This window comes from Gilliamella sp. ESL0232 (genome assembly GCF_013346885.1).
Lineage (GTDB): Bacteria > Pseudomonadota > Gammaproteobacteria > Enterobacterales > Orbaceae > Gilliamella > Gilliamella bombi.
Genome location: NZ_JAAEDW010000006.1, coordinates 1 through 115,343, shown reverse-complemented (window position 1 = coordinate 115,343; position 115,343 = coordinate 1). Strand labels below are relative to the sequence as shown.

Annotated in this window: 115 protein-coding genes, 5 tRNA genes, 1 rRNA gene and 1 pseudogene (1 of these 122 running past the window's edge); 48 read left to right on the top strand and 74 right to left on the bottom strand. The window is 34.3% G+C overall.

The window, feature by feature from the left end:
- The 5 genes from GYW75_RS07850 to orn all read right to left on the bottom strand — a co-directional run.
- Positions 1-276, bottom strand: the start of a protein-coding gene (locus GYW75_RS07850; protein WP_174798946.1) for a cation:dicarboxylate symporter family transporter. The gene continues 1,146 nt to the left of window position 1, outside the view; 276 of the gene's 1,422 nt are visible here — the first part of the coding sequence; its start codon is at positions 274-276; its stop codon lies beyond the left edge, outside the window.
- A 75-nt stretch (positions 277-351) separates the two neighbouring features.
- On the bottom strand, positions 352-1,683 hold the full coding sequence (locus tag GYW75_RS07845; protein ID WP_174798945.1) for a CoA-disulfide reductase: 1,332 nt from the start codon (positions 1,681-1,683) through the stop codon (positions 352-354).
- A 200-nt stretch (positions 1,684-1,883) separates the two neighbouring features.
- Entirely contained in the window at positions 1,884-2,870 is a 987-nt protein-coding gene (gene hemH, locus GYW75_RS07840; protein ID WP_174798944.1) for a ferrochelatase, read from the bottom strand.
- 9 nt (positions 2,871-2,879) lie between these two features.
- Complete coding sequence (gene waaA, locus GYW75_RS07835; protein ID WP_174798943.1) at positions 2,880-4,151, bottom strand: lipid IV(A) 3-deoxy-D-manno-octulosonic acid transferase; 1,272 nt, start codon at positions 4,149-4,151, stop codon at positions 2,880-2,882.
- A 5-nt stretch (positions 4,152-4,156) separates the two neighbouring features.
- A complete protein-coding gene (gene orn / locus GYW75_RS07830; protein WP_174798942.1) occupies positions 4,157-4,723 on the bottom strand; it encodes an oligoribonuclease in 567 nt (188 codons plus the stop codon).
- Between the two features lie 79 nt (positions 4,724-4,802).
- Here orn and rsgA point away from each other — a divergent pair, with 79 nt between their 5' ends.
- Positions 4,803-5,831, top strand: a complete 1,029-nt coding sequence (gene rsgA / locus GYW75_RS07825) for a small ribosomal subunit biogenesis GTPase RsgA (protein ID WP_174798941.1) — start codon at positions 4,803-4,805, stop codon at positions 5,829-5,831.
- 141 nt (positions 5,832-5,972) lie between these two features.
- On the opposite strand, the gene GYW75_RS07820 is transcribed toward rsgA, so the two are convergent.
- Together GYW75_RS07820 and dauA are read right to left on the bottom strand one after the other, a co-directional pair.
- A complete protein-coding gene (locus tag GYW75_RS07820; RefSeq protein ID WP_065560853.1) occupies positions 5,973-6,515 on the bottom strand; it encodes an HdeD family acid-resistance protein in 543 nt (180 codons plus the stop codon).
- Positions 6,516-6,710: 195 nt separating this feature from the next.
- Entirely contained in the window at positions 6,711-8,384 is a 1,674-nt protein-coding gene (gene dauA / locus GYW75_RS07815; protein WP_065606159.1) for a C4-dicarboxylic acid transporter DauA, read from the bottom strand.
- Positions 8,385-8,587: 203 nt separating this feature from the next.
- Between dauA and GYW75_RS07810 the strand changes: the two genes are divergently transcribed.
- Positions 8,588-9,175 (top strand): NADAR family protein, encoded by a 588-nt coding sequence (locus GYW75_RS07810; protein WP_065608945.1) that lies wholly within the window; start codon positions 8,588-8,590, stop codon positions 9,173-9,175.
- Between the two features lie 236 nt (positions 9,176-9,411).
- Here the strand turns inward: GYW75_RS07810 and GYW75_RS07805 are convergent, their stop codons facing one another.
- The 8 genes from GYW75_RS07805 to fdnG all read right to left on the bottom strand — a co-directional run bounded on the left by GYW75_RS07805 (position 9,412) and on the right by fdnG (position 19,382).
- Positions 9,412-10,206 (bottom strand): ABC transporter ATP-binding protein, encoded by a 795-nt coding sequence (locus GYW75_RS07805; RefSeq protein WP_174798940.1) that lies wholly within the window; start codon positions 10,204-10,206, stop codon positions 9,412-9,414.
- Positions 10,207-10,208: 2 nt separating this feature from the next.
- A complete protein-coding gene (locus GYW75_RS07800; protein WP_065560857.1) occupies positions 10,209-11,153 on the bottom strand; it encodes an ABC transporter permease in 945 nt (314 codons plus the stop codon).
- Positions 11,154-11,214: 61 nt separating this feature from the next.
- Positions 11,215-12,192 carry an ABC transporter substrate-binding protein gene (locus GYW75_RS07795; RefSeq protein ID WP_174798939.1) on the bottom strand — a complete coding sequence of 326 codons (978 nt, stop codon included), beginning with the start codon at positions 12,190-12,192 and terminating at the stop codon, positions 11,215-11,217.
- A gap of 258 nt (positions 12,193-12,450) precedes the next feature.
- Positions 12,451-13,410, bottom strand: coding sequence for an ABC transporter substrate-binding protein (locus GYW75_RS07790; protein ID WP_174798938.1), 960 nt, complete (start codon positions 13,408-13,410; stop codon positions 12,451-12,453).
- Positions 13,411-13,610: 200 nt separating this feature from the next.
- Positions 13,611-14,519 carry a formate dehydrogenase accessory protein FdhE gene (fdhE, locus tag GYW75_RS07785; RefSeq protein WP_174798937.1) on the bottom strand — a complete coding sequence of 303 codons (909 nt, stop codon included), beginning with the start codon at positions 14,517-14,519 and terminating at the stop codon, positions 13,611-13,613.
- A 118-nt stretch (positions 14,520-14,637) separates the two neighbouring features.
- A complete protein-coding gene (locus tag GYW75_RS07780) occupies positions 14,638-15,330 on the bottom strand; it encodes a formate dehydrogenase subunit gamma (protein WP_065590251.1) in 693 nt (230 codons plus the stop codon).
- Entirely contained in the window at positions 15,323-16,297 is a 975-nt protein-coding gene (gene fdxH / locus GYW75_RS07775; RefSeq protein ID WP_065590252.1) for a formate dehydrogenase subunit beta, read from the bottom strand. The genes GYW75_RS07780 and fdxH overlap by 8 nt, the downstream gene beginning before the upstream one ends.
- A 16-nt stretch (positions 16,298-16,313) precedes the next feature.
- Positions 16,314-19,382, bottom strand: a complete 3,069-nt coding sequence (fdnG, locus tag GYW75_RS07770) for a formate dehydrogenase-N subunit alpha (protein ID WP_174798936.1) — start codon at positions 19,380-19,382, stop codon at positions 16,314-16,316.
- A 547-nt stretch (positions 19,383-19,929) separates the two neighbouring features.
- Here fdnG and GYW75_RS07765 point away from each other — a divergent pair.
- Both GYW75_RS07765 and ubiA read left to right on the top strand, forming a co-directional pair.
- Complete coding sequence (locus GYW75_RS07765; RefSeq protein ID WP_174798935.1) at positions 19,930-20,487, top strand: TorD/DmsD family molecular chaperone; 558 nt, start codon at positions 19,930-19,932, stop codon at positions 20,485-20,487.
- A 148-nt stretch (positions 20,488-20,635) separates the two neighbouring features.
- A complete protein-coding gene (ubiA, locus tag GYW75_RS07760; RefSeq protein WP_085164970.1) occupies positions 20,636-21,463 on the top strand; it encodes a 4-hydroxybenzoate octaprenyltransferase in 828 nt (275 codons plus the stop codon).
- Positions 21,464-21,637: 174 nt separating this feature from the next.
- On the opposite strand, the gene rpoH is transcribed toward ubiA, so the two are convergent.
- The 4 genes and pseudogenes from rpoH to ftsY form a co-directional block, all read right to left on the bottom strand.
- Complete coding sequence (rpoH, locus tag GYW75_RS07755; protein WP_065590254.1) at positions 21,638-22,498, bottom strand: RNA polymerase sigma factor RpoH; 861 nt, start codon at positions 22,496-22,498, stop codon at positions 21,638-21,640.
- Between the two features lie 195 nt (positions 22,499-22,693).
- Positions 22,694-23,662 (bottom strand): permease-like cell division protein FtsX, encoded by a 969-nt coding sequence (ftsX, locus tag GYW75_RS07750; protein WP_065590255.1) that lies wholly within the window; start codon positions 23,660-23,662, stop codon positions 22,694-22,696.
- A complete protein-coding gene (gene ftsE / locus GYW75_RS07745; RefSeq protein WP_034911799.1) occupies positions 23,662-24,321 on the bottom strand; it encodes a cell division ATP-binding protein FtsE in 660 nt (219 codons plus the stop codon). The genes ftsX and ftsE overlap by 1 nt, the downstream gene beginning before the upstream one ends.
- Positions 24,322-24,329: 8 nt before the next feature.
- Positions 24,330-25,253: pseudogene (gene ftsY / locus GYW75_RS07740) on the bottom strand (signal recognition particle-docking protein FtsY); the annotation flags it as partial.
- 587 nt (positions 25,254-25,840) lie between these two features.
- Between ftsY and GYW75_RS07735 the strand changes: the two are divergent.
- Positions 25,841-27,022 carry an efflux RND transporter periplasmic adaptor subunit gene (locus GYW75_RS07735; protein WP_174798995.1) on the top strand — a complete coding sequence of 394 codons (1,182 nt, stop codon included), beginning with the start codon at positions 25,841-25,843 and terminating at the stop codon, positions 27,020-27,022.
- Positions 26,994-28,991: a MacB family efflux pump subunit gene (locus GYW75_RS07730; protein ID WP_238786437.1), complete on the top strand. Its 1,998-nt coding sequence runs from the start codon at positions 26,994-26,996 to the stop codon at positions 28,989-28,991. The genes GYW75_RS07735 and GYW75_RS07730 overlap by 29 nt, the downstream gene beginning before the upstream one ends.
- A 103-nt stretch (positions 28,992-29,094) precedes the next feature.
- Here GYW75_RS07730 and GYW75_RS07725 read toward each other — a convergent pair whose 3' ends face one another.
- Positions 29,095-29,808: a DsbA family protein gene (locus GYW75_RS07725; RefSeq protein WP_174798934.1), complete on the bottom strand. Its 714-nt coding sequence runs from the start codon at positions 29,806-29,808 to the stop codon at positions 29,095-29,097.
- 14 nt (positions 29,809-29,822) lie between these two features.
- Positions 29,823-30,092 carry a YihD family protein gene (locus GYW75_RS07720; protein ID WP_034911797.1) on the bottom strand — a complete coding sequence of 90 codons (270 nt, stop codon included), beginning with the start codon at positions 30,090-30,092 and terminating at the stop codon, positions 29,823-29,825.
- Positions 30,093-30,236: 144 nt separating this feature from the next.
- Here GYW75_RS07720 and mobA point away from each other — a divergent pair, with 144 nt between their 5' ends.
- Positions 30,237-30,824 (top strand): molybdenum cofactor guanylyltransferase MobA, encoded by a 588-nt coding sequence (gene mobA / locus GYW75_RS07715; protein WP_174798933.1) that lies wholly within the window; start codon positions 30,237-30,239, stop codon positions 30,822-30,824.
- A gap of 545 nt (positions 30,825-31,369) precedes the next feature.
- On the opposite strand, the gene GYW75_RS07710 is transcribed toward mobA, so the two are convergent.
- Positions 31,370-32,797, bottom strand: a complete 1,428-nt coding sequence (locus GYW75_RS07710; protein ID WP_174798932.1) for a hypothetical protein — start codon at positions 32,795-32,797, stop codon at positions 31,370-31,372.
- Between the two features lie 753 nt (positions 32,798-33,550).
- On the opposite strand from GYW75_RS07710, the gene mobB reads away from it, so the two are divergent.
- Both mobB and mtgA read left to right on the top strand, forming a co-directional pair.
- A complete protein-coding gene (gene mobB / locus GYW75_RS07705; RefSeq protein WP_174798931.1) occupies positions 33,551-34,045 on the top strand; it encodes a molybdopterin-guanine dinucleotide biosynthesis protein B in 495 nt (164 codons plus the stop codon).
- A gap of 50 nt (positions 34,046-34,095) precedes the next feature.
- The gene (gene mtgA / locus GYW75_RS07700) at positions 34,096-34,791 is read left to right on the top strand and encodes a monofunctional biosynthetic peptidoglycan transglycosylase (RefSeq protein WP_065589894.1); all 696 of its coding nucleotides are present in this window, start codon (positions 34,096-34,098) and stop codon (positions 34,789-34,791) included.
- Between the two features lie 9 nt (positions 34,792-34,800).
- On the opposite strand, the gene cobB is transcribed toward mtgA, so the two are convergent.
- Positions 34,801-35,484 (bottom strand): Sir2 family NAD+-dependent deacetylase, encoded by a 684-nt coding sequence (gene cobB, locus GYW75_RS07695; protein WP_174798930.1) that lies wholly within the window; start codon positions 35,482-35,484, stop codon positions 34,801-34,803.
- Between the two features lie 531 nt (positions 35,485-36,015).
- Here cobB and murJ point away from each other — a divergent pair.
- Both murJ and ppnN read left to right on the top strand, forming a co-directional pair.
- A complete protein-coding gene (gene murJ, locus GYW75_RS07690; RefSeq protein ID WP_174798929.1) occupies positions 36,016-37,554 on the top strand; it encodes a murein biosynthesis integral membrane protein MurJ in 1,539 nt (512 codons plus the stop codon).
- A gap of 309 nt (positions 37,555-37,863) precedes the next feature.
- Positions 37,864-39,240: a nucleotide 5'-monophosphate nucleosidase PpnN gene (gene ppnN / locus GYW75_RS07685; protein WP_034913512.1), complete on the top strand. Its 1,377-nt coding sequence runs from the start codon at positions 37,864-37,866 to the stop codon at positions 39,238-39,240.
- A gap of 100 nt (positions 39,241-39,340) precedes the next feature.
- Here ppnN and radA read toward each other — a convergent pair whose 3' ends face one another.
- From radA to GYW75_RS07665, 4 genes are all read right to left on the bottom strand, one after another.
- Positions 39,341-40,720, bottom strand: a complete 1,380-nt coding sequence (gene radA, locus GYW75_RS07680) for a DNA repair protein RadA (RefSeq protein ID WP_065560869.1) — start codon at positions 40,718-40,720, stop codon at positions 39,341-39,343.
- 9 nt (positions 40,721-40,729) lie between these two features.
- Positions 40,730-41,704, bottom strand: coding sequence for a phosphoserine phosphatase (gene serB, locus GYW75_RS07675; RefSeq protein ID WP_065560868.1), 975 nt, complete (start codon positions 41,702-41,704; stop codon positions 40,730-40,732).
- 146 nt (positions 41,705-41,850) lie between these two features.
- Positions 41,851-43,140 carry a 16S rRNA (cytosine(967)-C(5))-methyltransferase RsmB gene (rsmB, locus tag GYW75_RS07670; protein WP_174798928.1) on the bottom strand — a complete coding sequence of 430 codons (1,290 nt, stop codon included), beginning with the start codon at positions 43,138-43,140 and terminating at the stop codon, positions 41,851-41,853.
- 37 nt (positions 43,141-43,177) lie between these two features.
- Positions 43,178-44,521, bottom strand: coding sequence for a Na+/H+ antiporter family protein (locus GYW75_RS07665; protein ID WP_174798927.1), 1,344 nt, complete (start codon positions 44,519-44,521; stop codon positions 43,178-43,180).
- 185 nt (positions 44,522-44,706) lie between these two features.
- Between GYW75_RS07665 and GYW75_RS07660 the strand changes: the two genes are divergently transcribed.
- From GYW75_RS07660 to GYW75_RS07555, 22 genes are all read left to right on the top strand, one after another.
- A complete protein-coding gene (locus GYW75_RS07660) occupies positions 44,707-45,579 on the top strand; it encodes a shikimate dehydrogenase (RefSeq protein ID WP_174798926.1) in 873 nt (290 codons plus the stop codon).
- Between the two features lie 117 nt (positions 45,580-45,696).
- Positions 45,697-46,461, top strand: a complete 765-nt coding sequence (gene aroD / locus GYW75_RS07655; protein WP_085164990.1) for a type I 3-dehydroquinate dehydratase — start codon at positions 45,697-45,699, stop codon at positions 46,459-46,461.
- Positions 46,462-46,803: 342 nt separating this feature from the next.
- Positions 46,804-49,218: a glycerol-3-phosphate 1-O-acyltransferase PlsB gene (gene plsB / locus GYW75_RS07650; protein WP_174798925.1), complete on the top strand. Its 2,415-nt coding sequence runs from the start codon at positions 46,804-46,806 to the stop codon at positions 49,216-49,218.
- Between the two features lie 96 nt (positions 49,219-49,314).
- Positions 49,315-49,839 carry an SMI1/KNR4 family protein gene (locus tag GYW75_RS07645; RefSeq protein ID WP_174798924.1) on the top strand — a complete coding sequence of 175 codons (525 nt, stop codon included), beginning with the start codon at positions 49,315-49,317 and terminating at the stop codon, positions 49,837-49,839.
- A gap of 89 nt (positions 49,840-49,928) precedes the next feature.
- On the top strand, positions 49,929-50,447 hold the full coding sequence (locus GYW75_RS07640) for a CPCC family cysteine-rich protein (RefSeq protein ID WP_174798923.1): 519 nt from the start codon (positions 49,929-49,931) through the stop codon (positions 50,445-50,447).
- A gap of 177 nt (positions 50,448-50,624) precedes the next feature.
- Positions 50,625-50,933, top strand: a complete 309-nt coding sequence (locus tag GYW75_RS07635) for a hypothetical protein (protein WP_194240446.1) — start codon at positions 50,625-50,627, stop codon at positions 50,931-50,933.
- 68 nt (positions 50,934-51,001) lie between these two features.
- Positions 51,002-51,451 (top strand): hypothetical protein, encoded by a 450-nt coding sequence (locus GYW75_RS07630; RefSeq protein ID WP_085164995.1) that lies wholly within the window; start codon positions 51,002-51,004, stop codon positions 51,449-51,451.
- A gap of 78 nt (positions 51,452-51,529) precedes the next feature.
- Positions 51,530-51,835: a hypothetical protein gene (locus tag GYW75_RS07625; protein WP_174798922.1), complete on the top strand. Its 306-nt coding sequence runs from the start codon at positions 51,530-51,532 to the stop codon at positions 51,833-51,835.
- Between the two features lie 211 nt (positions 51,836-52,046).
- Positions 52,047-52,430, top strand: coding sequence for a hypothetical protein (locus GYW75_RS07620; protein ID WP_174798921.1), 384 nt, complete (start codon positions 52,047-52,049; stop codon positions 52,428-52,430).
- Between the two features lie 16 nt (positions 52,431-52,446).
- Positions 52,447-52,932 (top strand): hypothetical protein, encoded by a 486-nt coding sequence (locus GYW75_RS07615; protein WP_085165001.1) that lies wholly within the window; start codon positions 52,447-52,449, stop codon positions 52,930-52,932.
- A 172-nt stretch (positions 52,933-53,104) separates the two neighbouring features.
- Positions 53,105-53,434 carry a hypothetical protein gene (locus GYW75_RS07610; protein ID WP_085165003.1) on the top strand — a complete coding sequence of 110 codons (330 nt, stop codon included), beginning with the start codon at positions 53,105-53,107 and terminating at the stop codon, positions 53,432-53,434.
- A 33-nt stretch (positions 53,435-53,467) separates the two neighbouring features.
- Positions 53,468-53,746, top strand: a complete 279-nt coding sequence (locus GYW75_RS07605) for a hypothetical protein (protein ID WP_065575069.1) — start codon at positions 53,468-53,470, stop codon at positions 53,744-53,746.
- A gap of 102 nt (positions 53,747-53,848) precedes the next feature.
- Positions 53,849-54,181, top strand: coding sequence for a DUF7716 domain-containing protein (locus GYW75_RS07600; protein ID WP_296300422.1), 333 nt, complete (start codon positions 53,849-53,851; stop codon positions 54,179-54,181).
- A gap of 19 nt (positions 54,182-54,200) precedes the next feature.
- Positions 54,201-54,560, top strand: coding sequence for a hypothetical protein (locus tag GYW75_RS07595; RefSeq protein ID WP_238786436.1), 360 nt, complete (start codon positions 54,201-54,203; stop codon positions 54,558-54,560).
- A 41-nt stretch (positions 54,561-54,601) separates the two neighbouring features.
- Entirely contained in the window at positions 54,602-54,871 is a 270-nt protein-coding gene (locus tag GYW75_RS07590; protein ID WP_085165008.1) for a DUF7710 domain-containing protein, read from the top strand.
- 97 nt (positions 54,872-54,968) lie between these two features.
- Positions 54,969-56,096: a hypothetical protein gene (locus GYW75_RS07585; RefSeq protein ID WP_174798919.1), complete on the top strand. Its 1,128-nt coding sequence runs from the start codon at positions 54,969-54,971 to the stop codon at positions 56,094-56,096.
- Positions 56,097-56,198: 102 nt separating this feature from the next.
- Positions 56,199-56,498, top strand: a complete 300-nt coding sequence (locus GYW75_RS07580) for a hypothetical protein (protein WP_065575016.1) — start codon at positions 56,199-56,201, stop codon at positions 56,496-56,498.
- 86 nt (positions 56,499-56,584) lie between these two features.
- Complete coding sequence (locus GYW75_RS07575; RefSeq protein ID WP_034913579.1) at positions 56,585-56,905, top strand: hypothetical protein; 321 nt, start codon at positions 56,585-56,587, stop codon at positions 56,903-56,905.
- A gap of 3 nt (positions 56,906-56,908) precedes the next feature.
- The gene (locus GYW75_RS07570; RefSeq protein WP_065589876.1) at positions 56,909-57,457 is read left to right on the top strand and encodes a hypothetical protein; all 549 of its coding nucleotides are present in this window, start codon (positions 56,909-56,911) and stop codon (positions 57,455-57,457) included.
- Positions 57,458-58,123: 666 nt separating this feature from the next.
- Positions 58,124-58,447 (top strand): hypothetical protein, encoded by a 324-nt coding sequence (locus GYW75_RS07565; protein WP_143421966.1) that lies wholly within the window; start codon positions 58,124-58,126, stop codon positions 58,445-58,447.
- 52 nt (positions 58,448-58,499) lie between these two features.
- Entirely contained in the window at positions 58,500-58,793 is a 294-nt protein-coding gene (locus tag GYW75_RS07560; protein ID WP_065589874.1) for a hypothetical protein, read from the top strand.
- Positions 58,794-58,812: 19 nt separating this feature from the next.
- Positions 58,813-59,364, top strand: a complete 552-nt coding sequence (locus GYW75_RS07555) for a hypothetical protein (protein WP_065589873.1) — start codon at positions 58,813-58,815, stop codon at positions 59,362-59,364.
- 286 nt (positions 59,365-59,650) lie between these two features.
- Here GYW75_RS07555 and GYW75_RS07550 read toward each other — a convergent pair.
- Positions 59,651-59,727: transfer RNA gene (locus GYW75_RS07550), tRNA-Pro, on the bottom strand.
- Between the two features lie 72 nt (positions 59,728-59,799).
- Positions 59,800-60,936: a tRNA guanosine(34) transglycosylase Tgt gene (tgt, locus tag GYW75_RS07545; protein WP_065589872.1), complete on the bottom strand. Its 1,137-nt coding sequence runs from the start codon at positions 60,934-60,936 to the stop codon at positions 59,800-59,802.
- 137 nt (positions 60,937-61,073) lie between these two features.
- Between tgt and GYW75_RS07540 the strand changes: the two genes are divergently transcribed.
- Positions 61,074-61,748, top strand: coding sequence for a M48 family metalloprotease (locus tag GYW75_RS07540; RefSeq protein WP_174798918.1), 675 nt, complete (start codon positions 61,074-61,076; stop codon positions 61,746-61,748).
- A gap of 78 nt (positions 61,749-61,826) precedes the next feature.
- On the opposite strand, the gene queA is transcribed toward GYW75_RS07540, so the two are convergent.
- Positions 61,827-62,867, bottom strand: coding sequence for a tRNA preQ1(34) S-adenosylmethionine ribosyltransferase-isomerase QueA (gene queA / locus GYW75_RS07535; protein ID WP_174798917.1), 1,041 nt, complete (start codon positions 62,865-62,867; stop codon positions 61,827-61,829).
- A gap of 152 nt (positions 62,868-63,019) precedes the next feature.
- On the opposite strand from queA, the gene loiP reads away from it, so the two are divergent.
- Positions 63,020-63,778, top strand: a complete 759-nt coding sequence (loiP, locus tag GYW75_RS07530; protein ID WP_174798916.1) for a metalloprotease LoiP — start codon at positions 63,020-63,022, stop codon at positions 63,776-63,778.
- 80 nt (positions 63,779-63,858) lie between these two features.
- Here loiP and GYW75_RS07525 read toward each other — a convergent pair whose 3' ends face one another.
- From GYW75_RS07525 to rpsU, 14 genes are all read right to left on the bottom strand, one after another.
- Positions 63,859-64,311 carry a hypothetical protein gene (locus tag GYW75_RS07525; protein WP_174798915.1) on the bottom strand — a complete coding sequence of 151 codons (453 nt, stop codon included), beginning with the start codon at positions 64,309-64,311 and terminating at the stop codon, positions 63,859-63,861.
- A 61-nt stretch (positions 64,312-64,372) separates the two neighbouring features.
- A complete protein-coding gene (gene ribD, locus GYW75_RS07520; RefSeq protein WP_174798914.1) occupies positions 64,373-65,503 on the bottom strand; it encodes a bifunctional diaminohydroxyphosphoribosylaminopyrimidine deaminase/5-amino-6-(5-phosphoribosylamino)uracil reductase RibD in 1,131 nt (376 codons plus the stop codon).
- 8 nt (positions 65,504-65,511) lie between these two features.
- Positions 65,512-65,964 (bottom strand): transcriptional regulator NrdR, encoded by a 453-nt coding sequence (gene nrdR / locus GYW75_RS07515; RefSeq protein ID WP_065560389.1) that lies wholly within the window; start codon positions 65,962-65,964, stop codon positions 65,512-65,514.
- 221 nt (positions 65,965-66,185) lie between these two features.
- On the bottom strand, positions 66,186-67,472 hold the full coding sequence (gene thrC, locus GYW75_RS07510) for a threonine synthase (RefSeq protein WP_174798913.1): 1,287 nt from the start codon (positions 67,470-67,472) through the stop codon (positions 66,186-66,188).
- A gap of 110 nt (positions 67,473-67,582) precedes the next feature.
- Positions 67,583-68,521, bottom strand: coding sequence for a homoserine kinase (gene thrB / locus GYW75_RS07505; RefSeq protein WP_065589866.1), 939 nt, complete (start codon positions 68,519-68,521; stop codon positions 67,583-67,585).
- Positions 68,522-70,978: a bifunctional aspartate kinase/homoserine dehydrogenase I gene (gene thrA / locus GYW75_RS07500; protein ID WP_174798912.1), complete on the bottom strand. Its 2,457-nt coding sequence runs from the start codon at positions 70,976-70,978 to the stop codon at positions 68,522-68,524.
- Positions 70,979-71,317: 339 nt separating this feature from the next.
- On the bottom strand, positions 71,318-71,647 hold the full coding sequence (locus GYW75_RS07495; protein WP_034914101.1) for a hypothetical protein: 330 nt from the start codon (positions 71,645-71,647) through the stop codon (positions 71,318-71,320).
- Between the two features lie 139 nt (positions 71,648-71,786).
- Positions 71,787-72,542 carry an SDR family NAD(P)-dependent oxidoreductase gene (locus GYW75_RS07490; RefSeq protein WP_174798911.1) on the bottom strand — a complete coding sequence of 252 codons (756 nt, stop codon included), beginning with the start codon at positions 72,540-72,542 and terminating at the stop codon, positions 71,787-71,789.
- Positions 72,543-72,722: 180 nt separating this feature from the next.
- Entirely contained in the window at positions 72,723-73,175 is a 453-nt protein-coding gene (gene uspA, locus GYW75_RS07485; RefSeq protein ID WP_065589863.1) for a universal stress protein UspA, read from the bottom strand.
- Positions 73,176-73,240: 65 nt separating this feature from the next.
- The gene (pitA, locus tag GYW75_RS07480) at positions 73,241-74,755 is read right to left on the bottom strand and encodes an inorganic phosphate transporter PitA (RefSeq protein ID WP_065589862.1); all 1,515 of its coding nucleotides are present in this window, start codon (positions 74,753-74,755) and stop codon (positions 73,241-73,243) included.
- A 70-nt stretch (positions 74,756-74,825) separates the two neighbouring features.
- Positions 74,826-75,797, bottom strand: coding sequence for a bile acid:sodium symporter family protein (locus GYW75_RS07475; protein ID WP_034914119.1), 972 nt, complete (start codon positions 75,795-75,797; stop codon positions 74,826-74,828).
- A gap of 73 nt (positions 75,798-75,870) precedes the next feature.
- Entirely contained in the window at positions 75,871-77,712 is a 1,842-nt protein-coding gene (gene rpoD / locus GYW75_RS07470) for an RNA polymerase sigma factor RpoD (protein ID WP_238786435.1), read from the bottom strand.
- Positions 77,713-77,792: 80 nt separating this feature from the next.
- Positions 77,793-79,574, bottom strand: coding sequence for a DNA primase (dnaG, locus tag GYW75_RS07465; protein ID WP_174798910.1), 1,782 nt, complete (start codon positions 79,572-79,574; stop codon positions 77,793-77,795).
- A 143-nt stretch (positions 79,575-79,717) separates the two neighbouring features.
- Entirely contained in the window at positions 79,718-79,933 is a 216-nt protein-coding gene (gene rpsU, locus GYW75_RS07460; RefSeq protein WP_034882800.1) for a 30S ribosomal protein S21, read from the bottom strand.
- 185 nt (positions 79,934-80,118) lie between these two features.
- On the opposite strand from rpsU, the gene hemB reads away from it, so the two are divergent.
- From hemB to GYW75_RS07445, 3 genes are all read left to right on the top strand, one after another.
- Complete coding sequence (gene hemB, locus GYW75_RS07455; protein ID WP_085163724.1) at positions 80,119-81,132, top strand: porphobilinogen synthase; 1,014 nt, start codon at positions 80,119-80,121, stop codon at positions 81,130-81,132.
- Between the two features lie 284 nt (positions 81,133-81,416).
- Positions 81,417-82,187 carry an IS1 family transposase gene (locus tag GYW75_RS07450; RefSeq protein WP_174798909.1) on the top strand — a complete coding sequence of 257 codons (771 nt, stop codon included), beginning with the start codon at positions 81,417-81,419 and terminating at the stop codon, positions 82,185-82,187.
- Positions 82,188-82,215: 28 nt separating this feature from the next.
- Positions 82,216-83,025: a hypothetical protein gene (locus tag GYW75_RS07445; protein WP_174798908.1), complete on the top strand. Its 810-nt coding sequence runs from the start codon at positions 82,216-82,218 to the stop codon at positions 83,023-83,025.
- Here GYW75_RS07445 and nudC read toward each other — a convergent pair.
- The 6 genes from nudC to epmB form a co-directional block, all read right to left on the bottom strand.
- Positions 83,022-83,825 carry an NAD(+) diphosphatase gene (nudC, locus tag GYW75_RS07440; protein WP_174798907.1) on the bottom strand — a complete coding sequence of 268 codons (804 nt, stop codon included), beginning with the start codon at positions 83,823-83,825 and terminating at the stop codon, positions 83,022-83,024. The genes GYW75_RS07445 and nudC overlap by 4 nt on opposite strands.
- A gap of 58 nt (positions 83,826-83,883) precedes the next feature.
- Positions 83,884-85,506, bottom strand: a complete 1,623-nt coding sequence (gene yidC / locus GYW75_RS07435) for a membrane protein insertase YidC (protein WP_085163727.1) — start codon at positions 85,504-85,506, stop codon at positions 83,884-83,886.
- Positions 85,506-85,748, bottom strand: a complete 243-nt coding sequence (gene yidD / locus GYW75_RS07430) for a membrane protein insertion efficiency factor YidD (RefSeq protein WP_034914994.1) — start codon at positions 85,746-85,748, stop codon at positions 85,506-85,508. The genes yidC and yidD overlap by 1 nt, the downstream gene beginning before the upstream one ends.
- A 47-nt stretch (positions 85,749-85,795) precedes the next feature.
- Positions 85,796-86,152: a ribonuclease P protein component gene (rnpA, locus tag GYW75_RS07425; RefSeq protein WP_080702383.1), complete on the bottom strand. Its 357-nt coding sequence runs from the start codon at positions 86,150-86,152 to the stop codon at positions 85,796-85,798.
- 11 nt (positions 86,153-86,163) lie between these two features.
- The gene (gene rpmH / locus GYW75_RS07420) at positions 86,164-86,304 is read right to left on the bottom strand and encodes a 50S ribosomal protein L34 (RefSeq protein ID WP_025314679.1); all 141 of its coding nucleotides are present in this window, start codon (positions 86,302-86,304) and stop codon (positions 86,164-86,166) included.
- Between the two features lie 211 nt (positions 86,305-86,515).
- The gene (epmB, locus tag GYW75_RS07415) at positions 86,516-87,544 is read right to left on the bottom strand and encodes an EF-P beta-lysylation protein EpmB (protein WP_174798906.1); all 1,029 of its coding nucleotides are present in this window, start codon (positions 87,542-87,544) and stop codon (positions 86,516-86,518) included.
- 33 nt (positions 87,545-87,577) lie between these two features.
- Here epmB and efp point away from each other — a divergent pair, with 33 nt between their 5' ends.
- On the top strand, positions 87,578-88,144 hold the full coding sequence (gene efp / locus GYW75_RS07410; RefSeq protein ID WP_034914965.1) for an elongation factor P: 567 nt from the start codon (positions 87,578-87,580) through the stop codon (positions 88,142-88,144).
- 246 nt (positions 88,145-88,390) lie between these two features.
- On the top strand, positions 88,391-88,951 hold the full coding sequence (locus GYW75_RS07405; protein WP_065589853.1) for a hypothetical protein: 561 nt from the start codon (positions 88,391-88,393) through the stop codon (positions 88,949-88,951).
- Positions 88,952-89,068: 117 nt separating this feature from the next.
- Here the strand turns inward: GYW75_RS07405 and GYW75_RS07400 are convergent, their stop codons facing one another.
- The 4 genes from GYW75_RS07400 to GYW75_RS07385 form a co-directional block, all read right to left on the bottom strand.
- Positions 89,069-89,596, bottom strand: a complete 528-nt coding sequence (locus tag GYW75_RS07400) for an STY0301 family protein (protein ID WP_174798905.1) — start codon at positions 89,594-89,596, stop codon at positions 89,069-89,071.
- A 160-nt stretch (positions 89,597-89,756) separates the two neighbouring features.
- Complete coding sequence (locus GYW75_RS07395; protein WP_034914955.1) at positions 89,757-90,245, bottom strand: STY0301 family protein; 489 nt, start codon at positions 90,243-90,245, stop codon at positions 89,757-89,759.
- 430 nt (positions 90,246-90,675) lie between these two features.
- Positions 90,676-91,413 (bottom strand): carbonic anhydrase, encoded by a 738-nt coding sequence (locus GYW75_RS07390; protein ID WP_034914950.1) that lies wholly within the window; start codon positions 91,411-91,413, stop codon positions 90,676-90,678.
- 392 nt (positions 91,414-91,805) lie between these two features.
- Entirely contained in the window at positions 91,806-92,807 is a 1,002-nt protein-coding gene (locus tag GYW75_RS07385; RefSeq protein WP_238786434.1) for a hypothetical protein, read from the bottom strand.
- A 646-nt stretch (positions 92,808-93,453) separates the two neighbouring features.
- Here GYW75_RS07385 and GYW75_RS07380 point away from each other — a divergent pair.
- The gene (locus GYW75_RS07380; RefSeq protein ID WP_174798903.1) at positions 93,454-94,002 is read left to right on the top strand and encodes a hypothetical protein; all 549 of its coding nucleotides are present in this window, start codon (positions 93,454-93,456) and stop codon (positions 94,000-94,002) included.
- 112 nt (positions 94,003-94,114) lie between these two features.
- Here the strand turns inward: GYW75_RS07380 and GYW75_RS07375 are convergent, their stop codons facing one another.
- The 3 genes from GYW75_RS07375 to mazG all read right to left on the bottom strand — a co-directional run bounded on the left by GYW75_RS07375 (position 94,115) and on the right by mazG (position 96,140).
- Positions 94,115-94,807: a glutathione S-transferase family protein gene (locus tag GYW75_RS07375; RefSeq protein WP_034913610.1), complete on the bottom strand. Its 693-nt coding sequence runs from the start codon at positions 94,805-94,807 to the stop codon at positions 94,115-94,117.
- A 96-nt stretch (positions 94,808-94,903) separates the two neighbouring features.
- Complete coding sequence (locus GYW75_RS07370) at positions 94,904-95,344, bottom strand: hypothetical protein (protein WP_034913613.1); 441 nt, start codon at positions 95,342-95,344, stop codon at positions 94,904-94,906.
- On the bottom strand, positions 95,337-96,140 hold the full coding sequence (mazG, locus tag GYW75_RS07365) for a nucleoside triphosphate pyrophosphohydrolase (RefSeq protein ID WP_202983947.1): 804 nt from the start codon (positions 96,138-96,140) through the stop codon (positions 95,337-95,339). Before mazG ends, GYW75_RS07370 begins: the two co-directional genes overlap by 8 nt.
- Before the next feature lie 226 nt (positions 96,141-96,366).
- Here mazG and GYW75_RS07360 point away from each other — a divergent pair, with 226 nt between their 5' ends.
- Together GYW75_RS07360 and GYW75_RS07355 are read left to right on the top strand one after the other, a co-directional pair.
- The gene (locus GYW75_RS07360; RefSeq protein ID WP_174798901.1) at positions 96,367-98,370 is read left to right on the top strand and encodes an OPT family oligopeptide transporter; all 2,004 of its coding nucleotides are present in this window, start codon (positions 96,367-96,369) and stop codon (positions 98,368-98,370) included.
- Between the two features lie 146 nt (positions 98,371-98,516).
- On the top strand, positions 98,517-100,439 hold the full coding sequence (locus tag GYW75_RS07355) for an ABC transporter ATP-binding protein (RefSeq protein ID WP_174798900.1): 1,923 nt from the start codon (positions 98,517-98,519) through the stop codon (positions 100,437-100,439).
- Between the two features lie 67 nt (positions 100,440-100,506).
- Here the strand turns inward: GYW75_RS07355 and GYW75_RS07350 are convergent, their stop codons facing one another.
- A complete protein-coding gene (locus GYW75_RS07350) occupies positions 100,507-101,079 on the bottom strand; it encodes a TetR/AcrR family transcriptional regulator (protein WP_174798899.1) in 573 nt (190 codons plus the stop codon).
- A 180-nt stretch (positions 101,080-101,259) separates the two neighbouring features.
- Here GYW75_RS07350 and GYW75_RS07345 point away from each other — a divergent pair, with 180 nt between their 5' ends.
- Positions 101,260-101,811, top strand: a complete 552-nt coding sequence (locus tag GYW75_RS07345) for an HPP family protein (protein ID WP_174798898.1) — start codon at positions 101,260-101,262, stop codon at positions 101,809-101,811.
- Between the two features lie 212 nt (positions 101,812-102,023).
- On the opposite strand, the gene nusG is transcribed toward GYW75_RS07345, so the two are convergent.
- The 9 genes from nusG to tcdA form a co-directional block, all read right to left on the bottom strand.
- Positions 102,024-102,569: a transcription termination/antitermination protein NusG gene (gene nusG, locus GYW75_RS07340; protein WP_034913625.1), complete on the bottom strand. Its 546-nt coding sequence runs from the start codon at positions 102,567-102,569 to the stop codon at positions 102,024-102,026.
- 1 nt (position 102,570) lies between these two features.
- Positions 102,571-102,972, bottom strand: a complete 402-nt coding sequence (gene secE, locus GYW75_RS07335) for a preprotein translocase subunit SecE (RefSeq protein WP_034913628.1) — start codon at positions 102,970-102,972, stop codon at positions 102,571-102,573.
- 134 nt (positions 102,973-103,106) lie between these two features.
- A complete protein-coding gene (gene tuf, locus GYW75_RS07330; protein WP_065639651.1) occupies positions 103,107-104,291 on the bottom strand; it encodes an elongation factor Tu in 1,185 nt (394 codons plus the stop codon).
- Positions 104,292-104,474: 183 nt separating this feature from the next.
- A tRNA-Thr gene (locus GYW75_RS07325) sits at positions 104,475-104,550 on the bottom strand.
- 3 nt (positions 104,551-104,553) lie between these two features.
- Positions 104,554-104,628, bottom strand: a tRNA-Gly gene (locus GYW75_RS07320).
- 55 nt (positions 104,629-104,683) lie between these two features.
- A tRNA-Tyr gene (locus tag GYW75_RS07315) sits at positions 104,684-104,768 on the bottom strand.
- Between the two features lie 33 nt (positions 104,769-104,801).
- Positions 104,802-104,877: transfer RNA gene (locus GYW75_RS07310), tRNA-Thr, on the bottom strand.
- Between the two features lie 164 nt (positions 104,878-105,041).
- On the bottom strand, positions 105,042-107,723 hold the full coding sequence (adhE, locus tag GYW75_RS07305) for a bifunctional acetaldehyde-CoA/alcohol dehydrogenase (RefSeq protein ID WP_174798897.1): 2,682 nt from the start codon (positions 107,721-107,723) through the stop codon (positions 105,042-105,044).
- A 288-nt stretch (positions 107,724-108,011) separates the two neighbouring features.
- On the bottom strand, positions 108,012-108,806 hold the full coding sequence (gene tcdA / locus GYW75_RS07300; RefSeq protein ID WP_085165909.1) for a tRNA cyclic N6-threonylcarbamoyladenosine(37) synthase TcdA: 795 nt from the start codon (positions 108,804-108,806) through the stop codon (positions 108,012-108,014).
- Positions 108,807-109,323: 517 nt separating this feature from the next.
- Between tcdA and GYW75_RS07295 the strand changes: the two genes are divergently transcribed.
- On the top strand, positions 109,324-109,539 hold the full coding sequence (locus GYW75_RS07295; protein WP_065590507.1) for a DUF4177 domain-containing protein: 216 nt from the start codon (positions 109,324-109,326) through the stop codon (positions 109,537-109,539).
- A 220-nt stretch (positions 109,540-109,759) separates the two neighbouring features.
- Here GYW75_RS07295 and GYW75_RS07290 read toward each other — a convergent pair whose 3' ends face one another.
- Genes GYW75_RS07290 through GYW75_RS07270 form a run of 5 tightly spaced genes read right to left on the bottom strand, consistent with a single transcriptional unit; the run spans position 109,760 to position 111,646 of the window.
- On the bottom strand, positions 109,760-110,143 hold the full coding sequence (locus GYW75_RS07290; protein ID WP_034913644.1) for a DMT family transporter: 384 nt from the start codon (positions 110,141-110,143) through the stop codon (positions 109,760-109,762).
- Complete coding sequence (locus tag GYW75_RS12560; protein WP_034913647.1) at positions 110,143-110,499, bottom strand: EamA family transporter; 357 nt, start codon at positions 110,497-110,499, stop codon at positions 110,143-110,145. The genes GYW75_RS07290 and GYW75_RS12560 overlap by 1 nt, the downstream gene beginning before the upstream one ends.
- Entirely contained in the window at positions 110,487-110,921 is a 435-nt protein-coding gene (gene zur / locus GYW75_RS07280; RefSeq protein WP_051634260.1) for a zinc uptake transcriptional repressor Zur, read from the bottom strand. Before zur ends, GYW75_RS12560 begins: the two co-directional genes overlap by 13 nt.
- 16 nt (positions 110,922-110,937) lie before the next feature.
- Positions 110,938-111,216 (bottom strand): RnfH family protein, encoded by a 279-nt coding sequence (locus tag GYW75_RS07275; protein ID WP_065590505.1) that lies wholly within the window; start codon positions 111,214-111,216, stop codon positions 110,938-110,940.
- A gap of 1 nt (position 111,217) precedes the next feature.
- Positions 111,218-111,646, bottom strand: coding sequence for a type II toxin-antitoxin system RatA family toxin (locus tag GYW75_RS07270; RefSeq protein ID WP_065590511.1), 429 nt, complete (start codon positions 111,644-111,646; stop codon positions 111,218-111,220).
- A 66-nt stretch (positions 111,647-111,712) separates the two neighbouring features.
- Here GYW75_RS07270 and smpB point away from each other — a divergent pair, with 66 nt between their 5' ends.
- The gene (gene smpB / locus GYW75_RS07265; protein WP_065590504.1) at positions 111,713-112,195 is read left to right on the top strand and encodes an SsrA-binding protein SmpB; all 483 of its coding nucleotides are present in this window, start codon (positions 111,713-111,715) and stop codon (positions 112,193-112,195) included.
- Between the two features lie 113 nt (positions 112,196-112,308).
- On the opposite strand, the gene lolA is transcribed toward smpB, so the two are convergent.
- Entirely contained in the window at positions 112,309-112,902 is a 594-nt protein-coding gene (gene lolA, locus GYW75_RS07260) for an outer membrane lipoprotein chaperone LolA (RefSeq protein ID WP_065560472.1), read from the bottom strand.
- A 178-nt stretch (positions 112,903-113,080) separates the two neighbouring features.
- Here lolA and GYW75_RS07255 point away from each other — a divergent pair, with 178 nt between their 5' ends.
- Entirely contained in the window at positions 113,081-114,418 is a 1,338-nt protein-coding gene (locus GYW75_RS07255; protein ID WP_174798896.1) for a replication-associated recombination protein A, read from the top strand.
- 432 nt (positions 114,419-114,850) lie between these two features.
- The gene (locus GYW75_RS07250; RefSeq protein ID WP_174798895.1) at positions 114,851-115,144 is read left to right on the top strand and encodes a hypothetical protein; all 294 of its coding nucleotides are present in this window, start codon (positions 114,851-114,853) and stop codon (positions 115,142-115,144) included.
- 118 nt (positions 115,145-115,262) lie between these two features.
- On the opposite strand, the gene rrf is transcribed toward GYW75_RS07250, so the two are convergent.
- Positions 115,263-115,343: ribosomal RNA gene (gene rrf / locus GYW75_RS12770) — 5S ribosomal RNA — on the bottom strand; the annotation flags it as partial.

Here is a 115,343-nt window from a genome sequence, read left to right as displayed (position 1 = left end):
TGCTCGACCAAATAGTCCATACCAAGTTGCGGTTTCTTGCATCCAGATTGTTGATGTGTCTGGAAATCCTGCTACAGCTTGAATACTTAAACCAAGCACGGCACCAAGTATTAACCCAACTAACATACGTATTGAAAAATTAACCTTTTGCTTTTGTAATGGCCTCATTACTGCAAAAAAACAGATGAGCAGTAACCCAATACCAATTAATGTCTGGTAATGAGTAATAGATAAGAACTTTTCAAAAAAGACTCCTTGAAAAATGGCATCTGGCATATTTAATCCTCACCCTTTAATAATAAATTTAATTATCTAGTAAAATATTTATTGATAGGTTTATTAATATCTATCTTATTTTGCAATTGAGCCTGCAATATTTAAAATATCCCACGGTCTGGAAAATGGCGGTGCATAAAGAAAATCCATCATGGCTAATTCATCAATTTTCAAATTCGTCCATATTGCGGTTGCAAGAGTGTTGACCCTTAATGCCGCACCTTGCCCTCCAGCTATTTGACCACCTAAAATCACTCGAGTGTCGGCATGATAGATAAGTTTTGCTGTTACACTTGTTTGACCAGCAACATAGTTGCTGTGATTTTTATCTTTAACTATGACAGTTTTATAAGGAATTCCAGATTTTTGGGCTTCGCTTTCAGTTAAACCTGTTCGTCCTGCTTCAATATCAAAGACTTTTAAGGCTGAGGTGCCAATAGTGCCAGGATATTCACAATTTCCGCCACCTAAATTTTCGCCTACAATTTTGCCTAGTTTGTTCGCCCCTGTAGCAAGTGGAATATATACCATTGAATGACTAACTCTATGGTGAAGGGCAACACAATCTCCAGCAGCATAAATATCTGCCATATTAGTTTGTCCAAAGCTGTTGGTGATTATGGCACCATTTGCAAGTGTCTTAATACCAAGGTTTTTATAGATATCATTGTTTGGCTTAACACCAGTTGCAATAATAACAACATCGGCTGGATATCGTGATTTATCAGTAATTACATGTGTGACGTTGTGCGATCCTTCAAAGCCAAGTACTCGCTCTTGCAAATGTAGATCACAATGTTGTTTAATATTTTCTTCAATTAGTTCAGTGATTTGCCTATCAAATGCATCGATAAGAATTCTGTCATCCAATTGAATCAATTTGACGTTTTTTTGTAAAGCAACAAGCGATTCAGCTATTTCAAGCCCAATATATCCAGCACCTATAACAATCAAATTTTTGATATTTGAGTTGGATAATGTCTGTTTGATAGCTAACCCGTCATGCAGGTTGCGTAATGTGAAGATATTTTTTAGTTGGCTATTTTCAAAAGGGGGAATGATGGGACTTGCACCAACTGCAAGTAGTAACTTGTCATAGCTATCATCAAAGCAATTGCCAGTATTGAGATCTTTAACAGTTAATTTTTTTTGATTAGTATCAATAGCAATGACTTCATGTAAAGTTTTTATTTCAATATCATCTTTTTGAAATTGCTCAGGCGTTCGGGATATCATTTCGTTGGCGTCAGTAAAGTGGTTACCAATAAAATAAGGTAAACCGCAAGCACCAAACGAAACAATATCTGATTTTTCATAAATACGGATGGTTGCCTCAGGGTTCATTCTTTTAGCCTTTGCAGCAGCACTTGCGCCTGCAGCTTGAGCGCCAATGATGATTATTTTCACTTAATTTTCTCCTCAGTGCTCAAATACTGAATTATAAAATAATGCCTTATCATACGCCATAGATTACTTAGGCGATAGATAATTAGCATTAATATTCGTTAATTTAAAATTTCATTCGTTTAAAAATCAACAATTACACTATTTAGTGTAATTTTTAAGTCGTATCATTTTTGTCAAAAAGTTTCAGGTAACTATGTGTTTCAGTATAAATTATTAAGTATAGGTGGCTGAGTTTGGTTGATTAATGCCATGATTAAATTAATTTGTAAGTCTGTGTCATTTAATGTGGGAATATAATAAAATGATTTTCCACCTGCATTTAAAAAGATTTCTCGATTTTCTTCGTCAATTTCGTAAATAGTTTCAATACAATCTACCGAAAATCCGGGACAGATGACGTGCACATTGTTAACACCACTTTTTGCTAATGTTTGTAGTGTATCGCTGGTACTTGGCGTAACCCATTTACCTTTTCCAAATTTAGATTGATAAGCCATTTGAATTGGTATATTTATGTTATTTGTTCGGCATTTTTCGATTATTAACTGTGTGGTTATTTCACAACGTTGAATATAATCATCTTTTCGTTTGTAAATATAACGCTCTGGAATACCATGATAAGATAGTATAAGCACTTCAGGCTCACCTTGGCATTGAAATGCTTGCTTAATTTGTAAATAAAGTGCATTGATATAACTTGGATGATCGGCATAATCACGAATATAGTCAATACTATTTATGATTTTGTCGGTTGCTATAACTTGTTTAAGTTTATCAAGTACAGCGAGTGTTGTGGTCGTTGAGTATTGTGGGAAAAGTGGCAATACCGTAATTTTTGAACATGATTGAAGCTTGTTCAATGCAGATTGAATATTGGGTTCACCATAGGTCATGGCTAATTCACATTGAATATTTGGTAAGTGGAGTTGTAATTTATCACATAATAATTGGCTGTAATGAAGTAAAGGTGATGAGCCATCTATCCAAATTTTTTGATAATGATGGATAATATAAGGCACTCGTTTAGGTATTACAAGGTACTTTAAAATCGGATACCAAAACAGTTTCGGTAAATCAACGACATGGCGATCGAGTAAGAACTCGGTTAAGTACCGTTTTATTGAATCTGGTGTTGCCGCGTTTGGTGTACCTAGATTAATCAGCAATAACCCTTGTTTTTTATTCACAAGTAATCCTTATTTTGAGCAAAGATAATAGTTGATAATGTTAAAAAGCCTATGTAGTGCGCCTTGATTTTGTTTTAATACTTGATACGCTTGTTCGCCAATTTGTTGACTACGCGTTTTATTTTCTAAAAGCCCATTAATCGCTGAATAAAGGGAATCGGCTGTGCTAGCACAAATGATCATGCCGTCAGCTGAAATAAGTTGCTCACAAATCACTTTAAAATTGAAAAAATGTTCGCCACTAATGATTGGGATGTGGTGAAGTGCGGGTTCTAATGGATTATGCCCTCCATGTTTCACTAAACTGCCACCAACGAAGGCGATATCGGCAATACCATAAAGTTCTATTAATTCTCCCATCGTATCACCCAAAATGACTTGGGTTTGTTTAGCAGGAATTTGACCGCTACTGCGGTTTATATAATTTAATCCGCAATCATTAATTAATTTTTCGACGGTTTTAAAGCGTTCAGGGTGGCGGGGAACAACGATTAATAACAAATCGGGGTATGTTTGTAATAATCGTTCAAAGGCAGACAAGATGATTTCATCTTCACCACTATGTGTACTTGCAGCAATAAAAACAGGGCGGTTTACTTGCCACTGTTGTTTTAGCGTTGCAATTTTTTGCTGCTGTTGAGCTGTTAAATCAATATCAAATTTAATACTGCCGGTTATGGCTAAATGATCACTCGGCAAACCAAGTGACACAAAACGCTCTCCGTCTTGCTTATTTTGTGCGGCAACGGTGCTGATTTTTGATAGTAAATGGCTAATCGCGCGTCCTAGTTTGCGATATCGGTTAGCTGATCGTTCTGATAATCTAGCGTTGGCAAGAATCAGTGGAATATTTCGTTTGTAACATTGACCAATAAAATTAGGCCAAAGCTCAGTTTCCATAATGATCACTAATTTGGGCTTAACCGTATTTAAAAAACGATTTATCGCGCAGGGCAAATCATAAGGTAAATATACATGGCTGACGCTATCACCAAGTAATGACTTAACTTGCTCTGAGCCTGTTGGCGTCATGGTGGTAACTGTGATAGGTAAACTAGGATACTGTTGTTTAAGTGCTTTGATTAGTGGGATGGCTGCTATCGTTTCACCCACCGATACGGCATGCACTAAAATACCGTTAGATTTAACTTTATTTTTGCAAAAACCATAGCGTTCAAGCCAACGCTTTCGATAAGCTGGTGCTTTACGACTACGCCAAAGCAGTCTTAGCCAAACCAATGGTTGAATCAAATACAATAAAAAAGTATATAAAATTTGCATACTAATTATAAGTTGGTTAGATCAAAAAAGTGTTCACGGTAATAAACAAGTTCAGCAATTGAGTCACGAATATCATCAAGAGCTTGATGAGAACTCTGTTTGCTAATCCCTTTTAGTATTTCAGGTTTCCAACGTTTAGCTAATTCTTTAATTGTGCTGACATCTAAATAGCGATAATGAAAATAACTTTCTAAATTAGGCATATAGTTAAATAAAAAACGACGATCTTGCCCAATAGTATTACCACAAATTGGAGAGCTGTTTTCTGGTACCCATTGTTTTAAAAATTCGATGGTTTGTTGTTCGGCCTGTTGTTCACTAATAGTACTTTTGCGAACACGCTCAATAAGTCCTGATTTGCCATGGGTGTTTTGGTTCCACTCATCCATTAATGCTAATTGCTCATCAGATTGATGAACTGCAATCACAGGTCCTTCAGCAAGAATATTTAAGTTAGAATCGGTAACAATGGTTGCGATCTCAATAATGCGATCAGTTATTGGATTGAGTCCAGTCATTTCAAGATCTATCCAAATAAGATTGTTAATATTAATTTGAGATTGTTTGTTCATAATTTGCTATAGAGATTTTCTTTTTGATACTGAGTAGTGTAGCATAACTGACAATCTGTTTTAGTAAAAAATGAGTACTATGGCAAAAAATAAACTATCCAATAATCAAAAAAGACGTGTAGCGGCAAAACATCAGCAACGATTAGCAATAAAGCAAGATGAGAGTCTGGCAAATTTTTCGTCACCTCGTGACGGTGTAGTAATAAGTCGTTTTGGTAAGTCTGCAGATGTTGAAGATAGTGCAGGTCTTATTTATCGTTGTAGTATTCGTCGCACGTTACCGTCGATAGTCACTGGTGATAAAGTAGTATGGCGCGAAAGTTTAGAGCCAAATACCAATGGTATTATTGAAGCAGTTCACCCGAGACATTCTGAACTTGTCCGGCCTGATTTTTATGATGGCGTTAAACCCGTTGCCGCAAATGTTGATCAAATCGTGATTATTTCGGCTGTCTTGCCAGAATTATCACTAAATATTATCGATCGCTATTTAGTTGCTTGTGAATGCACTGATATAAAACCTATTATTGTTTTAAACAAAATTGATTTACTTAATGATGATCAACGCACTGAAGTTGAAAAAAAATTGACGATTTATACTCATATCGGTTATCAAGTTTTGTATGTCTCGTGTCAAAATCAACAAGGCATTGCTGTATTACAAGAAATTTTGCAAGGTAAGATTTCCATTTTAGTTGGGCAGTCTGGTGTGGGAAAATCAAGTATTATTAATTTACTGTTACCTCATCAATCACAATCAGTTATGACTGGAGGTATTTCAGAAATATCTGGACTTGGTCAACATACAACCACTTCCTCTCGGCTTTACCACTTACCAAATGGTGGAGATATTATTGACTCACCAGGGATCCGCGAATTCGGTTTATGGCACTTAGAGCCTGAACAAGTGATTAGTGGTTTTAAAGAATTTGATAATTATTTAGGCGGTTGCCACTTTCGCGATTGTAATCACTTTGATACACCAGGTTGTTTACTACAAAAAGCAGTACAAGACGGTAAAATTGCACCATCAAGGCTTGATAACTATCATCGGATTTTACAGACAATGCAAGAAGTTAAGGCAAAAACTAACAAAATCTATAAATAATCAGCTTAATTCATTTATAACAAAATTAAATAAGTTGTATTTGTGTTCGAGTCATTACTGTAATTACTTGCTGCTCACAATTAGTGGTAACCTCTTGAAAGTCATTGCTAGATTGTGAGCAACGAATGTGTTATTTAACATCTATTTTTTTAATGCAAAACCAATAGCTACATATGCCCAACCTTGGAAAATAAGGTCGATACCTAAAAACATACCTAATACCCAAAGACTGTCATATGGCCAACCTGCAATAATCATAAATCCTAAAATTAATGTAATAATCCCTGAGGTTAAAACCCATCCCCAGCGAGGTAAATTGCGGTTATTCATAGCCGCAAATATTTGTGTAAAGCCGCTCATAATTAGCAAGAATGAAATCACCAATGTTAAGGCTGATGAAACCGCAACAGGTTGGAAAAATGACATTAGACCAATAAAAATGTATAAAATCCCCATTACTGCCCATAATGCTGACTGACCAAAATCTTTAATGCGAAATGAATGTAGCGCTTGGGCAATACCTGCAATTAAAATTAATGAACCAATAAAATAGACAGAAAAGACGGTTGCCATGAACTGATAACCTAATGCTAAGCCCCCCAATATAATTAAAATAACACCAACTAAAATAAACCAGCTTGATTTTTCTTTAAGATTGTAGACTTTGTTTTCGTTAGATATCATGTTATTTACCTATTTTTATAAGTTAATTTTGGATTTCAAATTAAAACCACTTTTTAAGACTTATAGTTTGTCAATGGTGATTTAGTAAATGAAAAGAAAGGTAGTGAAGGTACAATTTATTGCACAGTAATTAGTTTCTGTTCAAACTGTTACTGTGCATATAAATTAGTTAATATAATAAATCTAATTTTAGAATTAATCTTTATCTTTCAGTGCTTCTTCTAGCGTTGAATAGAACATTAGTTTGTTAGAAATTGGAACAATTTTTGCGCGAGCTAATGTTTTTAATGGTTGAAACTGTAACTCACAAATTGATAGATCAACTTGTTCAGGTAGTTCATCAATAAAATGAATTAAAGCATTGAGCCCACCAGCATCAAGAATAGGTACCGCATCCCATTGTAGCACTATGTGTTCATATCCATTAATCTTTTGATAGATTTCTAAAAATGTACGTTCAGCGGCAGCAAAAAATAGTGGCCCGTTAATACGTAGCACTAAGGTTTTATCGTTACTGCGATTAAGTTCAACTAAGCGAGTCATACGGGCGATACGGCGCATAAATAGGATTGAGGCAAGTATAATCCCAAGTGTAATTGCAATCACCATATCAAATAGTACTGTTAACGACATGCAAATAAGCATAATCAAGATATCATCTTTAGGAGCACATTTGATAATATAAATGACGCGTTGAACTGCACTCATATTCCATGCCACGATAAGTAATAATGCCGCCATAGCAGAAAGTGGGATAAATGATAATGCTGGTGCGAAGCAAATAAGAGCAAGTAAAACAACTAAAGAATGCAAAACGGCTGCAATAGGCGAGGTTGCACCTGCTTTGACATTTGCCGCTGAACGTGCAATAGCCGCTGTTGCTGAAATGCCACCAAAAAATGGTGCAATAATATTACCTAAACCTTGGCCAATGAGTTCACTATTTGAGTGGTGTTTAGTGTGTGTCATTTCATCTAATACCACAGCACAGAGTAATGACTCAATTGCGCATAACATTGCCATGGTCAGTGAAATTGGCAGTAAGGCAGTAAATGTTGACCAATCCCAAGTAAAATCAGCGTGCTGCCAAGGTAAAATAAACTCTGGTAGAACAGAGGGTATACCATGACCTATCGTATTATCAGCTAGTGTATAGGTAAATCGTGAACCAATTGTTTCAATTTGATAGCCAAATTGATTAAAAATAAACATGACAGCAATACCAGCAATTAGAGCTGGTAGGTGTCCTGATATTTTAAGTCTAAGTTTTGGCCATACTATTAACACAATCAGTGTTACTACACCGACTAAAGTGTCAGCAATATTAATGGTTGGTAGTGTTTTAGCTAGTTCCGTAACTTTACCAATATAACTTTCTGGCATGTGCTCAAGTGTTAAACCAAAAAAATCTTTAATTTGCATGGTTGCTATAGTTATGGCAATGCCCGATGTGAAACCTAATACAACGGGTAAAGGAATATATTCGATTAATCTACCTAATCGAATTAATCCCATTAATACAAGAAATATACCCGATAGCAATGTTGCAATTAGTAGTCCAGATAATCCGTATTGTAATGATACAGGGTATAAAATAACTACAAATGCTGCTGTAGGTCCAGAAACACTAAACCTTGAACCACCCGTTAATGCAATGATAAAACCACCTATAATTGCTGTGTATAGACCATGCTGTGGTGGTACACCACTAGCAATAGCTAGTGCCATTGCTAGTGGTATAGCAATAATCCCAACAGTTATTCCAGCTATTAAATCTTTGATAAAACGAGTTGTGTTGTAAGGGGTACTTATACATGCAGATATAAATGCACAGCTAATTTTTGTACCAGAAAGGCCATATAATTTCATTGTTTGTAATTAAAGAGATGTTGACTTGAATTCTTAATAAGATAATCTTTTTTAAAAAAAATAAAAGAGCGTTATAAAAATAATCGTCTTTTTTGTAAATTTTTTTCAGAAAAAGTTTAATTAAATCATCTATAATACAATACTCCTCCATAAAGCGATTTCGAAAAAAATATCTTATGAATTTTTAAAGGACTATTTTAACTATGAAATATAATCAACCCGATGTTTTTCTAAAAATTGTAGATATTGATGAGTTATGCCAACGTTATAAAACAGGAGAAAGATTTAAATATGTATATTTTTGGGGACATAACCAAAGAGAGCCTTCGTCTATAATTACAAAATCTTGCTTTAGCCAATGGTACCCTAGCGGATTTACTGTTAATGATATTTATTATGCTACAGCTGAACATTATATGATGGCAGCAAAAGCACGATTATTTGAGGATAAAGAAATATTACAAGAGATCCTTAAAGCTAACAATCCAGGCCTTGCTAAATCATTGGGACGCCAAGTCAGAGGATTTGTTGAAAAAATATGGGATGAACAATGTTTATCTATTGTTATAGAGGGTAACTTCGCAAAATTTTCTCAAAATCGACAATTAGCTGATTTTTTATTATCCACTCAACAAAGAGTTTTAGTTGAAGCTAGTCCCACTGATAAAATTTGGGGAATTGGTTTAGCTCAAGATGCTCCGAATATAGATAACCCATTGACATGGCAAGGTAAAAATTTATTAGGGTTTGCTTTAATGGCAGTTCGACAAAAATTAAAAATGTGTTATTAAAAATAGCCAATTAGAATTTTTGAATTTGTTTTAAGATTAAATGATTGTTAACTTAATATTATTTCTTTGATGTTATAGAATATTTTATACGTAAACATCAGTAGCTTTATTACAATTTGTATTAATAAGTAAATATAATGGCTCTATGAATAGCAAGATATGACCAGAATAAAATTTGCATCAATAAGTTTGGAAAAGCAATATTTTTGATAGAAATATTGCTTTTTGATTTATTATTAACCTAAAAGTAATGCATCATCGGTAACTTTTTCACCACGTGTTTTTTCAAACATATCTAATAAATCCGTTACAGTTAATTTAGCTCGTTGTTCTCCTGATACATCAAGTACCACTTGCCCCTGATGCAGCATGACAGTTCGGGTGCCATATTCTAAGGCTTGTTTCATTGAGTGGGTTACCATCATGGTCGTTAATTTGTTTTGTGATACTATTTTATCAGTAAGATCTAAAACAAATTGCGCAGTTTTAGGATCAAGTGCTGCGGTATGTTCATCAAGCAATAATATTTTAGATGGTTGTAAAGTTGACATTAACAAACTAATAGCTTGTCTTTGACCTCCAGAGAGTAATCCCATCATATCTGATAATCGATTTTCAAGACCTAAATTTAAAGTAGCAAGTTTTTCTTTAAATATTGATCTGATATTTCGATTAAGAGCTGAAGATAAGGTAAAACGATATCCTCGGTTATAAGCTATAGCGAGATTTTCTTCAATAGTTAAGTTTTCACATGTGCCAACCATGGGGTCTTGAAATACACGAGCAACCATACCAGCTCGTTTCCATGCTGGCCAGCGAGTGACATTTTTACCATTAATAGCAATTTTTCCTGAATCAGGAAGTAAATCGCCACTAATCACATTCAATAAAGAACTTTTACCTGCTCCGTTACTACCAATTATGGTAACAAATTCACCTTCACTAATATTCAGGTTTAGTCCTCGTAATACATGATTTTCAATTGGTGTACCCTGATTAAAAGTTAATTGTAATTGTTCAACTTTAATCATGCTTACTTACCTCTTATTTTTGCGTGTTTTTTTAATTGCTTAGGCACAACAAGAGCCAGCACAACGAGTATCGCCGTAATGAGATTTAAATCTTCTGTTCCAACCCCGATTTCTTGTAAAAACTCATTACTAAGTGCAAATGCAATAAATAAACGATATAAAATAGAACCAACAATAACTGCTAGCATCACAGCCCAAATTCGTTTAGCGGGGAATAAGCTTTCACCAATAATAATTGATGCAAGACCGATTACAATTGTACCAACACCAATGGTGATATCAGCCCCACCTTGTGTTTGTACAAATAATGAACCTCCGAGAGCAATTAAACCATTTGATATAGCCATACCAAGAATTGTGACTCTTCCAGTCGGAATGCCTTGCGATTTTGCCATTCGTTGGTTAGTGCCAGTTGCTCTTAAGGCCAATCCCATTTGGGTATTTAAAAACGCATTGAGTAAAGCCCAAAACACAATGACAAATCCTAAAGCCATAAGAGGTTGTACAATATATTGGTTGCTGTAATCTTCAGCAATAAATGGTGAAAATATAGTTTTGGCATCAAGTAAAGAAAGATTAGGGGATCCTGCCATTCTTGATGTTTCATCCATAATATACGGACCAACACCTAATATTCTTAAATTGATAGAATAGAGTCCTATCATTACAATAATACTTGATAATAATTGAAGAATATTGAGTTTAACATACAGTATTCCTGTCATTGCTCCAGCAAGACAGCCAGCAAACATACCTAACAACGTTGCAATCCAAGGATCGATACCAATATAAATGCATAATCCACATATCGCTCCACCAAGTGGAAAACTTGCATCAGCAGTAAGATCTGGGAAATCAAGTAAACGAAACGAGATAAATACACCCAAACTCACCAACGCATAAATAAGCCCAATTCCAATTGAGCCTAATAAGAATTCAGAAGACATGAAAAAAATCCATAAAAGTTAACCGCCAAAGTTGGCGGCTTAGTTATAAAAAAAGTAAAAATTATTTTTCAACAATTTTGGTAGCTGATTTTAATACATTTTCAGATAATATAACACCTTGGCGTTCAGCCGCTTTTTTATTAATTGTTAATTGAGTAACATTACCCACTTGTGGTGGAATATCACCAGGATTTTCGCCGTTAAGTATACGGATAACAATTTTACCAGCTTGACGACCAAGATCATAATAACTCATGCCTAAAGCGGCAATAGCACCACGTTCTGCCGATTCAGGGTTGGATGCAATAAGAGGAATTTTACTTTCATTAGCCACTTTTGCTAAAGCTTCATAAGCAGAAACCACATTATTATCGGTAGTAGTATAAATCATATCAACCTTACCTTTTAAACTTCTAGCCGCAGTAGATATATCAGAAGTACGTTGCGCAGGAGCGGCAATAATTTTCATACCTCGTTTTTCTAGCTCATTTTGTAACTGTTTTAGTATGATTGTTGAGTTAACTTCGCTAGGGCTATAAACATAACCAATGTTTTTAGCCTCAGGTTTTATTTTTAGCATCATATCGATTTGAGAATCTAGTGATAAGGCGTCAGATACACCTGTTACATTTGTCTTTGATGCATCCCAACTCGGGGTTAATTTTGCTGCTACGGGATCGGTAACGGCAGTGAAAACAATAGGAATAAGTTTTGTTGTAGCAACTAATGCTTGCGAACTTGGCGTGGCAATCCCTACAATAACATCTGGTTTATTTGCTACAAATTGTTTAGCAATTTGGGCTGCATTTGCACTACTACCTTGTGCGCTTAAAAATTGTAACTTTAAATTTTTTCCAGCAATATAACCACTATCTTTTAACTCATCCTCAATACCTTTACGCACATTATCTAATGCTGGGTGTTCAACAATTGCTGTAATGGCAACAAATTTTTGTTCGGTTTTAGACTCAGCGAAAGAATAAAATGTTGCTAACGATAAACTAAGTAATATACAAAGTTTAATGATAGAATTACGCATAGAGCACTCCTGTAATGTTTTTTTTACAATCAAGCTAAATATTGATTTACTATAAAGCAAAAAAAGATAATTTTCTAGTATAAAAACAGTTATTTGTGTAAATTTTTTATTACACTTTATCGGTGATTTGATGTTAACTTGGTAAACTTGATTAATTGATGTTAATCCAGTTATTGGATTACTGTAGGTTATATTTTTTGCTCACCTAACTACTAAGTGAGCAAAATTGTTAATTAATTTTAGTGAAGTAGGGCTTGATTATTTTCCTATGACTTTGTCAGCAGATTGAATTACCTCAGGAGGCAAAGCAACCCCTTGTTTTTTAGCTGCATCAGTATTAACAACAAGGCGTAATGCTTGCCCTATTTCTGGAGTTATACTTCCTGGTTTTTCACCTTTTAATATGCGCACAACAAGCTTACCTGATTGGCGTCCTACATCATAGTAGCTCATGCCGTATGCAGCAACGGCTCCTCGTTCAATCGCATCAGGGAACGATGCTAAAAGAGGAATTTTATTTTCATTTGCAAATTTGACTAATGACTCATAGGCTGAAACAACATTATTATCGGTTGTCGTGTAAATTAAGTCTACTCTACCTTTTAATGTATTGGCAGCAGTTGAAATATCAGCAGTTCGTTGAGCTGGTACCGCAATAAAATTAATATTTTGTTGAGATAAAAGAGTTTGTAGATTTTTTAATACCACGGTTGAATTAATTTCACTTGGACTATAAATATATCCTACTGATTTAACATTAGGTACAATTTTTTTCATAAATTCGATTTGTGGACCTATTTCTTGATAATCAGATACACCAGTAATATTTGTGCCCGCAGGTTGCCAATCTTTAATTAATTTAGCGGCAATAGGATTGGTAATTCCAGCAAATACAATAGGAATTTGTTTAGTCGCTGCAGCTGTTGCTTGTGCACTTGGTGTCGCAATTGCCACAATAACATCAGGTTTTGCTGCTACAAATTGCCTTGCAATCTGAGCTGCAGTAGCGCTACTTCCTTGTGCACTTTTGTATTGGACAGTTAAATTTTTGTTTAACGTATAGCCGCTGTCTGCCAATTCATCTTTAACACCATCACGGATTTGATCTAATGAAGGATGCTCAACAATTGCCGTAATGGCCACATTTTTAATTGTATCTGCAAAACTTAAAAAAGGTGTAAGCAATAATATTGTTACCAATAAAATAAAACGTTTCATGAATTAAACTCGCAAACTAGTACAATAGTTTAATTCTAGCTTTATTAATCAAAAATGTGAAGTTGTATTTTATTTAATTGATGATCATGTTACAAAATAATCGTTATTGTAAAATAGTTAAATAATTAATGAGCTTTGAATGAATTATTTCATATTCGATATAATGCCTATAAAACTATATTATCAGTATCTTTGTTTTTTTATTGAGCAAATATAAAAGGATTTACCCCACTTTTAGCAAACCCTTCTTCTTCGGTTTTGATATCTAATATCAGCGAAGCAATATCATCCGCGATGACTTCAATATGAGGATCTTTATCTTGATCAAATATTTTTAAATAGCTATGGCAAGCATCACAACACTCGGTTTTAATTGCAGCGAGTTCTTTTTCTAAAGAGAGGTATTGTATGTCTTTCATATTATCGCAGCAGGTACATTTAATTCTAGGTACATACCATTCACTTTCACATAAACTGCAATGTAAATAGCGTAAACCGTTGTTACCGCCTAATTGAATAATACTAGCAGTAGGCATACTATTACAAACTGGACATAACCAGAGTTTATCTGTATTTTCTGCGATAGCTTTACTTTTAATTTGACTAGCCAGTTGGCAATAATAAACAGATAATGATGACCAAATAAATATTGCTTCATTACCATCAACTTTATCAAATTCTCCTTTAAGCAAATGTAATGCTTTATTTTGTAATTCTAAAGTGCTATTTTTTTTAAGCTGTTCAATGACTATAGCGATTTGCTGCGTGGTATCAGAAAATGAGTCGAGTAATGAAGTAAAGTAATCTTGCCAAGTATCTTTAAGAGGTAAATTATCTAAACTAAGTGGAGGATATTCGCTATTTAATAAACACGTTACATCAATATCTATAGGCTGATGTTTAATTAAATTGGCTTGTTGTTCAGCTATAATTGCACAAAAATTCAAATAATCACTAATTGGATTATTGTTTGCAAGAGTTTTTAAACGTTCTGCTCGATGAGCATAAAGTGTTTTAGGTGATGGATAAAATAGTAACGGGATTTGTCTAATAACTGAGTTTGTAGCTTGTTGTTCAAGTTGTTCTTGGGGGATAATTTTTATACTCATTATAAATGCTCATTGATTGTGATTTTATTCATCACTGCTTTTTATTTTTTTACTATTAAAATGACACCGCTGATAGTTACTATCAGCGGAAAATACCATTATAGATGCAGGAAAATTACTATGCTGGTTTATGTTTAATATCTGTAGATTCTTCTTCAGATTTGGCCTTTAACCTTAGTTCATTTTGATAGATCTTTTCCATTTCTTCTTCATACCAAGTTGAATGATTTTTTTGTGCCCAAGCACGCGAAACATAGCCTGTTATCATCCCTTTAATGGAACCTTTAACCCAAATAGCCATATAAGCATGACCAATTGCAAGCAGGATTAAGCCAATTGCAGCAAGAGAATGAAAAAATATCGCAATACGGACAACTGGAACAGAAAAATTATCCGCAAAATAACGGCGCCACATGATGAGGCCTGTAACAAATAAAACTAAAATTAACCCCATAATGCACCAAAATAAAAACTTTTGTCCTACATTATATTTGCCTATTGGAATGCCTCTTTCTTTGCCCAAAATGACATGTTTAAAGTTTTTAATCCATAAAAGATCATTTTTATTTGGAATATTATGGTGAGCAAGTTTTATAAACATAAACATGAGTAAAACAAAAACAATGCACCCTAAAAATGGATGCAATGCTCTTACTAATTGTGGCGTACCAAGAAATAATCCAAACAGTTTTATAGATGGAAAAAATAAAGATAAGCCAGATAGCGCAGTCAGAATAAACAGACAGACCATACACCAGTGACAGAAGCGAACAATAAGTGGTGTTCTTAATATCATGCTTTTCTTATCCATGATGATTCTCCTGTTGTGATAAATTAGAGTCAATTTTCTGTTCTAAAACAGGCAAGCCTAAACGCTTTCGAGCTTGTTTATCTGCTTCTTTTTCTTCTTCAATGTCATCTTCATCAACTTCAATTGCACCAACGCCCATGTAATGGAACAGCAAACCACTAAAAGTTGCCACAAATGCAGCTGCAGATAACGGTTTCCAAATACCCTTCCAAAATCTGACAATTTCACTAATTTTAGGGTTTTTTGGTAAGCCGTGATACAATTCTGGCTGATCTGCATGATGAAGAACATACATAACATGTGTTCCCCCAACTCCTTGTGGGTCATAAAGACCAGCATGTTCAAAACCACGTTTTTTCAAATCTACAATTCTGTGTTCAGCATGGCGAATCATATCTTGTTTAGTACCAAAGTGTATAGCGCCAGTAGGACAAGTTTTAACGCAGGCGGGTTCTTGACCAACAGCAACGCGATCGACACATAATGTACATTTATAGGAGTGATTATCTTCTTTACTAATTCGTGGAATATTGAACGGACAACCTGCTACACAGTAGCCACAACCAATACAGTGTTCCGATTGAAAATCAACAATACCATTAGCATATTGAATGATAGCACCTTCTGATGGGCATGCTTTCAAACAACCAGGATCAGAACAGTGCATACAGCCATCTTTACGAATTAACCATTCAAATTTTCCATTTATCTCGACTTCTGAATACCGCATTACAGTCCATGCTTTTGGCTCTAAATCGGCAGGATTATCATAAACACCAACAGTATTGCCAACTTCTGCACGAAGGTCATTCCATTCGCTACAAGCAACCTGACATGCTTTACAACCTATACAGGTGGTCACATCAATAAGTTTTGCAACTTCTTGTTGATAGTCCCTAGCTCGTGGCGCTGGAGTTAAAGCATTAGTTGCTGAGCGGCGTATAATATCTTGAGTTTGTAATGACATAATTTATCCTCCCATCTTATGCCGCTGTAGTAACTTTTTCGATATTGACTAAGAATGATTTATATTCTGGTGTTTGTGAATTTGCATCACCTAAATGTGGCGTCAATTCATTAACCAAAAAACCTTTCTTTGTCTGACCTGTGAATCCCCATACTATTGGGATTCCAATGGTTTCGATCTCTTTACCATCAACAATTAAAGTTGGAAGACGTTTAGTCACAACTGCTTTAGCTTTAATATAACCTCGATGTGAAGTGATTTTAACCGTATCACCTAATTTGATTCCTTTTTTGAGGGCAAGATTTTCACTTAACTCAACAAATTGCTCGGGTTGAGTAATTGAAGCTAGCCTTGCGTGTTGCGTCCAAAAATGGAAATGTTCAGTGATACTATAAGTGGTACCAACATAAGGAAATTCGCTAGCATTCCCTAAGCGAGCCAAATCTTCTTTAAATGCGCGAGCTACTGGGCTGCTGACTTGATTTGGATGCAATGGATTATTACTAATAGGTGTTTCAAACGGTTCATAGTGCTCTGGGAATGGCCCATCGACTAACCGATTTAAACAAAATAACCCACCTAAACCATCATTATTCATGATAAAAGCACCAGCCCCACTACTTGGTGGTAATGTTGCTGTAAAATCAGGTACATCATTGCCTACCCAACTTGAGCCATTCCATTTTACTAAAACTCGTTTAGGATCCCATGGTTTACCATTTTCATCCGTTGAAGCACGGTTATAAAGTACTCGTCGATTCATCGGCCACGACCACGCCCAACCAGCATGAACGCCTTTACCAGATGGATCGCTTGGATCACGCCTTGCCATTTGGTTACCTTGTTCTGTCCAACAACCACAGAATATCCAAATACCCGATGAGGTTGTACCATCTGCTTTTAATTGTGAAAAACCACTTAGTAATTGACCTTTTTTAAGAATAACATTGCCATTTTCGTCGGTTATATCAGCAAGTGCTCGTCCATTATAATCTTTGGCTAATTCCTCAGCCGCTGGGCCTTCTGGCTCCTTATAATCCCAAACTAAGTTTTCAATTGGCTCGTAATAAGCACCACCTTCTTCAGCATACAGCTCTTTTATTCTCAAAAAGATACGCGCAATAATTTCAGGATCATATAAAGCTTCATAAGGCGGTCTTGCTGCTGCCCAGTGCCATTGTAGCCAGCGAGATGAGTTAACTATTGTACCGTTTTCTTCTGCAAAACAGTTTGATGGCAATCTAAATACTTCGGTTTGAATTTTGCTAGAATCTACATCATTAGATTCGCCATGGTTTTTCCAAAACTCAGCTGTTTCTGTTGGCATTGGATCAATGCTCACCAAGAATTTTAAGTTAGATAAACCTTCGCGAATACTATTTTTATCGGGAAGTGCAGCAAGTGGGTTAAAGCCCTGACAAATAAAGCCATTGGCTTGACCATCACGCATCATTTTGCTAAATCTTAAAACATCGTAGGTTTTATCCCATTTAGGTAACCAATCAAATCCCCAATCGTTATCTTTAGTCGATTTATCACCGTACATTGATTTCATAAAGCTGACAAAGAATTTTGGATAATTCCCCCAAAAATTCACTTCGCTTGGACCAAGTGGTTTTGGTGTTTTTTCATCTAGGTACTGAGTAAGTGAAACTTGAGAATCTTTTGGTAAATCAAGATAAGCAGGCAGGCGATTTGATAATAAACCAACATCAGTTAAGCCTTGAATATTTGAATGTCCACGTAGTGCGTTAATACCTCCGCCCATTACGCCAATATTGCCTAAAATAAGCTGAATCATGGCAGCAGTACGGATAATTTGTGATCCATAAGTATGCTGAGTCCAACCTAATGCATATAAAAATGTGGCTGCTCTATTGTTAGTTTTAGTGCTAGCAAGTGAGCGGCAAACATGCAAAAAACCTTCGATAGGACTTCCCGTTATTTTATTTACCATTTCGGGTGTATAACGTTTGACATGCTGTTTTAATAGATTCCATACACAACGGGGATGACTTAGTGTTTTATCCCGAAGCGCATACCCGTTGTCATCCTTTTGATATGCCCAACTTGCCTGATCATACTGTTTGGTATCAGCTTCATAGCCACTAAATAGCCCTGTAGCTTCATCAAAATTAAAATCATCACGAACAATTAGGCTTGCATTACTATGAGTAACTAAGTAGTCAAAATTAACTTCGTTATTGGTAATAAGATAATTGATAATACCAAGTAGAAAAGCAATATCAGAACCTGAGCGAATAGGTACATACAAATCAGCCACTGAGGCTGTTCGATGAAAACGAGGGTCAATGGCAATCAGTTCAGCGCCATTATTAATTTTTGCTTCTATAGCCCATTTAAAACCAACCGGATGAGCTTCAGCTGCATTTCCCCCCATTACGATAACAACATTAGCATTCTTGATATCATTCCAGTTGTTAGTCATGGCGCCGCGACCAAAAGTAGCCGCTAAGCTAGATACAGAAGGACCATGACAAACTCTAGCTTGAGTTTCAAGGCTTAACATACCTAATGCGCGTGCAACTTTGAACGCTAACCAACCCGTTTCATTACTAGCCGCTGAGGTAACAAGCCAGCCTGTTGTTGTCCAGCGATTGACTGTTGTGCCTTCCGCATTTTTTTCAACAAAATTTTTATCTCGATCAGCTTTCATTAAACGAGCAATACGATCAATGGCTTCATCCCAACTTATTTGTTGCCATTTATCTGAACCAGGGGCACGGTATTCAGGATATTTAACTCGTTGTTCGCTTTTTATATAATCCAGAACACCTGCACCTTTAGGACAAAGAGAACCACGACTAACAGGATGATCGGGATCTCCTTCTACATGGAAAATAGACGATTCGGCATTTTTAGCCCCATCGCCACGGCTATATAGCAACATACCACAGCCAACAGAGCAGTAAGTACAATTATTTCGAGTTTCTTTTGATTTCAATAATTTATATTGGCGAGTTTGAGCAAGCGCTACGTTTGGAGAAAAACCAAGCGTAGCTACCGTTGTTCCAGCCATACCACCAGCACAGATCTTAAAGAACTGCCTACGGTTAAATAGCATATGGACTCCTTAAAAAGCTGACATTACGTTTTAATTTATTATATTGGAAGCGATTAACATCCTTACTAGCTGTAATGATAATCTTTAATCAAATGGAAATAAAGGGATAAACAGATATGAATTTATAAACTTTGACATATGTCAAAAAATAAAATAATGACAGCTTAATTTATGTTTAATATGGTGAAAAATTATATTAATATAAAAAAGTTTCAGGTAACACTACGTTTAAGTATAAAAATTTATAAGGCAGTTAGACAACTGACCATAAAGCGTCTAACAAATTAGTGAAAGTTATTTTTTCTTAATGATATAATTGCCATATCTCTTACCAATTGAGAAAAAATTAGTTTTTTTATGTATATTCATTACCACCGTTTCTCAAATTACTGCAAATAATACGATTAATTTCTACAATATGGTTGCATTAACCATTGTTTGATATGGCTAAAAACATAAAGGAGGGTTATCATTAATACAAAAGTTCAGCAGCTCTTGTCTCTTTATTGTTTTTAGGCGCAAAAACCAAACCTTCAAGGATATTTATTTGGATAACATAACCAGAATCACATTAGCAAAACTACTTAGTACTTTTTTTTATTATCCACCAAATAATAAAGTTACCACACCATTAATACAGGCATTATTACATATTGATGATTTAGTCAAATGGTTAAACCCTTGTATTATTTCTGAACAGTGCAATATATTAGCAAATCACATTGATGACTCAGAACTTAATTATCAGTTTTCATTACTATTTGAAGGTCAAGGAACAATGCCTGCACCACCATGGGGATCATTTTACCTTGATAAAGAACATTTATTACTAGGCGAATCACAAGAATGCTACCGCCAATTTCTGCAGCAACATGGTTTGACACTCAATACAGGAATGAACGAACCCGAAGATCAATTTGGATTAATGCTAATGGCGTATGCCATGTTGCTTGAAAATAATAACTATACAGCAGCAAAACAGTTAATCAATGAACATTTATTGATCTGGTCTTCAACCTATTTAAAAAGACTAAAGCAAAATGAGATAAGTCCATTTTATCGGGCATTAGCTATGATTGCTGATCAATATTTGCAGATGCTTTAATTGTATTTTCTATTTTTTGAAAAAATAGTTATTTCAGGTAAATGATTATTTTACTTAATGCTGAATTGTAACTTGTCATACTGTAACATTGCAGCTTTTATCTTAATCGGTATAATCCATGCTATGCTTTTTTCAAGGTAAATAATTAATGCTAGCCTATTTACAACTAATGCGATTAGATAGACCTATTGGCTCATTGCTTTTACTCTGGCCTACCCTTTGGGCAATTTGGCTTACGGGACACCCCTCTATTTACATAACAATTATTTTTATACTTGGCGTATTTGTAATGCGCTCGGCAGGTTGCGTAGTGAATGATTATGCTGATCGTCATTTTGATGCACATGTTGAACGGACTAAAAATCGCCCACTGGCTCGTGGAGCATTGACGGAAAAGAACGCATTATGGACGTTATTTGTATTATTATTTATTGCTCTTTGCTTATTGCTAACTTTAAATAAACTATCATGGTTGATAGGTTGTTTTGCGTTATTAACTGCGCTGATTTATCCTTTTATGAAGCGTTATACCCATTTACCTCAGATCATCTTAGGTATCGCATTTAGTTGGAGCATTCCGATGGTATATGCAGCAACTATTGAGCAGTTCCCATTAACCTGTTGGTTGCTTTTCTTTGTTAATATTTGTTGGACAATTTCCTATGACACCGAATATGCGATGGTTGATCGCAACGATGATGTAAAAATAGGTATAAAATCCACTGCCATCTTATTTGGACGTTATGATAAATTAATCATTGGATTATTACAGATAGCTTCTATTATTGGTTTATTATTGATTAGTTTAATCAACCAACTATCGTTGATAGTTTATATTGCTTTATTACTAGTTACAGCATTATTTATTTACCAACAATGGTTGATAAAAGATCGAGAAAGAAACAAATGTTTTAGCGCATTTATGAATAATAATTATGTTGGTTTGATTGTTTTTTTAGGTCTCTTTTCTGTTTAAAAATTAAATCACTACTATATTTACAGATTGATTCAATCGAAAATATAACTTAATCATATCTGTGTTTATTTTATATCCTTTTATTTCATGAGTTTAAGTTATAAAAAAAACCTTACTTTTTTAAAAGTAAGGTTTAGGAAGTTAACACTAATTAAAAAATTATAAATGAAAAAATTATGCTTCAATAGCAACTCTTAACTTTTTCATTGCATTTTTTTCAAGCTGGCGGATACGCTCTGCTGAAACACTATATTTATCGGCTAAGACCTGTAAAGTTGATTTGCTTTCATCAGAATCTAACCAACGTGCTTTAATAATATCTTGGCTACGTTCATCTAATTTTAATAATGCATCATGTAGCCTATCTGTCGCATCATTTTCCCAATTATCATTTTCAATTGATTTTGAGAAATCAGAATTGCTATCTTCTAAGTAAAGTGCCGGTGCAATAATTGAATTATCATCGTCATCATTATCTATATCAAATGACATATCTTGTGCTGACATACGTGATTCCATTTCAAGTACATCTTTACGACTTACACCTAATTCATCTGCTACCATATCCACTTCTGCATTACTGAACCAACCTAAACGTTGTTTAGTCTTTCTTAGATTAAAGAATAGCTTTCTTTGTGCCTTCGTTGTTGCAACTTTAACAATACGCCAATTTTTTAATACATATTCATGGATTTCAGCTTTTATCCAATGCACAGCAAATGAGACCAAACGAACACCCATTTCAGGATTGAAACGACGTACTGCTTTCATCAAGCCAATATTACCTTCTTGAATTAAGTCAGCTTGTGGTAAACCATAACCCGAATAACCACGGGCAATATGCGCTACAAATCGTAAATGAGATAAAATTAACTGGCGAGCAGCATCTACATCATCGTGATAATAGAGTTTTTCACCTAATGATTTTTCTTCTTCTGCAGTTAACATTGGATAGGTGTTAATCATGCGAAGGTATGATTCTATATTTCCTTGTGGGATTAAAGCACCTACTTGCATTTTTAAATCAGTACTCATTTAATTCCCCCTTAAATAATAAATTTCGTTACATTAAATATGTAACAATAAAAACGTTAAACTAGCGTTTATTACAATATTAGACCAATGAATTATAAATTAGTTCACTATTTTAGCTAAAATACTTAAAATGTTTTACTTAATATTAGCCTTTTATTAAATTGATATATATCTTGGCAATTTATAGCAAAATAACTAGACAATTTGTGCTATTTTTAAGTATTTCTTAGTCGCAATCAACGATGAAAGCCACCCAATACTAGCTGTTATAAGGACAATCAATAAACTCTCATCCCATAATAGCCCTTCAATATGAATTATTGTTCCAAATGTATCAGAAACATTCAACATAATTAACTCTATTTGATAAATAAATATTTCCGATAACACTAACGCTATAATAGCGCTAATAAAACTAATAAACATTCCACTATAAAGAAATGGACGCAAAATAAATCCTTCTGTTGCCCCAATTAATTGCATAACCATAATCGTCTGTTTTCTAGAGAATATATTTAAACGGATGCTATTACCAATCACAAGAGATACAGCTATAATCATAAATATAGAAATAATCCATACGATAGATTTAACCATATCAGTTAGTGCTGTTAAACGAGTAAACCAGCTATCATCTAATTTTATATCATCAATACCATCAATGGTAAGCAATTCTTTTTGTAATCGATGTAACACAGCTGTCTTTTTTGACTCATCTTTAGGAATAACAATTGCTACTGCAGGTAATGGATTTTCATCTAGCAAATCGAGTGCATCACTAAACCCAGACCACGTTTCGAATTCTTCTTTTGTTTCATCTTTGGAAAGATATTCAACCTGATCAACTTCATAATAAGATTTAATTTTAGCAATCAATTCTGTTGTTTGTTCTGATGTTAATTCTTTATTGATATAAACTGTCAAACTGGGAGTTGGATTCCATTGCTGTGCAGTTTGACTAGCGTTTTTCCAAAGTAAATAGCTGATAGTTGGTAAAGTAATTGAAATAGCAATAACAAAAATGGTCAGTAATGAAGCAATAATATGCTGAGAAAAGTCATTAAACGTGTTACGCCAAGCATAACCGATTTGTCTTATCCAGCGGGAGAAAAAGCTATTTTCATTCTTCTTCGATTTACTAGGTTTGATATTAGTTAAGCTCATTAATTTTTAATCTCTAAACGTCCCTGATTTAAATGCAATATTCGATGGTGCTTGCGTCGTATCAGTCCCATATTATGCGTTGCCATCAAAATCGTTACACCAGCTTGATTAAATTCTTCAAAAAGCTTTAAGATATCTTTTGATAGTTTATCATCTAAATTACCTGTGGGTTCATCAGCAAGCAAAACACTAGGCCGATTAACAATAGCGCGAGCGATACCTACTCGCTGCTGTTCACCACCAGATAACTGTATTGGATAAAATTCCATCTTATTAAGTAATCCAACTTTATCCAGTGAAGCGGAAACTCTTCTTTTAATTTCTTCAGCTGGTTTACCTAAAATAATTAATGGAATAGCTACATTATCATAAACAGTGTGATCCATCAGTAATTGGTGATCTTGAAAAATCATACCAATTGTGCGACGTAGAAATGGCATCTCTTGGCGTCTTAAACTTGAAACATCAACGCCATTTAACAACACTTTGCCATCATTCGCTCTTTCTAACCCACAAATTAATCGCATTAACGTACTTTTACCAGCCCCTGAGTGTCCAGTTAAAAAAGCCATTTCACCAGGTAATAAAGTGAAGCTAATATTTTGTAGTGCTGGTTTACCGCCAGAATACACTTTACTTACGCGCTGAAATTGAATCATGACACTCTCTAACCATCTGTTTCATCAAACAAAGCATTGATAAAATCATCAGCAACAAAAGGCCTTAAATCTTCAATTTTCTCCCCGACACCAATATAACGAATAGGAATATTAAACTGATCGGCAATACTAAAGATAATACCCCCTTTTGCAGTACCATCTAATTTAGTTAATGTCATCCCAGTGACACCAACAGCCTCATTAAATAGTTTGGTTTGGCTAACCGCATTTTGACCAGTACCAGCATCAATAGTCAACATAATTTCATGGGGTGCTGTTTCATCGTGTTTCTTAATTACGCGTACTATTTTTTTTAACTCATCCATTAAATGAGATTTATTTTGTAAGCGCCCTGCAGTATCGGCTATTAATATATCTATTTTTTTTGCTTTTGCTGCTTGTATTGCATCATAAATGACAGAAGCGGAATCTGCATTAGTATGCTGAGCAATAACAGGGATATTATTCCGTTCTCCCCAGACTTGTAATTGCTCAACAGCCGCTGCCCGAAAGGTATCACCCGCCGCAAGCATAACCGATTTGCCTTGTTGTTGAAATTGACGAGCCAATTTGCCAATTGTTGTTGTTTTTCCAACACCATTAACACCAACCATCAATATTACAAATGGTTTATGGCTTTCTATATCAAGGGGCTTATCTACTCCATCTAAAATAGATTTCATTTCCTGTTTTAAAAGATCATGTAATGCATCAGCATCTTTTAGCTCTTTTCTCGATGCTTGTTTAGTTAAGGAATCAATAATTTTTTGGGTTGTGTCAAAACCTACATCAGCAATAAGTAACTGCTCTTCTAATTCTTCAAATAAAGCATCATCGATCCTTTTCCCTTTAAATAAACTAAGAAAACCTGAACCAATATTTTGTTTAGTCTTAAAAAGACCTTTTTTTAAACGAGAGAAAAACCCTTCTTTTTTTTGTTCAACCATAAATAATTATCCCATAACATTTTCTAAGATCATTTTATCTTATTTTAGAATAAAGCCCAATGTATTCAATAAAAGAGACCATTCTTGTTCTTTTGTCAGATTTTTTTCTAATTACAAAATGTAGAAAAACACTAGGTTGTTTACACTTCAAGTTAAAATAATCCTATAAAAACTCATAAATTATTTTCCTCGCAATCATTTTATGCAGTTTAGCCATATTATAATAGTTAATAAATCACTTAAAAATTTGTTTTTTATTTTTGAGTTGCTAAATGTTTATTGACAATACCACATCTTCATTTGAGTACGTATCACTCTTTTTACTTTTCCACTTATTTGTGGATAGGTAGGTTTGATCAATTTTACTTTTTTTATTCATGTTTATTACAATAGTTCCTCAAATTACTATAAACAACACGAATAATTTCTATAAATTAGTTTAAAATTTAAAATTTAAAATTTCATAATTATTACAATTTATTAATAATAATTATCAATATCATTTTTGTTATTACGGTAAAATGTTAAAATTATAATAAGAAAATAAAGGGTGAAAAACATTGTTAAAATTAATGAAAATTAAATATTTAATTATAGCTACTATCTTCTTTACAATTATTTATATTGTATGTTTATTCATATCTCATTCAGAGCCTACAGCTAATTATATTACCTCACCAGTTACCAAAGGTAATATTGAAAAAACCGTACTAGCCGATGGAACAATTAGTGCTTTTAAACAAGTTAGTGTTGGTGCGCAGGTTTCTGGACAAATTAAAAAACTCTATGTTGAGTTGGGTGATGAAGTTAAACAAGGCGATATGATTGCTGAGATTGACGATCTTAAACAAAGCAATGATTTAAAACAATCTGAAGCGTCACTTAATAGTTTAGGGGCACAACGTGAGGCAAAAAAAGCGAGATTAGTTAACAATCAATTAACCTATGATCGCCAGTACAAACTCGTTCATAAAGGCGTTGGCATTCAATCGGATTTAGATGCAGCAAAAGCCGAACTCGATGCAATCAAAGCCGATATTGCAGCACTTGATGCTGATATCGTTAAAGCACAAATTGCAGTCGATACCGCCAAAGTTAATTTGGGATATACTAAAATTCGCTCCCCTATCGATGGAGTGATTGTTGCAATTCCAGTCAATGAAGGACAAACTGTTAACTCTGTTCAAAGTGCACCAACCATTGTTAAAGTCGCACAACTTGATAAAATGACCATTGAAGCGCAAATTTCTGAAGCCGATGTGATCAATGTAAAAAAAGGAATGCCTGTTTACTTTACCATTTTAGGCCAACCTAATAGACGCTTTGATGGTTTAACATTACGGGCTATAGAGCCTGCACCAGACTCAATTAATACTGAAACAACCTCGTCAAGCTCATCATCAACAACAAAAAGCGCAATTTATTATAATGGATTATTTGATGTAGATAATCCCGACCATGTGTTAAGAATTTCAATGACAGCGCAAGTTTATATTGTCTTGTCTGAGGCAAAAGATGTACTAACCATTCCATCTCAAGCAATTCAAAAAAAATTGGGCAATAATAAAGCCATTATTTACCTGTTAGATAAACATAATGAGATCGAAGAACATGAAGTTACTTTGGGTATCGATAATAATGTCAATGTTGAGATAAAATCGGGGATTAAAGAGGGTGATATGGTTGTGGTCAGTGGCACTAATGGTGCTTCACTAGGTGGTAATAATGCAAGAGCCCCAAGGATTCGATTCTAATATGGTCAATAATATACCTCTTATTAAGCTTGAGAATATTGTTCGTGAATTTCCAGCAGGCGATTCAACCATACAGGTTCTTAAAAGCATAAATCTAACAATTAATGCTGGTGAAATGGTGGCGATAATTGGCGCATCAGGATCGGGTAAATCCACTTTGATGAATATTTTAGGCTGTTTAGATAAACCGACCTCAGGCACTTATTCTATTGGAGGACGCACAACAAGTGAATTGTCACCTGATGAGTTAGCTCAGTTACGCCGAGAGCATTTTGGTTTTATCTTTCAACGTTACCATTTATTAAATGCACTAACCGCACAAGGCAATGTAGAAATCCCTGCTATTTATGCTGGTGTTACCAATGAACAACGTCAAAAAAGAGCGAGCGAAATTTTAACACGTTTAGGGCTTTCCGAAAAAATCCACAATAAACCTAACCAGTTATCTGGAGGGCAACAACAGCGGGTCAGTATTGCCAGAGCCTTAATTAACGGTGGACAAATCATTTTAGCTGATGAACCAACGGGAGCACTTGACCGTAAAAGTGGTTTAGAAGTGATGGCTATCTTACAAGAGTTACATCAACAAGGTCACACTGTTATTATTGTTACCCACGATTCAAATATTGCCCAAAGTGCCCAAAGGATTGTTGAAATTAGTGACGGTAATATTATTTCTGATTCTATTAACCCTAATTATCAATTTGATCAAAATGATAATCGGCAAGTTAAGCAAATCGAAGCAACCAGAACCCAAGATAATCTACTGGCAAAATATTACCGTTTTCGAGATGCTTTTAAAATGGCCATGCTATCAATGCTTTCGCAGCGATTACGGACATTTTTAACCATGTTAGGCATAATTATTGGCATTGCCTCGGTAGTCTCTGTTGTTGCATTAGGACAAGGCACAAAGCAGAAAATTTTATCTAACATTAACTCATTAGGAACTAGCACGTTAGAAATCTATGCAGGATCGGGCTTTGGTGATCGTAATGCGGATAAAATTACTACATTACGCTCATCAGACGCAGATTTTTTGGCGCAACAAAACTTTGTCCACAGTACGACCCCTAACCTTGCAACCAGTGTTTATTTCCGAATTAATAATTTAGCAGTAACTGGAACAGTAAATGGTGTAGGAGAGCAATTTTTTGCGGTTCGTGGTTACACTATTTCTCAAGGAAAATCTTTTGATGAAGCAAGTATTATTGCCTCAGCACAAGATGCAGTGATTGATGACAATACTGTTAAACGGTTATTTGCAAATCAAAACCCAATTGGAAAAATTTTAATGGTTGGACAGTTACCAGTAAGAATAATTGGTGTTGCAACTAAACAACAGCAAGGATTTGGTAGCAATGAAAGCCTGAATGTTTGGTTACCTTATACTACCGTGATTAACCGCATGGTAGGTCAAACTTCGTTAAAAAGCATTACAGTACGTGTTAAAGATAATGTTAATTTATCTGTTGCTGAACAAGCTATTAATCGAATTATGTTACAACGGCATGGTACAAAAGATTTTTTCATCTTTAATTCCGATAATATACGAGAAACAATCAACTCATCCGCTTGGGTAATGACGTTATTGGTTTCGGCTATTGCGCTGATTTCACTCGTTGTTGGCGGTATTGGTGTGATGAATATCATGTTAGTATCAGTCACAGAAAGAACTCGAGAAATTGGCGTACGCATGGCCGTTGGTGCTCGGTCAAGCGACATATTACAGCAATTTTTAATTGAAGCTGTATTAGTATGTTTAATTGGCGGAACAATAGGTATTGTACTCTCGTTTGCCATTGGCTTTATTTTTAATTCAGTTGTTACATCATTTGCAATGAATTTCTCGGCAATAGCTATTATAGCAGCATTTAGTTTCTCAAGTATAATTGGTATTATTTTTGGTTATTTCCCTGCTAGACGGGCTGCTAAACTCGATCCAATTTATGCTTTAGAGCGAGAGTAACAATTGATATAATAAAAAATCCCATTGCACAAAATGATACAATGGGATTTAAAACGTCAAAAATAAGGGATTAACTTATGTTGTTTCTAAACTTGTTAACCATTTATTTTTTATCAGAATGCGCTTTTTCTTCTATTTTTGCATTAGGATCTAACCCTGCTACAAATGCAGTAACTCTTGCATAATCATTAATAAATGCATCATCACTAGTTACATTAAGTTGATTTGCTATGATAAAAAACTTACGATTAACAATAACAGTAGGGATTGAATCTGGTTTCATCTCTTTAATCGCATCTGCTTGTTGTGCCATAAATGAGTTAACCAAAAAGCTATCTTTTGTTTTATCATACACTTCATTACTAACACCTAATTTTTCAAAAACAGCTTTAATGTCATCTGCTGTTTTTATTGTTTTATCTTTTTGAACCGCCTTATAAAGTGCATCTGAAGCTTTATCTTCTATACCTAGTACATTAGCCACAGCCCATGCTTGCGCAAGATCTTTAGCTAATGGTCCAAAATCTTCTAAATGGTAGCGTTTGAATTTAACACCTTCTGGTAAAGCCTTGCTAATAGTTTGAGGACCTTGATTTTGAATTTCAAATCTAAAACAGCTTGGGCAATTAAACGAAAAGAACTCAATAACTTCTTTATCTGGCGATGGATTAGTTGGTAGCGCAGCATATTGTTTACCTAATTCAATCGGCTCAAATGCATTCGCTGACGTGTCGGCTTTAGTAATAGTTGGGCTTTCATTTGCAAAACAGTTTACAGAAAAAAGCAAAATACTAATTGCGATAAGTGTTTTTTTCATTTTAATGATTCTCCTTATTCTTTTATAATCCCACGAGCTTTTAACAATGCGGTTTTAAAATCTTCTTCATAATCTTTTTTTAGACCTGGAATAACATCATTCTTATCCGAACCCCGCATTTTTAAATGATAAATTAAGACTTCATCACTCAAATCTTTTAATTCACCTTCAAAACCAGCCTCTTGACCTAATTTAGCTAAAAATTGTAATAAATTAAGATCAGAATCGCCTTCCCATGCGGGTTGCAATAATTCCATTACTTCATCAATACGATGACATTTCATAATTGTTACCTTTAGTAAATCTTCAAACCTTTCGAAGATAATGATAATTAAGCAATCATTAAAAATGATACGCTACGACTTGCAATAACTTTACTATATAGTAATGTTATTTTGTTTTTTCGCAACGTAAAAGAGAAATAATTTATGGAAAAACCCTCTATTACTGCAATCATTCTAGCTGGAGGTAAAAGTACCCGCATGAATGGCAACGACAAAGGACTATTATTATTACATCAAAAACCACTTTATCAACATGTCATTGATTGCATCAAACCTCACGTTGATGCAATCATGATTAATTGCAATCGTCACACAGAACAATACCAAAAAGCAGGTTATCCTATATTTAGTGATGACCTAGCAGGATTTTGTGGACCATTATCGGGGATTTACAGCGGTTTATTACGCAGCAAAACCGATTGGAACTTATTTGTCAGTTGTGACACGCCTTTTTTGCCAGCTGATTTAATTGACCGTTTAGCTGTTTATACGGCAAATAACAGCGCTATTTATCCACATGACGGACAATACCACCATCCAACCATTCTACTTATTCATAAAACAGTTACTCAACAACTAAAAATCTATTTAGAGCAAGGCGAACGCAAGCTGATGCTGTTTTTAGAACAAATCAGTGCTAAATCGGTTGATTTTAGCGATAAAGCAGTTTGTTTTAGCAATATCAACACGCTAGAGGTGCTTAATTCATTTAATCAGAAAGAAGATAAATAATCATTTATTTTCATAAAAAATAGGGTGTTAGCTTTAGGACATTTTGGCTTTTGCAGAATGATTAATATTGCTGATAACATCTAAAACACAAACACACCCAACAGCCAAGTTTGGCGTGCTAGCTTTACTTGGTTATCGGTATATTTTGGCTCTCTGATAAGGCAAGCATATTAATATTGTGGTGCTATAAGTGTGTTTTTTACTTTAAAATCGTTTAGGTAGACTATTGATTTTATTGAACTTTTATTTTCATTTCTAAATAAAATCAAACACTTATAGGCTAGTTATTTATTACATTGAATTTGACTTTTTAATAAAAGCGCTTTTGTTATTTGATAATAGCTATTATTGGCAACTTGTTAATAACAGCTAGTTAATAACAAAAGCGCAAACTTTAAAATTGTTTCGGTCGGGCGTTGTTTTGGCTTTTAGTCATTAAACTCAGCGCTCCAACTTGCGTTGGAGCTTTATTATTTTTTATATTTTCCTCTCAGGCACCGTAACCCCCTTCCGCGCCCTAAGGATTAAGAACTAAACGCTAAAAGCTAAGGTGCGGTGCAAACAGCGTAATTACTGTTGTTAGGGCCGTAGCTGAGGACGGAGCCGACGCCCGATTGGACAGTGAACTGGTAGCTACCTTTTGCGTCACTCGTCCAGTAGGTGTTGTTGACGAAGCCCGCATCGAGTTTAGCTATCCAACCCCATTCACTTAGAAATCCTGCACCTATATAACGCATGTAATTATTACCTGATGAATGAGGTGAGGCGCCATCTGCGCCATTTACACATGTGAAAACACTATCTACACCACACTTCGCATTGGTTAAATCCCTTACCCTAGGCATACGATAACCCAAACTATTACACCATGGTAACTGGTCACTATAAATTTTCAATTGACCACCCCGATTGACGAACCACTGCCTCAACACAAATCCATACCTCACCTCATTACCACTTCTATCCCTTCCGACTAACTCAAAGGTTTGCGGTAAAGATGGACGTGTTAGTGAACTAGGATTACTTGAGTTTATTTGACCACTACTTGCCCTTGGACCATGCAACGTTACCCGTGTTACATTCTTGGATTTATCAGCAATCCAAGAATCAGCGTTAAAAGAATTCCCTGCAGGGTCTGTGATTCTCCCTGTACGCGGCTTTGTCCAACTCACCGTTGCTGTTATACTTCCACTTGTGTTAACTGTCCAACTCAACTGACTTGCATCTATTCCAACTATATCCAAATCAAAATACAAGCCATCTGCTCCTGTAGTAGGAAAGTTTCTGTCGTAAGATGATGGGGTTGTTGACTGAACTAAAAAGCCCTTAGTAGGAGACCATATGTTAGCTGGGCCTGCGTAGCGGCCTGTGTCAGAAGCTACATCACCAGCTCTTAAATAACAAACCACAGGCTGTGAATTCGGATTAATATAATAATCCACCGTCCCTCCACTAAATGTACTTCTATTTGGCACACCATAACGGGTCTCTAAAGTGCCCCCTGTACTATCTAAAGTGACCTTATAAGGCGCGTTACATAGACTTAATGTGTCACTACGATTAACGGTAGTGCCATTTCTATCCTTTATTGTTAACGATATACTCCCTGTTGCAGTAACACCATTTGTACCCTGACCATCTCCATCATCATCTCTCCATTTACCTTGTGCCACTAAGTCATTTATATTTATTGAGTTGCTTGATGACGGGACTATCATTTCAATATCAGCAAAAGTATCCTCTACATTAGGTAACTCGATTGGCGCTGTCGATGATGAAGGATTATTTTGCGGTGTGAATGTTCGACCGTCTGATAACTTAATACCTAATAATTCCCTTATTTCAGTCACTTTAGTAACACCGCCATCAAAGGTTAAATAAGGCGCAGTACCGTGAATGCGCTCAGAAGTCGTGGCCGATAATGCCTGTGATTCTAATGAGTACGGCAATAATAACAACGGTGCTAATGCCAATGGGATTTTTAAAGATAGTTTTGTGGATAATTTCGATAATAATTCGAGAGATAATTTCGATGATATAAATGAGTTTCGAGTAAAAACTTGTCGAATAGGATTATTTGATAAATTTAAGACATAGGTTTGCCAGTGCTTGTGCCTTGTGCCTTGTGCCTAAAAGGGTACTGCATTTTGTTCCACCTGTCAAGTAATATTTTGTTTTATTTCAATTTTTTATAATTATTCACTTATTTTTCTAAAGCTGTGAAAGTATAGCCGTAAAAAAAATAGTTGGCTAGTTTTTTGGCGGACTTTTTTGTAAAGAAATGTAAATAAATTTAAAGAAACATAAAGATAGAAATGATTCAGTTATAAAAATAGGTGAATTTTTTAACTAAATTATGATGTCAGATTTCAAACATTTTGACCTTTGGTTGAATAATTAATATTGCTAATAACACCTAAAACACAAACACACCCAACAGCCCAGTTTGGCGTACTAACTTTACTTCGTTATCGGCATATTTTGATGCTGTGATAAAGCAAGCATATTAATATTGTGGTGCTATAAGTGTGTTTTTTACTTTAAAATCGTTCAGGTAGACTATTGATTTTATTTAAGTTTTTTAATCAAATCAAACGGTTATAGTTGACTGTGGTGTTGTTTGAGTTGTGATTTTAGTGGCTTTTGCATTGGTTTTATCTCTTTCGAGGTAGAAAATAGTGTATATTAGGTTTAAATTGATTATAACCATTTTGAACCAAGAAATAATGAATATAAAAAAAACGCTCGCTATTTGTGGTTACAGTGGTAGTGGTAAAACTACCTTGTTGGCAAAGGTTATTCCGCTACTTGTTGAGCAGGGCTTTAAGGTGGCGACTTTAAAACATACGCATCACGATGTTGAATTTGATATTCCAGGAAAAGATAGCTATAAATTGCGTAAAACTGGATCGTTACAAACAATTGTGGCTTGTGATAACCGTTACGCTTTAATTTGTGAAACACCCAATAAACCTGCCGATTTGCAGACTTTAATTAATCAATTTTCTGATGTTGATATTATTTTAGTTGAGGGCTTTAAAGATGAGCAAATTCCTAAAATTATTTGTCACCGAAGCTCCGTTAAAAAACCGTTTTTTATTGATGATTTTACTTTGGCTATTGCTAGTGATGAGCCGTTAGATGCTTTTTTACCCATTTTGGATATAAACAACCCACTTCAACTTATTGAATTTATAAAAAGTTATTTATTTAATCAATAATATATCGTATCTTATTTGCTAATTTTTTACGTTATTTTATCTAAATCAGCATGAGGCTTTTATTCAGGAAATTTTTAAATATAACTAAAAAAGCGATAATTGGATTTATGCTATTATCTATCTTTTCGACCTTAGTAATGCGTTGGGTGAATCCACCTTTCGGTTCTATGCTAATGATAGAACGTAAGATAATGCATTGGAATACACCACAGCAACGAATCTGGAAAGATTTGGACGAAATTTCAGATAATATAAAAATTGCGGTAATCGCTTCAGAAGATCAAAATTTTCCTGTGCATTGGGGATTTGATTTTAACGCTATCCGCCTAGCGCTAAATCATAATCAAAATAGCAAAAATATTAAAGGTGCTAGCACAATTACTCAGCAAGTCGCTAAAAATATCTTTTTATGGCCAACTCGTAGTTGGATTCGCAAAGGAATGGAGTCTTGGTTTACATTATGGATAGAACTTTTTTGGTCAAAAGAGCGTATCCTTGAGGTCTATTTAAACTGTGCAGAATGGGGAGAAGGCATTTTTGGCATTGAAGCGGCTTCTCAGTATTATTTTAATGTAAGTGCCAATCAATTAACGTCACAACAAGCAAGTTTACTTGCGGCAGTATTACCTAATCCTAGACGCTGGAGCCCAATTAAACCAAGTGAACGAGTAAAAAAGAGAACCAAATGGATTCATGCCCAAATGAGTAATTTGGGCAACAAAAATTATCTTAAACAACTAAAGTAGCAATTTGCTTTAGATGAATTTTTTGATAAATTCAGGAACAATTTTACTTGCTGGTCCGTAAATTTTGGTTTGAAACAGACTTTCACCTAAGCTGGGCTCTAAATTAAGTTCAACCGTTTTAGCACTTATTTGGTTAGCGATTTGTACAAAACCAGCAGCAGGATAGACATTACCTGATGTGCCAATGGATATAAAATAATCAGCTTGTGAAAGCGCATCATAAATTTGTTCCATTTGTAGCGGAATTTCACCAAACCAGACTATATGTGGGCGAATGAATTTGTTTTGTTGATAATCCACATCGTTAAAGCAATCAATTATCTGTCCTGTTTTTTCATTACGCACTTTTAATAATTCACCATGCATGTGAATAATATTTTTAGATCCAGCTTGTTCATGTAAGTTATCCACATTTTGTGTCACAATTAAGAGGTTATCACTACCTAATTTCTGTTCTAATTCAGCTAGCGCAAAGTGGGCTGCATTAGGCTTAACATCTGGATTTTGTAATTTACGGCGTAACATATTATAAAAATCATGTACCGCTGTTGGGTTGCGTATATAGCCTTCGTAAGTTGCTACATCATTAACATCATAACCTTCCCATAATCCATTTTGGGCACGAAAGGTTGATAAACCCGATTCAGCCGAAATACCGGCACCGGTTAGAATAACTATTTTTGGTATCTTCATAATTGGTATATGCTCTTTTTTCAGATTTTCGCCAAAATAAATATTAAGCAGTATTCACCTTATATAACTTAATTTCATTTTTGTGTGACAATATTCAACCATTGGCGGAATGTCGATGAACTTGATTATAATAGATTTCAATATATTCAAATAGCGCTTTATTAGCTTATTCTCGTTTGTGTCAATGTTGATTTCTATTCAGACTTTGTGTTTATGACATGATTGGCTTATCAAAAGATGATTATACGACATTATTTGTAATGTCTTGGTCTTGTATTATTAGGTGGTGTGCTCATTGGATTGAAGAACTCAATTTTGATGATTGTTAGTTATTCGCCCTGCCTATAAAGATATCGTTGAATTCGTGCTGTTTACACCTTATGAAGATCGTTAAACCAAACATTCGCCAGTATTTGCTGGCGGTATCAATAAAATTAAGTTTATTAAAAAAGCATGGTTATTTAAAGTAATAGTTTGTAGACTATGCTTCATTATCAGTTTTAGGCTGTATACTTTGTATATAATTTGAATATGAATCTTTTAAAATCTTTAGCTACTGTCAGCTCAATGACGATGGTGTCTCGTGTATTAGGTTTTGTGCGTGATGCCATTATTGCACGTTTTTTTGGCGCAGGTATGGCCACCGACGCATTTTTTGTTGCTTTTAAACTTCCTAATTTACTCCGCCGTATTTTTGCAGAAGGCGCTTTTTCACAAGCGTTTGTACCAATTTTGGCTGAATATAAAAATCAACAAGGAACTGAGGCAACTCGCACATTTATTGCTTATATTGCTGGATTATTAACTTTAGTCTTGGCGTTGGTCACGCTAATTGGAGTTATCACTGCGCCTTTTATCATTATGCTAACTGCGCCTGGATTTATGCAAGAATCAACTGAAAAATTTGAACTTGCAACTACCATGCTACGCATAACCTTTCCTTATATCTTTTTTATATCGTTGGCATCACTTGTTGGAGCCATCCTTAATACATGGAATCGGTTTTCTGTCCCTGCTTTTGTTCCAACACTACTCAATGTGAGTATGATTGTATTTACCCTATTTTTAACGCCTTACTTTAATCCACCAGTATTGGCACTTGCTGTATCTGTTGGTGTTGGTGGGATTTTACAATTGCTTTACCAGCTACCTTATTTAAAGAAAATTGGCATGCTAGTATTACCGCGTATTAGCTTAAAAGATAGCGGTGTTTGGCGGGTTTTAAAACAAATGGGACCAGCAATTTTAGGGGTGTCTGTAGGGCAAATATCTTTAATTATTAATACTATTTTTGCTTCATTTCTAGTTTCAGGCTCGGTTTCGTGGATGTATTATGCTGATCGCTTAATGGAGTTTCCTGCTGGAGTGCTTGGTGTAGCATTAGGCACCATTTTACTGCCATCATTAGCAAAAAGCTTTTCTAAAGGTGATCATAAACAATATTGTGAATTGTTAGATTGGGGATTACGCCTTTGTTTTTTATTGGCTCTACCGAGTACAATTGCATTAGGGGTTATTTCTCGCCCACTTATATCAACGCTATTTGAATATGGACAATTTACCTTAAATGATACCTTAATGACACAGCGAGCCTTAGTTGCTTATTCTATAGGTCTACTTGGGTTGATTTTGATTAAAGTGCTAGCTCCAGCCTTTTATTCGCGTCAGGATATTAAAACACCAGTTAAAATTGCAATTATTACATTAATTTTAACACAGCTAATGAATCTTGCTTTTATTGGTCCATTACAACATGCTGGTCTTTCGCTATCAATTGGCTTAGCCGCTTGCTTTAATGCTGGATTATTATATTGGCAGTTGCGTAAAAAACAGCTTTATCAACCCCAACCTGGTTGGCGTTGCTTTTTAAGTAAAATCGTCATTGCAGTAATTTTAATGTCTGCGGTATTGTGGTTCGGTTCACAGTTATTACCTGATTGGTCAACTGGTTCAATGTTGATTCGTATCGGGCGATTATTTTTATTGGTTATTGTGGGCATTTTAGTCTATTTTGCATCATTGATTGCCATGGGATTTAAGATAAAACACTTTATTAAACGAATTGATTAATAATAAGCATTGGATAAAGATAAATTGACTTTTTGTCAAAAAGTTTCAGGTTACTATGTGTTTTAGTAAAAAATTAATAAAGATATAAGATAAAAGTCTCTTTCTTTACTCTATTCATTATAGGTAGTCTAATTTAATCTACTCATAGTTTAGTGGTAAAGACTTTAGTGAGTTTAATTCTATTTGGATTTTGTTGTATCACTTTAAACTGTTAATCTGTTATCAAGAAGATTTATCAACTTTACCTATTCAGTCAGTTTAAGTATATAATAGTCGCCTTGCTGATAAAATAGTCAAATGGAGGTTGTAATGATCACCCATATTAGCCCATTAGGATCAATGGATCTACTTGCTCAGGCAGAAGTCGATATTCTGAAAAAATCTGCCAATAGCGAACTTTATAAATTATATAGAAATTGTTCGTTAGCAACACTAAATGCAGGTAGTAAAACCGATAATACGAAAGATCTATTAGATAGATTCCAGTCTTTCGAAATTAATGTGATTAGTAAAGAGCGAGGCGTCAAGTTGGAGTTGGTTAATGCTCCAGAAAGCGCTTTTGTTGATGGTCGAATTATTCGTTCAATTCAAGCTAATTTGTTTGCAGTGTTACGCGATATCCTTTTTTTGAATAGTCAAATCAGTGCAGTTAAAGAGCTTATTTCCGATTTCAAATTTGAAAGGGATCATTCGTTTTATATTACAAACCTTGTTTTTTCTATTTTACGCAATGCCAATGCGCTCCATGTGGGTGAAGAGCCAAATTTGGTTGTCTGCTGGGGTGGACATTCGATTAACGAAAATGAATACTATTATGCCCGTCAAGTAGGTATGCAACTTGGTTTGCGTGAACTTAATATTTGTACTGGTTGTGGTCCAGGTGTTATGGAAGCACCAATGAAAGGAGCTGCCGTTGGTCATGCGCAACAGCGTTATAAAGAAAGCCGTTTTATTGGTATGACCGAACCGTCAATTATTGCAGCAGAACCGCCTAATGCATTAGTCAATGAATTGATTATTATGCCCGATATCGAAAAACGCCTTGAAGCGTTTGTGCGAATGGCTCATGGCATTATTATCTTCCCTGGTGGACCAGGCACCGCTGAGGAGTTGCTTTATATTCTGGGTATTTTATTAAACCCTGCAAATAAACACCAAACCCTACCTCTTATTCTGACTGGACCTAAAGAATGCGAAGATTATTTTGCTTCAATAGATAATTTTATTCGTAGCACATTAGGCGATGAGGCAACTAAACTTTATCAAATTATTATCGATTCACCTGAACAAGTAGCTCGTATTATGAAAGAGGGTGTTAAGCATGTTAAAGCTTCACGCTTAAAAACAGGCGATGCTTATGGGTTTAATTGGCTATTAAAAATTGATGAATCGTTACAACATACTTTCGAACCTACTCACGCTAATATGGCCTCATTAAATCTTCATCGTGAGCAACCTGTCGAGCTGTTAGCCGCTGATTTGCGTCGTGCGTTTTCTGGTATTGTTGCAGGAAATGTTAAAGAATTTGGTATGAAGCAAATTGCCGAAAATGGTCGATACAAATTACAAGGTGATATTGAAATTATGCAGCAACTTGATAATTTATTGCGTAGTTTTGTTAAACAAAACCGAATGAAATTGCCAGGAGGAAGCGCTTATCAACCTTGTTATGAAATTTGTTATTAAACAATAATATTAACCCATTTAATAGAAATTGAATCCAACTTTAATCCGCCGATAATCTTATTGGCGGATTAATTTTAACTATTACTATTTTATCTGGTTTTTAAAAATCACCTAAAATATCTAGTGCTTCTGATACTTTTTTAACTGCAAAAATCTGCATATTTTCGGGCTTCTTCTTCGGCATATTGGCAATAGGTACAATTGCTTTTTTAAAACCATGTTTAGCCGCTTCAGAGATTCGTTCTTGTCCGCTTGGTACTGGTCGAATTTCGCCACCAAGACCAATTTCACCAAAAATAACGATATCTTGTGGCAACGGGCGATTGCGAAAACTTGATACAAGTGCTGCAATCAATGCCAAATCCGCACTTGTTTCGGTAACTTTTACACCACCAACAACGTTAACAAAAATATCTTGATCGGCCATTTGCAATCCCCCGTGCCTATGCAATACTGCAAGCAATAATGCAAGCCGATTTTGATCTAATCCTACAGTCACACGTCTTGGATTACCATACATCGAGTGATCGACTAGTGCTTGGATTTCAACCAGTAATGGGCGAGTACCTTCCCACAATACCATTACCGAACTACCCGGTAGCATTTCATCTCCACGGCTTAAAAAGATTGCTGATGGGTTGCTAACCTCTTTTAAACCTTGTTCTGTCATAGCAAATACACCCAGCTCATTTACTGCTCCAAAACGGTTTTTATGGCTGCGTAGAGTTCTAAAACGAGAATCAGCATCACCATCTAATAAAATTGAACAGTCAATACAGTGCTCAAGTACTTTTGGACCAGCAAGAGAGCCATCTTTAGTAACATGCCCCACCATAATAATGGCAATACCTTTTGTTTTGGCAAAACGTGTTAAATAGGCAGCTGTTTCGCGTACTTGTGCAACACTACCAGGCGAAGATTGGATATCAGTAAGGTGCATCACTTGGATAGAGTCAATCACCATTAATTTAGGCTGGGACTGCTCAGCCAATAAACAGATTTGCTCAATACTGGTTTCGGACAACATATTGATATTATCCGCAGGTAAGCCTAATCGATGGGCACGCATTGCAACTTGTTGGAGGGATTCCTCACCTGTAACATAAAGTGTATTCATTTGTGATGAAAGCTTACTCATGGTTTGCAGTAATAACGTACTTTTACCTGCTCCGGGATTCCCTCCTATGAGAATGGCACTCCCTGGTACAACACCACCACCAAGCACACGATCAAATTCTGAAAAACCGGTTGAAAATCTTGGCAGTGCCTCTAAACTGATTTCGGACAATTTTTGAATTTTAGCTTGCCCAATCCCGCTACCTGCATAACCCGTTAATCTGTCGTTACGTGAAGAGGTGCTTGCAAGCCTAACTTCGGTAATGGTGTTCCAAGCATGGCATGAGCTACATTGCCCTTGCCAACGTGGGTAATCTGCTCCACAATCATTACAAACATAAGCACGTTTTACTGCTTTTGCCAATTTAATCTCCTAACCTTCACTTAATAAACTAGTGGATAAAATACACCATAAACCCGTTAAATCAGCATAATTAATACTAATTCGTGCTTTTTCGACAACTTTAGGTTTACCATGATAAGCAACACCTAGACCAGCAATACGAATCATCATCAAATCATTGGCTCCATCACCAATTGCTACAGTTTGTTCAATGGGAATTTCCAGCGATGCTGCTAGTTGTTGTAATGTCCTTGCTTTATATTTTGCATCAACAATTTGACCAGAAACTTTACCAGTTAATTTACCATGTTTGATTTCTAATTCATTAGCATAAACGTCAACTAATTTTAACTTTTGCTTTAAATGATCCGCAAAATAGGTAAAACCGCCTGAGGCAATAGCAACATGCCAATTTTTTTTATGCAGTTCTTTTACTAAATAAGTAAGCCCAGGAGTAAGTGGTAAATTATCTTTAACTTGATCTAAAATAGCTTGATGCGCCCCTTTTAAGGTTGCCACACGTTTTCGCAAACTTGTGGCAAAATCAAGTTCACCACGCATCGCTTGTTCAGTTACCGCTGCAACTTGCTGCCCTACACCATGCAATTTGGCCAGTTCATCAATACATTCAATGCCAATCGCTGTCGAATCCATGTCCATAACAAGTAACCCCGGGGAGCGTAGCGTGGGTAAATTATCGATTGGGGCAACATCAATACCTAATGCTAATGAAATTGATTTGGCTTTTTTAGGTATCACCCCGGCAATACGAACAATCTGATAAGTTTTGATTTTCCATGATGAAACAATCACCATTGGCATAGCAAGTTGATCTTGGAACTTTGATAAGACTGTTTTATTTAACTTTTTACCATAAATAATCCAGCCTGTTTTACCTGCATTATAATCTAAAGGAACCACTTCACAGCCATTTAATGACAGCGGTAAACCTTGCCAATGTTGGATATTTTCAGGTAAATCATTGTAGGTGAGAGTATAAGCCATATCTGAACATCTTTATAAGATAAAATAACTCCAAAATTTATCACAACTACTAAAGATTGTCCAAATCAGGATTGTGTGATTTTTTTAGTTTTTTATACTCAAACACATAGTAACCGGAAAGTTTTTAACAAAAGTAAAAAGTCAAATTATACTTTCTTTAATACTGCATAAAAGAAACCATCACCACCATTTTCAGTAGGTAAAAATTGTTTAAGTTCACCTTGTAATTTGGCGCTGGTGTTTTCTTGTAAAAAACGCTCAATTTGTAATTTATTTTCGTCTGGTAGGATTGAACAAGTGGCATAAACCAAAGTACCATCAGTTTTTAAATAAGCCCAGATTTTAGTTAAAATGGCGTATTGTAATTCAGTCAACTGCATGATGTCACTATCTCGGCGTAACCATTTTATATCGGGATGACGGCGAATAACGCCTGTTGCAGAGCAAGGTGCATCAAGTAAAATGCGATCAAATTGTTGCCCTTTACACCATCGTTCTGGGGTTAATCCATCACCAACTTTAACTTCGGCATGTAAGTTTAATCGAGTTAAATTTTCGTGAATGCGCTTCACTCGGCTAGGCTCAATATCCACAGCTAAAACTTGTGCTTTTGGAGCAACTTCTAAAATATGTGTGGTTTTACCACCAGGTGCTGCGCACATATCCAAAATGAGCTCGCCATTTTGCGGTGCTAACAAATAAGCGGCATATTGAGCAGACAGATCTTGTACCGTGACAGCACCCTCATCAAAATAGGGTAATTTATTTACATTGACAGGCGACAATAATCGCAGAGCACTAGGTAACTCTGGAAAGCTATCAGATTCAATTTGTCGTTCAGCAAGTTGTTGTTGGTAATCACTTACTGAATATTGGTTAAGATTAACTCGCAACCACATTGGTGGCTTTTGATTATTAGCATGAACAATAGCATGCCACTGCTCTGGATAGGCCTGCTTAAGGCGTGTTAATAACCAACTTGGGTGTAATGTCTGCTGGTTTTGTTGCTTGCTGTCTTGCATAAATTGTTGCTGTAATAATGTTTGTTGGCGCAAAAACTCACGCAATACACCATTTACAACCCCTTTAAGCTGTGTTTTTTTGAGAGTATTGACCGCATTAACTGTCTCACCAACTGCAGCATGTGCAGGAATACGGGTATAAAGAATCTGGTAAATACCCACTAACAATAGGTCATGTAAAATTCTATTTTTACCCGTTAACACTTTACTCATCAAGGTATGAATATAAAAGTTGAGTTCTGGTAATACTCGCATCACACCAAAACAGATTTCTTGTACTAACGCCTTATCTTTATCGGCTATTTTGTGGTTTAAAGTTGTCAATGTAGCGCCTAATGACTGTCCTTCTTCTAGCACATTAAAAATAGCTTGCGCACAAATAGCTCTAATATTTTGGGATGATTTTTTATTCATAATGAATAACGACCTTAATTCATTTAATTGGATTAACTTATAAAATTAACGAGCCAACCCAACCAGCAATAAATAATGGAATATTAAAATGGGTAAATGTTGGGATAACGCTATCGCGAATATGGTCATGTTGTCCATCATGATTTAGCCCAGAAGATGTCGCTAAAATAGTATCTGATGGCGGCGATCCCGCATCACCAATTGCACCTGATGCACCAATTAAGCATACGGTGGCAATTGGTGAAAAACCGAGTTGTACACAAAGTGGGACATATACTGCAGCAATGATAGGAACTGTCGAAAATGAAGATCCAATACCTAATGTAATAACCAGCCCAATTAGCATCATCACAAAAGCGGCAATCACTTTATTACCAGCAAATAATGCTGCACTATTGATAACCAAAGGTTCTATTTCATGAGTCTGCTTTAACACTTCGGCAAAACCTTGCGCTGAAATCATTACAAACCCAATCATAGCCATCATTTTGATGCCGTCCGTAAAAACGCCATCAGCTTCGCCCCATTTAATCGAACCCGACACAATAAAGCAAATAAAACCAATTAAGGCACCTAAAATCATTGAACCAGTATAAAGTTGAACAGTAAAAGATAGAATAATCGCCAATAATGAAACAATAAGAGAGCGCTTACTCACATCTTTTAAAGCATCTTGATTTGCCTCTCCACGAATAATTTTATATTCTCTAGGCTTACGATAACTAACAAAAATAGCCCATAATAGACCAGCAAACATGCCTAATGCAGGAATTGCCATTGCATGCATTACATTTACATGGCTAACATCCATTCCTGATGCGGTAATATTTTTTAATAAAATTTGATTTAAAAAGATATTCCCAAATCCTACTGGTAAAAACATATAAGGCGTAATTAATCCAAATGTCATAATACAAGCAATCATTCTTCTATCAAGCTGTAAGCGGGACATCACGTATAAAAGCGGTGGAATTAAAAGCGGAATAAAAGCAATATGAATAGGAATAACATTTTGCGATGAAATACTTACTAACCCAATAATAACAATCAAAATCCACTTGATACGTTTTTTGGCATCGCTTGATGTAAGTTGCTTAATAGCTTTATCAGCCAATAATTCGGGTAAGCCAGATTTTGATATTGCCACTGCAAACGCACCTAACATAGCATAAGAAAGTGCAATATTAGCTCCATTGCTGATCCCAGTATTAAATGCATCAATGGTTTCTTTTAACGATAAATGGCTAAATAGTCCACCAACAAATGCGCCAATTATTAAGCTAATAACGACATGAACACGGCAAAGAGATAAAATTAACATGCAAATTACCGCAACTACAACCGCATTTATTGAAGAAAACAAATCAAGCACTGTATTCATAAAATAAATTCTTATTTAAGAAGAAAACTTATTATTTTAGGCGATAGATGTTGAAAGTGCAATCGATAGTGTATACTCACTCTTTCATCTATATATAAATATATATAAAATTAAAAATGTGTTAATAAAAAATTCTAAAAATAGAACCCTTAACTAAACTGTAGGGCTATTGTGGAGAGTTGTTAATGAGAAATAATATCGACGGACATTTTTTATTGATTGGTTTAATGGCTTACCCTATTCGCCATAGCTTATCCCCTCAAATGCAAAATACCATTTATTCTAAATTAAAGGTACCTTATGTTTATTTAGCATTTGAAGTTGACCAAAAAAAACTCCCTGACGCAATTAAAGGAATTCGAGCATTAGGATTACGCGGCAGTGCCGTGTCCATGCCCAACAAGCAACTAGTCTGCCAATACCTTGATAAGTTAACACCTGCTGTGGAAATGAGTGGTGCGTGTAATACTATTTCAAACGATAATGGTGTTTTAACAGGCTATAACACAGATGGAATGGGCTACATGCGCATGCTCAAAGAAGCCAACATTGATGTGATAGGCAAAAAAATAACCATCCTAGGTGCTGGAGGGGCTGCAACAGCCATTGTTGTGCAAGCTGCTCTTGATGGCGTAAAAGAGATCACTGTCTTTAATCAAAAGGATGAGTGCTATACAAAAATAGAAGCTATTGCGAAAAAATTAAATCAAAATACTCAATGTTATGTACGCGTTATCGATCTCGCCGATAAAGATAAGCTACGCAAAGAAATTTCAGATAGTGTCGTACTTTGCAATGCTACAGGTGTCGGAATGAAACCATTAGAAGGAAAAAGCTTAATTACAGATCCAACAATGTTACCCCCCGATCTTGTTGTTACAGATTGTATTTATAGTCCGCGTAAAACAAAACTACTTGAAATAGCTGAGCAACAAGGTTGTAAAATATTAAATGGTATTGGCATGATGTTATGGCAAGGTGCAGCTCAAATAAAAATTTGGACAGGTGAAGATGCCCCTATTGAATATGTGAAAGAGCAAATGGGTTTTAATGATTAATGATTAATAAATAATTTCTTATGCTAATGACTTCATTCTACTGTTTTATTTAATACAAAATTAAAACCAGATAAAATTATGGTCTATTAACGGAATTTTTAGCTAACAGGATACAAAATGAAAACACTTACCATCAAAAAACTTGAAATCGGTTCAGGCGCACCCAAAATTATTGTGCCAATTATCGGTAAAACTGAGGCAGAATTAATTGATGAAGTACAGTTTTTACAATCAATTGATTTTGACGTTTTAGAGTGGCGTGTTGATCACTTTATCCACGTTGATAATCTTAATACTGTAAAGTTAGTCGCTAAAAAAATAGCAGATTTACTACCAAATAAACCTATTTTATTCACTTTTAGAACCGCAAACGAAGGTGGAGCTAAGCCATGGCCATTAACATCTTATATCCAATTGAATAAAGAAATGGCTTGTAGTGGGCTTATCGATCTGATTGATGTTGAGATGTTTATTGGTGATGACTATGTAAAAGATATTATCGATGTCGCACACAAACATCAGATATTTGTTGTGGTATCAAATCATGATTTTGAAAAAACGCCATCTAAGAGCGATATCGTCTATCGACTAAAAAAAATGCAAGAACTTGGCGCAGACATTCCCAAAATTGCAGTTATGCCCAACACCGAGGATGATGTATTAACCTTACTAGCTGCCACCACAGAAATGAACAAAAAACACTCAACCACGCCGATTATTACCATGTCAATGGCTGGGCTTGGAACTGTTAGTCGTATTTCTGGTTCGACATTTGGTTCAGCAATGACTTTTGGAGCGGCTAAGAATGCATCGGCACCAGGTCAATTAGATGTTAAACAATTACGATATATTTTAGACGCATTATACCAAAGTCGTAGTTAATTCAACTGAAACTATTTTATTAATCAATTAGCTAAAGAAGGAAAAAAACAGAGAGAGCCATGTAGTTGATATCAATAAACCTTTATATTAGACTTGGATATTGTTATATAAGTTGTTTTTATCAGCTAATTACATGGACTAAAGATTGTGCAAATTTACTAACAGATAAGCAGTAAGAAGTATATACTGCATTAACTATTAAATGCTTTTGCAGACTAAAAACAAAACTGCTTTAAATTTTTAATTTAAACATTCATTTCTCAGTTTAGGTTTAGTTAGAAAGTGCAGAATCTAAGTTAGTTAAATGGATAATTAATAAAAACGTATGAGGTTTATTTTTTTATGTTTTCTTGGTGGACTAAAGTTTATTTTTTTCTAATCCAAATTTTGGTGAAGCTTTTTGTTAAAAGCAAACCAATTCCTACCGATCCAATAACAGAATTAGACCTCGATACCAACAAGCCAATTTTATACGTACTTCCTTATAACTCTCAAATCGATTTGATGGTGGTTCGATCTCTTTGTTTGCAATATAGTTTACCTGATCCATTAGTTGGCATAGATATTAATGGTAAAGTTATTCCAGCTTATATCTATATTGATAAAGGACCTGGTATTTTTGCATCCAATCAACAAAAAAGTAAAGCGATTGAAATTTTAAGGGATTATATTTCTGCACATCAACAAAATCATGATCTTGATATTCAGATGCTACCTATTTCGGTCATGTTTGGTCGCCGTCCTGATAAAGAAGGAGAAAAAAAACTTTCACTGCAAGTACTTGGTGCACCCAGTAAATTATTAAAAATAATGACATCAGGCAGAGACTGTTATACACGCTTTTCTCGTACTGTTTCCTTTAAAGATATTCATGTCGATAAACAAGATCTTTCAGTGTTAGCACATAAATTGGCTCGCGTTGCGCGTATTCATTTTGCAAAGCAAAGGATAGCTTCTGTCGGCCCCAAACTGCCCATTCGCCAAGAAATGCTTAATAAATTATTAAATAATCCTGGACTGTCAGAAGCAATACAAGAAGAGGCTAAAAGCAAAAATATTGATATTGATAAAGCGAAAAAAAATGCTTTAGCAATGCTAAACGAAATTGCCGCAAATTTTTCTTATCGTATGTTAAGAATAACTGATTTTGTTCTCACTTGGGCATGGAATAGGCTCTATCAAGGTCTTAAAGTGACAAACGCAGATCCAGTTCGTGAGCTTGCGCAAAACGGACACGAAATTGTGTATGCTCCTTGTCATCGTAGTCATATGGATTACCTTTTATTATCCTATGTGCTTTATCGACAAGGTTTAGTTCCTCCTCATATTGCTGCTGGCATTAATTTAAACTTTTGGCCAGCAGGTCCTATTTTTAGGCGATTAGGTGCATTTTTTATTCGCCGCTCATTTAGAGGAAATAAGCTCTATACTGCCGTTTTTCGTGAATATTTGGCTGAACTATTTATCCGTGGTTATTCTGTTGAGTATTTTATTGAAGGTGGACGCTCACGCACAGGCCGGTTACTCGATCCTAAAACAGGCATGTTGATGATGACAATCCAAACATTATTGCGTGGTGATGCACGCCCAATTACTGTTGTTCCTGTTTATATTGGTTATGAACATGTTTTAGAAGTTGCAACTTATGCCAATGAACTCCGTGGTGCAAAAAAAGAAAAAGAGAGTTTAGGACGCACAATTAAAGCATTTTTCAAATTAAAAAAATTAGGGTTTGGCTATGTTAATTTTGGCCAACCTATACCTTTAAATCAATTTTTAAACCAACAAGTTCCTGATTGGCGAAATGAAATAGAACCAACTGGTACACAGCGCCCTAGTTGGTTAACACCAACAACCAATTTACTTGCTAAACAAATTATGGAGCATATTAACTCTTCAGCTGCAATTAATGCGATGAACTTATGCTGTTCAATATTATTGGCCGCAGACCAACGCGCACTAACCAAAGTAAGGTTACTGGAACATATCGATTATTTTTTAAAATTATTAAAAAATATTCCTTATTCAGATTTGATAACTATTCCAGATCAAACACCTGAAGAATTATTTGAACACGCCAAACAAATGGGTAAATTCATTATTACTACCGATGAAGTTGGTGAAATGGTTGGACTTACAACTGAACAAGCAATATTAATGACCTATTACCGAAATAATATTCAGCATTTACTGATTATTCCTGCAATCGTAGCTAGAATTGTGCTCAAATATAACCAAATATCATCTGGCGAAATATTAGAACAAGTAAGACGGTTTTTCCCTTTAATAAAATCAGAACTATTCCTTTATCATAATGATGAACAGCTAACTGTATATGTACAACAAATCATAGCAACTTATGCCAAATTGAATTTAATTAGCGACTCGACAGATAAATTGACAGTAAATTCTTTAAAAATTTCGGGATTACAATTAATTGCTTCATCTTCTAAAGATACTTTACAACGTTATGCTATTGCGTTTTCTTTATTGCAAAAAGATCCAACTATTAGCCGTGCAAAACTAGAAAAAGAGGCGCGTCTCATTGCTGAACGGTTATCTGTTTTGCATGGTATTAATGCTCCAGAATTCTTCGACAAAGGTGTATTTTCAACATTAGTCGCATCACTACGAGAGCAAGGTTATTTAGATGATCAAAATGATACCAACTTAGGAAAAATTGAAACCATGAATACAATACTTAAGCCTCTAATTACAGCACGAGTAATGCAAACTATCGACGAAATCAATTTATAACTCAAATAATAAAAAGTCCATAATGAAGCTATTAAACAAAAAAATAATAAGTCATGCTTTTTAGTTAATATGGTTTGGGTGAAAAAGAAAAAACAAATGATATTGAAACTTGAAGAAACACAACAACAATTAACTGATGAAGAACTCAACGAATTTAGTCAATTCGTTGGGAATAAAATTCACGATGATTTTATCAACTTTTACCGCCAATTTAACGGAGGAACTTTTATACAACTTGATAGTAAAATGAGTAATTATGTTGATGACAAGTTTTTGATTAATTTTTTTAGCATAAAATATGGCCTTACAATAGAAAATATTTATGCGCAGTTTAAACGAGATTTCCCGCAGCTACAAGATATGCTCCCTTTTGCTTCTGATCTATACTTGAATTGTTACCTGCTTTCATTAAGGCCTCAAGATAATGGTTGTGTTTACTACTGGTCAGTCGTAGAGCAAAAATTAACACTGCAATTTGAATCATTTAACTGTTTTATTTTATTTTTGGATGAGGTATTACAATCTCTTGACAAAAAATATAAGAAAGATCGCCAGCTAGATATTCTTATATGGGTTTGGGTTATTGCTTCAATTGCGCTTTACATTTATTTCAAAAAATAACCGTTTGTGATAATTATATTTTTGCTAAATAGATAATTAGCATTATAGCGTTCATTTAACTATGAGCTTAATAGAGGCATAGCAACATTATGTGTATATCTTTTTTGCGTAATGAGGTCATCAATTTTTTAAGTTATCATGCGTTATTTAGTTTAAGCTTACAAGCTAGAACAACATATTTGTTTGAAAATGGCATAATAAACCAGCAATCTTGCGAGCATGCTAAACAAGCAATATTTAATAATGATATTTTTGATAATTATAAACCCTCACCGTTATTAAAAAATCGTTATCTCGAAACAAAAATAGAGCAAATTACCGGTAATAAAATAAAGATTATAGATCACCCAGATAGTGGAATATCTGGGGTAGCTTGTACTTGTTGCCAATTTGTGGTGTTCGAAAATGCTGAAGATGCTATTTTTGAAATATGCCCTGTTTGCAATTGGCAGACGGATACATTGGATAAAAATGGTTATAGCAAATTAAACAAAAGTTACTTAACAGATTATAAAAATAATATCGTCACAAAAGAATTGATTGAGCAATACAGTGATGTATTTATAAGAAGGTATTCACCTACCAGCTTAAAATTGAAGCAAGTGTAATTTTCTATATAAATTTTCCTATCACAATGAAAGTATGTAAAATCTGATTTTTTAAACAAAAAACAATCTTTATGGCTAAATAAAATTTGATAATTTATTATTAAGAAGGCCATTAAATAAATTGGTAAACACATTAAAAAATAACAGAATAACAAATGACTAAATAGGAATCTAAAAATGCTACATTCGACAGTTAATGTCAAAATTTATTGGCGATCCATACAACAAGGTGGAAAAAAAACGCTTCCTATAAATACAAAATACTATCCGATCACTGAACCGCTTAAAGATAAGCAGGGTGATATGACAAGTTGGTCATTGGTAATAAATGTTAAAAATAATGAGAACATTAATACTCATGAAAGAATAGGTTTTGGTGAAGCCCATTTTTTAATGAAAAATGCGCCCAGTTACTTACTCAATAAAGGGTTTAAAATAATTATTTATGAGGGACCTAAACAAGTGGCAACTGTTGAAGTACTTTAATTACTGTCTTAAAATACAATTACAAGCTAAGAACATCTACCAACTAGAAAAATAAAGGTAAAATCACATTGAATAAATGGGAGTTTAATCATCAACTCAATCAATTAATTGCTATATTGACTTCCAAAGGTTTTGTTACCAAAGGCTGTAATGACCAACAATTGGCTCAACTTGAACACCAATATGGTCGGCTTCCTGTATATTATAAAATTTTTTTGTCAAAACTAGGCATTAATGCAGGTGATTTTAAGCTTGGTACAGCTATATTATTTCATGAAATTGATGATATAAACCAAGGCTCTTTAGTTTTACTGGTCGAGAACAATATTTCTATTCCCACTAATTTCTTTGCTTTTTTATTACATCAAGGTTATTCAAGTCTATTCTTTATGGATAGACATGATGATCCTATGGTCTATTGTTATACAGAAGGTGACGTAATAAAAAATTTAAATTGCAAATTTAGCCAATGTATATCGGCTGAAATAGCATTGTATAAAACGTATCAGACTGAGTAAATGATTTGTTTTTATGCTTTAGTGCATGACAAACCTATTAGGCTCTAAAATCATATTGAATAAAAAGGTTATGGTTATATGAAATATACTAAAGATGAATATATTCGATTAGGGAGAACATTACAAACAACAATTATTGATGATCTTCCCAATAATTCTTCACAATTTACTACTATTGCTATAAATTTTAAAAATAAAAAGTATAGGGTTCTTTACGAAGTTATAAAACTAGTCGATGGTGTGGATTTTTTCGACGAACATGAAACGATTATTGATGAAATTCATGAATTCAATTTGTATCAACAAATGATAGATTATTTAGGCTCTATTGGTATTGATATAGATCAATTGGGGCCAGCAAAAGGATCAAAGATAATATTTTGATTTGGGAAAAGTATTAAGGTTATTAAATTCATTTTTTATATCAAATCATTCATTTCACGAAATAATGCAATCAATATCATACAATCACAAACCAAGATAATTATAGGATAATACAACTGAATTTTAGTGATCTTATGCATCTGGATGTTCTGTTATTATATCCCCTAATTATGCGATCACTCACTAGTCACAATCAAACATGGAAAAAACAATGAAATATTACGCAAAGCTAGTTGCTATAGATCCATATATTGAGGAACAGGCTACTTTTGATTTTGGTCAATATCAACTTTGCTGTTTTATCAATTCTTCCGCTTGTGCGCTAAATCAGGGCAATATTTATCTATTAGAACTTAATTTGTGTTTTATTGACAAGATAAAGCCTGAACAATCTGGAGATAAGCATTTTTCTATTATGCAACAAGCTGATACTTTTGTTCATCATATTAATGGTTATCTATTTGAAAATAGATTAATACTATCGAATCTTGTTTTTCAAGATGATTTATTTTATGATTTTGCTTACTTAAGTGGTGATTTTATTAAGTTTAGTGTTGATAGGCTTTCTATTGATATTTTAAATAACATTTTTTAGATTAAGTATGATAAAAATGATATCCAATGTTGTAGTAAAGCGATTACCTCTCAGGAAACCTGGCGAAATCTATTCACTTGTTGAAGTTGATGGTGTTTGCTGTAATGAAAAACTGAAAGGGGGCTATTTAGAAGCGGCTTTTAGTTATAATGATGATTATATCTTACTTTTTTTGTCACAAAATGGTGACGCTTGGGAAGAGATTTTATCTATTTATTTACTTGATTTAAAAAGGAATAAATTTGTCGATCGAGCTAGAATTGGTGGTGGCTACTCTTCTTGGTTTGCTGGGAATGGTATTGATGATATTAAAATTTTATCCGATAATACGATAAGTTTTGAATTTATGTCGTTTAAGGATTCTGATGGTTGGTTACTCGAACTTTTTAACAAACCTATAAAAACCTTTCCGTTTGCACTTAGATATCTACCTTACATTTCCCGTCCAATTTCTTCCAAACGCTATTTTTTGATTAAAAAGAATAAAATATCACTTAACTAAAATCTTTGTATTGAAATACTAGATAGTTGTTAAGATGAAAAATTGTTTATAATAAATTATCTATATATTTTTTGAATATTGGTAATCAATATAGCGATGATCGTTGTTGCGAGTTAGGATTTATCTTTAAATAACAATTATATTTACCTTACAATATTACTAAAGAGGCGAAATGGTAGCTAAAATCATTCTGCAAGATACGTTCAATGAGCAAGATTTTCTACGGTTTGCCGAAAATTGGCAGCAAAATGCATCGATCATCATTGAATCAATATTACAACACAACGACGCAAAAAATCGTATTTTTAACTTTGTCTTAAATCATATTCCAGATTCATTTGCCGAAGCAGTGATTGATATTTTTCTGGAAGATAGTGATTTTATTATTAGTGATGAGGATCTGCTAAAATGTGTAAGGCAAGGCTCCATCGGTTTAAAACAGAGCATACGTTATCGAAAAAAGACACCTCAATATATTCTTAATTTATGTAACCAAGAATAATCAACGCATTACCAATATCAAGGAATATAAAAGATGCTAGATTTTTCCTACTTATCAGATCAAAAAGACAGTAAGCCATCTCTTGTGTTAAGTGATAAAAAAGTGCAATTACTTGAGCAAGCTTTTATCGATTTAAAGCGGAAAACAGGCATCATGATTGATGTCTATGGTCGAAACAGAATCTATCCCGATCATCAAAAAATATTAATCAACTTGTTACAAAAACATAACGACAGCGAAATCCAAAAACTAATTATGCTACTTAAGCAAGCTGTGAGTGAAGACGAAGTGATTATTGCCGATGGTGATTAAATGAATACATTGCTTATTGAAATATACTGACAATCATTTAATATGCCATTATACTGATGTCTGAATATTGAAAGTATCTTAACCTTTTAATTTTTTTTGAAAATGATGAATTTTATTACTATACGAGATATGCTTTCTAACATAGAAGACATGCCATACAGTTTTTTTTATCTTCCCGCTGATCACTCATCTTGGACACTTGATACCCAAGGAGTTTTTAGTCTTGAGGATGAAGATATTTTAGATGATGATGATTCAAACCTGCCTAAACAAGCTATAGAAGAAGGTTGGATACCAACGCTAGAAAAAGCCGAAATTGAAGATATTATTAGCGTGGCTAACAATGAATTAGATAATCCAACATTAGAGGATTTATTTAGCTCTTTTGTCTTTTATTTTAAAAACGATGCTTTTTTACAGTATGATGATTTATAACAATAAAAAAACAGTTGACTTGATATCAAACTTATCTGATAAACTCAATCAATTAGGTATTTTATTACAATCGAATATTGCTAGGCAGTTTAAATTAACTGATATGGCTAGTTATATACATGTTAATATCTTGAAACAACAAATTTATCTGCGTTTCAAATTATCAATTAACAGTATGGAACTATTTGATAATGATATTGTTAATATTCGCATCACAAACGATATGATACATATAACTTGCCTTGTCTATTCAAATTATGGAGTGGATAAAGTAATGGAATATCAAGATAATCTTAATAATTTTGAATTATCTATTTTCGACAACATTGCTCTTAAACTACTGTCATGTTTTAAATCACATATTAATTTTATAGCATAATACCATGTTGCAACCAGAATTGATTAAATAGGATAGCAAAAATGAAAGAAATATGGGTATTTAATGGTGAAGGAGCAAACTTTCCTGCTGGTATATTCACCTCGTTAACTGAAGCTAAAACTTGGATTGAAAAACATCAATTATCTGGTGTATTAACCCGTTATCCTGTGAATACTGGGGTGTATGATTGGGCGATTGCTAATGATTTGTTTACTGCCAAACAAACGTGGCATACAAAACCTGCCTTTATTGAATCTTTTACCTGTGCCTCAATGGAACACTACCATTTTGAAGCAGGACAACAGCAATAGCACTAAAACATTACTAATCATTAAAGCTATTCTGTATAGAAAAAAGCCAAGTTATGTACACAACAATCCATTAACGCATTGACAAAAAAGGAAATAAGTGGTGGAAAAATTTTTCATATTACTTAAAAAAAAGGGAATAAATTATTTTATTAAAAACAATAAAATAACCATTAATGGTAATGTGGACTTATATCATACAAATATTAAGACACTTCCTAATAATTTATCAATTAGTGGGCATCTAAATTTAGCTCATTCACATATAGAAGAATTACCTCAAAATTTAACGACTGGTGGCAATCTAAATTTAAATTATACCCATATCCAGACATTGCCTGATAATCTATCAGTTGGTGGTAATTTATATTTAGCTTACAGCGATATTAAAACATTACCTAACACTTTTTTTTGTGGAGGAAATTTAGATTTAGACTCATCAAAAATAGAATCGTTACCTGATAACTTAACCGTACTTGGTAACTTAATTTTGCAATATACTAAGATAAAAGCATTACCTGAACATATCACAGTTAAGGGAAATTTAAATTTATACGATACTCAAATTGAAGTATTACCAACATATTTATCAATTGGTGGGGGATTAGATTTAAGCTATACAAATATCACAAGTTTACCAGAAAAGTTCTCTATTAATGGTAATTTAGCATTAAGTGGCACTAAATTAACAAACCTGCCTGAAGGCCTTTCTGTTTCTGGAAGTTTAGAACTTGAATATACTGAGATTCAAACATTGCCACGTAATCTTACTATAGGTGGTAATTTAGATTTATTTCACACGCAAATCAATAAATTATCAGAAAATTTATCAGTTGGAGGTTATCTAAGTTTACAAAATCAAAAAATTAACACCTTGCCCGAAAATTTATCCGTAAACGGAACTTTATACATTGATGAGACAGAGATTAAACGATTACCAGAAAGTTTACAGGTAAATCATGTACTGATTTTAGATATCGAAAAAATCGAAAATATTGTTTATTATAAAAATCTTGAAGGGTTTGCTTCAACAATTTTCGCTTGTTGGATCAATAATGAATTTACTATTGTTGCCGCTCGTTTTTTAGGTGCACTTAAAACATTTGAAGAATATGTTGATAAAAATGAATCCTATGAAAATGCAATCAATTACAAAATCGCAGCTAGAGAATGTGTAGAAAAATTAGCTAAAAAACTGAATAAACCTTTTTTATCTAACAGCCTCTAATCTGTCTGATAATTATGGTAAAAACAAAGATATTAATCCAGTAATCTTGTAAATATGTAAGATAATATCTTACTATTCATTACCTAATAGGTATTTAAATTTATGGCGCTAGATTTTATTATCAACTTTGACAATCAGCAATCAGAAATATTTACCATGAGCGAAGATCTTCATGGAAAAATATTTAGTACATCAACCTGCTGGAAAAGTCTTAAACAATTAAAAAGAATTCGTGACTATTACACCGTTAATGTTGTGTTTAATGCTAGCAATTTGGCAATATTGATAACTGATTTAACGCAAATTATGTCACAAATTGAAAATTTTACTCCTGAACTGCAACGGATCATCATCACGCTCAAACAAAAAAATATTAAACAATTACGTGTTACTGGTGATTAACTATTTAGTTATTGAATAATGGATATCAAATACTTAGCCATACGTTTTAGTAATAAAACTTATTATGATAGGGATAACACCACTCAATGTCAGCCGAGTTTAGATTAGTGTTTATAAATCACACATGGTATCAGCAAAATGCCTGTGATATCGCCAATGAAATTTTATCATTACCCACTTATATTGCTAAAAATAGCGCATACTGTTTATCAGGCTCACCATATTGGGATAATAGTAAGAGTAGATTGTTCGATGTCAGACTATTTTTGGAAGATACTCAAATTTTTATTGAAATAAGTGCTCATCCGCCTAGGATCGAAAAAGATTTAGCGCAGTTATTTACATGGATAAGAAGTCAGACTGAGATTAAAATATTAGACGACGATGGGCAAATATCAGGATGGTAAGTCATGATCGCATTGAATGCTAACATTATTAGCTATAAATCAATAGGAAACATTCAAATTGGTGATAACATTCTCACTTATTTGGATGAAATGTACCAACGTTTTGATGTTAAATGTCAAGAATGTGAATTGTATTCTCCACCTGGTGAGCAAAATAGATGGTGCTTCTATTCGTTAAACGATGGCACATTGACAATCACTACCACTTTTGACGGAGACATTATTGGAATAGGATGTAACCAAAATTACCAAGGCAAATATATAAATAAATATCAAAACGAGTTATATGCTGGCATTACCATGGAAGAGTTGTGCTATCTAACTAAGTTTCGAGCTATCTTACTTGGCATGCTGATTGTTGATGATGATTATGGTCTATCTTTCACACTACCTTCACCTTACGATGAAATCGCTGATAATATAAAAGACATCCCCTATGATTTAAAACTTAATGAACTTTATGTCACGGATTATTCTCAATGGAAGCCCAAAGCATATAAAAAGAAAACGCCGAAAAAACGCCGTATACCTAAACCTTATTCTTATTTTTAGTGTTAATTTAAAATATAAGCTATAAACGCCCTCTTCCTAAATTTTGTGTATTTTAAAGTTAAAGGTGACGGATGCTCGGTCAATTATTCATTTAATGCAGCTTCAATTACCTGTTTATTCATAAAACCCGTTAATTTACCTAAATCCTCCTGCATTTTTATGCTGTTAGCCAGCTAGCTACCATTCTTCTTAGTTTTTGTTCATCCATTTTAAGTTGTTGCATTAGCTCTAGTATTTGGTTTGTTCTTTTTTAAATTATTTTTAATCTTTTTAGAAAGAAATACCACAACGCTAATTAAAATAAAATTAATAACAAAATCAAAAATGAACGTACCTGCCGATGTTAATATGCTTTTTTGTAAATGGAAAAAATAAGAAAACTAACTAATGTAATTATCCACGTTATCCTTATTATTGAAAAACATTATATATCATTCGCCCATCCCATTGATTAATTAAAATATATAAATTAAACACGCAATTAACTTAACTTGTTACTTTTTAAAAATTTTTGAAAGATTATAACGATCAGTAAGGTTAATTGTGATAGATAAAACCTATTATAATATATTTTATTGATCTGCGAAACCGATCATAATACAATAGTCAATCTTTTTAACTTAACCTTTACTTTACTTTTAATAAATTTTTATAGATAAGGAGAAAATGATGCTTGGTAGAATTTTGAACGGTTATTATTCTGATCTTGACGGAGATTATTATATTACAACGAATCCTTTAGTTAGAGATGGTATAGCTTTGCTTTATTGGATTGGGTTTACTTTAATTATTTTTGATAAATTTTTGGGACTAGATAATCCTATTAAAGTTTTTATGGCACTTTACGATATGTTTCATAATTTAGGCGGTTTACAAGGGTTTGGGATTTTGATTATTTACTTTTTCTTTACTAGCTTTATTTTTGGTTGGCTTCCAAGCATGTTTACATTAAGAATTTTAAAAATTTTAGAAAACTTATCTGGTAAATAAATAACTATTTAAATAATGAGGCTTATTTGTGTTAATTACAAGGAATAAAATAATGAAAAAAATAATTAGTTTTGTGTGTGTTAGTGTTTTAGGTTTTGTTTTGGTGGGATGTGGTGATAAAAACACAATTATTTATGATTTAAAAACAGGTAAAGCAACAGCAAGTGGTTTTGATTCTCAAGCTCCAGATTTAACTGGAGTTGGTTATATGAAAATAATGAATGAGATTAGTAAAAATTGTAATCTTGATACTGTAACACTTGCTATAAATTTAAATACTGATGGTAAATACACAACAAAAGTTTGTAAAAACGGCATTACTTACAAATTAATTAATGCTAAGTAAAAAAGAAAGGGGTTAAATAATGAAAAAAATAATTAGTTTTTTTTGTATTAGTGTTTTAAGCATGATGTTGGTTGGTTGTGGTGATGATGAGTTTGTAAAATTTGCTAAAGAAGCAATAAAAGATCAAAAAGAATGGGCTATGCTTTATGATTTTAAAAATAACAAATTCTATCAGTATCATACTTATTCAATTCGTAAAAATCAAGAACCATCTTTTATAATTGATCGTGAATTGAAAAATTGCTCAGTTTCAAAAGAAGAAATAAATAAAGTAATATTATCTGACGATTCAATTAATTTAACTTGTGATTCATACTTTGTTGGTGATTTAAAAGTAAAAGTGAAAATTGTTGGCAAAAAATCATCATATGATCAAAATATTCTTGATAATGATTTTAATTATCTATTTAACTTTAACACTAACAAAGTATATTATAAAATTTCAGGTGATACAGATGAGCAAATGAAAAAAAATGCAGAAAAAACAAAAAGTTCATGTCACTCAAAAGATAAAGAAATTTATGACGATTGCGGTCTCTTTAATTCAAGAGAGAAAATAATTGGTTTATAAGTAATAATAAAAAGAGGGGATTCCCTCTTTTTATAAAATTGTTGGGAGTTTTACCTTTTTATTTTGTATATGTTGTATATCTTCTTCTTTTTCAATTTTAAACTTATTTAATAAATACTCTTTTTCTTTCAAATTACATTTTTTAGTAATTTCACTTCTGCTAAAATATAAAAAATAACTTATTTTATAATAAGTTAGCTTTAATTTTTTATTTTTATTAAATAATGTAATTATGTTATTTTTTAAGGTATTAATGATGTTAAAAAAGGGTTTTGAAAGGAAAAAATGGTCGGCGAGAGAGGATTCGAACCTCCGACCCACTGGTCCCAAACCAGTTGCGCTACCAAGCTGCGCTACTCGCCGTTGGAAGCGCATAATACTGCGCTTCCTAAAAAGTGTCAATACCTACGATAAAAATTTATATCTGCTATGTCTTTATTTCGATAAAGGTGCTGGTGTTTTACCAATTCGTTGATAAAATTCAATGACAAAATTTTCGTAACGTTTATTCGCAACAGCTTCACGAATTTCAGCCATTAAACGTTGATAATAACGTAAATTGTGGATGGTATTTAGTCGTGCACCTAAAATCTCACCACACTTATCTAAATGATGAAGATATGATTTAGTATAATTTTTGCAAGTATAACAATCACAATGAGGATCAAGCGGAGTAGTGTCGTCTTTATATTTTGCATTACGAATTTTAATTACACCATTTGTGACAAATAAGTGACCATTACGTGCATTACGGGTTGGCATCACACAGTCAAACATATCAATACCTCGACGTACACCTTCAACTAAATCTTCAGGTTTACCCACGCCCATTAGGTAACGAGGTTTATCGGCTGGTAATTGTGGACAAGTACCCTCCAAAATGCGATGCATATCAGCTTTAGGCTCTCCAACAGCTAATCCACCAACAGCATAGCCATCAAAGCCTATTTCGGTCAATCCTTTAATTGAGATATCACGTAATTCTTGATGTATTCCGCCTTGCACAATACCAAAGAGTGCATTTTTGTTGCCTAATTCATCAAAACGCTTTCGGCTACGTTTAGCCCAACGTAAAGACATTTCCATTGATTTTTTGACATAATCCCAATCAGCAGGAAACGGGGCGCATTCATCAAAAATCATCACAATATCAGAACCAAGATCATATTGAATTTCCATTGAAACCTCAGGTGATAAGAAAATCGAATCACCATTAATCGGATTACGGAAATAGACACCTTCCTCTTTGATTTTGCGGATATCACCTAAACTAAAGACTTGAAACCCTCCCGAATCGGTCAAAATTGGGCCATGCCACTGCATAAAATCATGTAAATCACCATGTTTTCGCATGATTTCTTGTCCAGGCCTTAACCATAAATGGAATGTGTTGCCTAGTAATATTTGAGCTCCAGTTGCAGTAACCTCTTCAGGGGTCATACCTTTTACCGTGCCATAAGTACCAACAGGCATAAATGCTGGTGTTTCAACGGTATATTCAACTCCACGACGATCGAATTTCATACGTCCTCGACGAGCAAGCCCATCGGTATTGTCTAGTTCAAATTTCATTTTTTTGTTAACCTCTTGCGACCAAATAAACAGTTTGGCGCGAATTATTGTTATAATACGTCACCGTATCATTAATTTTCGGTGTTAGTTTATCGTGCTAGGCATCAATAAACAATATTTGAAAGGATTTAAGACATTTGAAGCATATTAATTTATTTTTAATATCATGTTTTTCAATTAGTTTATTAGTTGGTTGTCAAAACTTCAATAATGAAGTTGCGCTAATTATTACATCAGACAAAATTAAACATTTATCTGAACAAGACATCGAGGCTATTGGAGCACAAGCGTGTGCTGACTCAGATAAACGATCTGTTATTGCTAATGAAAGTAGTTGGCTTACCCAAAAACTTGAAAAACTAACTCAAACGTTGCCTAAAAAGATTAATGATATTGAAGTAAATTACAAAGTTTATTTAAATACTGATCCTAATGCATGGGCAACAGCTAATGGTTGTATTCGCATAAACAGTGGATTAATAAAATTATTAAACGATAATGAATTACAGGCAGTTTTAGCTCATGAACAAGCTCATATTGCTCTTAAGCATGCTATAAAATCATTTAAACTAGCCCCTTATGTTGGGATAACCAATAAAGAGGTAATAGTTCTTGTTAAAGAAGATATTGCTCAACAATATGAGTTTGAAGCCGATCATTATGCCTTGGAATTATTAATGAGCAGTAATATTAACCCAATCGGGCTTGTAACTATGTTAAAAAAAATGCCGATTCATTCAAAAACAAAAACATCGCATCCATCAAATACAAAACGTATTGATCGTATTTTAGATCAATTAGGCAATAAATAAGTATTTATATAGATAAGCTTAATATAGCCATAAAGTTTGAACTTAGCTTAATTACATTGGATATTTATTTGATATTTATTAATATTTATTACTTTTCGCTGTAATAAACATAGCATCACCATAACTAAAAAATCGATAGTTTTCTTTAACAGCATGTTGGTAAGCTTTCATGGTGTTTTCATAACCAGCAAAGGCAGAAACAAGCATAATCAAAGTTGATTCAGGTAAATGAAAATTAGTTATGAGCGAATCAATGACCTTAAATTGATACCCCGGATAAATAAAAATTTGGGTATCGGCAAAAAAAGGAGCTATTTTTCCTGTGTTTTGTGCTGCACTTTCTAAAGCTCGAACAGAAGTTGTTCCCACAGCGATAACTTTTTTGTTTCGTGCTTTACATGCTAACACCGCTTCCACAACAGTTTCTGGCACTTCAGCATATTCAGAGTGCATAATATGGTTTTCAATGTTTTCAACCCTAACTGGTTGGAATGTTCCTGCTCCAACGTGTAAAGTGACAAATGCCATTTCGACGCCTTTCTGTTTTAGTTTTTCTAATAAAGGTTTATCGAAATGAAGACCCGCCGTGGGTGCAGCAACGGCTCCTGGCACTTTACTATACACTGTTTGATAAACTTCACGATCTTGTTCATTATCTGGGCGATCAATATATGGCGGTAATGGAATATGACCTATCTTATTTAAAACACTAAGCACATCGTCAGGAAATTGCAATTCAAATAAAGCATCGTGGCGTGTTAGCATGGTAACCTTAATAGGGTCATTTTCACCTAATATTAGTTCAGCACCTGCTTTGGGTGATTTTGAAGCTCTAATATGCGCTAGAGCTCGGTTATTATCTAATATTCTTTCAATTAATATTTCAATTTTTCCACCTGAAGCTTTTTTTCCATATAAGCGAGCAGGAATAACTTTAGTATTGTTGAAAATAAGTAAATCACCCGGATTGATTTTATCGATAATATCAGTAAATACATTATCTTCAACTTTACCTGTATGGCTATCAAGAGATAAAAGTCGGCATGCACTTCTGTTTTTTGAAGGATGTTTGGCAATTAGTTCTTTAGGAAGATAAAAATCAAAATCGGATAGTTGCATAATCGTGTTCCTCAAAAATGAGGCATTAGTCTAAAGCCCGGATATTGTCTAATCAAGCAATTATTTGTTGATTATTATAAAAGTTACGTTAAAATTTAAATTGTCTAAAGAAATTAGGCATTTGACATTTATATTAATATAAGGAAAAGAGTATGAATAAACATCAAAAAACATTGTTAGTTGCACTACCTCTAGTTGCAGCAATGTCACTCGTTGGTTGTAAAAATATGAGCGCAGATGACTTAACTAGCCTTGGCATGAAAAGTTTGCAAGCTGCTACTCTAAGTGATAATGATGTTAAAGCATTAAGTCAACAATCATGTGCTGAAATGGATGCTCAATCAAGAATTGCTCCAGCAAAAAGCGCTTATACTAAACGATTAAATAAAATTGCAAAAACACTTGGTAATAATCTAAACGGTACACCAATCAACTATAAAGTATACATCACAAAAGATGTTAATGCATGGGCAATGGCTAATGGTTGTGTTCGTGTATATAGTGGTCTAATGGATATGATGACTGATAACGAAATTCAAGGTGTTTTAGGTCACGAATTAGGTCACGTAGCTTTAGGTCATAGTAAAAAAGCAATGCAAGTTGCTTATGCGACTGAAATTGCACGTGATGCAGCAGCAGCATCTGGTAATGCAAAAATTGCCGCTCTATCTAAATCTAGCTTAGGCGCTTTAGCATCAGCAGTGATTAATTCTCAATTTTCACAAAAACAAGAACAAGATGCGGATAACTATTCTTTCGATTTCTTAGTTAAGAAAAAAATTAATCCAGTAGGTCTTGCAACTGCATTTGATAAATTAGGTGGCGGTGACGCTTCAATCTTAAGTAGCCATCCATCTTCAACAGATCGTGCAAATAATATTCGTAAAAAAATCGCTGAACTTAAAAAATAAGCACAGTAATTTTTAATCAAAAGCGCTATTAATGGCGCTTTTTTTATTTGTTACCAATAAAATAAAATTTGAAGACGAAGCTAAGATTTAAAAGTTTCAAGGCGATTATTGATAATACATTGATCTTTAACCATTTCAAATGAAACCAAAACCCCTTCCAAATTAATACCTAGAGTAATCAAAATGTTATCGAAAACATAATAGTAACGCATGTGCTCTTCATAGATATGATCTTTAAATCTATAATTATGATTAAACTGATTGGTTAACTCAAACGGCTGACCAATTTTAAAGTCAAAACCAAGAAAATCTAAAATTTGATTTGCTTTATCACATAAGAAAGTGTTGTCTATAACTTCATCAATTGATAATGCCTCAACATTATCCGAAATATAAAAAAAGAGAATTTGATAACCACAGACTTTTCCTATTCCTGAAATATCACCATAACCGAAGTCTTCGATAATACGATACTCATCTAAATTAAAAAAAAGATCGATATCAAGTGTGGCGAATCTTGTTATTTGATACATACCAGCTAACTTACTATTAAATTTTTAGTTTTGAATGTTACTGAAAAAAGTTATTAACTCTTTACAAAGTTGCAAGTAATTTTCTTTTTAAAATAAGTCGAAGATCATCGCCCACCATAGCAATCGATTCAAATTGAAATTGTGGTGCTAATGAAAGCTTTTGCAGATTTGGCAATATACACATATCTAACGCATTATGACCAAGTAATTTTGGTGCATAATAAATAATTAATTCATCCACTAAATCTTGTTCTATTAGAGCTCCAGCCAGATGAGCACCAGCTTCAACCCAAACCGAATTTATTTGTTTTTCGGCTAATAATGCAAACAATTTAGATAAATCTATTTGTTTACAACTAGATGATTCTATAATTAATTTGGTATTTTGTTTTGCAATAAGGTTATCTTTTTTTCGTACTATCCATGTTTCACCTGGCTGATTGAAAATATTTTCAGTACCTGTTAGCTGAGCTTGACTATCAATAATTACACGAATAGGTTGCCGGATTTTTTCTGGTAGGTAGATTTTTTTTATTTCATCAGGTAATTCGTTATATCTAACTGTTAAACTTGCATTATCAGCTTGCACAGTCGCACGAGTACTTAAAATACAGCTTGCTTGAGCTCGGAACTGTTGCACATCTTCTCTTGCCTTATTTGATGTTATCCATTTGCTTTCACCAGATGCCATGGCAATTTTACCATCTAATGAGGCGGCTAGTTTAAGTTGAATATAAGGCAAACCTGTTCGCATGAGTTTTAAAAAGCCTTTATTAATAGCTTCTGCTTGCTCAGTTAAAACGCCAATGGTGACATCTATTCCTGCTTCTTTTAAGCGTTTAATACCATTACCTGCAACATTAGGGTTAGGATCTTGCATCGCAATTACTACACGAATGATGCCAGCTTTAATAAGCGCATCAGCACAAGGAGGTGTTCGACCAAAATGACTACAAGGCTCTAATGTCACATAAGCTGTTGCGCCGATTGCCTCATCACCAGCCATTTTTAGTGCATGAACTTCGGCATGAGGCTCACCAGCTTTTTGGTGATAACCTTTGCCAATTATTTGATCATCTTTAACAATGACACAGCCAACATTAGGATTTGGTGTTGTTGTAAAACGACCAAGCTTAGCCAAATCAATGGCTTGTTGCATATAGAAGTGATCTTTATTGCAAATTGCAGTCATATTGTTGATTATTTTTGTTGTAACTTAGCAATTTCATTACTAAATTGTTCGATATCGTCAAAACTAAAATAAACCGAAGCAAAACGAATATAAGCAATTTTATCTAGATTTTTAAGTTCTTCAATCACATAGTCACCAATTAATTTTGCTGGGACTTCACGTTCACCTGTTGCTCTTAGTTTAGATTTTATACGTGTAATCGCATCTTCAATGGCATCAAAACTCACTGGACGTTTTTCAAGAGCCCTTTTCATACCATTACGTAATTTATCTTCATTGAATGGTTCGCGAACTTTATTGCTTTTAATGACATTAGGCATAATTAATTCAGCAACTTCAAATGTAGTAAATCTTTCATTACATTCAACACATTGCCGTCTACGTCGGACTTGAAATCCTTCACCAACAAGACGTGAATCGATCACCTTTGTATCATCTGCATTACAAAAAGGACAGTGCATAAATGTATCCTTATGGCAACAAAATAATCATTACAATATCTGAAAATTTTGATTTAAACAAGGGTCTAATTGTTATGACGTTAATCATTATACTAGAAAAATAGGTATGGTTTATTCACCTTAAATGTTAGTTTTATCATCGATAGTATTAAAATACATGATGATGAAGATTCACTAAACATTCAAAAATTAGCCACCTATTTGGTGGCATAAAACACTTACTAATTTAATTTAATGAGAAAATCTCTTAATTTAGCAAAATCATCAGGCATACAATGAGAAAGCAATGTCATATCAGCTCGCTCTGCTAACTCTTTAGGCAATGGAACTGATTTACCTAAAATATCTTCAACCACTTCTTTAAATTTAGCAGGATGTGCCGTACCTAAAAATAGTCCATATTCACCCTCTTGTAACTGATCACGCAGTGCTCGATAAGCAATTGCACCATGAGGTTCAGATAAGTAACCTTTTTGATCAAGTTCACAAACAGTTTGCTTAGCAACTTCATCCGAAACAGTAGCATGACCGAGTGATTTAAGATCCCATCCCTCACGCTTATAAATCTCTTCGATACGTGGCCAGTTATTTGGTTGACTTACATCCATTGCATTCGATAATGTTGCAATGGTTGTGTGAGGTTCCCACTTACCGGTTTCTAAATAACGAGGTACTGTATCATTGGCATTCGTTGCAGCAATAAAGCGTTTAATAGGTAATCCCATTGTTTTCGCAAGTAGACCTGCTGTTAAGTCTCCAAAATTGCCACTTGGCACAGAAATAACCAGCTGTTCACGTTGGGTTGATGTGAGTTGTGCAAAAGCTTCAAAATAGTAACAGATTTGTGCTAATAATCGGCTAATATTAATTGAGTTAGCGGAGTTTAAACCTATTGTTTTTTTCAAATCTTCATCATCAAATGCCTTTTTAACTAAGGCTTGACACGCATCAAAGTCACTTTGAATAGCAATTGTATGTATATTATCACCTAAAGTACAAAATAACTTTTCTTGTAATGGACTAATTTTACCTTCTGGGTATAAAATCACGACGCGAATATTTGGTAAATGATAAAACGCATGAGCAACAGCCGCACCAGTATCGCCAGAAGTAGCAGTCAAAATAGTAATTTTTTTGTCAGCAGCAACTTGCACTAAAGCTTGCGCCATAAAGCGCCCACCAAAATCTTTAAATGCTAATGTTGGTCCATGATATAGTTCTAATGAACCAATATCTGCTTCCACAGAAGTTACTGGAGCAGGGAATTGAAATGCATTTTTAACAAGTCTATGCATATCATCACAGCTAATCTCATCACCAATAAAAGCAGATAAGATCTTGGCACTTCGAGTAATGAAATCAAGTTTTAATAACGACTCAATTTCGGATGATGAAAATTTAGGTAATTGTTGAGGAAAAAATAAACCTTGTCCTCTTCCTAATCCTTGTTGAACTGCTTGTGCAAAGCTAACTTGCTGGGAATGATCTTTTAAGTTATATAATTTCATAATATTTTCCGGTTATCTTTATGCTGTAATATTTCACTCTTCGTAATATCAACTTGTTGAATAATAGTTGGCAATTTTGTTATATTTAACTCTACTTTTTATAGTAAACATTAAATAACTCTTGTTCCTTGAGTATCAATTTTACAAATATGAGTAAAACCTTCATCATTTTGCAAATAATATTTTTTAAGTAATAATTCAATTTGCTGAGCTGTTTCAAGTTTATCTGCAATCACAAATATTGTTGGCCCTGAACCTGAAATACCCGATGACAAAGCACCAAGTTGCTTAACCCGTTTTTGAGTTTCATCAAAATTAGGTAATAATTGTTTACGATAAGGCTCAGCAATATTATCAAAAAGCATTGTGGCAGCCAGCTTAGGTTGTTTGGTATAACAAGCATGCAAAAATCCCCCCACATAGCGACCATGTGCTACACAATCAGACCTTTGATATTGAGCAGGTAAAATTGCACGTGCTTCAGCCGTTGATACCTTTATACCTGGATAAGCCATCACCCAATACCAATCATCAAAATGCGGAATCGACTCACTAATAATACCCATCTCATTAAGAATAAGTTGCATCCCACCTAAATAGCATGGCGCAACATTATCATAATGCACACTGCCCGAAATACGACCTTCAAGTTCTCCCATCATGGATAACATTTCAAATTCATTAAAAGGTTTATCAAAAAACTCATTTAATGCAACCAATGCACCAACTACTGAGCACGCACTTGAACCTAAACCAGAGCCAATTGGCATATTTTTTTCAAGAGTCATACTAACAGGTAAAGTTTTACCCATTGCTTGACAAAATCGCTGCCAACATTGAAATACAATATTATATTTTGGATCACGTGGTAGCTTTTTGACAAATTGACCTTTGCTAGTAAGGGAAAATTCGTTAGCAGATTCAACTGTAATACAGTCACCAAGCATAGCGCCACTAATCGGGCTAATTGCTGCGCCCAATATATCAAAACCAACGCTAATATTAGCCATTGATGCAGGCGCATAAACGGTTAAAGATTTATGACTCATTTAACCTCCGATTTTACCTGATGTTGTACGTAAAATATCAGCAAAAACACCTGCTGCAGTAACATCATTACCAGCACCATAACCACGTAATACAAGAGGAATAGGTTGATAATAACGAGTATAAAAAGCTAAGGCATTTTCGCCATTTTTGACTTTATAAAGAGGATCTTCGCTATCGACAGCTTCAATTCTAACACTGCATTGATGGTTTTCTATGCTACCCACATAACGTAGAACTTTACCTTCTTTTGCTGCTTGTTCAGATTTTGCTTTAAAATGTGCATCTAACTGCGGTAATTTGGCCATGAAATCATCAATGCTACCTTGTGCATATTCAGGAGGTAATACGGATTCGACATTGATTTGATCCAATTCTAATTGTAAACCTGATTCTCTAGCTAAAATAAGTAACTTTCTAGCTACATCGGTTCCAGATAGATCGTCTCGAGGATCAGGTTCAGTAAAACCTTTCTCTTTAGCCAATTTAGTTGCTTCAGACAGTGACATGCCTTCATCAAGTTTACCAAATATAAAAGAAAGCGATCCAGATAGAATTCCCGAAAACTTGATTAACTCATCACCTGCATTAAGTAGATTTTGAAGATTTTCAATTACCGGTAACCCTGCCCCTACATTGGTATCATATTGGAATTTACGCTTACTTTTTGCAGCTTCTTGGCGTAAGCGTAAATAGTAGGCCATTGAGCTGGTATTTGCTTTTTTATTTGGTGTAACGACATGAAAGCCATTAGCTAAAAAATCAGCGTATTTGTCAGATACTTCGCTACTAGAAGTACAATCAACGAGAATCGGATTAAGTAATCGATTAGATTTGGCAAACTCAATAATACTATCTAATGAATATTTAGTATCACTCTGTTTGATTTGATCACGCCAATTACTAAGATCAATACCGTCTCTATTGGTTATGCTGTGTTTAGAGTTAAACAAACCACATACTCGCAAATCAATCTGTTTGTTTTTAAGCCATTTCTGTTGACGTCCGATTTGGTCGACAAGCGCACCACCAACCCCACCAACACCAATAACAAAGACATCAAGCATTTTATCAGTACCAAATAACATCTGATGCGCAACACGAACGCCCATTACAGCAACATCATTATCAACTACAACTGAAATTGAGCGTTCAGATGAACCTTGTGCTATAGCAACAATATTAATATTAGCTCTGGCTAATGCTGTAAAGAAATTAGCTGATAAACCTCGTAAGGTACGCATACCATCGCCCACTACAGAGATAATAGCAAGCCTTTCCATCACCTCGATCGGTTCAAGTAATCCATCTTTTAATTCTAAGAAAAATTCATCACTTAAAGCTTCTTCTGCACGATAAAGTTCTGTTTGTGGCACACAAAAACTAATGCTGTATTCAGATGATGATTGAGTAATAAGTACAACTGAAATGCCAGCATAAGACATTGCAGAAAACACACGTGCCGACATACCAACCATACCTTTTAACCCTGGACCTGAAACATTGATCATTGCCATGTTATTTAAATTGGTAATACCTTTTACAGGTGTGGTTGAGTCAACAATATTAGCACCAATTAATGTGCCTGGTGCATCAGGGTTATTTGTATTTTTGATTAAACAAGGAATCTGAAATTGGGCAATAGGTAAAATAGTTCTTGGATGAAGTACTTTTGCTCCAAAATATGAAAGTTCCATCGCCTCTTGATAAGACATTGTTTTTAGTAATTTGGCATCTGGTACAATACGGGGATCACAAGTATAAACTCCATCAACATCGGTCCATATTTCACAGCTATTTGCTCTTAAACAAGCTGCTAATACGGCTGCAGAATAATCAGAACCATTTCGTCCAAGCACAACTAATTCACCTTTTTCATTACCAGCGGTAAAACCGGGCATTAGAATAAAATTGTCTTGTGGAATGTGCATTTCAGCAATTCGATGAGCCGATTCAGGTATATTAACAGTCGATTCTAAATAACCACCTTCTGCAATAAGCATAGCAACAGGATCTATTACCGTGATCGTATGGCCTCTTGCTTTGAGAAGTTCTTGCATAATAGCAATTGATAGCTTTTCTCCACGACAAATAATTGATGCATTGATACTATCAGGACATTGACCGAGTAAACGGATACCTTCAAGTAATTGCTTAACATGCTTTAATTCATTAAGAGCAAAATGCTTCATCTCTTCATAAGCAAAATTAGGGTGAGCTTTTGCAAGACCTGCTAATAGATCTGCAAATATCTTTTCAGCATCATAAATGTTACTTTTGATATCTTGCCCAGCAACCGTTTTTTCAACCATGGCTACTAAATGGTTGGTAATTTTAGCAGGTGCCGATAAAACAGTGGCGGTTTGCTCTTGTTTAGCATTATTTTCAATAATTTCTGCAACTCGCAAAAAGCGTTCTGCGTTAGCAACAGATGTTCCTCCAAATTTTAAAACTTTCATATCACACCTTACTTATTATCTTAGTTTATGCCCATTACTATCTATAATTATAGTTTTTAGAACTTATTTATAATCTTGTAGTCTTATCATGCTAATTCTGTTTTTAATTTTTTTGCACAGGTTAACTACTTTATTTCCATGCAAAATAAAAAACCCGCCTTTAGGGGGCGGGTTTTTTAATATTTATTGAAAAAATCAACCCGCCCTAGATAGCATAATAGTACCTAAGGTGCTAATAATTCCTGTCATACTAACTAAAATTATCATGATTTTCCCTAAAAAATATTTAATTAAACTAAAAAACAAAACAGCCCAACATTTTCATGTCAGGCTGTAATTTTAAAAAACCTTTTTGCTATTTTCGTATTCATTAACAACTTTATTCAATGCTTGATATATGCACTTTTCATCTTGTTTTTTTAATGCTTCATCTAAAATATTAAGATACGATAACATTAGCTTTTGATTATCTTCGGCAAATTGCGGCGATACTTCTTGATCTTCATATAACATAACATACGTACGAGCAAATCCAAAAATCAAAAAATAAACCGATGCATTTTTTGGATCTTCTTGAATTAATGCTCTCATTGCCTTTCTTAACTTTACATAACTATCAGTACCAGGCAAACTTGTCGCAAATGTTTTCGTTACTTCAGAAAATGTCATTGCCATAAACCTCAATCAAAATCACAAGAAGAAAGAATAACAACCCATTAGCATAAGTGCAAGTCTATTTTGTTTGCCAAACAAATTTTTTTAATTTCTACTAAAAATCAACAGAAGAAAAATTAATAAAAAAGGGATATTATTTGGCCTCTTTACAAATAGACAATCCTGCCGATGCTTGTGCAACAGGCATTATTTCAATTGAGTTAACATTAAAATGATTTGGTGTATTAATTAACCAAGAGACAGTATTGGCTATATCTTCAGGAGTAATAAATTCAACACCCTGATAAACCTGTGCGGCTTTCTGGTTATCGCCATGAAAGCGAACATTTGAAAACTCTGTACCACCACATAATCCCGGTTCGATATTAGTAACTCTAACCTTTTTCCCTAATAAATCGGTACGCAAATTAGCACTAAATTGTTTAACAAAAGCTTTAGATGCACCATAAACATTTCCGCCTTTATAAGCATAAGTACCAGCCACAGATCCAAGATTAATAATATAACCAAAATTGCGCTCAACCATTTCTGGTAATATTTGTCGAGTTAGATTTACTAGCCCAATAATATTAGTTTCAATCATTGTTTCCCAATCGTTATAATCTGCTTCATAAGCAGGTTCTAAACCTAATGCTAGACCTGCATTATTTATTAAAATATCTATGGGCTTAAATTCATTTGGTAATTGCAATAAAATAGTATTTACTGCATCTTTTTTAGTTATATCTAATGGTAATGAAAAGAAATTAGCACCTAATTCATCTGCAAGGTTTTGTAATTTATCTGCACGTCTAGCTAAGCCTACAACTTTATAACCATCTGCTATAAGTTTACGGCAAATAGCTTGCCCAAAACCAGAGGATGCACCACTAACCAAAGCTATATTCATATTAAATCCCCTTATAAACTAAGTTAAAATTGGAGTATATTTCGATAAACGACTATATGCATAAACAAAAAGTAGTACATAAAAATATACTGAAACACATAGTTACCTGAAAGTTTTTTACAAAAAACTATCTAATATCTATAAAAAACCCGCTAATTAAGCGGGTTGATATTTAATACTTCATTTAGCAGGTTCTTCTGCTGGTTCTTCATCTTTTAGCGGAACAATCAAGGTATCAATATGTGTATTATTGATAAGTTGACGAGCAGAAGACATCAACTTACTCCAAAAATCCTGATGATGACCACACACGACAAGGTCAGCGCCATATTCATGAATTGCTTCGATTAATACTTGGTCAAATTCACCATTCCCAGAAAGAGTATGAGCTATAGGATATCCCGCATCATTGGCTAGTTTATTTAATGCAATATGCGCATCTTCAGTAATTCGGTCTTTCATATCATTCATATTAATATCAACTAAACCAGTATAAAGATCCGAATAATTAATACCAACATGAATCAAAGATATTTGAGCATTATAAGGCCTAGCCATAGAAACTGCTTTTTCGACAAGAACTTCACTTTCAGGTGATAAATCTACTGCAACTAATATGTGTTTATAAGCCATGATACATTACTCCTTCCAATTTAACGGTCAGATAAAACTACAAAATTGATACTCTCTTTTTACTACTAAATCAATTTTTGAGCAAGCCAAAAAAGTGACCCAGATAACAAAATTGAAATTGGAAGTGTTAAAATCCAAGTTAATGCAATATTTTTAATGGTCTTACTTTGAACGCCACCACCATCAACAATCATTGTACCTGCCACAGATGAAGAAAGAACTTGAGTTGTTGAAACAGGCATACCAGTATAACTTGCAATCCCAATTGATAAAGCCGTAGTGATTTGTGCCGACACGCCCTGTGCGTAAGTCATCCCTTTTTTACCAATTTTTTCACCAATAGTAATAGCTACACGACGCCATCCTATCATTGTTCCAATTGCTAGTGCTGAAGCTACCGAAATAATGATCCAAATCGGCGCATATTCAACAGTTTTAAGTAAATCGTTATTCAAAGATTTCAGATATTGTTTTTCCTCTGCTGTTACATTAGCTTGTTTAGCAACATGCGAAACAGTATCCGATAAACATAATAATATGCGTCTAGCTTGTGAACGTTGTTCAACAGTGAGTGATTCATAATTATTCATTTTATTAAATAAATTATGAGCAATACCCAGTGTGATAAATGAATGTGAATAGTCACAATGATACTTATTCAAATCGCCTTCTGGAATACTTGTGTCTAATGCAGGTTGTTTACCTATTATCGTAGTTAGATCATCATTGTGAGTAACAAAGTACTCCTGAATATTATCAATAGCATTACGAGTGTTAGTAATATCATAGGTAGACGCATTCATATTAACAATAAAGCCAGCAGGAGCGATACCCATCAATACCAACATTAATAAACCAATACCTTTTTGTCCATCATTAGCACCATGAGAAAAACTCACACCTGCAGCAGAAATAATAAGCATTATTCGGATCCAAAAAGGTGGCTTTTTCTTACCATAAAGTTTTTCTCGCTGCTCTGGAGTCATAAAGATGCGTTCTCTTTTTTTACTACTCTTTTTACTTTGCCCTTTACGTGTCCAATACTTACGCAGACAAAAAATCATTAACCCAGCAATAACAAGACCAACTATTGGTGAAACAATCAAGGATAAAAAGATTTGAATCATCTTAGGAATATTAAGCGCATCAATAATTGATGTATCCATAACCAATGCATTTGCAAGTGCTACGCCAATAATAGAACCAATTAAAGTATGTGAACTTGATGCAGGAATACCAACAAACCAAGTACCTAAATTCCAAATGATTGCTGCAAATAAAATAGAAAATACCATAGCAAGCCCATGAGTAGAGCTTACATTAAGTAATAAATCAGTTGGTAACAAATGCACAATGGCATAAGCCACACTAAGCCCACCAAGTAGTACGCCAAAGAAATTAAATACTCCGGCCATAAAAACGGCAAGTTGTTCTTTCAATGCCCTTGTATAAATAACAGTGGCAACAGCATTAGCAGTATCATGAAATCCATTAATAGCCTCATAAAAGAGTACAAAAAGTAAAGCTAAGACTAATAATATAATGGTTGAAAATTCTAAATCAGCAAATAGATGAAACATAATATATCTTTCTGTTGTTAATTAGCGCCACTATTATCCTTGAGAATAAGCTAATGAGCAAAACAATTTTTTACATTTTTCGTTTAGCATAACGTGCAGCCAAAAAAGCACAAATCATTAATTGGATTTGATGAAAGATCATTAAAGGTAGGATCAAAATACCCATCATCGACATGGGGAAGATAACACTTGCCATTGGAATACCACTTGCTAGGCTCTTTTTTGAACCACAAAATACAATTGTGATTTCATCTTGTTTGCTAAAACCAAAAAATCTTGCACTATAAGTGGTAATAAATAAAACTATAACTAACAGAATAATTGAGAAAAATATAATATTTAACAAAGATAAAAAACCGACTTGCGACCATATACCATTAACAACTGCATCACTAAACGCGACATAAACCACTAATAAAATCGACAAACGATCTGTTTTAGAAATAATATTTTTATACTTATCTACCCATTGACCAATAAAACGTCTAGATAAATGCCCGACAACGAAAGGCAACATCAGTTTCAGCATAATAGAGGTAATGGCATCAATTATGTTCATTGATGCCGAGGTTTGAGTATGTATTAACAATCCAACTAAAAGCGGGGTAATAAACACCCCCAATAACGTTGATGCTGAGGCACTGCAAATAGCTGCTGCCACATTACCTTTAGCTATTGAAGTAAATGCTATTGCAGACTGCACTGTTGCTGGTAAAACACAAAGATAAACAAAACCTAAATAAATATCATGTGATAAAAAAGTGGGCACTAATAACTGCATCATCATGCCTAAAACTGGGAATATTACAAATGTAGTTGTAAATATTAACAAATGTAATCGCCAATTTTTTATACCAGAGACAATTGCTTGAAAAGAAAGTTTTGCGCCATGCATAAAAAATAGCAAGCCAATAGCAAAAGTTGTAAGGTATTCAAAAACCGTTTTAGCCTGTCCTTCACAAGGAAAAAAGCTAGCTGTAATCACAACACAAATTAGAATCAATAAGAATGAATCAATCTTAACACGTTGAAATATATTCATGATTTTTAATATCTTTGATTAACAAGAATAAAAAAATCGCCACAAAAGTGGCGATATACAAGAAAGATAAAATTTATTCTAAGAAACTACGAAGCACATCAGATCGACTTGGATGACGTAATTTTCTCAGCGCCTTAGCCTCAATTTGACGAATACGTTCACGAGTTACATCAAATTGCTTACCAACTTCTTCTAGCGTATGATCTGTATTCATATCAATACCAAATCGCATACGTAACACTTTCGCTTCTCTAGGCGTTAATCCTGATAAAATATCGCGAGTTGCGCTACGTAAACTCTCAGAAGTCGCCGCATCTAGCGGTTGCTCAAGAGCTGTATCTTCAATAAAATCACCTAAATGCGAATCTTCGTCATCACCAACTGGTGTTTCCATCGAAATTGGCTCTTTAGCAATTTTAAGCACTTTACGAATTTTATCTTCAGGCATTTGCATGCGTTCAGATAACTCTTCAGGTGTTGGTTCACGACCGATTTCCTGTAACATTTGACGAGAAATACGATTTAACTTATTAATTGTTTCAATCATATGTACCGGAATACGAATTGTCCTTGCTTGGTCAGCTATAGAACGAGTAATCGCTTGTCTTATCCACCAAGTTGCATAAGTTGAGAATTTATAACCACGACGATATTCAAATTTATCAACTGCTTTCATCAAGCCAATATTACCTTCTTGGATAAGATCTAAGAATTGTAATCCTCGGTTGGTGTATTTTTTCGCAATAGAAATAACTAGTCGTAAGTTAGCTTCTACCATTTCTTTCTTAGCTCGACGTGCTTTAGCTTCGCCAATAGACATACGTCGATTAATATCTTTGATTTGCTCAATAGAAAGACTTGTTTCAGTTTCAATTTGTTGTAACAAATCAACTTGCGCAGCAATTTGAGTTTCAAAATCTTTTAAATTAGCCGCAAACGCACCTTTCGATGTTAAAGCTTTCTTAAACCAATCCATGTTATTTTCGTTGCCGGTAAAATAAGTCATAAACAGTTTTTTCGGCATTTTGCATTTTTCAACACAAATCCTCATAATAACACGTTCATGAGTTCTAACACGCTCCATCATGCTTCTCATGTTATTAACAAGAATATCAAACTGCTTAGCAACTAAACGGAATTGTTTAAATATTTCTGATAGATTTTCAATCTCTTTTTGTGCTTTTTTATGAGCACGGCCATATTTTTTAATAGCGTCAGACGTTTTATCATGTTGCTCTTTTAATTCGGCAAATTTAGCTTTAGCAACTTCGGGATCGATAGAAACATCATCATCAGTTGATGCCTCGTTTTCATCATCCTCACTATCATCATCGCTATCATCGATTTCAATTTCGGTTTCACTAACGTCTAAATCTTCAGGTAACTCTTCAACAACTTCTTCAGCATTTGGATCAACAAAACCTGTAATTAAATCAGATAAACGAACTTGTCCACTTTCGATTAAATTATATTGCTCTAAAAGATAAGTTATAGCTTCTGGATATTCGGATACCGAAGTTTGAACTTGATTAATACCATCTTCAATACGCTTAGCAATATCGATTTCGCCTTCACGCGTTAACAGTTCAACCGCTCCCATTTCACGCATATACATACGAACAGGATCAGTTGTTCTACCAATTTCTGACTCAACATTAGATAATACTAATGCTGTTGCAGCTTCAACAGCTTCTTCATCAGGGACATTATCTGAAAGTAATAACTCATCAGAATCAGGGGCTTCTTCAAGAACTTGAATCCCCATATCATTAATCATTTGGATAATATCTTCAATCTGATCTGAATCAATAATCTCTTCAGGCAAGTGATCGTTGACATCAGCATAGGTCAGGTATCCTAGCTCCTTACCTCGAATGATTAGGAGTTTTAACTGTGATTGAGAATTTTGCTCCATAAAGGTATCCATTTTAGTTATTTGGTCATTTATATTATGCATGTAGAACAATATCTGGAATCTACACGTACTCTATATATTTAGTCTTTTTTTGATAAAACAAGTATTAAAGTCGCCAATTCTTTTTTCTCTGCGGTGCTTAAGCCGGAGACTCTCTCTTTTGCGATTAGTTCATCTTGCCTTTGGGCGAGTATATTATCATATAACTCTTTTAAAGTATGTGAAAAAATTGAGCCTATTTCGCCATCTTGATAATGACACTCCCAGGTGGATAAACGATTCAACTGCTTATAAAACGGTCTATCCATACACTCTATTAATATTTGTGCAGTAGTTATATTGGGATAACGTTGACATAGTTCAAGTAATTCAACAAAAATCTCGATCCCGGCCATTTTAACCTGGCGAATCACATTTATATCAGAAACTTGCTCAGCAAGATTAGGATATTGAAGTAATAAACCAATTAAAACTCGCATCGTTGTTAATTTCATTTGTGATGTAGGCGCTTTTTCATTTGCCTTTTCATCACGTTGGGAACGATTTTCTTGAATTAATTGTTCTAATTGAGATACATCAAGTAAACCTAAATAATTACCGAGCTTCTGCAGTAAATTTAATCTAAAGGCTTTTGCCTTAATTTGATCAAGTAGCGGTAAAGCTAGCGAACTCAATTTTGCTTTTCCTTCAGCCGTTTTTAAATCAACCTGTTTCAAAAGTTCATCAAATAAAAATTTCGACAAATTTGAAGATTCATTTAAATATTTTTCAAAATTATCCTTACCGACTTTACGCACAAAACTATCAGGATCTTCATCTTGAGGTAAAAAAGCAAAAGTTATTTTCTTACCATCGATTAAGCAAGGTAATAAAACATTAAGTGCCCGCCAAGCAGCGCTTCGTCCAGCATTATCGCCGTCATAACAAAATATTACCGAATCTGTTGCTCTAAATAATAATTTAATATGCTCCTCTGATGTAGCCGTACCTAAAGCAGCAACAGCATAATCAATGCCATATTGAGCAAGCGAAACCACATCCATATAGCCTTCAACCACCATCAGTTGCTGAGGATTACGATTGACTTCTAGCGTTTCATAAAGTCCGTAAAGTTGAAAGCCTTTATGAAAAATGGGGGTTTCTGGTGAATTAATATATTTTGCAGAATCATTAATGATAGTTCGTCCACCAAACGCGATAACATTGCCTTGTCTATCGCGAATAGGAAACATGATTCTTCCACGAAAACGGTCATATTGATTACCCCTATCGTGGCTGACTTGCATGCCGGCTTGTTCATAAAGTGCTTCTTCAGCTTTTGTTTTAACCACACTTTGTGAAGTTAAACGCCACTCATTAGGCGCAAAACCAATTCTATACCGTGCTATAATTTCTGCATTGAGTCCCCGTTGCCCAAGATATTTTTGAGCATCAGTAGATGTAGATAATGCTAATTGTTGCTGATAAAAATCAGTGATTTTGCCCATCAAAGTATATAGATCTCGACGTACATTTCTAGATTCAATGTGCTTTGATTGATCAATTTGATTTTTATCGTTATCAATATAAGGGACACGAATCCCTTGCAAGCTAGCTAACTCCTCAATAGCTTCAGGAAAAGATAACCGCTCATATTGCATTAGAAAATTAACAACAGATCCTGATGCGCCACATCCAAAACAATAAAAGATCTGTTTTTTTTCATTAAGAGAAAACGAAGCTGTTTTTTCATCATGAAAAGGGCAACAACCAAAATAATTATTCCCCTTTTTTTTCATTTTAACGCGTTTACCAATCACATCAAGAATGTTAGTTCGAGCAGTTAAATCCAAGATGAAATCGCGAGGAATAAGACCTTTCATGATAAAACTTTAACCAGTTATGGTGTTATAAAAAGACAACAAGCCGTATCAAAATACGGCTTGTTAGAATTCTTTATATCAAAAAGATAATAAATTGATTTTTAATATCAATTTTAGTTTTCAGTATAAATAATCTTAAAATATTAATATAAGCGAGTACGACGAGCGTTTTCTCTTTCTAATTTTTTAGCATGGCGTTTAACAGCTGCTGCTTTAGCTCGTTTACGAATAGTAGTTGGTTTTTCGTAAAATTCACGATTACGAACTTCAGCTAAAACTCCTGCTTTTTCACAAGAACGTTTGAAACGACGTAACGCTACATCGAAAGGTTCATTTTCACGTACTTTAATTACTGGCATGTGCCTCTCACCTCAAATTTGTTTAATATCACAAGGGATTAAAATTAGTGCGCAATTTTACCCTCAATCGATATATGTTGTAAAGTAAAAAATAGAATTATTACAAGATAACAAATTAATTTGCTAATCAGCATATAGAGTCAGATAATAAATCAAATCTAATTGAGAATAAACAGGAGTATTTCATGCCATCATTAATTACTGGTCAATATCCAAAGCGCCGCCTACGCCGTAATCGTGCCCATGACTTTAGTCGTCGTATGGTTGCAGAACATAGTTTGACGGCCAACGATCTAATTTATCCGGTTTTTATTGTTGAAGGAAATAATATTACTGAATCAATTACCTCGATGCCAAACGTTAATCGAATGAGTATTGACGTATTGTTAAAAGAAGCGGAACAAGTAGCTAAATTAGGAATTCCTGTTCTTTCACTATTTCCCGCTATTGAACCATCAAAAAAAACCTCATTAGCACAAGAAGCATATAACGAAAATGGGTTAGTACCAAAAGCTGTTCGAGCATTAAAAAAAGAAATTCCAGAGCTCGGTGTATTAACTGATGTCGCACTTGATCCATATACCACGCATGGACAAGATGGCATTATTGATGAACAAGGGTATGTACAAAATGATATCTCTGTTGAAACGCTTGTTAAACAAGCATTAATGCAAGCTCAAGCAGGTGTGGATATTATCGCACCAAGTGACATGATGGATGGACGCATTGGAGCAATACGTAACGAACTCGAAAAGCACGGTTTTTTTAACACACAAATTATGGCTTATTCCGCAAAGTACGCATCAAGTTTTTATGGACCTTTTCGTGATGCTGTCGGCTCTGCGAAAAATATTAAAGGTGGTAATAAAAAAACTTATCAACTCGATCCTGCTAATAGTAATGAAGCATTACAAGAAATCTATCAAGATTTAAGTGAAGGTGCAGATATGGTCATGGTTAAACCTGGTATGCCTTATCTTGATATCGTTCGAAGAGTTAAAGACACCTTTGCTGTCCCAACTTTTGCTTATCAAGTTTCTGGCGAATATGCTATGTTAACAGCGGCAATTCAAAATGGTTGGTTAGATGAAAAATCAGCAATTATGGAATCTTTACTTTGCTTTAAACGTGCTGGTGCCGATGGAATATTAACCTATTTTGCCAAACAAGTAGCCGAATGGTTGCATCAACAAAAATAATATTTTTTGAAATACTGCTCTTTTCAAATTGGAAGGAGCATTTAATTACCTATCTAGTATCTCATATTCATCAAATCACATTATTAATCATATTATTTAATAGCACTTTTACACTTCTTTTTAATTCACCAGTATAAGAAATTTATAGATAAACATTAATTATCATATTTATACTTGGACAATTATTTTACTTTACTAGAAAATGTAAAAAAGTTTCAGGAAAGCTATATGTTTATGTAAAAATCTGATAATATTTACGGGGATAAGTGATAAGGGAATAAAAAATGATTTATGAACTCGTACCAAACGAATTACATGATGAATTTAAAGCTTTTCATCATGACCTAGAAGAAATAACATCGCAACATGTGCAATCTTGTCCCTTCTGTAAAAAAACTGAATTCTATATAATTCGTTCAAAACCTAATAAAACATATCGTTGTAAAGACTGTCATAAATATTTTACCGTTTCAACCAATACTCCTTTCTATCGTTTAATGCCCTATAATTGGTTAGAGTTTATTTTTACCAACCGAATAAATAAAATGGGCTATAAAGAAATTGCGGACCGACTCGAAACATCGCTCGAAAAAGTTATACGACGAGATCGAGCTATTATTAACTATCTTCAAAGCTATTATCCATCATTACATAACTGGTATACACATCAAAAACAAACAAAACTAATGCCATCTTTAGTGGAACAATACAATACCATTAAAGATAAAGTAACTGCCTTATTGAATGAACAAAATCCAACTTGTAAACACTGCGGTTCTAACGAAACAACCAAAATTGGTTCTCGCACTTGCTATCGCTGCAAACGGTGTCGACATAGCTTTAGTCTTTTAAGCAACACTAGTTTAAACCGTATACCCAAACCTGAATTGTGGTTACAATTCATTGAGTTACTTGTTTCTGGGGCTAATAACTCACAAATAGGAAAAGCTTTAAATTTACACAATGATACAGTACGTAAATGGCGCTCTGCTTGGTACTATATGATGAAAGATTGGCAATGTGAAGCACTTGCAGTATGGTGCAAAAATAAATAAGAAAACAGGATAAAAGGAAAATAGAACTATGAGAAAAAATAATTTATTTTTATATACGTGCATAATTAGCAGTACAATACTAATTAACGGTTGCGATGATAAAAAAACATCTGACAAAAAATCCTTACCACAACTACCAACAGCAGTTATTAATAGCTACCTTTTCCATACTGAGCCAGAGCTCTTACCATTTAGTAAAATGATTAAACAACAGCATATTCAAGGCTCATCAACTAAGATAATTAACTACAATGACAAAGGCTTTGTAGCTAATTATGATTTAGAAGGGCTACATGGCGAAATTAACTACGACACAGCTAAATATAGCTACGGCATGGGCGATACCAGAAACGTTTACGATATTACTTTTGATTCTTCACAAAATATACTAGGCATGAAAAACAATGAAAATGATATCGTCGCAAGTTCAGAGTTCGATGAACAAGATCGTTTAGTTGAAACAACTCTATCGCATTTTGCAGAAAATAATATCATTTTTAACAGCAAAATTATTTATGACAACAATCGTGTAGAACTCGTGTTATATAATGCCTATATTCCTGTAGATGAAAAAACAAAATTCCCTGTGTTGGCTCAAGAAAAAGAATTTGTATATAACGCAAACAATCAATTAGAAAAAACTATTATCAAAACCTTTAAATTATCATCAAATGGAGACATCATCATTAATGATAAAAACGAACAAGAGGTAGAACTAATAGAAACTTGTACTTATTCAGATTATAATCCAAACAGTGATTGGACTAAAGCTGTGTGTATTACAACAGGTGACGAATCAAAAACAGTTAATCTAACAAGAACAATTCAATATAATTAGTCATTGCCATATTCATCGTATTCGCGGCAAAGTATAATTGTATCCTCAATTAAGCGTCTAGCAATGGTGCCATACTCAGGAATTTTAGGTAACTCTGTATAATGGTACCAATTTGCTTCAATGAGTTCGTTTTTATCTACCACTATTTCACCGCTATCATAATCAGCTAAATAAGCCATCATTAATGAATTTGGAAATGGCCAAGGTTGCGAACCAACATAACGAATATTTTTAATTTTTATTTTTGATTCTTCAAATACTTCTCGTTCAACGGCTGTTTCCATTGTTTCACCGATTTCAGTAAAACCAGCTAAAACGGTATATAAGTTATCTTGATTATGCCTAACATGTTTTGCTAATAAAATTTTATTATTATGACGAATAGCCACAATAATAGATGGTGAAATTTGTGGATAATAGCGCTCTTTGCAGTGATCGCATAGACAACACCATTCCGTGCTACTGATATACATCTCATGCCCACAATATCCACAATATTTGTGGGAACGATAAAACTCAGAAAGTTGCACAGCCCGACCAGCTAAATTAAATAATGATTGATCTGTTCTATCAAGTAATGAACGAACTGAACTCATCGCATTTTTCATTTCATCACAAATCAGCCAAGCTGTTTGCCCATTCCATTCACCTATTGGTTGAGCAATTTTATTGGTAAAACCAAATTCATCAGCACACCCAACAGGAACTTCACCATTAGGCAGCCATAATCGTCCATTAGCACTTACAAACCAATAACCGTTTTCATTACCTATTAAATTAAATTGTTGCTGTATATTCATATTATTAACACCAAAGATAAAAACAAAAAAGGAGGATTACTCCTCCTTTTAATCGATACTATTTCTTTTTCTTCTCGTGAAGTCCCTTTTTCTCAAGTTCCCAGTAAATAATTCGTTGCTGAGCAATTGTGAATAAGTTACTGACGATATAATATAAAACCAAGCCTGATGGGAACCATAAGAAGAACAACGTAAAAATTAATGGCATATAAGTCATTAATTTTTGTTGTAGTGGATCGGTAACAGGTGTTGGTGACATTTTCTGAATTAAAAACATACTGACACCCATTAATAAAGGCAAAATATAGTATGGATCTTGCGCTGATAAATCATAAATCCAAAGCGCAAATGGCGCATGTCGTAGTTCAACTGTACTACTTAACATATAGAACAATGATAAAAAAATCGGCATTTGGATAATTAATGGCAGACAACCACCTAATGGATTCACTTTTTCTTGCTTGTAAAGCGCCATTGTTTCTACACTAATTTTTTGCCTATTATCACCATAACGCTCTTTTAAAGCTTGTATGCGAGGCTGTAACAACTTCATTTTCGCCATTGAACGATACTGAGCACGAGTTAATGGGAATAAAATACCTCGAACAATAAATGTGATAACAATAATTGAGAAGCCCCAGTTACCAACAAAACTCTGAATAAACTTCAACAAATAAAACAACGGTTGTGATAAAAACCATAACCATCCATAGTCAACAACTAAATCAAGATGATTGGCTGTTTCTTTCAATTGGCTTTGAATTTCTGGTCCTAACCATAATTTTGCACCAATAATTTGTGAACTCCCCGCAGGAATAACTGCTGATTCACTTTTGAAACCAATTGTTGCTTGAGAATTATTAGTCGTTGCACGAGAATAAAATAGATTATTTTTATCCTGTGCGGGTACCCATGCGGAAGCAAAATAGTGTTGCAACATCGCAATCCAACCCGTTTGAGTCTCAACCGATAAAGCTTTATCTTTGATATCATCAAAACTGTATTTACTATAATTAGAACTAGAACTAGAGTAAGCTGTACCACGGAATGCGCTTTGTCCTAATCCACTACCACCTTCGGTTGGAATATCATCAGGTAATTTAATTGTTTGTTTTAATTGACCATACATGGCAACATCAACAGGTGCACTGCTTTGGTTATTAATATCATACTGAACATCAATAGAATAACTACCACGGTGTAATATATAGTATTTAGTATAACTTACACCATTAACTTGATAAGTAAGAGGAACACGCAATTCATCTTGCCCATCAGCTAAAACATATTCTGACTTTTCAGTTTGATAGACTGGGCGTTTTGATCCTTGATTTGCATTATCAGGGCCATCCTTACCTGTTAATCCGCTTTCAGCAACATAAACAAAATCTGGACGAGATGTTAATAATTGGAAAGGCGTACCAGAATGAAGCGTTTGCTCATATTTCAATAATTGTGCAGCCTGAACATCCCCACCATAAGTATTAATAGTGAGTGACAGCACATCTGATTTTACAGTAATTGTTTTACCTACTGCGCCAGCTATTGAGCCATCATCACTTTGTTGTGTTAATTGGTTTTCGATCGGGGGTTTAGGTGTGTGATCTTCTTCCCACGCTTTCCAAATAAAAAAAGATACAAAAAGTAAAGCAATGACTAAAATATTACGTTGAGATCCCATTAGTGTTTTTCTCTATTGGTTTTAATTTTTGGAGGAACAAAATCTTCTCCTCCTTCATGTAAAGGATGACATTTTAATACACGTTTAACGGTTAGCCAACCACCTTTTATTAATCCAAAGCGTCTCAGTGCAATTATTGCATACTGTGAACATGTCGGTGTAAAGCGACATTTAGGACCTAATAAAGGACTAATAAAACGTTGATAAACACGAACAAAAAACACAAAAACATTAACTATCATATAGTTAAATGCATAAATATGCTGTTTAATAATCAATTTAAATTTATTCAAGCCTCGTATTTGGCTATGATTCGTTGGCATAATTTATTCAGTGTTTCAACGAGTTGCTGATTATCTAAGTCGATAACTGGCTGTTTGGCCATCACAATAAAATCAATATTAGGAAATTGATGTTGATGAAGCCGAAAATACTCTTTAGCCAGTCGCCTTATACGATTACGCTCATGAGCTCGTTTCACTTGTTTTTTAGCTATAGCAAACCCTAACCGCATATGATTGTAGTTATTTTTTCGTGCAACTAAAGTTAAAAACGGAGAACCAGCCCGAATGGACTCTTGGAAGACATGATTGAAATCAAAGGGAGTTAACAATCGCAACTCCCGAGGAAAAGTGAACTTAATCACCCAACTTTAAATCAGCTAGCAACGGTTAAACGAACACGGCCTTTAGCACGACGGCGAGCAAGAACTTGACGACCGTTTTTAGTTGCCATACGAGCACGGAAACCGTGAGTTCTATTGCGTTTTAATACTGATGGTTGAAATGTGCGTTTCATGACGATTTATATCCAAATCTAATTATCAACAGGTTGCAGAGTAAAAACTCCACAGCATTAATTAAAGAGGTCGGAATTATAGTGCCTATTTTATTTTTCGTCAATGAGATTTTTACAGATAAATCCCATTAACCCTTAATTACCATACGATAAAATAAAATAGAATAAATAGATTATAAAATAATAAGTTATAATTAAAAAAAACAATTAACTAATTCCAAAAAGTAAGTACTTGTTTACTTTTCTCACCACCGATTTCGCGCGCTAATTTAGGCACTAAATAACCAGATACTTGCTCGGCAAGCTGTTTCATTATTAATTTAGCTGAGTTATCATCAACTAGAAAATGAGCAGCTCCTTGTACTTTATCTAATAAATGAATGTAATAAGGCAAAATGCCAATATCAAAAAGTTTATTACTTAACTGAGCCAAAACATTGGCATTATCATTAATATTTTTCAGTAATACACTTTGATTTAGCACAATCACATCACTCTTTTTTAAAAGCCCAACTGCGTCAGCAACTGCATTATCAATTTCATTTGAATGATTAATGTGAGTAATTACTACAATTTGCAACCTACTTTCAACAAATAACCGACAAAGTTCAGCCGTTACTCGTGAAGGAATAACAACAGCCAAACGCGTATGAATCCGTAAACGCTTAACATGAGGGATTTTTTCAAGTGCATTAATCAAAAAAGCCATTTCATGATCTTTTGCCATTAACGGATCACCTCCTGATAAAATAATTTCATCAAGTTCAGGATGATTTGCAATATATTCAAGCGCAATGGCAAGATTCTTCTTAGATCCTTGATTATCATGATAAGGGAAATGCCGTCTAAAACAGTAACGGCAGTTAATTGCACAAGCGGTCTTAGTGATCAATAATGCCCGATTGTGATACTTATGCAATAATCCAGGAATGGCATTATCTTGCTCTTGTAATGGGTCATGACTATACCCTTCAACTTTAAATAACTCCCTATCATCACAAAGCACCTGTAACAAAAGTGGGTCATTACTATTACCCTTTTCCATTCGATTAATAAAAGCCCTAGGAACTCGAAGCGGAAACGCCTTTTTTGCTTGTTGCATGAGGATTGAAATGGTATTGGGATCTAGTCCTAAATAGGAGTATAAAACGTTGATATCTGTCACAACATTGGCCAGATCAAAAATCCACTCATCTTTATTATTTGGTAGTTCAACTTTTTGCTGTATAATACGACTCATTTTTTGTAATTCAGAATTTTAGTTGGAGCTTTTATGGCATCTTATAGTACTAATGAGTTTAAAGCTGGTCTTAAAATAATGCAAGACGGCGAACCGTGTGTCATTGTTGAAAATGAGTTTTATAAACCAGGTAAAGGTCAATCTATTAATCGTGTAAAAATTAAAAAATTACTTTCAGGCAAAACTGTCGACAAAACATTCAAATCAGGCGAATCAGTTGAAGCCGCTGACGTTGTTGATATGAATTTAACTTATCTTTATACCGATGGTGAATTTTGGCATTTTATGAATAACGATACATTTGAGCAACTTTCGGCTGACGCCAAAGCGGTTGGCGACAATGCAAAATGGTTAGTTGATCAAGCGGAATGTATTTTAACTTTATGGAACGGCCAACCGATTGCAGTAACACCACCAAATTTTGTTGAACTTGAAGTAATCGAAACTGATCCAGGTTTAAAAGGCGACACAGCAGGAACAGGTGGTAAACCAGCAACATTATCAACAGGTGCAGTTGTTCGCGTGCCTTTATTTGTACAAATTGGCGAGATCCTTAAAGTAGATACCCGTTCAGGTGAATACGTATCACGCGTAAAATAAATTAACATTTATCGCAGAACAAGAGAGGTTGCACTAACCTCTCTTTTTCATCTAAACAGCATAAATTTAATCTCACCGTTTTACGCCAATACAATGATTAAAACCTTTTAAGGTCTATCCAAATTTAATTATCAACACAATTTTTACATACCCAGTAAAAAGTATAGTTTTAAGACAGCATCTAAATAAAATATCATTACTTTTCAAATATGTTAAAATTCAAATAAAATAAGATAAGGAAATAGAATGATAACAATTAATATGTTAACTCAGAATAAAAAGCTATCTGATTTTGAGGATGTAATAGAAATCTTTGATAAAATTTATGAATATATACCTTGCGAATCTGATCTAAGCACAAAGCTGGATCGCGATGCCTTTTATGCTTTTGTTGTCATTCATACCATCAGCCACTGGCAAAGTGATGGTTGGTGTAATCTTTTATGGAATTATGCTACAGCAAAATATATCGTACCCGCAATGAAAGCGGTAAATTTACCACAAATTGCAGATGCTTTTGAACAAGTAGAACAAACTTATCCCTTTTCCTATTCAGAATGTGAAAATGAAAAAGAATTATGTAGTTTAGCCAATTTTATTGAAAACCCACGGCAAAAGCGCAAATATATTTCTTCAGAAAGATTATTAGCCATTTCGGAAGAACAACGTCAAACCTACTCAAAAAATTTTATCACTAAATTAAAAATATTAGATGATCTGGTTACACCTTTATGGGATTATCAAGCACCAGAACAGGAAGTCTGGCGACCTGTCATTCATTTTATAAATCAACATATACAAAAGTAATCTATAACGATCTAATCCCAAAAAAGTAAGGGGGGCACAACCGACCATCTTAATTAATCTTTAATGGACAATATTTTGTGGTAAATTTGAACACATTCCCGAATATCCAAACTAAAATTATTTTACCTTTTCAGCGCTACACACTAATTTAGCAAGTGTTCCTTGTTGCTGATCTTGGGTATAAATTGCCCAACAAGTTTTCAGCGAGGCATCAATAGGCTTTATCAGTTGTACTTTGTTATTATAGCTATAATTGCAGCTAGCCCAAAAGCTCAATTTATTGGTATCATTACTACCATCTAACAACCAAACTGCCTTATATTTTTTCCCATTTATTGTCGCTGGCTTAGGTTTTATTTGTTTTGCGGAATCGGCTGATTTTCCTGAATATACTTCTACTTGATTTAGTCGACGTAAAGAAGTACTGTGAGCAATATCTTCTGGCAAAATTAAACTATCAATTTTTTTTATATCATAGCCTTCTTCAGACACTTCCCAACCATCAGGTACAACTTCTAAATCAGGTTTAGAATATTTTATTGTTACCGATTCGGGACAAACTATCTCTTCATTTGCGTTAACTGAATCACAAAAACTTGCCCCTATTATGGCTATTGTTGCTAAATTTAAAATTTTATTTTTCACGTTTTCTATTCCTAATTAATCGTATAAAAATAAGATGATTTTGACTAATTAACATCATCTTATTAAAAAAAATGCATTGACTATTAGCTATCCAAGCCAAGGTTATTTTTACTGTCTAATTTACTCACTGTGAAAACTTAAACTAACTTTATCATCACGTTTAATAAAAAGATTGTGGACCTTCATGTATTTTTTTATCGCAATTTAGTTTTACTTTCATTTTACCTTTTGCATCTTTTGAAGTTATTACCCAACAAGTTTTCATGGTCGAATCGATACGTTTTATCAGGCGAACTCGATTAAATGAATAAGAACAATTAAACCAGTAGCCAGTATCATTGGATGTATTATAACTAGTATCAACATGCCATGAATGTTTATATTTTTTACCGTTAATAGTAATTGTAAAAGGTATCATCTGTCCTAAATTCACTGGTTTACCAGAATATACTTCACCATCATCAACCTGCAAAAACTGATTTTTTTGTTCGAATATTTGCCACCCTTCAGGCAATATTTCTAGTTCCGTCGGAATGGATTTTACTTGAACTGAATCGGGGCAAGTTATCTCATAAATTGCGTTAACCGAAAAGGACATGCCAAACCCAGCTAATAATATTACTGTAATAGTAAAAATTTTATCTTTCATGTTAACTATTCCTTTTTAATCATAAAACGTAATTTTTATTGGAAGATAATATAACTTTTTTAATAAGTTAATTCATTAATTAACTGCATTATCTAATCGATTATTGATTAAGTATTATTACAAACCTAAGTTGTATTTTTAGTTTATTCTAGGGATTTTTAGTATTGTTATATTAGCAAACAAGATAATATCCTATCGTTAGAAAACTTTTCTTTGCTAGCTTAATTTAAATATAATCGCCTTCATCAATTAAGAAAGACAACGATAGTTAAGTGAACTAATTTAAGCTAACTAATAGTATTTATAGAATATGAGTTGTGACTATCAAGGCAGAAAATTACTTAAAAAATAAGCGATATATCTTACTTGTTGATAGATAATAAATGCACAAATTCAAGGCTCTATTCACACTAAACAGAGCCTAGAAACACTAATCAACAATCACTCGCCCATTCAAAGGTTGCGTTGGACGATTATTGTTGTGATGCATGATTGAGTGGAATTTTTCGATTTGTTCAGCAGATGCACTGCTTTCTTGTTCTAACACAATCCATCGAACGCCTTCAGTACAAGGTGGAGTTGTTAGTGAACCGCTAAAGCGGTAAAAATCCAATCTATTTGGCAATAAAGCCTTAATATCGACTGATTGAGATAATGTGGCGGTACTGCCTTCGTCTTCTGGCATTTGTTGCCAAGCTTTCGCTAATTCAGGATTAGGTTTTCCTTTATTAAACATCAAGGCAACAACCGTTAAGTCGCCATTTTTGTTTTTATAAACAAAATGAGCTTCCATCGGGAAGTATTTGCCTTTAATTTTATTTTCGCTTGGCGTATGAAAATGGAATTGTTGTAACGTAAACAGCTCGTTGTCAATTTCAAGCGTATTGCCATCATTAACATTAACTTGAATTGTATGACCGTTATTAATGATTTCCTGCTTGCTTAGTTTAAACGTCAGTTTAAGTTTATCGTGGTGCGTTTTAAAAACATGTTCAATGTTAATTGGTGATTGATTTTTTCCTGTTTCGCAGGTTGAAAACTCTGGCGAAAGGTGTCCCCAATTTTCTGGATTATTTTCGCCTTCATAACCCCAATGAAGGGCAGGTTCTGTTGCAGCACAAGATAGACTAGTAACCATTAAAGCCACAATTATTGCATTAAATTTCATCTTGGTTTTACAGCTAGAAAGTGATTAGTGGAACCAAATTATACGCCACAAAAAATTACCTTACTAGAATCGTATATCATCACTTTTTAATATTTTTATAAAAAAAATGTTTGACATTTAAACAAAAAAGTAAGCTACAAAATAACCTGTTTTATTTGTTGCTAATTTTACTCAATATTTATTATGATAATATTTAATTATATTAAGTTATCATTGCTTTGGCATCATCAGTCAGAAGCTTTTTTGACTTTTAGTCATTAAAATACTAGCCTCGCAGGCTTTGCCAGCTCGGCGCCCCAACTTGCGCGGGGGCTTTATTCTTGTCTATATTGTCCCCTCAAGCACCATAACCTCCCCCCGCGCCCTAAGGATTAAGGACTAAACGCTAAAAACTAAGGTGCGGTGCACATAGTGTAAATGCCAAGGTCGGCTTGGACGGGGAAGACGTTGCCTTTGTAATCCAATTCTTCGTTGTTGTCCGAGTAGGCGACAGTGAATCGATAGATACCTTCTATACCTCCTGCCTCGTCGCTTGTCCAGTAGCTTTTGACGTGGTAGGGCTTGGTGTCGATGAAGTTCGCATCAGCGTAGTAGCCCAAGTCGCCCCACTCCGTGAAAAATCCTGCACCTATGTAACGCATGTAAAACGCAGTTCGTGACCACGGCTTGGCGCCACGTACACCATATATACAGGGGAAACCCGTGAGCTCACTACATATTGTATTGGTTAAATCGTTTACCCTCGGCATGCGATAACCTAAACCATTACACCATGCTGACGCCTCACTATAACGATCATATCTCAACCAATCCCCCCACCGAGGGAAGAACCACTGCCTCAATTCAAATCCATATTTTACTACCTCATCACCAGTATTAATATCTCTACCCACTAACTCAAACGTCTGTGGTAACTGCGGCATAACAATTGGGTTAGGATGAGGATTGTACCATTGATTTCTTGCCTCTGGACCTGTTAGCTTAACGCGTACAACTACTTCTCCTTTATCTTCTTGAGGAATCCACCTGTCATTAGCTACAACATTTGTCACTGTTGCAGTGATTCCCCCCAAAGTAACGGGTTCCCATGTCAATTCATTTATATCTACTCCACTTATGAGTAAATCAAAATATAAATTATGCGCACCTGTAGTCGGAAAATTTAGGCTGTATGATTCAGGATTGATTGATTGTACTAAAAAGCCCTTATCAGGATTCCATATGTCAGCTGGGCCTGCGGATAAGCCCGTACCCACATGTAGATTCGGCCTTGCATAATTGATAACTGGCGACGGTATTATTATTGCATCACTACGATTACCCGCTCGAGCCTTTTTACCATTCGCCTGAACATTCCATGACGATGACAATAATAACAGTGCTAATACTAGCAAAGCTGTTTTAGGTGATTTGAACGATAATTTCGATAATTCGTTGAGAAATAATTTGGAAGGTATAAATGAGCTTAGTGTAAAAACTCGTCGAATAAGATTATTTAATAAATTTAAGACATAGGTTTGCCAGTGCTGGTGTCTGGTGTCTGGTGTCTAAAATGATAATGCATTATGGTTCACCTGTCAAGTAATTATTTGTTTTATTTATATTTTTATAATTATTTGCTTGTTTAATAAGCTTGTTTTCCTATAGCGATAAAAGTATAATCATTTTAAAAATTGTTGGCTAGTTTTTTGGCGGACTTTTTTGTAAAGAAATGTAAAGATGAAAATAATTCAACTTTAGGGATAGGGAATTTTTTGCACATTATCGACTGTCGATAACTAAAACTGTTTAGTATTTCAATCAGGGAGGTGTCGCTAGGCATTATGAAATTTTGCATAAAAATAACCTAATTTGGACAATATCACTGATATTATTAACTTGCGTAAAAGGCCAAAATGTTCTAAACCCTACTAAGCTTAAGAAGCATTAAAAAAATAAAAATGTTCAGGCTGTTATACGTTTAACTATAGGAATTAAAGCTTGATTATATTGAATATCTTTTTCAAAATATAATTTACACATAATACAAAGGAGGTATAGGTGTTATTTTCAATTACAAGATTTATTGCTGGCGGATGTTTGCCACTTTTGGGGGCCTTTTCTTTTTGCAGTTTTTTATTCAAAAATTATTATATTGGACTCATATTTATCATTATTGGCGTTTTAGCTTACTATCTGGTATTTATTAAATACACAAATATTATTATTAATAAACATATTACAATTTTTAAAAGTGAGTTTAAGGATGAGTTTGTGCGTTCAAATTTTTATTGCGATAAAACCTACGAAAATTTTATGTATTTTGATCGAATGAACAAACAAATCTGTTTTACAGATAAAGATACAAATAAAATTGTAACAAGGCTTAATTATGATGATTTATTCTCAGCTAAATTTAATTCTCATCCTCATTTTACTATTAAATTTAATTTTCATTCTTATTTTATTATAGAATTTGATTTTCATCCTTATGTTATTATGAAATTTAAATTAATAAACCAAGAGATAGAAATTAAATTTAATTATTTTTCAAAAGATTATATTTCATTAAGAACAAGATTTTCTCGATTAACAACTATTTATGAATAATTAAGTTATTTAGACAGTAATAACGTTGCTTTTAGTGTACAAAGTATCTGTTTAGCCTCAAAGATTCGAGGCTATCACACAAGTAATTTAAAAATATCTTAGAATTTGTTAATTAACGGTGTAGACGATAAGGTTCATCCACCACAATAAAATCTTTTTCTTGCATTGCCTCACTTATCCATTCTTTAACACTATGAGTTTGACAAATAGTGTTAATGTAGTTGGTTAACGTTGCCGATGTTTTGATACCGAAATTTTTTAGCCTTAAACACATTGGTGCATAGAAAGCATCAGCAATAGTAAATTCACCAAATAAGTAGTTAGATTGAGGTAAATTAAAATTTAAGAAAGAAGATAATAATTCATCAACAAGAGAAATTTCATTTTTGACATCAGCATGATCACGTAAAATAATTTGCCCAATTTCGAAAAACTCAGCTTCAATATTCATTGGTAAATGTTTTCTAATAGCAGAAAATCCTGAATGCATTTTAGCCACTAAACTGCGAGCATTAGCCCTTTTTTTAGTATCTATCGGCCATAAAGCTAAGTTGGGATGTTTTTCGGCCAAGTATTCACAAATAGCCAAAGAATCAGATATCACCACATCATTATCAACTAAAATTGGTACTGTACCATATTTTGATATTGAGGATACTGTTGCTTTAAAAGCAGATTTATCGTCAAGGTTATCAAATCTAACAAACTTTTCATCAAAAGGAATACCAAAGTGTTTCATTACAACCCAAGGGCGCATAGACCACGTTGAATAGTTTTTATTGCCTATATAAAGTTTGTAATTCACTTTCAATCTCCATCCAATTCAGTAATGTAAAGTTTGTTAATATTTATCTACTTGCTTAGTTTTATTGGTAAAGAATTTTAAGAATGATTATTTTTATTACAAATAAACCACATGAGTGCCTTTTTCGGGTTGAAAAGTAGCTTTGCCAAATTCATCTAAGAAATAAGCAATATGATCGGCTTTATCCCCTACTAATCGTCCTTTTACTTTGTTCCATGTCATGAGGACTATCATGGCATCAGGTTCACAGCAAATTAACATGGGTTGTTGAAATTCTTCGTTCCAATAAAATTCACCTCCGTATATTTTATGGGCGGTGAGCAATAAATAACATCCGTATTCTTGCGATATCATGTTGAGTTGTTCTTCTGGAATGCTAAAGTTTTTTTCAGCCAGCTCACTGATGATCATTTCAACAACCGTAATACTTTTTTCAGAGTAATCGAGCTGATTAATGCTCCATTTTGGACTATTTAATATCGCATTTTGTGCCCATGCTTCGATCTCTTGATATAATTCATTTTTTTGTTCAGTCATTTTTATTCACTTCGCTATTGAGTTTAATCTGTTCTAATTGCTTAACACTTTGCCACGCGTCTTCCATTTGTTCAAGCGTTGCATCAATTAAAGATAAGTTTTTTTGTTTGAGTATCGATTCTACTTGTTGAAATCGTCGGGTAAATTTTTTATTGGCTTGCTGTAAACAGAGTTCTGATTTAACCTTTAAATGTCTAGCTAAATTGACAGTCGCAAACAATAAATCACCAAGTTCTTCCTCAATTTTTTGTGGATCTTGTTTAGTGCGTTCTAATTCTTGCTCGACTTCACCAATTTCTTCTTTTACTTTATCAAGCACAGGTTTTATATCATGCCAATCAAAACCAACCGAGGCACAACGCTTTTGAATTTTTTCTGCTTGCATTAACGCTGGTATTGCTTGGGGTATATCGTCAAGCAATGAGTATTGCGCTTTTTGGTCTCGTTCTTTTTGTTTAAGTTGTTCCCAGTTAGTTTTTTCAGTCTTTTTTTCAGTAAAAATATGAGGATGACGATAAACTAATTTATCTACAACCGATAAACAAATCTCATCAAAATTAAAGCTTCCTTGTTCTTGGGCTAAATCAGCATAAAAGACAATGTGAAATAGTAGATCACCAAGTTCTTTTTTTAGCTCATCCATGTCTTGTTTATCAATTGCATCTAAAACTTCATAGGTTTCTTCTAAAGTATACGATTTTAGTGATGCAAAAGTTTGTTGCCGATCCCATTGACAACCATTAACAGGATCACGAAGTTGTTTGGTTATGGCTTGTAAGCGTTGTAATGCGTTCAAAATATCTCTCATAAATCAATCATTGATTGAACTATTGTAAATGGTTTCATAGCAAAACGGTTACTCTTTTAAACATTGGCGCTTATATATTTTGCTATTATTGATAATTATTTCACCAAAAATAATAATATAAATTGTAAAAATAGCCTTAAAGACGGAACTTCTAGCCGATAAATGTGAATTAAGTATATAATACCTGCTTATTAATTTAACGTTATTAAACAATATGAATAATTTACGCGAGCTTACTTTAAGAGGTACCATTCTCGGCGCTCTTATTACTGTTATTTTTACTGCATCGAATGTTTATCTTGGCTTAAAAGTTGGATTAACTTTTTCGTCAGCAATCCCTGCTGCAGTAATTTCAATGGCTGTATTGAAACTGTTTTCAGGTTCAACTATTTTAGAGAATAATATGGTGCAAACTCAGGCATCAGCAGCTGGCACTTTATCTTCAATTATTTTTGTGCTACCAGGGTTGTTAATGATTGGTTATTGGCAACACTTTCCTTTTTGGCTAACCTTTGCAATATGTGCCGCAGGCGGAATGCTTGGGGTTTTATTTTCAATTCCTTTACGTCATGTAATGGTCGTTAAAAGTAATTTACCTTATCCTGAAGGTGTGGCTGCCGCTGAAATTTTAAAAGCTGGATCTAAAACCGATAATAATGAAGCTAATGATGGGCTAAAAGATATTTTATTTGGTGGCGTGATTGCATCCATTGTTAGCCTTTTTACTAATGGTTTTCGTGCGTTATCAGAAAGCACTGCTTATTGGTTTACTGCTGGTAAGTCTATTTTTCAACTGCCTATGGGGTTCTCATTAGCTTTACTTAGTGCTGGTTATTTAATCGGAATTATGTCTGGAATTGCTATTTTAATTGGTACTATTATTGGTTGGGTATTTGGCGTTCCAATTTTAAGTGCAATTACCGATTATGATACTAGTCAACCGTTATCTGAAGTTGCTATGGGGTTTTGGGCAAAAGATATTCGTTTTATTGGTGCAGGGGTAATCGCAATTGCAGCCGTTTGGACATTACTCACGTTAATCAAACCGATGGCCGAAGGGTTAAAAATCTCGTTTAAAAGTATGCGTTCAGATGCGTCTGACAGTGATATTGCATCAACCGAGCGGGATTTATCACCTAAAACTATTTTAGTCATTATGGGCAGTATGTTAGCTATTTTGTTAGTGACATTTTATAGCTTCATTGGCAATAGTGGGTTATCAGCAGGCGTCGCTTGGACATTAGTTTTTTGCGCTGTATTATTTGCTTTTATTATGGGTTTTTTAGTGGCTGCCGCTTGTGGTTATATGGCTGGACTTGTTGGCTCATCAGCAAGCCCAATATCAGGAATAGCAATTGTTGCTGTGGTAGTCATTTCATTGATCTTATTAGGTTTAGGCGAAGCTAATGGTATGCTATCTTCTATTGAAGGTTCTAATTTTGCAACCGCACTTGCGCTCTTTACAACCAGTGCTGTATTGGCGATCGCTTGTATTTCAAATGATAATTTACAAGACCTAAAAACAGGTCATTTGGTTAATGCTACCCCTTGGAAACAACAAGTCGCATTATTACTTGGCTGTGTTGTTGGTGCAATTGTTATTGCGCCTATTTTAGAGATTTTATATAACGCTTATGGCTTTACTGGTGCTTTACCTCGCCAAGATATGGATGTAAGCCAAGTTTTAGCTGCACCACAAGCAACATTGATGACAACAATTGCTAAGGGAATTTTTTCTCATCAACTTGACTGGACGATGATTTTAATAGGACTTGCTTTAGGTGCTGCTATTATTATTGTTGATTTAATTCTTGCCCAAAATAAATCTAATTTTCGCATACCTGCTCTTGCTGTTGGGTTAGGCATTTATTTACCGCCAAGCATTACAACACCAATTATTATTGGTACTTTTTTATCATGGATAATTAAACGTAATGCGTACAAAAAAGCCCAAGCGCAAAATTTAGATCCAGAAGAACAATACCAAAAAGTTGATCGTAAAGCGGCGCTAATTGCATCGGGCCTGATTGTTGGCGAGAGCTTAGTTGGCGTGTTATTGGCTATTGTAATTGTGATTAGTATCACCAATGGCGGAAATGATGCTCCACTCGCAATACCGTTCGATTTAGGTATGTTACCGCAACTTTTAGGGCTTTTTGTTTTTGTTGGTATATGTACGTTCTTTATCCGTCGTGCTTTATCAGCAATTAAGAAATAGTCCTATTGAATAATTAAATTTAAGCCCTTTTCGTTTCAACAAAGGGCTTTTTTGTTTGAATTGATTGTTTTATAACGTTCCTGATTTTAGATGATTAAAACAATTTTTATTAACCTACTTTATTTTGAATAATAGACATAAATATCATGATAGTTTTTGATTCGATCCAAGTGCGCCGTGGCGTTAACCTGCTATTAGATAATGCATCAGCAACCATTAATCCTCAACAAAAAGTGGGGTTAGTGGGTAAAAATGGCTGCGGAAAATCCACCCTTTTTTCGCTAATTAAAGGTGAAATCCAAGCTGATGCAGGCACATTGAGTGTTCCATCTCACTGGCAACTGGCTTGGGTCAATCAAGAAACACCAGCCTTGGATATTCCTGCGATTGAATATGCGATTGATGGCGATCGTGAATATCGTCAATTAGAAAAGCAGTTAAATATTGCCAATGAGCAAAATAATGGTCAACAAATTGCGGTCATTCATGAAAAGCTTGACACCATAGATGCATGGACAATTCGTGCACGAGCTGCAACATTATTACATGGTCTTGGTTTTTCTAATGAGCAATTAATGTTACCGGTTAAGTCCTATTCCGGTGGTTGGCGAATGCGATTGAATTTGGCACAAGCGTTAATGTGTCGTTCTGATTTATTATTGCTTGATGAACCAACCAATCACCTTGATTTAGATGCTGTCATTTGGCTTGAAAAATGGCTAAGCAACTATCAAGGGACTTTAATTTTAATTTCTCACGATCGTGATTTTTTAGATCCTTTAGTCAATAAAATTATTCATATTGAACAAAAAAGTTTATTTGAATATACGGGCAATTATTCCTCCTTTGAGATCCAACGTTCAACTAAACTTGCTCAACAACAGTCTCTTTATGAAAGCCAACAACTCAAAGTTGCACACTTACAAAATTATATCGATCGCTTTAGAGCCAAAGCAACAAAAGCTAAACAGGCACAAAGCCGTATAAAAATGCTAGAAAGAATGGAACTGATTGCACCAGCGCATGTCGATAATCCATTTCATTTTAATTTTAAACCATCAGAATTCTTACCAAGCCCTTTGTTAATGATGGACAAAGTCGTAGCGGGTTATGATGATAAAATTATACTAGAGAAAATTAAGATTAATTTAGTTCCTGGTTCACGCATTGGCTTATTAGGACGCAATGGTGCAGGTAAATCAACACTGATTAAATTGCTAGCTGGTGAACTTGCACCTAAAGAAGGCCATATTAATCTCGCTAAAGGTGTTCAATTAGGCTATTTTGCTCAACATCAATTAGAATATCTACGCCCCGATGAGTCACCACTTTGGCATTTAACGCAACTTGCTGAACCGAAAAATACAGAGCAAGAACTACGTAATTATTTAGGTGGATTTGATTTTCAAGGCGACAAAGTCACCGAGCCAGTTAAAACTTTCTCGGGTGGTGAAAAGGCGCGACTTGTTTTAGCTTTAATTGTCTGGCAAAAACCAAATCTTCTTTTATTAGACGAACCAACTAACCACCTAGATTTAGATATGCGACAAGCATTGACTGAAGCGCTAATTGATTTTGATGGTGCATTAGTTGTGGTGTCACATGATCGCCATTTACTACGTTCGACCACCGATGAATTCTATTTAGTCCATGATCATAAAGTGGAACCTTTTGATGGTGATCTTGATGATTATCAAAAATGGTTAGCCGAAGCACAAAAAAATGATAACCAATCAAATGACGAAATAAATTCACCAAAAAAAGAAAATACAAGTAATATATCAGCTCAAGATCGTAAAGAGCAAAAACGTAAACAAGCTGAATTACGTGCACAAATGCAGCCAATAAAAAAACAGTTACAAAAAGAAGAACAGATGCTTGATAAATTAACCCATCAATTAAAGCAAATTGAAGAACAACTGTCTGATCCTGCAATCTATGATGCGAGCAAAAAAAACGAACTTACAACTTTGTTACTAGAGCAAAGCCAACTTAAAAATCAATTAGAAGAAACAGAACTACAATGGTTAGAATTACAACAACAATTGGAATCGTTTAACTTAGATTAAATTGATCATTTCGGTTAATAGGCTTGAGGTAATGGCTATCCATTGTCTATAAGCCAGCTATTTAAATTCATAGGTTATCCTCACCAATGTTATCGACAATATCATAGATGTACATTTTTGCCTGTTCAAAATCATATCCCTCAATACCAAAAACGGATGTGCAAGATATCATACCTTCAAGTATTAACATAATTAGGCAAGATGCTTGTTCACATGACTTTGTGCCTCCTAGACATTCAAAAATCCTATCTTGAATCCACTTTTTATGTTCACTAACAATAGCGCATATTTCTTCGCTTTTATTGTTATATTCAGACTTGGCTCGTACAAACATACAACCACGGTAATTATCATTCTTAAACCATTTTATATGCCATGAAATAATTGCATTGATTTTGTCTTTTTTTTCAGAAAAAACAGCGATAACATCTGTAAGTAATTTTTTAAAACAATCATTCCGCCTAAGTAACACTTTACTTACAAGCCCATTTTTGTCACCAAAATATTTATATAATGTTCTTTTTGATACACCTGCATTTTCTGCAATAAGCTCTAAACTAACAGGATGATAACCATATTCATTAAACAGCGATTCAGCCGCAGCAAGTATCATATCAACAATTTCAGGCTTCAATTTCATTTTTTATTATTTGTAATTGCTAGAATATTTTTGATTCTATCACAACAACTCTAATATAGTTAATTATAAATAATGTTTGACCTTTATAGTTAATAAATACACATTAAGTAAACGATGCAGTTTACTTAATAGACTTACTAGTTTTATTAAAATCCCACATTAACCAAACAGGAGAGATTTATGCTAGAAAAATTAAAAGGAGGAGAGGTGATGTCACCTAAACCTAACGCAGTAGCTATATTGAGAGGATTTATTGGGGGTGCTTTAGGGATTTTAACTTTGCTCGTAAGCACTCAGTGGGGAGGTACATTAGCAATTATGGCTCCATTTGGTGCAACATGCGTCTTGTTATTTGCTGCACCTAAATCTCCATTAGCACAACCAAGAAGTGTTATAGGAGGGCATTTTATTTCGTCTTTTATAGGTGTGTTGTTCATTAATTTATTTAGTAATGGAATTATACCGATAGCATTAGCAGTTGGGACATCTATCGCATTGATGCAGTTACTACGTGTAGTTCACGCTCCAGCTGGTGCAAACCCTATTTTAATCATGATGTCTGGAATTACTGACTATTCATTCTTGATAACACCAGTACTTATAGGTTCAGTTTTATTAGTCATGGTTGCTTTAATAGTTAATAATATAGGAATCGAAGCACGTTGGCCTAACTATTGGTTGGGATATCACTTTGATATGGGTAAAAGAATAAAAAAATCTAAAAAAGAATAGATTGCCTGTATTATATTAATAATAAATTATGATCCTATAGTGGTTTTATCTACCTTGGCAACTCACTTTGATTAAATATATTAGAAACAGAACTATTATTCTCAAATTCTGGAAAGGCATTATATTTCTTTCATAAAAACAAAAACCACAAGATAGACTCTTGTGGTTTTCTAAAAGATACAGCTAATTCAGTGAAAAACTATATCAAAAGATTAGCTCTTTTCAACTTGACTAAAATCTAGCTCTACAGGCGTTGAACGTCCAAAAATAGAAACCGATACTTTTAAGCGACTTTTTTCGTAATCAACTTCTTCTACTACACCATTAAAGTCAGCAAATGGACCTTCGTTAACACGAACAAGCTCGCCTGGTTCAAATAGTGTTTTAGGGCGTGGTTTATCACCTATTTGTTGTAAACGATTCATGATAGCATCAACTTCACGTTGGCTGATAGGCGCTGGTCGATCCGAAGTACCACCAATGAATCCCATTGTTCTTGGTACACTTTTTACTAAATGCCAAGTTGCATCATTCATCATCATTTCAACTAGCACATAACCAGGAAAGAATTTACGTTCACTTTTACGGCGTTGACCACTTTTCATTTCAACAACTTCTTCAGTGGGTACTAAAACTTCACCAAATGCATCTTCCATATTATGTAATTTGATGTATTCACGTAATGATTGTGCAACCCTCGCTTCATACCCAGAATAAGCTTGAATAACATACCATCGCTTTTGTTGTGTTTCGCTCATATTAACGCCCTATTGATGTTAAATAAAAGATGACTAAACGGAATACTGTATCCATCCCCCAAAGCGCTAAACCAACAAAAAGTGTAATAGCTGCAACAAGTAAAGTTGTTTGTGCTGTTTCTTTACGTGTTGGCCATACAACTTTTCTTAATTCTTTTCTAGATTCTTGTAAAAATAACAAAAATGACTTACCCATGTTTGTTGTAATCGCAATTAACAGCGTTAATAACGAAATTACAACAACTGCAATAATCCGAACGATTGTATTAGGTTGATATATATCATTTGGTTCAGCAAAATAAAAATTTCCCCAAACAACAAATGCAATCAATACTAAAACTAAACACCACTTAAATTTGTCTAGAATAGTATTTGAATCTTGACTCTCGTTACTTACTAGCATATAAAACCCATAATTATGTTATTTATAGTAATATCTATTTTCCAAAATGCTCTTTTATCAAAAACATTTTGCTAAACAGACTAGATAAGAAAGGGCATCTATTGATACCCTTTCTATTGGTAGCTAATACTAGATTATTTAATAACCCTAGCAACAACACCCGCACCAACAGTACGACCACCTTCACGAATCGCAAAACGTAAGCCGTCTGCCATTGCGATTGGGTGAATTAATGATACTGTCATTTTGATGTTATCTCCAGGCATTACCATCTCTACACCTTCTGGTAATTCGATAGTACCAGTTACGTCAGTTGTACGGAAGTAGAACTGTGGACGGTAACCTTTGAAGAATGGAGTGTGACGACCACCTTCATCTTTACTTAAGATATACACTTCTGATTCAAAATCAGTATGTGGAGTGATTGAACCTGGTTTTGCAAGTACTTGACCTCGTTCGATTTCTTCACGTTTTGTACCACGTAGTAATACACCAACGTTTTCACCTGCACGACCTTCGTCAAGTAATTTACGGAACATTTCAACACCAGTACAAGTTGTTTTAGTGGTTGGCTTGATACCAACAATTTCAACTTCTTCACCAACTTTGATTACACCGCGTTCAACACGACCAGTTACTACTGTACCACGTCCTGAAATTGAGAATACGTCTTCAATTGGTAATAGGAATGGTTTGTCGATATCACGCTCTGGCTCTGGAATATAGCTATCTAATGCTTCTGCTAATTCAACAATTTTGTCTTCCCATGCTGCATCGCCTTCTAACGCTTTAAGCGCAGAACCACGAATTACTGGAGTATCATCACCTGGGAAATCATATTGAGATAGAAGTTCACGTACTTCCATTTCAACTAATTCTAACAATTCTTCGTCATCAACCATATCACATTTATTTAAGAATACGATGATGTAAGGAACACCTACTTGACGACCTAAAAGGATGTGTTCACGAGTTTGTGGCATAGGACCATCTGTTGCTGCTACTACTAAGATAGCACCGTCCATTTGTGCCGCACCAGTGATCATGTTTTTAACATAGTCAGCATGGCCTGGGCAGTCTACGTGTGCATAGTGACGAGTTGGTGTATCGTATTCAACGTGTGAAGTGTTGATGGTGATACCACGTGCTTTTTCTTCTGGTGCGTTATCGATTTGATCGAATGCACGAGCTTGACCGCCGTATTTTTTAGCAAGTACAGAAGTAATTGCAGCAGTTAAAGTTGTTTTTCCGTGGTCAACGTGGCCGATTGTACCAACGTTAACGTGGGGTTTTGTACGTTCAAATTTTTCTTTAGACATTTATCGTCCCTCAAATGTAATACAAATCGGTGGTGAATCACCACATTAACCAAGTATCATATTTAATATCAACATAATACTAACTTAAAATTAGCTCTGAATGATAACAGATAAAGTTACCGAGTGACAAGCTATAAAGCAGGCAAATTTGATATTTTTAGAAGTTTAGGAGATTAACAAGAATGGTGCTGATAGGCAGATTTGAACTGCCGACCTCACCCTTACCAAGGGTGCGCTCTACCAACTGAGCTATATCAGCAATTGGAGCGGGCAGCGGGAATCGAACCCGCATCATCAGCTTGGAAGGCTGAGGTAATAGCCATTATACGATGCCCGCATGTTCAAACTCGGCTACCTAAATGCTTCAATTAGCTATTGCTAATATTAGATGATGGTGGTGGGGGAAGGATTCGAACCTTCGAAGTGTGACACGGCAGATTTACAGTCTGCTCCCTTTGGCCGCTCGGGAACCCCACCCCGAATCTTTATAAATTTGTCTACTTAGGAAAATGGTGCCGGCTGCCGGAATCGAACTGGCGACCTACTGATTACAAGTCAGTTGCTCTACCTACTGAGCTAAGCCGGCCTAAGTGCTGCGCATTATGAACTAGAACATTTAACCTTGCAAGCAAAAAAAACAAATTTTATTTTGTTTGCTTAAAAATAAATCAAAAACATAAAAAAACCCGAAATTTATGCTTATTTCGGGTTTTATTTAGTTCAAAATAAACTTATGTTATTTCTTTTTAACTACATTTTTTTAGTTGTCCCTACACCTTTAGCCGCTGTTTGTACCGCTACATCTTCGCTAATATCGCCTTTGTCTTGATATGCACGACCATAATAAGTATCAAGAAGGATCTGTTTTAGCTCAGCAATTAGAGGATAACGTGGATTTGCACCAGTACATTGGTCATCAAAGGCATCAACTGCAAGCTGATCGACTTGAGCCAAGAAAGTTTTTTCATCCACACCAAATTCTTTAATAGAAAATGGAATATCAAGATCTTTTCTAAGTTGATCTAACCAACCAATTAATTTCTCGACTTTCTTCTCATCATTATCCGTAGCTGCGGTTAGACCTAAATGATCAGCAATTTCGGCATAACGGCTAACTGCTTTAGGATAACCATATTGGCTAAACGTACCTTGTTTAGTTGGTTTGTCGGTTGCATTAAAACGGACAACATTACTAATTAACATCGCATTAGCAACACCATGAGGAATATGGAATGCTGCACCAATTTTATGAGCTATTGAGTGACAAACGCCAAGGAATGCTTGAGCAAAAGCAACACCTGCTAACGTTGCTGCACTATGCACTTTTTCTCGAGCAATAGGATTTTTAGCGCCTTCTCTATAACTTGCTGGTAAATAAGCTTTAAGTATGCTTAGCGCTTGTAGCGCTTGCCCATCAGAAAACTCACTTGCCATAACTGATACGTAAGCTTCTAAAGCATGCGTTACAGCATCATAGCCTCCAGCAGCACAAAGTGAGCGAGGCATATTCATCACTAAGTTTGCATCAACTATTGCCATATTAGGCGTAATAGCATAATCCGCTAATGGATATTTTTGACCTGTTGCATCATCAGTAACCACGGCAAATGGAGTTACTTCAGAGCCTGTACCTGATGTGGTTGTTACACAAATTAATTTTGCTTTTTGCCCCATATTTGGGAAGTGGCAAGCACGTTTACGAATATCCATAAAACGTAATGCTAGCTCTTCGAATTTAGTTTCAGGGTGCTCATATAAAACCCACATGATTTTTGCAGCATCCATTGGTGAACCACCACCTAACGCAATAATTGTATCTGGTTGGAATGCTTGCATTGAATCAGTACCCTTACGCACGACACTTAATGTTGGATCTGCTTCAACATCAAAGAAAGTTTCACAAATAACACCTTGTGCTTCTAATTGATCAGTGATTTGTTTTGAGTAACCGTTATTAAATAGGAATTTATCTGTTACTAAAAATACACGTTTTGCACCTTGCTCAACCACTTCACTTAAAGCTACTGGTAGTGAGCCACGTTTAAAATAGATAGAACTTGGTAGTTTGTGCCATAACATATTTTCTGCTCTCTTAGCGATTGTTTTCTTATTGATTAAGTGCTTCGGTCCAACATTTTCAGATACCGAGTTACCACCCCAAGAGCCACATCCTAATGTTAAAGATGGCGCTAAATCAAAATTATATAAATCACCAATACCACCATGAGCCGCTGGTTGATTTATTAAAATACGGCAAGTTTTCATTTTACTACCAAAATAAGCAATACGTTCACGATTGCTATCTTGATCAGTATAAAGGACTGAAGTGTGCCCCATTCCACCCATTTCAACCAATTTTTCTGCTTTATCAACAGCTTCAGAGAAATCTTTAGCCTTGAACATAGCAAGTGTTGGAGAAAGTTTTTCGTGGGCAAACGGTTCAGATAAATCAACTTTACTTACTTCGCCAACAAGTACTTTCGAACCAGCTGGAACTTTAAGACCGGCCATTTCAGCAATTTTAGTTGCTGGCTGACCAACAATATTGGCATTTAAGGCGCCTTTGTCATTTAAAATAATACCTTGTACTGCTTTAGTTTCTTTAGCATTTAAGACATATGCACCATATTGAGTTAATAAGCGACGTACTTCATCATAGACAGAATCAACAACAACAATTGCTTGTTCTGATGCACAGATCATCCCGTTATCAAATGTCTTAGACATAAGTACTGAGGCAACAGCACGTTTCAAATCAGCTGTTTCATCTATAACAACTGGTGTATTACCTGCACCAACACCTAACGCAGGTTTACCTGAACTATAAGCGGCTTTTACCATGCCTGGTCCACCAGTTGCTAAAATAGCAGACACATCATCGTGGTGCATTAATGCATTTGATAATTCGATAGATGGCTCGTCAATCCAACCAATAATATCTTTTGGTGCGCCAGCTTTAATTGCGGCATCTAATACAATTCGAGCAGCTTCAATAGTTGATTTTTTAGCTCGAGGATGTGGAGAGAAGACAATTGCATTGCGAGTTTTTAAGCTAATTAATGATTTAAAAATCGCAGTTGAAGTTGGGTTAGTTGTTGGAACAATTCCACAAATAATACCAAGTGGCTCTGCTATAGTAATAGTACCGAATGGTTCATTTTCAGCAACGACTCCACAAGTCTTATCGTGACGATATTTATTTAAAATATACTCAGCGGCAAAAAGGTTTTTTATGACCTTATCTTCGACAATTCCCATTCCTGACTCTGCAACAGCTTGTTGCGCAAGTGGAATACGTGCCGCAGCAGCGGCTGTCGCAGCTGCTACAAAGATTTTGTCGACTTGTTCTTGAGTATAAGTTGAATAAGTCTCCTGTGCCTTTTTGACTCGAGCCATTAACTCATTTAACTCATTCATGTTAGTTACTGCCATAGATTTCTCCTTGAAATTAAAAAATAAATCGGGATCGTTTGGCGTCTTCCTTGAAACTATTTAATGCTTAAGCATAATGACAAAACGAAATTGACGTTATCGTAAATCAGATTTTTACTTTATACAATAATATATTGAATAAAAAAAAGCATGTTACGAAAAGTAACTAATTTTTATGTATTTAGTGACTAAAAAAGAAATAGATATAAAAAAAGGAACCATTTTTATTCAAAAATGGTTATTATTAATGGAATTTGTTATGGAAGAAAAAGGACTAGTTTTAAAAAATTATGTGTTACACAATTTATTTAGCACATAACTAACCGCCACAAAACCAAAGGTGGCTGTAACTGTTGTAATTGCGCCGAACCCTGACTCACAGTCCATTTTTTTAGGTCCATCTGCTTCACTTTTTGTTAAACATACTTGTCCATTTTTAGAAGGGTACGTTAATTGCTCAGTCGAAAATACACAAGGAATACCGTATTTACCTTTGCTATCTTTATTTAATTTATAATTATACTTTAGTTTTTCACGTAACTTTGCTACTAATGGATCTTGAATTGTCTTTGCCAAATCTGCAATTTTAATTTGGGTTGGATCTTTTTGTCCACCAGCTCCGCCAATGGTAATCACTTTCAATTTTTGTCGCTTACAATATGCAAGCACAGCCGCTTTATCATGTACACTATCAATTGCTTCAATAATATAGTGATAACATGGGGATTGCTTTGTTCCTAAATATTCACCAACATTATCTGAATTAATAAAATCATCAATTTCATTCACGATACATTCAGGGTTAATTTGTAAAATGCGTTCAGCCATAACCGAGGTTTTAGCTTTGCCAATATTGGATTTTAACGCATGAATTTGGCGATTTGTATTTGTTACACAAACATCATCCATATCAATTAGGGTAATTTGACCAATACCACTACGCGCTAGCGATTCAGCAACCCAAGAACCTACACCACCGATACCAATTACACAAATATGCGCTTGTGAAAAACATTGCAAAGCTGACTCACCATAAAGCCTAGCTATACCGCTAAAACGTTGAAAGTAAGATTCTTTATTCATCAATAATTAATAATAGTGTTTTATACTAAAACAACTACTCTCCTGAAACTTTTTTACAAATTATAACTGTAATATTTTTTATATAAAGAACTTATCAATAAGTATTAGAGATATTATACCTTTCACGAATAAAAAACCAAATTCATAACTCTTATAAAGGTCAGCTACATCATCATCGACGATAAATAATTGGTAATATATTATGTGTATTTGTTTAACTTATTATTTTTTCCTACAATTTGCCATTTCATACCAAGCAATTGTACCTTTAGCTTGAGCAAAGTAGATAAAGGGTCTAATAACCTGTCAGGCCGTAATACCCTCGTGCTTAGTCAGGCTAACGTCGAGCAAAATAGAGCTATATATTAAAATGGTTAACAATTTTAATATAGATTGAACATATCTATTTTTTAGATCAAACAAAAATGTTATACGCTAGATACTAAAGTCTTAACAGTATATAATATTAAAAATTTTTAATCTTAATTTAAATAAATTATTGGAGTTTTAATTTTTTATGAAAGAATATAAGGTAGTTATTTATCAAGAAAACGCTTTTTCTTCGTTTCTTTTTGGATCAGCTAATGTTAATCCAGCTAGGTTTACCGAGTTACTAAATAAAAATGCTGAAGCAGGCTGGCGTGTAGTAACGATGGAAAGAGAGATACGTCGCTTGTTCTTATTCTGGAATCGAGAAGCTCACATTGTTATCCTTGAGCGTGACCGTATTTAAACAATCCCAAAAGCATTTTTATTAAAATAATCCATTACAGGTAATAATATTTTAAATTAATAGTTGTAAGGTTAGAAATCAATATGCTCATTAGGGCATATTATTTCTACTAAATAAGATAAACTCAAACTGGCTAATTGCTAAATTAGTAAATTAGAAGTATTAATTCTTTGTTAAAAAGTTTCAGGAAACACTATGTTTCAGTATAAAATAGGCAACTTTAGGATTTATGCTGTAATTTTTGCTCTGCTAGAGCTAAAAAGACAATACCTATAATGATAGATAACCCACCAAGCATGCGTGTCAATGTAATTTGCTCATCAAAAACAATAACCGATACCAACATTACTGTAACCACCTGTAAATGAGAAGCGGCAAAAGCTGGACCCACTGGGGCTTTTTTTAATAATACCATCCAAGTGACAAATGCCCCTGTATAGCCAAGCATTACTAAATAAGCCCAACCATAAGTAAAAATACGGATTAACCAATCAATACTCACTTCAAATGGCATAGCTGATATTGCCGTTAATTTAAAGCTTGTTTGACCAAATGTGTCAAAAAATAATAGTAAAATAAATCCAATAATATAAAATTTTTTCATTACGTAAGCCCCACTAAAACTACGCCAGTAGTAATAAAAAATATACCAATGATACGGAATAAAGTAAGGTGCTCTTGAAATAAGATACGCCCAGCTAACATAACAGTTATGATATTAAATGAACCTAGTAAAATACCTTGCGATAAAGGCACTTTACTTAAAAATGCTAGCCAAAAAATAAAACCGATAAAATATGTGCCAAATCCCAACCAAAGCCAAAAATTGCTAAATAATTTTTGCCAATAATGTAAACCCTGCTTATTTTTTGAAGTAATTGCGGCATACTTAAATGCAATTTGCCCAACAGTATCACAGGCAATATTAATTAACCAAAGAACAATAATTAAGGTTGACACTGCTGGCAAAATCCGTGTATTTCTAGCACACTATGTTTGATTAAAAAATCACTTTGTTGTGCTAACTGTTTAAATTGATGTTCGATATCTTGTGAATGTTTTTCGATGATTTGTTGACATTTATCGCAAATGAATAAAATTGAAATATGTTCAGGATCTTGAAAATGTGGACAAATAATATAGCTATTAGAAGATTCCACTTTATGGATAAAACCTTGTTCAAGTAAAAATTCAAGTGCACGATAAATTGTGGGAGGTTTAGCTTGAGGTTCGCTTAGTTTGAGTAGATCTAAAAGATCATAGGCACTCATTGCTTTATTTGCCGTTAACATAATATCTAAAACTGTTCGACGTTGCGTTGTCAGTTTAATACCACGTTTTTTGCATAAAGTTTCAATCTTTTCAATTAACAGATTATGCATTTAATATCCTTTGCCTTTAGCCATAATTTTTTTGTGCAGCTTTTCTTCGTCTTATTTCTTTAGGATCATTGATTAAAGGGCGATATATTTCAATACGATCGCCATTTTTAACCAATTCATTAAGATCACAACGTTTTCCATAGATGCCGATTAAATGTTCATCTAGTTTAATCTGGCATAACGATAAGATATTGGATTTTGTAATTGCTTGCAAGACATTCGTTTGCTCATCAACATTACAATTAATTACTGTTGGATTATTCGGTAACGCATAAACAACTTGAATATTGATCATTTTAATAAATCTGCCTTGCTCTTTTTGAAAACGCATTAACCATACTAGTCATGATTTCTTTAAATATAGGAGTAAAAGTCATATCTAATAATTTATTTTTGAACTCAAAATCTAAATTGAGACTAATTTTACTTTGGTTTTCAGTAATTTTAACAAATTGCCACCGACCCGATAATTGTTTGAATGGACCTTCTAAAAGCGTTATATCAATTGAGTTAGGTTCATTAACTCTATTTAATGTGGTAAAAGATTTTTTAAAACCGAACTTTTCAACCTTAATAAAGGCAGTCATAATATTATCTTGTTTTCTAATAATGCCTGTTGCGATACAATCAGGAATGAATTCTGGATATTTTTCTATATCATTAACTAAAGCAAACATTTGCTCAATTGAGTAGGGCTCAATAACTTCGTGAAAAACATGTGCCATAATAATAAAATAAAAAGTTAAAATTAGTAGCATATAGTATCACGTAACTCTATAATAACGCACATTATGACTAAGAAAAAATTACACAAGCCGGGATCGGCAACTATTGCATTAAATAAACGTGCACGCCATGAGTACTTTATTGAAGAGGAAATTGAGGCGGGATTATCCCTGCAAGGTTGGGAAGTAAAATCTCTCCGTGCAGGTAAAGCAAATATTAGTGATAGCTATGTTTTACTTAAAGATGGTGAAGCATGGTTATTTGGTGCAACTATTACGCCGTTAAATGTTGCCTCAACGCATGTTATTTGTGAACCGATGCGAAATCGTAAGTTGCTGCTAAATGAGCGTGAGCTCAACTCATTATTTGGTCAGATCAACCGCCAAGGCTATACGGTTGTTGCTCTTTCGTTATATTGGAAAAACGCATGGGCAAAAGTAAAAATTGGTGTTGCCAAAGGTAAAAAAGAATACGATAAACGTACCGATATTAAAGAACGCCAATGGCAAGTTGATAAAGCACGTATTATGAAAAACGCAAATCGGTAATGTTTTGATTCACTTCGTAAAATATAACGCTAGCAGTAGATATCGATTCAATTTCTGTTTTAATTAGATTTGCTAGCGCTATCTTTTTTAGTACATTATAAATCTACAATATACTAACGTTGATCATCAACAGTTACGCCTGCTGGCGGAGTAAATTTGAATTTGTCTAATGCGACTTTACCTAGTGTTTGTCGAGACAAGTCATAAAAACTACGTTGGCCATCTTCTTCTATAATAGTAAAGTTAGAAATCATACCTGTAGGTAATACCGAAATAATAAAGTCTTGATTAGACCCATCGGTTGGTTTTAAAGTGAACGAATCTTGTTTACGAGTGACATTATAAACATTCCAAATTGGGTTATGACTGTCAGTAATTAGTAACATTAATCGGTTATCGATCGCTTTTTTCAAGTCCATTACACTAACTTGTTGAACTGCTGGTGTGTATACCCACATATTCTTTCCATCAGAAATAATCGATGTTTCATCAGGTTCATTCATCGTCCAATTAAAATAGTAAGGTCTACTAACCCATAAATCGCCTTTACCTTCTTGTACTTGTTGATTATCGGCCGTTTTCACATCTTGCGAAAACCTTGCATAAAACCCGTCAATTTTATCTAAACGTTGTTGTAATACTTCTTTATCGCCAGCCCATGCAGATAAACTAACTAATGCTCCAATTAAAAGTAAAAACTTTTTCATAATCAATCCTTATGTATTTATTCTATAAAAATATGTTAAATATATTTTGATTACTATATATGATCGAAATATTACCGTTTTTATTCCACTGGGGAAAGATATTTTCTTTTCTTTTTTCACTTAATAAATAACGAGTATATAATAGGTTTTATTTTACAAATGCGGATAAATACCTGCCATGCCGAGTATGTCTTTTGAATTTACTACTGATGAATTTAAACCATTAGCAGCTAGAATGCGCCCACGTAATCTAGCTGAATATATAGGTCAATCTCATCTATTGGGGAAAGATAAACCGCTACCCAAAGCAATTGAAGCTGGAAATTTACACTCAATGATCCTTTGGGGGCCGCCAGGCACGGGCAAAACAACTTTAGCTGAAATTATTGCTCATCATGCTAATGCTAAAGTTGAACGAGTTTCTGCCGTTACATCTGGCATAAAAGATATTCGTGAAGCAATTGAACGAGCTAAAATTAATCAGCAAGCAGGGATCCGCACTATATTATTTGTTGACGAAGTTCATCGTTTTAATAAAAGTCAACAAGATGCGTTTTTACCTTATGTCGAAAACGGCACTGTTACGTTTATTGGAGCAACAACTGAAAATCCATCATTTGAATTAAATTCTGCATTATTATCTCGTGCAAGAATCTATTTGCTCAAATCATTAACCAACCATGACATTGAGCAAATTTTACAGCAGGCAATGGACGATACTAAGCGTGGTTATGGTAATAAAAACATCAATCTACCAGAAGAAACAAAAAAACAAATTGCTGAATTCGTTGGTGGTGATGCAAGGCGAGCACTTAACACACTTGAACTATTAATTGACATGTCAGATGGGCATGAACTTACACCTGATTTACTCAAAGAAGTTATAGGAGAACGTAATGCGAGATTCGACAATCAAGGCGATCGTTTTTACGATTTAATTTCCGCGGTACATAAATCAATACGTGGTTCCGCACCTGATGCCGCTCTTTATTGGTATGCAAGAATTATATCAGCTGGCGGAGATCCACTTTATGTTGCACGTCGATTATTAGCCATTGCCTCGGAAGATGTTGGTAATGCCGATCCTAGAGCTATGCAAGTCGCGCTTGCCGCATGGGACTGCTTTACAAGAGTTGGTCCTGCTGAAGGTGAACGTGCAATTGCACAAGCAATCATCTATCTTGCTTGTGCACCAAAAAGTAATGCAGTTTACCTTGCATTTAAACAAGCAATGACTGATGCCGAATCAAAACATGATTACGATGTTCCTGAGCATTTACGCAACGCTCCAACAAGCTTAATGAAAAACTTAGGTTATGGCGCTGAGTATCGTTACGCCCACGATGAACCCAACGCTTTCGCAGCAGGTGAAAATTACTTTCCGCCAGAAATGGCTAATACAAAATATTATCGCCCAACAACTCGTGGTGCTGAAAAAAATTATACTGAAAAATTAGCATGGATAGAAGAACAAAACCTCTCAAGCTCTATTCAACGTTATAAGTCTAAAAAATAGAGGCTGTGTTTATTTTTTATAAAAATATTCTGAAAGAATTTGATCTAACAAAATAATTATAAAATGGAGAATACTATTTCTACATACTTATTTTTGTACCTACCTTTAAATCTTAAAATAATGTTAAAAACTTTCAGGAAACTATGTGTTTGAGTATAAAATTTTAAATAATTAAAGTGCTTTTTATCTAAAAATATGTCGGGTTAGATTTGTATCATTTTAACAACCTGGAGCAAGCAAATAGAATGACCGAAAATGACTTACCATTTATAATACTGAAAAAATCATGAGACATTAAATAGTATAACGCCTATTGAATACAAAACACAAAAACAACTAGCATGATTTTCTACGTTAGTTTTGTATTAAAAATGAGATAATCACACTTCAGCTAGTTGTAAACTATTAAAATTATGAAATAGGATTAATTTTATGCCGGCATTATCTGAATATTCAAATATATCAAACACTGTACTCAATATATTAGATAAAAAAGAATACCGAAATTGGTATGACGAAAAGTTAAAAATGTACTGTGCTGAAAAGAACGGTTGGGATTTTATGGCCGATTCACCATCAGGTTTGTTAGGTTTAATTAGCATTTATGAATTTAAAAAACCAGCTATATATAAAGAATATTGGTGGAAAGATGATGATAAAAACTTACTAAACAATTTAAGAAAGAAACCTAAATACATATCAGTTATAGATAAAAATATAAGATAGATTAAAGTTAAGTTACTAAAAATAAAGCAAAAGCAACTAAGTGATTTTTTACATATCATAAAATAATAATATAAAAGCAAAAAGCCCAGCATGACTGCTGGGCTCTCTATATTTAAAAGTCTGGCGGCACCCTACTCTCACATGGGTAATACCCACACTACCATCGGCACTACGGCGTTTCACTTCTGAGTTCGGCATG

Coding starts and splice junctions, on each gene's coding strand:
- GYW75_RS07555 (WP_065589873.1), top strand. CDS start 58,813: ATGAAAAAAATAATTAGTTTTTTTTGTATTAGTGTTTTAAGCATGATG.
- zur (WP_051634260.1), bottom strand. CDS start 110,921: ATGCATAATCTGTTAATTGAAAAGATTGAAACTTTATGCAAAAAACGT.
- pitA (WP_065589862.1), bottom strand. CDS start 74,755: ATGTTTCATCTATTTGCTGATTTAGAATTTTCAACCATTATATTATTA.
- GYW75_RS07270 (WP_065590511.1), bottom strand. CDS start 111,646: ATGGCACATGTTTTTCACGAAGTTATTGAGCCCTACTCAATTGAGCAA.
- GYW75_RS07370 (WP_034913613.1), bottom strand. CDS start 95,344: ATGACTGAACAAAAAAATGAATTATATCAAGAGATCGAAGCATGGGCA.
- serB (WP_065560868.1), bottom strand. CDS start 41,704: ATGGCTTATACTCTCACCTACAATGATTTACCTGAAAATATCCAACAT.
- secE (WP_034913628.1), bottom strand. CDS start 102,972: ATGCTAGTAAGTAACGAGAGTCAAGATTCAAATACTATTCTAGACAAA.
- lolA (WP_065560472.1), bottom strand. CDS start 112,902: ATGAAAAAGTTTTTACTTTTAATTGGAGCATTAGTTAGTTTATCTGCA.
- GYW75_RS07790 (WP_174798938.1), bottom strand. CDS start 13,410: ATGAAACGTTTTATTTTATTGGTAACAATATTATTGCTTACACCTTTT.
- dauA (WP_065606159.1), bottom strand. CDS start 8,384: ATGAAATTATATGGCCTTTCTGGTACAAAAATTAGCTGTGCATTTATA.
- GYW75_RS07565 (WP_143421966.1), top strand. CDS start 58,124: ATGATGCTTGGTAGAATTTTGAACGGTTATTATTCTGATCTTGACGGA.
- thrA (WP_174798912.1), bottom strand. CDS start 70,978: ATGAAAGTTTTAAAATTTGGAGGAACATCTGTTGCTAACGCAGAACGC.
- thrC (WP_174798913.1), bottom strand. CDS start 67,472: ATGAAATTATATAACTTAAAAGATCATTCCCAGCAAGTTAGCTTTGCA.
- dnaG (WP_174798910.1), bottom strand. CDS start 79,574: ATGAAAGGTCTTATTCCTCGCGATTTCATCTTGGATTTAACTGCTCGA.
- GYW75_RS07610 (WP_085165003.1), top strand. CDS start 53,105: ATGGTAGCTAAAATCATTCTGCAAGATACGTTCAATGAGCAAGATTTT.
- tuf (WP_065639651.1), bottom strand. CDS start 104,291: ATGTCTAAAGAAAAATTTGAACGTACAAAACCCCACGTTAACGTTGGT.
- rpsU (WP_034882800.1), bottom strand. CDS start 79,933: ATGCCAGTAATTAAAGTACGTGAAAATGAACCTTTCGATGTAGCGTTA.
- mtgA (WP_065589894.1), top strand. CDS start 34,096: ATGAGGCTTTTATTCAGGAAATTTTTAAATATAACTAAAAAAGCGATA.
- rpoH (WP_065590254.1), bottom strand. CDS start 22,498: ATGAGTACTGATTTAAAAATGCAAGTAGGTGCTTTAATCCCACAAGGA.
- GYW75_RS07445 (WP_174798908.1), top strand. CDS start 82,216: ATGAGAAAAAATAATTTATTTTTATATACGTGCATAATTAGCAGTACA.
- waaA (WP_174798943.1), bottom strand. CDS start 4,151: ATGCAAATTTTATATACTTTTTTATTGTATTTGATTCAACCATTGGTT.
- fdhE (WP_174798937.1), bottom strand. CDS start 14,519: ATGAGTATAAAAATTATCCCCCAAGAACAACTTGAACAACAAGCTACA.
- nrdR (WP_065560389.1), bottom strand. CDS start 65,964: ATGCACTGTCCTTTTTGTAATGCAGATGATACAAAGGTGATCGATTCA.
- GYW75_RS07350 (WP_174798899.1), bottom strand. CDS start 101,079: ATGAAATTGAAGCCTGAAATTGTTGATATGATACTTGCTGCGGCTGAA.
- adhE (WP_174798897.1), bottom strand. CDS start 107,723: ATGGCAGTAACTAACATGAATGAGTTAAATGAGTTAATGGCTCGAGTC.
- queA (WP_174798917.1), bottom strand. CDS start 62,867: ATGCAACTATCCGATTTTGATTTTTATCTTCCTAAAGAACTAATTGCC.
- tgt (WP_065589872.1), bottom strand. CDS start 60,936: ATGAAATTTGAACTAGACAATACCGATGGGCTTGCTCGTCGAGGACGT.
- nusG (WP_034913625.1), bottom strand. CDS start 102,569: ATGAGCGAAACACAACAAAAGCGATGGTATGTTATTCAAGCTTATTCT.
- yidD (WP_034914994.1), bottom strand. CDS start 85,748: ATGATAGTTAATGTTTTTGTGTTTTTTGTTCGTGTTTATCAACGTTTT.
- GYW75_RS07605 (WP_065575069.1), top strand. CDS start 53,468: ATGCTAGATTTTTCCTACTTATCAGATCAAAAAGACAGTAAGCCATCT.
- GYW75_RS07450 (WP_174798909.1), top strand. CDS start 81,417: ATGATTTATGAACTCGTACCAAACGAATTACATGATGAATTTAAAGCT.
- GYW75_RS07600 (WP_296300422.1), top strand. CDS start 53,849: ATGATGAATTTTATTACTATACGAGATATGCTTTCTAACATAGAAGAC.
- nudC (WP_174798907.1), bottom strand. CDS start 83,825: ATGAATATACAGCAACAATTTAATTTAATAGGTAATGAAAACGGTTAT.
- GYW75_RS07735 (WP_174798995.1), top strand. CDS start 25,841: ATGAAAATTAAATATTTAATTATAGCTACTATCTTCTTTACAATTATT.
- GYW75_RS07405 (WP_065589853.1), top strand. CDS start 88,391: ATGATAACAATTAATATGTTAACTCAGAATAAAAAGCTATCTGATTTT.
- fdxH (WP_065590252.1), bottom strand. CDS start 16,297: ATGTCATTACAAACTCAAGATATTATACGCCGCTCAGCAACTAATGCT.
- GYW75_RS07795 (WP_174798939.1), bottom strand. CDS start 12,192: ATGCGTAATTCTATCATTAAACTTTGTATATTACTTAGTTTATCGTTA.
- murJ (WP_174798929.1), top strand. CDS start 36,016: ATGAATCTTTTAAAATCTTTAGCTACTGTCAGCTCAATGACGATGGTG.
- mobA (WP_174798933.1), top strand. CDS start 30,237: ATGGAAAAACCCTCTATTACTGCAATCATTCTAGCTGGAGGTAAAAGT.
- GYW75_RS07255 (WP_174798896.1), top strand. CDS start 113,081: ATGCCGAGTATGTCTTTTGAATTTACTACTGATGAATTTAAACCATTA.
- mobB (WP_174798931.1), top strand. CDS start 33,551: ATGAATATAAAAAAAACGCTCGCTATTTGTGGTTACAGTGGTAGTGGT.
- ubiA (WP_085164970.1), top strand. CDS start 20,636: ATGCTAGCCTATTTACAACTAATGCGATTAGATAGACCTATTGGCTCA.
- ppnN (WP_034913512.1), top strand. CDS start 37,864: ATGATCACCCATATTAGCCCATTAGGATCAATGGATCTACTTGCTCAG.
- GYW75_RS07355 (WP_174798900.1), top strand. CDS start 98,517: ATGATAGTTTTTGATTCGATCCAAGTGCGCCGTGGCGTTAACCTGCTA.
- GYW75_RS07295 (WP_065590507.1), top strand. CDS start 109,324: ATGAAAGAATATAAGGTAGTTATTTATCAAGAAAACGCTTTTTCTTCG.
- GYW75_RS07580 (WP_065575016.1), top strand. CDS start 56,199: ATGGCGCTAGATTTTATTATCAACTTTGACAATCAGCAATCAGAAATA.
- GYW75_RS07570 (WP_065589876.1), top strand. CDS start 56,909: ATGATCGCATTGAATGCTAACATTATTAGCTATAAATCAATAGGAAAC.
- GYW75_RS07395 (WP_034914955.1), bottom strand. CDS start 90,245: ATGAAAGATAAAATTTTTACTATTACAGTAATATTATTAGCTGGGTTT.
- GYW75_RS07615 (WP_085165001.1), top strand. CDS start 52,447: ATGATATCCAATGTTGTAGTAAAGCGATTACCTCTCAGGAAACCTGGC.
- ftsE (WP_034911799.1), bottom strand. CDS start 24,321: ATGATTCAATTTCAGCGCGTAAGTAAAGTGTATTCTGGCGGTAAACCA.
- rpmH (WP_025314679.1), bottom strand. CDS start 86,304: ATGAAACGCACATTTCAACCATCAGTATTAAAACGCAATAGAACTCAC.
- uspA (WP_065589863.1), bottom strand. CDS start 73,175: ATGGCTTATAAACACATATTAGTTGCAGTAGATTTATCACCTGAAAGT.
- GYW75_RS07645 (WP_174798924.1), top strand. CDS start 49,315: ATGATATTGAAACTTGAAGAAACACAACAACAATTAACTGATGAAGAA.
- rpoD (WP_238786435.1), bottom strand. CDS start 77,712: ATGGAGCAAAATTCTCAATCACAGTTAAAACTCCTAATCATTCGAGGT.
- GYW75_RS07640 (WP_174798923.1), top strand. CDS start 49,929: ATGTGTATATCTTTTTTGCGTAATGAGGTCATCAATTTTTTAAGTTAT.
- ribD (WP_174798914.1), bottom strand. CDS start 65,503: ATGACTGCAATTTGCAATAAAGATCACTTCTATATGCAACAAGCCATT.
- GYW75_RS07665 (WP_174798927.1), bottom strand. CDS start 44,521: ATGAATACAGTGCTTGATTTGTTTTCTTCAATAAATGCGGTTGTAGTT.
- orn (WP_174798942.1), bottom strand. CDS start 4,723: ATGAACAAACAATCTCAAATTAATATTAACAATCTTATTTGGATAGAT.
- thrB (WP_065589866.1), bottom strand. CDS start 68,521: ATGAGTCATAAATCTTTAACCGTTTATGCGCCTGCATCAATGGCTAAT.
- hemB (WP_085163724.1), top strand. CDS start 80,119: ATGCCATCATTAATTACTGGTCAATATCCAAAGCGCCGCCTACGCCGT.
- GYW75_RS07360 (WP_174798901.1), top strand. CDS start 96,367: ATGAATAATTTACGCGAGCTTACTTTAAGAGGTACCATTCTCGGCGCT.
- GYW75_RS07720 (WP_034911797.1), bottom strand. CDS start 30,092: ATGAAATGTCATCGTATTGATGAAGTAATGGAATTATTGCAACCCGCA.
- GYW75_RS07725 (WP_174798934.1), bottom strand. CDS start 29,808: ATGAAAAAAACACTTATCGCAATTAGTATTTTGCTTTTTTCTGTAAAC.
- epmB (WP_174798906.1), bottom strand. CDS start 87,544: ATGAGTCGTATTATACAGCAAAAAGTTGAACTACCAAATAATAAAGAT.
- GYW75_RS07805 (WP_174798940.1), bottom strand. CDS start 10,206: ATGATTAAAGTTGAACAATTACAATTAACTTTTAATCAGGGTACACCA.
- tcdA (WP_085165909.1), bottom strand. CDS start 108,806: ATGAATAAAGAATCTTACTTTCAACGTTTTAGCGGTATAGCTAGGCTT.
- yidC (WP_085163727.1), bottom strand. CDS start 85,506: ATGGGATCTCAACGTAATATTTTAGTCATTGCTTTACTTTTTGTATCT.
- GYW75_RS07575 (WP_034913579.1), top strand. CDS start 56,585: ATGTCAGCCGAGTTTAGATTAGTGTTTATAAATCACACATGGTATCAG.
- smpB (WP_065590504.1), top strand. CDS start 111,713: ATGACTAAGAAAAAATTACACAAGCCGGGATCGGCAACTATTGCATTA.
- GYW75_RS07810 (WP_065608945.1), top strand. CDS start 8,588: ATGAAATATAATCAACCCGATGTTTTTCTAAAAATTGTAGATATTGAT.
- GYW75_RS07730 (WP_238786437.1), top strand. CDS start 26,994: ATGCAAGAGCCCCAAGGATTCGATTCTAATATGGTCAATAATATACCT.
- GYW75_RS07620 (WP_174798921.1), top strand. CDS start 52,047: ATGAAATATTACGCAAAGCTAGTTGCTATAGATCCATATATTGAGGAA.
- GYW75_RS07800 (WP_065560857.1), bottom strand. CDS start 11,153: ATGTCTTCTGAATTCTTATTAGGCTCAATTGGAATTGGGCTTATTTAT.
- GYW75_RS07495 (WP_034914101.1), bottom strand. CDS start 71,647: ATGACATTTTCTGAAGTAACGAAAACATTTGCGACAAGTTTGCCTGGT.
- GYW75_RS07820 (WP_065560853.1), bottom strand. CDS start 6,515: ATGATATCTAACGAAAACAAAGTCTACAATCTTAAAGAAAAATCAAGC.
- rsgA (WP_174798941.1), top strand. CDS start 4,803: ATGGCAAAAAATAAACTATCCAATAATCAAAAAAGACGTGTAGCGGCA.
- cobB (WP_174798930.1), bottom strand. CDS start 35,484: ATGAAGATACCAAAAATAGTTATTCTAACCGGTGCCGGTATTTCGGCT.
- GYW75_RS07590 (WP_085165008.1), top strand. CDS start 54,602: ATGAAAGAAATATGGGTATTTAATGGTGAAGGAGCAAACTTTCCTGCT.
- GYW75_RS07290 (WP_034913644.1), bottom strand. CDS start 110,143: ATGAAAAAATTTTATATTATTGGATTTATTTTACTATTATTTTTTGAC.
- GYW75_RS07345 (WP_174798898.1), top strand. CDS start 101,260: ATGCTAGAAAAATTAAAAGGAGGAGAGGTGATGTCACCTAAACCTAAC.
- loiP (WP_174798916.1), top strand. CDS start 63,020: ATGAATAAACATCAAAAAACATTGTTAGTTGCACTACCTCTAGTTGCA.
- GYW75_RS07560 (WP_065589874.1), top strand. CDS start 58,500: ATGAAAAAAATAATTAGTTTTGTGTGTGTTAGTGTTTTAGGTTTTGTT.
- aroD (WP_085164990.1), top strand. CDS start 45,697: ATGAAAACACTTACCATCAAAAAACTTGAAATCGGTTCAGGCGCACCC.
- fdnG (WP_174798936.1), bottom strand. CDS start 19,382: ATGCTATTTAACCGTAGGCAGTTCTTTAAGATCTGTGCTGGTGGTATG.
- GYW75_RS07275 (WP_065590505.1), bottom strand. CDS start 111,216: ATGATCAATATTCAAGTTGTTTATGCGTTACCGAATAATCCAACAGTA.
- plsB (WP_174798925.1), top strand. CDS start 46,804: ATGTTTTCTTGGTGGACTAAAGTTTATTTTTTTCTAATCCAAATTTTG.
- ftsX (WP_065590255.1), bottom strand. CDS start 23,662: ATGAGCTTAACTAATATCAAACCTAGTAAATCGAAGAAGAATGAAAAT.
- GYW75_RS07525 (WP_174798915.1), bottom strand. CDS start 64,311: ATGTATCAAATAACAAGATTCGCCACACTTGATATCGATCTTTTTTTT.
- GYW75_RS07635 (WP_194240446.1), top strand. CDS start 50,625: ATGCTACATTCGACAGTTAATGTCAAAATTTATTGGCGATCCATACAA.
- GYW75_RS07660 (WP_174798926.1), top strand. CDS start 44,707: ATGAGAAATAATATCGACGGACATTTTTTATTGATTGGTTTAATGGCT.
- GYW75_RS07625 (WP_174798922.1), top strand. CDS start 51,530: ATGAAATATACTAAAGATGAATATATTCGATTAGGGAGAACATTACAA.
- GYW75_RS07390 (WP_034914950.1), bottom strand. CDS start 91,413: ATGAAATTTAATGCAATAATTGTGGCTTTAATGGTTACTAGTCTATCT.
- GYW75_RS07490 (WP_174798911.1), bottom strand. CDS start 72,542: ATGAATATAGCTTTGGTTAGTGGTGCATCCTCTGGTTTTGGGCAAGCT.
- GYW75_RS07250 (WP_174798895.1), top strand. CDS start 114,851: ATGCCGGCATTATCTGAATATTCAAATATATCAAACACTGTACTCAAT.
- GYW75_RS07780 (WP_065590251.1), bottom strand. CDS start 15,330: ATGGATAAGAAAAGCATGATATTAAGAACACCACTTATTGTTCGCTTC.
- efp (WP_034914965.1), top strand. CDS start 87,578: ATGGCATCTTATAGTACTAATGAGTTTAAAGCTGGTCTTAAAATAATG.
- GYW75_RS07475 (WP_034914119.1), bottom strand. CDS start 75,797: ATGAATATATTTCAACGTGTTAAGATTGATTCATTCTTATTGATTCTA.
- rsmB (WP_174798928.1), bottom strand. CDS start 43,140: ATGAATAAAAAATCATCCCAAAATATTAGAGCTATTTGTGCGCAAGCT.